This window comes from Polynucleobacter sp. UK-FUSCHL-C3, assembly GCF_040409815.1.
Classification (GTDB): domain Bacteria; phylum Pseudomonadota; class Gammaproteobacteria; order Burkholderiales; family Burkholderiaceae; genus Polynucleobacter.
In genome coordinates this window covers 1203534-1318876 of sequence record NZ_CP099959.1, presented here as the reverse complement: position 1 = coordinate 1318876, position 115343 = coordinate 1203534, and the positions used below count along the sequence as shown (strand labels likewise).

Below are 115343 nucleotides of genomic sequence, written 5' to 3'. Positions count from 1 at the left end.
CTCCGAGGCGCGAGAATAGGGTACGGGTAAGTTGATCTGCCCAGGCATTAAAGATCAGCGCACCTATGGAATCTTTTGTCATATTGCCATCAAAAGACTGTATGAATGATTGTGCGGCTGCTTGAAGAGAGTGATTGGTCTTGGCCTGTTTAAAAAGATCCATTAATGGAACGGATGCAAGAGAAAGGGTGTCGCCTTGCATGGTTTGCATAGAAGCTCGATCATGTTGATCTTTCGCTTCAAGCATGGATTTAATTCGGTCATACCGAAATGGTAGATCCCAGTCGCCTGTTAATGGATTTGGGTTGGTATTAGAAATAATCTGTTGATTAGCGCTTGCCAGCCATCCAGAATCTGGATTGATGGCGCTAGGAAGTTGTTCGAATGGCAGGTAGCTAACCCAATCAAACGAACGTTCCCAGCCTAGTGCTGGGGCTACCCCATACAAACCTTGCCCAGGCTGTCGACGAGGAGTCGTTCCGGCCACTTGAAGTGCAATGTTCCCCTGCGTGTCGGCAATAGCGACCGTTTGCATGGGTGCGTAGTGATATCGTAGGGCTGATTTAAAAGACTCCATCGAGTCTGCACGATTCATCATGATCCCGCCGAGCAAGGTCTGGTTCTCAGTATCAAGAGCGGTCCAGCGTAGGGCCAGAGCGAAACGTTTGCTATCAATGATCTTCTGAGAGCGTGCGTGACTATCCGAAATAATGGGACCATGCTGACTTTGTTTGACCACGAAACGTAATGGCGGCTTATCCTTAATTTGGATGATCTCCTCGCGAACCAAGAAAGAGAGAGGACCATCAGGGCCGATGTACTGATTAGGATTATTGGGATCAATCTTTTCTAGATAAAGGTCTTGAACATCGGGACCAGTATTCGTGAAGCCCCAAGCAATTTTGGTGGTTCTGCCTAATACAACCGCCGGAATACCAGGCAGTGTGGCGCCGATTACATTCAGACCTGGCGCTTCGAGGTGAGCAAAATACCACGTGGATGGTGCGCTTAAGCCCAAATGAGGATCATTTGCTAATAGTGGTTTACCAGAAACCGTTTTCTTGCCGGCTAAGACCCAATTATTTGATCCCAAACCTTCTTGGTTATCGCTTATCCAGGGCTGCAAATCGGTACTTTGCAGAAGGTATGGATCATGTTGTTTGTTCTGAGATTGCTTTTCTGATGACTTGGAAGACTGTTTATATACCCCAAGCTCTTTATAGAGTTTTGCAAAGTCAAGATTGCTCACTGGAGCATTACCTGGATAGGGCGGCATCACATCCCAAACTTGTACAGTGGTGAGGTATTGCGATAGCTCAAGCCGAAATAACTCTTTTTGCCAGTTATCCCCTAAATCAAGAGCCATCATCAAAGACCAGGCAACGCTATCCGTGGGCGACCAATGGCCCGGTTGGGAGCCGGTTAAAAAGTACTCAATGGGAAGGGCCCAACCTAAGGATTGATTGCCGGCATTTACTCCATCGGCATACGCTTTAATGAGTTGCTTAATCTCTGTGGGATAGCGTTCATATTGTTTCTCAGCGGCATATTTAATACCCAGCGTTCTTAGGAAACGATCTAAAGATACTGTTCGCTCTCCGAGGATTTCAGAGAGACGACCTGAGGCTAGGCGTCGACTAAGCTCGAGTTGCCAGGATCGTTCGGTAGCGTGCAAGAATCCCAAGGCATAAAACGCATCACTTTGAGACTTGGCTTTAATGTGAGGGATATCATTTTCATCAAACTGAATTTGTACTGGCTGATTCAGCGTTGCACTTGTCACGACTCCTGAAAAGCTAGATTTTGCAGAAACTAAATAAGTCGCTATCAAGCCTGCAATCAGTAATAAAAGAACACCCAGTAAATAGAGAAAATAACGCACAAAGCGTTTTAAAGGAGAGTTCGCTGCGAAGGAGTTCATGGGCTGTCTAATTCTAATAAAAAACCCCGCCGAAGCGGGGTATTTAGGGATTCGGGCGGCCTATCGATATAAAACTCCTGGTAGCCATAATCCAATTGCTGGAAACAGATACAGTAAAACGATCGCAATCACTTGGATACCCATAAATGGCAGCATACCCATAAATATTTGATTTAAAGTGACGTGCGGCGGCGCTACTCCTTTTAGGTAGAACGCAGACATTGCCACTGGGGGCGACAAGAAAGCAGTTTGTAGATTTAAGGCAACCAAGAGACCAAAGAACAATGGATTAATACCAAAGTCATCGAGTAAAGGCACGAAGATTGGCATGAAGATCACGATGATCTCGGTCCACTCTAGGGGCCAGCCCAATAAGAAAATGATCACTTGAGACAGTACTAGGAACTGGACTGGGCTAAGTCCCAGTGAAAGCACCCATTGCTCCACAAGGGTTTGACCTCCCAACAATGCAAAAGCGGCCGAGAAGATCGATGAACCCACAAACAACCAGCACACCATAGCTCCAGTCTTTGCGGTTAAGAACACGGATTCTTGAATGACCGTCTTATTGAGCTGTTTATACGCAGCAGCTAGGATTACACCGCCTATTGCCCCCATTGCCGCAGCCTCAGTTGGTGTTGCTAAACCAAAGACGATGGAACCCAATACAAACATAATTAAGACCGCAAGCGGGAAGAAGGATCCCAGTAACATCTTGAAGATCTCAAGACGAACCCACGTGAGCATGAGGTAATAAATTGCGACGATCGCACCAAAAATACCAGTCATGACCCAGAACCAAAGTGGCGCATCGACTGGCTTAGGAGGCTCTGCCGCCGCTGCTGGCTCAGCAGGCCCCGATACTTTAGCAACAGGCTTTTCATCCTCAGCGCCAGGAGGCAAAGACAGGGAAGTGCTACTGGATTCTTTCTCTGCGCCAGGAGGCTCATTTAATCCGGTACTTGAGCTACTCGAGTACTCACTCCCGCTACCAGCATTACCCATGGGCACCAAATCCATACTGATCACTTCTGCTGGCTTGGTAGCAATTTTATAGATAGAGCCTGTGAAAGCAACAAACACAATCAAAGGAATTAATGCAATGATGAGTGATTTGAGAAGTTCCTTGCCACTAACGTTGAGATTGCTTTTACCTTTGATGGCTATAAGTAATGCAGGGACTACTTTTTGACTAATCTTCTCACCAAGTTCGGTGTAGCTTAAGGGTACTGGAACCTTGCGATCCTCTTCAGCCAATGGCGGCATCAAGTTGGGCTTCAGCTTGGCCAAAATGATGACGTAAGCAATATAGAGTCCAGCTAACATAATGCCTGGAAAGAATGCGCCTGCATATAACTGCACAACTGATACGCCTGCCGTTGCGCCATAAACAATTAGGAGCACGGAGGGCGGAATCAGAATGCCTAAGCAACCACCAGCCGTAATACAGCCAGCAGAGACGCGGGTGTCATAGCCTGCTTTTAACATCGCCGGAAAAGCAAGTAAGCCCATGAGTGTTACTACCGCGCCAACAATACCGGTAGCTGTTGCAAATACGGCGCAGGTAAAGATGGTCGCGACTGCCAGTGAGCCTGGAACACGAACCAATGCTAGGTGCAAAGATTTAAAAAGCTTTTCAATTAGGTTGGCACGCTCAACCAAATAGCCCATGAACACAAACAGGGGAATGGAGATCAAGACATCGTTAGTCATAACCGCATAGGCACGTTGCACCATTAGCGCCAAGGTGTTGTCTAGGGCCAGTGCAGGGTTCTGAAAACTATAGGCGATAAAGGTAAAGATCATGCCCATACCCATTAAGGTAAAGGCAGTGGGGAAACCCAACATAATTGCCACGACTACCAGTGACAACATTAGCAGTCCCATATGACCGCTCTCAATATTTCCCCAGGGCATGAAGATGATGGTAGCTAAGACCACCAAAGCCATGATGGAGAAACCAAATAGAAGTTCCTTACGCATTTTATTTATTCCTTATCTTTGCCAACCATGGCTTTAAGTGCATCGACGTCAACTTCCTCAACGTCTTGTTCGCGTGAAGGCCACTCGCCTTGTTTGATGCAAACAATGCACCGAAAAATTTCAACTAAACCCTGAAGGAGCAAAAATACTCCAGCAATTGGAAGGATGGTTTTAAACGGATACAGAGGAGGGCCATCAGCAGTAATGGAGGAGTGCTCCAAAATTCTCCAAGAATCGGCGGCAAAACTATACCCAGCATATGCCAAAGCAACCACACCTGGGATGAAGAAAACAATATACAAAACAAGATCAAATATGGCCTGGGTACGGGGCTTCAAAAAGCCGTACAAAATATCGCCACGCACATGACCGTTCTTGGCAAGGGTGTACGCACCAGCCATCATAAACATGGTGCCGTACAACATAATTTGGGCATCAAAGGCCCAGGCGTGGGGATTATTTAAAACGTAGCGGGAGAATACTTCGTAACCAATCAAACCAGTTAGACCGACTACTAGCCACGCGAATAGATGACCGACAAATGTGGATATTCTATCGATGGTTAAAAAGAGGTTTTGCATAACGATACCTTTGACTCTTATATGAGAAATGGGATGGTTACTCAGTAACCATCCCATTGTTTTACAACTTTTTTAGCAAAAAATACCGATTAGCCTAAAAATGGCTTAGCCCTTCTTTGGTGCAGCAGGAGCTGGAGCAAAGTAGTGGTCATAGGCCATCCGACGATTAACGTTGGTGTCTAGATCCCACTTCACTGCACGTTTAGCAAAGGCTCTTTGTGAGTCCACAATCTTCTTAAAGAGTGGGTTCTCAGCCGATTTCTTCGCAACAACCTCATCAAATACTTTTAACTGATTACGCAGTACCGAGTCAGGGGTCTTGTAGAACTTAACGCCTTGCTTGGCTTGCATTTCTTCGTACGAGGAAGAATAGCGATCCACTGCTTTCCAAGACATATCGGCTGAAGAGGCTTCAACAGCGTAATCGAGGATGTTACGTAATTTAGCTGGCATTGCGTTGTACTTAGTGCCGTTAAATAGAATCTCGAACTGCTCGGCATTCTGGTGGAAGCTTTGTAACATGCAAACCTTCGAAACGTCTGGGAAGCCCAAGAGACGATCTGACGATGCGTTGTTAAATTCAGCTGCATCCAAGAGACCACGATCCATCGCAGGAATAATCTCGCCACCTGGCAATGCGTTTACAGAAACGCCCATGGCGGTGAACATGTCGATGGAGATACCAACGGTACGATACTTGAGACCTTTTAAGTCCTCAGTTTTGGTAATTGGCTTTTTAAACCAACCCAACGGCTGAGTTGGCATTGGGCCATAAACATAAGACTTCACGTTGGCGCCAACGACTTTGTAGAGTTCATCAAGCATTTCTTTGCCGCCGCCGTATTTGTGCCAAGAGAGCAACATATTGGCATCCATACCGAAGGAGGGACCAGATCCCCACAATGCGAGGGCCGCATTCTTACCGTAGTGATAAACCACCACACCGTGACCACCGTCCAAAGTACCCTTAGACACTGCGTCGAGTAATTGGAAGGCTGGGACTACGGCACCTGCTGGCAATACTTCAATTCTGAGTTCGCCACCGGTCATGTCATTTACTTTTTTAGCAAAATCGAGAGCGTACTCATGGAAAATATCTTTTGCGGGCCAAGTCGATTGGAAGCGCAATGTTTGTGGCGCTGCTTGACCTTGGGAAATCATTGGGAAGCTAAGAGCAGCTGCTCCAGCGCTACCGACTGCTGCACCTTTTAAAAACTTACGACGAGGTGCTTGTTTTTTAATTTCGGACATTCATATCTCCTGGTTAATAACGAATAAGTGCTGCATGTAAAGCAGAGGGAAATTGTAGGATTTTTAAAGTAATAGAGATATCGGGTAAACCCTTTGTTTCTATGGCTATATGGTTATTTATTACGCCCCATTTGGGGGATCATCAAAATCCTCGTGATACGATTCATGAGATCTTGGATTGTTGCAATGCATCACCATCGCATTATTCTTTATTACAATGATGGATTGCGTTTGCCCGAGTGGTGAAATCGGTAGACACAACAGATTTAAAATCTGTCGCTTTCCGCAAGGGGCGTGCCGGTTCGATTCCGGCCTCGGGCACCAGTTATTGATCGCGAACGCAACGTAAACCAATGTAGACAACCACCGTATCTTCCGGTTTGGTGGCGACATTGCTCTCTAGTTGCTGGTCTGGCCCATACCACCAGGAAGCCCCCCTTGTGATACGTTGACCACCATTCTTAGTAGAGGTCCATTCCCAGACATTGCCCCCCATATCTAATAGGCCGTTTACTCCAGCTTGGGTGGTGCCAGCCGCCACATGACCTTCGCCTCGGGTTAGGCTCCCAGCCGGAGCCAGTCCCTTGAAGTTGCCACAAGCGCTACTGAGGCAGTGTGACCCTTTGGTATTAAGGCCGTTGGGATAGGGGTAGCGTTGACCCTTCATAAAGCCCGTAGGTGGTGAAGGACGTTGCTCTAAATAAGCCGCTTCAACCCACTCTTTATCACTTGGTAGGCGTTTGCCAAAATACTGGCAAATGGCTTGGGCTTCAAAGGCATTGAGGTGAACGGCTGGTTCATTGTCTCCCGCAGGGACGCCATAGGGTGTGCGCCAAGTCCACCCCGGTTTTTTTACAAATCCCAACTCATAGGATGTGCCGCCTCCTGCTTTCTCAGCAGTGCTCTGAAAACCAGTAGCGCTGGCAAATCGTTTGACCTCCCCAATGGTCATTTCATGTTGATCCCAGAGAACTCCTTTGATCTCAACAGTGGGGATGGCCGATTTGGCAGATTGCCCATATGCATGGAATGCCAATAGCGATAGAGTAAATATGCAAAGTTTATTAATTGTGCGAATATTCATAGAATTGTAAAAAATTGACAAATAAGTAACCTAGCCATTTTTACCTAATTCAGTGCGTCTTGCACTATTGCTATTAGAGCGAATTAAGCATCATGAAAAAATCCATTCTTCTTCTGCTAAGTACCTGTTTTATAGTTCAAGTGGCAGTTGCCAATTCAGAAACAACAAAGGCTGCTAAAGAAGCGCCAAAGACAGATGCCACCATCAAAGCTGAAGTGCTCTCAGTCTTTTTTAGCCCACCTGCTGGGGCAGCCAAGGGCTTGATTCGTTATCTCGATGGCGCCAAGAAGAGTATCCAAGTAATGGCTTACAGTTTTACCTATGTAGAGATTGCAGAGGCACTTGCCCGAGCCGCCAAACGTGGGGTTGAGGTACAGGTTATTCAGGATGGACCAACGGCAGCCAATAATTTTGATGTGATCCCAATATTACTAAAGGGCGGTGTTGCACTTCGCGGTAATAAAGCCCACCGCATCTTTCACAATAAGGTGATGATTATTGATGGCGATATTGTGGTGACCGGGAGCTACAACTTTACGAATAGTGCAGAAAAGAGTAATGCGGAGAATATGATTGTGTTGCGCTCCGCTCCTTTGGCGCAACAGTACTATAAAAACTTCATCTCCCATTGGGAGCGCAGCTATCCCATTACTTCTGCGCCAGAGCGTAAAACAGCTAAACCCAATTAATCTGGTTCAGTCACAAATCCTAATTTTGTGAGGCCAGCACGCCGAGAGGCTGCTAGCACTTGAGCAACAGAATCGTAGCGCACAGATTTATCAGCCCGTAAATTAATTTCGGGTTGGGGATCTTTCTTAGCCGCTTTATCGGCATAAGTACTGAAGGTGGCTATGTCAATGGGGGTGCTGTTCCAAAAGATTTGCCCTTTGGCATCAATACTTAATTGCACAGATTCTGGCTTTACTTCATTGCGCACACTGTTTGCTTTGGGCAGTTCTACTTTGACTGCCTGCTGAATCACTGGCAAAGTAATGATGAAAATAATCAGCAGTACCAACATGACATCCACCATTGGAGTCATGTTGATCTCGGCCATTAAACCATCTTCGTTTTGATCATTCGAGAGATTGCTAAAAGACATGATTACTCCTGATCGGGAACGCGAGCACCCGTGACAAAGTAGGCGAGTAGATCGTTGGCAAATTGATTGAGATCTGCCATAACTAATTTATTGCTGCGATTGATTGCGTTGTAGCCCAAGACCGCAGGGATCGCAACCGCAAGACCAAAGGCGGTCATGATAAGGGCCTCACCAATAGGGCCGGCGACTTGATCAATCTGCGCGCTGCCCGAACTGCTAATGGCAATCAGAGCGTGATAGATGCCCCAGACTGTGCCAAATAATCCAATGAAGGGCGCGGTCGCACCGGTTGACGCCAAAAAGGTTAACCCCTTCTGGAGTTGACCTGCTGATGCATCAATTCCGTTCTTGAGACTACGTGCCATCCATTCTGAATAGTTCAGGGTTTGTAAGAGTTCGCGATGGTTTGAGCGTTGATTGAGATGATGGGCAGAGGCCTCATTAGCAGTTTTAGCTACTTTGTAAAAAGGGTTGAGTGCATGGTTGCTAAGTGAGGCAAGACCCTCATCAAACGAGCGTGCTCTCCAAAATCCATCTAGTTCATTTTTGAGACGTTTGATATTGCGCAATCCCCAAATACGGCTGATTAAGATTACCCACGTGACCACTGATAAAAACAGAAGAACGAGTGCAACAAAGTGAGTTACGAAGTCTCCCTGGGTCCAGAGGTGGTGAAGGCCAAATGCATTGTTCATATTAGGGACTCTTTAGGTTAAATTTAATCAGTAGATTAGTGGAGATTTTAGTAGGACTGCCATTAATCAGGTAGGGCTTAAAGCGATAGCGTTTACCAATTTCCATTGCGGCCCTGTCTAGCCTTGGGTAAGAGCTTGATTGCAATAGGCGGGCATCTTCAACAACCCCTGTCTCGTCAATGATAAGACGCACAACAACCTCGCCTTGCTCGCCAGCACGTTTAGAGAATGAGGGGTAGTAGGGATCTGCATCAGGTTGGTAAACCACAATCAATTTACCAATATCCGTTTGAATCGGAGTCCCACTAACTCCGCCACCCCCTGTTGAGGGCGCAACGGTCGCTGATTGAGTACTTTCACTCGATTTTGCAGAAGGGGTTGGAGGTGCTGGTGTTGGGCTACTTTGTGTGGGACTGGGCGCAGGTGTTGGTGTAGGCGTTGGAGTTTTCTCTGCCTTCTTTACCTCAGGTTTGGGAGTTGGTTTCGGAGTTGGTTTAGGAGCCTCTACCGGTATTTTGGGGGCGGGGGGCGCACTTTGCTTAGGGGGCGAAGGACTATCCGGTGGAAGCAAGTTCGCCAGGACCCGTTCATCATTCAAATAATTAGGAGGCTTTGGGGTAAGTCCAAAATTAAATGGCACGATAAAAGCCAAATGAGCCAGAACCACGAAGGCGATGATGATGCGCTCTTCCTTGGAAAAAGGAAGGTGTATACGCGATTGAGTCATGCTATTCATCAATTAGAGCTCTAATGTCTCGGTATAAATGGTGTACTGCGATAAATCACGAAGCAGTAAGCGTTGTGCCATCGTCTGTAATGTATCCGCATTGGCCGTGCTGAGCAAGCTTAACGACGGGGCATCTATGTTTGGATTAGCGCTGATCCCTTGTTGATCCATTTGCCGCACAAGTTGACGCACAACAGCATCGCTTGTATCGATTAGTTCCATCGAGTCGCCTACGATGTCTCGAATGATGTTCTTGAGAAAGGGGTAGTGAGTGCATCCAAGAACCAAGGTGTCAGCGCCGCGCTCTTGAATGGGGCCTAAATGGGAGCGTAAGAGGGCGTGCATCTCTGGGGTCTCAATCTGACCTGCTTCGATCAAAGGTACCAAACCCGCACCAGCCTGTTTAATGAATTGGCAATCTTGCGGAAGGGTTGCTAGTAAAGCATTGAACTTATCACTATTTAATGTTGCTTCAGTAGCTAGCACACCCACGACTCCATTTTGGGATTGCATCGCCGCCGGCTTAATGCCGGGCTCAACACCAATGATTGGGATATCTAGTGTGCTACGGATTGCAGCAATTGCTTCCGCTGTAGCAGTGTTACATGCCACCACGATGGCACTGCAATTTTGTTCTAATAAATAGCGACAGATTTGTAAGCTGCGTTCCGCAATCCACTCTGGCGACCTATTGCCGTAAGGAGCATTCGCGGAATCCGCAAAATAGATGTAGTTGTGGTGGGGTAACTGCTGGAGTGCCTCATCCAAAATGGATAAGCCGCCCACACCAGAGTCAAAGACACCGATTGTTACCACGGTCAACCGTTCAAGGAATTGCAGTGCATCTAAGCCACGCTGACTGGTATCTTGCCAATCTTGAGTTGCCATTCACGCGGTCCTGTTTGATGCATGGAGGTACCACTCGAATCGACTGCCACGGTGACTGGCATATCTTCGACGTCAAACTCATAGATGGCTTCCATACCAAGGTCTTGGAAGGCAAGGACTTTGGCATGCTTAATCGCTTTGGATACTAAGTAGGCGGCACCACCCACAGCCATCAGATAAGCCGAGCGATGTTTCTTGATCGACTCAATCGCAACCGGACCGCGCTCTGCTTTGCCAATCATGGCGAGTAGGCCCGTTTGCCCCAGCATGGTTTCAGTGAACTTATCCATACGCGTGGAGGTTGTTGGGCCTGCAGGACCCACAACTTCATTGCGGACTGGATCAACAGGACCCACATAATAGATCACACGATTTTTGAAGCTAACTGGTAGAGGCTCACCTTTGGACAGCATATCGGCAATTCGTTTATGAGCGGCATCACGACCCGTCAGAATCTTGCCATTGAGTAATAAGGTTTGACCGGGTTTCCAGCTCGCCACTTCTTCCGCACTTAAGTTGTTTACATCCACGCGTTTGGATTTCTTGGTATCGGCTTGCCATGAGACTGCTGGCCAATCACTAAGAGAAGGTGCTTTGAAGTGAGCAGGGCCGCTGCCATCTAAATGAAAATGAATATGGCGGGTTGCTGCACAGTTCGGAATCATCGCCACTGGTAATGACGCAGCATGTGTTGGGTAATCCATGATCTTGACATCGAGAACGGTTGCAAGGCCGCCTAAGCCTTGCGCACCAATCCCGAGTTGATTGACCTTCTCATAAATTTCTAGGCGTAACTCCTCGATACGATTCTTGGGTCCGCGTGCAATGAGTTCCTGAATATCAATCGGTGCCATCAAGGACTCTTTCGCAAGGAGTGCAGCCTTCTCAGGCGTGCCACCAATCCCAATACCAAGAATGCCGGGAGGGCACCAACCGGCCCCCATGGTTGGCACTGTCTTTAGGACCCAATCCACAATCGAATCCGATGGATTGAGCATGATCATTTTGGCTTTGTTCTCAGAACCACCCCCTTTGGCTGCGCAAATGACCTCTAGATCATCGCCAGGAACAATTTCATAATGAATGACTGCTGGAGTGTTATCGCCTGAGTTCTTGCGCTTGCCCGCAGGGTCTAATAAAACAGAACCACGTAATGTGTTCTCAGGATTCAGATAAGCACGCCGCACACCTTCATTGACCATATCGGCAACGCTCATCGTGGCGCCACTCCAATTGATATTCATGCCAACCTTTAGAAAGACCACAGCAATGCCCGTGTCCTGACAAATTGGCCGTTTACCCTCGGCGCACATTCTGCTATTGGTCAGAATTTGGGCAATCGAGTCTTTCGCAGCTTCGCCTTGCTCGAGTTCATAAGCACGGCCCATCGCCTGAATGAAATCCCGAGGATGGTAGTAGGAAATAAACTGAAAGGCATCTGCAATGCTTTGTATGAGGTCGTCTTGGCGAATGGTTGGCATAGGGTTATTTCAATAAGTGGAATGAATATGGCATTTTAAGGGTTTGCCATAGGGCAAATCAGGACTTAATTCACTTATCGTCATATGAAATAATCAAACAATTATTCTTTTGTTGTAACTATAAGTACTTAGAGAGGGTGTTATTCAAATGGAACCACTGATGAACGAGAGCCGGGTTTTCAATCCGCCCACCGATTTTGTAAAAAATGCTGCCATTTCTGGCATGGATGCCTACAACAAATTATGCGCAGAAGCCGAAAAAGATTACGAAGGATTTTGGGCGCGCTTAGCCAAAGAGCATGTTTATTGGAAGCAGCCTTTTACAAAAACACTGGATGAGTCGAAGGCACCGTTTTATAAATGGTTTGAAGATGGCACCACCAATGCTTCTTATAACTGTCTAGATCGTAATCTACAAATTGGTAATGCCAACAAGACCGCCATCATTTTTGAGTCGGATGATGGTAAAGAGACCAAGGTCACATACCAAGAACTGCATGATCGTGTTTGTCAATTAGCGAATGCCTTGCGTAAGCGCGGTATTAAAAAGGGTGACCGCGTCATCATTTATATGCCGATGTCGGTCGAGGGTGTGATGGCGATGCAAGCCTGTGCTCGGATTGGCGCAACACACTCGGTCGTGTTTGGTGGATTCTCTGCGAAGTCTTTGCAAGAGCGCATCATTGATGCGGGCGCAGTTGCCGTTATTACTGCCGATGAGCAAATGCGCGGTGGTAAGGCCTTGCCCTTGAAGACCATTGTTGATGAGGCTTTGGCATTGGGTGGTTGCGAGATCATTAAGAACGTCATTGTCTACAAGCGAACCGGTGGCAATATTCCATTTAAGGCCGGCTTGGATTCTTGGATGCATGAGATTACTGCGAACGAGGCGAAGACCTGTGATCCCGAGTGGGTGAGTGCTGAGCACCCGCTATTTATTTTGTATACCTCAGGTTCAACTGGTAAGCCAAAGGGCGTACAACATTCCACGGGTGGATATATCTTGTGGGCCATTCTTACTATGAAGTGGACCTTTGATATCAAGCCAAGCGATATCTTCTGGTGTACTGCAGATATTGGTTGGGTAACAGGGCACTCGTATATTGCCTATGGTCCTCTGGCAGTGGGCGGAACACAAATTGTCTTTGAGGGTGTACCTACATTCCCCAATGCCGGACGCTTTTGGGAGATGATCCAAAAACACAAGGCTAGCATTTTCTATACAGCACCCACAGCGATTCGTTCTTTGATAAAGGCGTCCAATACCGATCCCAATGTGCATCCCAAAAATTATGATCTGAGCTCACTGCGTTTATTAGGTTCTGTGGGTGAGCCGATTAATCCAGAGGCGTGGATGTGGTACTACGAGAACATCGGAGGCTCACGTTGCCCGATTGCCGATACATTCTGGCAGACTGAAACAGGTGGTCACATGATTAGCCCCTTGCCAGGCGCCACCCCCATGGTCCCCGGCTCTTGTACTTTGCCTCTCCCTGGCATCATGACCGCGATTGTGGATGAGACCGGCAATGACATGCCTAATGGTCAAGGGGGCATCTTAGTAGTCAAGCGTCCATGGCCATCGATGATCCGTACCATTTGGGGTGATCCCGATCGTTTTGTGAAAGCCTATTTCCCGGACGAGTTTGGGCGCAAGCTTTACTTGGCGGGTGATGGTGCAATTCGGAATAAAGATACGGGTTACTTCACGATCACGGGTCGCATCGACGACGTCTTAAATGTCTCGGGCCACCGTATGGGTACGATGGAAATTGAATCGACCTTGGTTGCTAACCCTCTGGTTGCAGAAGCTGCGGTAGTAGGGCGCCCGGATGAGATGACCGGCGAAGCGATTTGTGCCTTCGTCGTTCTTAAAGGAAAGCGGCCTGAGGGCGATGATGCCAAGAAGATTGCGGTTGAATTACGTAACTGGGTTGCAAAAGAGATCGGCCCAATTGCAAAACCAAAAGATATTCGTTTTGGAGATAACTTGCCTAAGACCCGCTCTGGCAAGATCATGCGGCGTTTATTACGTGTGATTGCAAAAGGGGAAGAGATCACACAAGATACCTCTACCCTAGAGAACCCGGCGATCTTAGACCAGCTAAAACAGCCTCTTTAACCATGCGATTAGGCTCGAAGGGCTTATCAAGCTCTTCGAACCGTATAATGATTGGTCTGGAGAGGTGGATGAGCGGTTTAAGTCACACGCCTGGAAAGCGTGCGTAGGGTTAAACCTACCGCGGGTTCGAATCCCGCCCTCTCCGCCATTAGGGTATTTTTGTAATTACTTTTTAACAAGGGACCCTTTTAGAGGCTTCATCAATGAAAAGTTCAATTTATACCCAAGGTCTTGATAAGAACTCAGCAAATTATGTAGCGCAGTCTCCCCTCACTTTTATTGAGCGTGCGGCTACGGTGTATCCCAATCGACCCGCAGTGATCCATGGCGATATTCAAAGAAATTGGGCGCAGACCTACGAGCGCTGCCGACAATTTGCATCCGCACTTACGCAACATGGCATCAAACGATTTGATACCGTCGCAGTAATGCTCCCAAATATTCCCGCAATGGTCGAGGCGCACTTTGCAGTTCCTATGACGGGTGCAGTTCTCTGCGCATTAAATACGCGCTTGGATGCCGCAGCTATTGCCTTTATGTTGGAGCATGGTGAGGCGAAAGTTGTGCTCATAGATCCGGAGTTTTCTGGGGTAATGAGCGCTGCTTTGGCAATCTTGCGCGATAAGAAATTAACTCTTCCATACGTTGTGGATGTGAGTGATGTTTTATATCAAGGCTCAGCAAAACCGATTGGTGCAATCGAGTATGAGCAATTCATCGCCTCGGGTGATTCAAAATTTCCATATCAATTACCCGAAGATGAGTGGGATTCAATTTGCTTAAATTACACCTCGGGTACTACTGGTAATCCTAAGGGAGTGGTGTATTCCCATCGTGGTGCATATACCAATGCAATCTCCAATATCTTGGAATGGGATATGCCTCGCCACCCCACTTATTTATGGGTCTTGCCACTGTTTCATTGCAATGGATGGTGTTTTCCATGGACTGTTGCTGCGCGCGCAGGTGTAAATGTTTGTTTGCGCAAAGTTGACGCCCAAAATATCTTTGAAGCAATTCGGAAACATCATGTGACCCATTACTGTGGAGCGCCGATTGTGCATAACATGTTGATTAATGCGCCCGATGAGATGAAGCAGGGTATCAACCATACCGTGAGCGCAATGGTGGCAGGCGCTGCTCCCCCGGCAGCAATGATTGAGGGAATGGAGAAGATGGGTTTTGATATTACCCATGTATATGGTTTGACCGAAACCTATGGCCCTGCAGCCGTCTGCGTAAAGCATGAGGATTGGTCTGATGTCGATGTAGGCGAGCGCGCCCGTTTGAATGCAAGACAGGGCGTGCGCTATCACCTTCAAAATGCCGCAGCAGTGATTGACCCCGAAACCATGCAGCCCGTACCTGCTGATGGCGAGACCATGGGTGAAATTATGTTCCAGGGGAATATCGCTATGAAGGGTTACTTAAAGAATGAGAAAGCAACGCAAGAAGCATTTGCGAACGGCTGGTTTCATTCAGGCGATCTTGCGGTTATGTTTCCTGATGGCTATATCAAGATTAAAGATCGCAGCAAAGACATCATCATCTCAGGAGGAGAAAATATCTCGAGTATTGAGGTGGAGGATGTGCTCTATCGTCACCCAGCAGTATTGGCTGCGGCAGTGGTGGCTAAACCTGATCCGAAGTGGGGCGAGACCCCCTGTGCTTTTATTGAACTCAAAGCGGGTGCAAATCCAACGCCACAAGAGATTGTGGAGCATTGCAAAAAGCATTTAGCTGGATTCAAGATTCCACGTGCCGTGGTCTTTGGTGAAATTCCTAAAACGGCCACAGGGAAGATTCAGAAATTTGAGCTTCGTAAACGCGCTGGCTCCGCTTCTGCTATTGACGTATAAATATGCCAGCCGATTACCGTGCCCCCCTCGCAGACATGCAATTTATTTTGCATGAACTGATTCCTTTCTCCACTATTAATAGTCTGCCGGCATATCAAGAAGTAAGCGATGATTTGGTCAATACGATTTTGGAAGAAGCCTCTAAATTTGCAGGAGAGGTCTTGGGTCCCTTGAACTGGACGGGGGACCAAGAAGGCTGTTCATACTTGGAAGGGGCGGTGAAGACCCCACAGGGTTTTAAAGCTGCTTATCAACAATATATTGAGGCCGGTTGGATTTCATTGGCTGCTAATGCTGATTTTGGCGGACAAGGGCTCCCCATTACTCTAGCCACACCCGTCAATGAGATGTGGCACTCAGCCAATATGGCATTCATGTTGTGCCCCATGTTAACTGCCGGTGCGATTGAAGCAATAGAGCATCACGCTTCTTCTGATCAGCAAGCGCTCTATTTACCACCCCTTGTTTCTGGCCAGTGGGCTGGAACCATGAACTTGACCGAGCCCTCTGCGGGATCTGATCTCTCCGCCGTGAGTTCAAAAGCGATTCCAAACGGTGACTACTATTTAATTAGCGGTACCAAGATCTTTATTACTTACGGCGAGCATGACTTTACTGAAAACATTATTCATTTAGTACTTGCACGACTGCCCGACGCGCCCCCAGGGGTCAAGGGTATATCGCTGTTCATTGTTCCTAAGTTTTTAGTGAATACCGATGGCAGTTTGGGCAAACGCAATGATGTGCAATGCGTCTCGATTGAACATAAATTAGGGATTCATGCGAGCCCGACGGCGGTAATGTCTTTCGGTGAGACTGGTGGTGCAATTGGCTATCTGGTTGGTGAAGCCAATCGTGGACTGGAGTATATGTTTACCATGATGAACAATGCGCGCTTAGCGGTTGGTTTAGAAGGCGTTGCTATTGCCGAACGCGCTTATCAGCAAGCAGCGCAGTATGCACGAGAGCGCGTGCAAGGGAAGGTCCCACAAAAAACAGATAAGCTTCCAATCTTGCACCACGCTGATGTACAGCGCATGTTGATGCTCATGAAGACGCAGACCGAAGCTATGCGGGCGCTCGCCTATATTGCCGCAGCACAATCCGATCTCTCACAAAAGCATCCAGATGCGTCTGTTCGTGATGCCAGTCAAAAGCGCGTGGATTTGCTGACCCCAATTGTGAAGGCATGGTCTACCGAGCAGGCGATTGAGATTGCCTCACTCGGAGTACAGGTGCATGGAGGTATGGGCTACATTGAAGAGACCGGTGCCGCTCAACATCTACGAGATGCACGCATCACCACGATTTATGAGGGTACCACCGGAATACAGGCAGGGGATCTATTAGGACGGAAGATTGTTCGAGATGAGGGGCAAGAGGCAAAAAGTCTTTTTAAAGAAATGCAAGCCAGCGCTATCGATCTCAAACAATCTTCCTCGGAAGAGTTGCAAACTATTGGTCATGAACTGGAGAAAGCCATTTCCGCTTTAGATCAGGCAGTGGATTGGTTATTGAAGATGCATACTAAAAATCCCCAAGCTACATTAGCAGGTGCTTACCCACTCCTTAAATGCTTTGGTATTGTGTGCGGTGGATGGCTTTTGGCCAAATCTGCATTGATTGCTTCCCATAGACTTCAAAAAAATTCAGGTGATCGCTTTGCCCAACAAAAGATTGGAAGCGCTATCTTTTATACCCATGAAGTTCTAGCGCAGGCACCTGGGCTTGTTAGCACCATTTGCTCTGGAGAGTCTGTTGCTAGGGCGATGAATGATAGCTTGGCTGATTTGTTGAACTAAGAAATACCAACACAACGCATACCAATTTCTGCTAACAGGCCTGCTTTCTGGCCATTTTCTCTTGCATCGATTGCACTGGCGTTACCATCTACCGCCCGCTGCGCAACCCCATGTAAGATGGCTGCAATACGAAAGAAGTTATACGCCATATAAAAGTTCCAATCAGAGTTTACCGTTCTGCCGGAGTTTGTTTCATACCACTCTATGTATTGTTTTTCAGTAGGAATTCCGAGCTTCACCAAATCAAGTCCACCAATACCGCGCCATAGTGATGGGGGGATTCGCCAAGCCATGCATTGATAAGAAAAATCTGCCATGGGGTGGCCTAGGGTTGAGAGTTCCCAATCAAGCACCCCGATCACTTTATTTTCTTTGTGGTCAAAGACCATGTTATCTAAACGAAAGTCACCATGCACAAGGGTCGTTTCATCATCAGCGGGAATGTGATGAGGTAACCATTCGATTAGTTTTAAAAGTGCTTCTGGAATGGGAATAGTGCTTTCGTTCACTTGGCGTGACCAACGACCTACTTGGCGACTAAAGTAATTTCCGGGTTTACCAAAACTCTCTAAACCGATTGCTTGGTAATCCACTTTATGAATCGCAGCAATCACTCGATTCATCTCATGGTAGATTGCACGTCGATCAAATTGGCTGAGATGGGGCAAGGATTGGTCATTGAATACGCGTCCGTCTAAGAAGGACATGAGAAAGAAGGGTGTGCCGATTACCGACTCGTCCTCACAGTAAGACAGCATCTTGGGTACTGGGACCTCTGTCATTGAGAGTGCTTGCATCACGCGGTATTCTCGGTCAATCGCATGGGCCGAGGGTAATAACTTGCCAGTTGGCTTCTTACGCAGCACCGCATGTTGATTGCCGGAACTGATTTTGTATGTTGGGTTGGATTGACCGCCTACCAATGGACTCACTTCTAGACCTTCAGTATCCCAGCCTAAATCTTTAAGATATAGCTCGAGCGCTTTTGTATTAAACGAGATGCTCACGCAATGCTCTATAAAGAACTAACGAGATGTGCGCCATCGACCGGGATGGTGCTGCCAGAGATTGCTTTGCCAGCATCGGATGCCAAGAGCAGAATGGGTCCATCCAAATCACTCAGTTCACTAAAGCGCCGACTCGGAATCCGTAGACGCAATTTTTCTCCAAGCTCGCTTTGTAAAAACTCTCGATTCAAATCGGTCACCACATATCCCGGCAGGATAGCGTTCACTCGGATTTGATAACGAGCCAGCTCTAAAGCCATCGTCTTAGTCAGTTGAATGACGCCTGCTTTGGAAATGGCATACGGGGCAACTCCATTGATTTGGCGCTCGCCTAATATCGATGCCATATTGATAATCGATCCGCTGGTCTTGCTTGCCACCATGTGGCGTGCTGCTTCGGTCGCTACTAACCATACCCCCTTGAGATTGGTGTCAATCACTTGATCCCAATCTGTCTCGGTTTGCTCTAGAATGCTTTTGGTCACCGAGATACCAGCGTTATTAATCACAATACTGGGTGTGCCCCATTCAGAAATGGCATCAAAGCAGGCTTTGACGCTTTCAATATTGGTCACATCGAGGGGGAAGGCTTTCGCTAAACCACCTTTTTGTTCGATTGCTTTGACAATAGACTCGAGTTGATCGATGCGTCTAGAAGCAAGTGCCACTTTTGCACCCATGCTGGCCAATAGTTCACTACAGTGACGTCCAATCCCGCTGGAGGCGCCAGTGACCAAAGCAAGTTGACCATCTAGACGAAAGCGCTCAGCAGGGCTCATGCCTTTTGATCCAAAAGTTTTCTGGCCATACTCCAACGATGTACCTCACTGGGACCATCGTAGATACGAAAAGCACGCATATCGGTAAAGATACGCATCACCGCAGTTTCGCCTGTCACACCTTGTCCACCCATAATTTGAACACAGCGATCCACGACTCGCCATTCAGCTTCTGAGCAAATTACTTTGGCACGGCTGGATTCATAATTACATTTCTCACCTTGATCAAGCAACCATGCGGTATGCAAAATATGCAAGCGTGCGGTTTGAAGATCCATGTCATTGTCAGCCAACATAAATCCAACACCTTCATGATCGCCGAGCCGTTGACCAAAAGCCTGTCGCTTTTGTGCATATGCTAGTGCAATATCTTGCGCACGCCGGGCTTGACCTAGCCAACGCATGCAATGGGTCAATCGTGCGGGGGCAAGACGCACTTGTGCATACCGAAAGCCTTTACCGACTTCACCCAAAATTTGATCTTCGGGAACACGTAAATTATTAAAACCCAACACACTATGCCCGCCCGCAAAACACTGATCCATCGAATCCATATTGCGTTCAATCTCAATTCCAGGAGCATCCATGTCGGATAAAAACATGGTCGCTTGGCCATCTTCGGTACGTGCCATGATGATCACATAGTCAGAGCCATCGGCACCAGTGATAAACCATTTACGCCCATTGATCACATAGTCTTTACCATCTTTGATTGCTGTCGTTGTTAGCATTGATGGATCAGATCCGGCACCAGGCGCAGGTTCAGTCATTGCAAAGCAGGAACGTAACTTACCTTCAATTTGAGGAATCAACCAGCGTTTTTGTTGGGCGGGACTGGCAACTTGTTCCATCAAATGAATATTGCCCTCATCTGGCGCATGAATATTCATGGCAATTGGGCCTAATCGCGAATAGCCAGCCTCTTCAAAGACGATAGCCTTTGCAACATGGCTTAGGCCTAAACCACCATGTTTTTTAGAAGCATGCGGAGTAAGAAGACCTTCTTTTTTGGCAAGCTCAACTAGTGTTTGACGTAATTCAGGGGAGGGTCCGTGTGGTGTTTCCCGGGGATCGCCCTCCAAGGGTATGATTTTTTGAGTAATAAATTGCCTAGTTTGATCCCTTAGGGCAATTAGCTCAGGCGATATTGAAAAGTCCATATCTCATTGTAATAGCAGGTATTTAAGGAAATTTATAAATTTTCAAGTTCTAGAGCCCTGTAATGATTAGGGTTTTCGCTATACAGGGGGATCATTTAGATCCACTATTCTTAGGGTTTTCAGGTTTAAAGGGCTTCGCATTGTGGTTTCTGATGATCTCATCCTACAGACAAAAAACTTGAGCAAATCGTTTTATGGATTTACAGCAGTTAGTAATGTCAATCTCAATGTAAAACGAGGAAGTATTCACGCTTTAATTGGACCCAATGGAGCGGGTAAGACCACCTGCTTTAATTTGCTGACCAAATTCTTAGAGCCTAGCTCAGGTCAGATTGATTTCAATGGCCACGATATTACGAAAGAAAAGCCAGCGCAAATCGCCAAGCGCGGCATTATTCGTTCTTTTCAGATCTCCGCCGTATTCCCGCATATGACAGCTCTAGAAAACGTTCGTATTGGTCTTCAACAAGAGCTTGGTACTTCTTTCTTCTTTTGGAAAAGCGAGAGATCTCTCGACATCTTGAATGCTCGGGCTATGGATGCACTCCGCCAGGTTGGTCTTGATAGCTTTGCTGATGAATTAGCAGTTAATCTGCCTTATGGGAGAAAGCGTGCTCTTGAGATTGCCGCAACGGTTGCCATGAACCCAGAGCTAATGCTACTAGATGAACCCACGCAGGGAATGGGACATGAAGACGTGAGTCTTGTCACCGAGTTAATTAAACGAGTATCGCAGGGTAGAACGGTATTGATGGTTGAGCATAATATGAAGGTTGTTGCAAACATCGCCAATACGATTTCTGTATTACAGCGCGGCGAGGTGATTGCTGAAGGACCGTACGAGCAGGTCTCAAAAAATCCACAGGTAATGGAAGCCTATATGGGTACGGCTGATTCTGAGCTACAAGGACATTAATTCCCGATGAGCTCACTGGCTTTAGAGATCAAAAACCTGAACGCTTGGTATGGCGAGTCCCATGTGTTACATGGCATCAACTTATCCGTGCATAAAGGCGAGGTGGTCTGTTTACTCGGTCGAAATGGCGCAGGCCGCACCACGACTCTTCGATCCATCCTGGGCCTCGTTGGTAATCGCACTGGGTCGATCAAAGTAAATGGACATGAAGTCATTGGTATGCCAACCTATCAGGTGGCTCAATTAGGCATTGGCTATTGTCCTGAGGAACGCGGTATTTTTACAAGCCTCACCTGTGAGCAGAATTTAATGTTGCCACCCAAAGTGGGTGAGGGGATGGCAATGTCCGTGGATGAGATTTATCAAATGTTTCCCAATCTTTATGAGCGGCGCTCTAGTCCGGGTGGCAAGCTATCGGGAGGCGAGCAGCAAATGCTAGCGATTGCACGAATCTTGCGCACTGGCGCTAGCCTACTTTTATTAGATGAAATTACTGAAGGATTGGCACCAGTCATTATTCAGAAGTTAACGGAAGTGGTTCGTGCATTAAAAGAACGTGGATTCACCATTATTTTGGTGGAACAAAATTTTCGATTTGCTTCAAAGCTCGCAGATAGAAACTATGTAATCGAGCATGGGCAAGTTGTAAAAACGGTCGAGAGGGGTGAACTCGAGGCTAGTCAGGAAGAGCTCAAGATTTTATTGGGTGTGTAGTTTTAATAAGTTGAAAAAAGTTTATAAGGAGAAGTTCAAATGAAAAAAACAGCAATTGCAACATTAGTCGCTTCCTGCTTTATGGCAGCAGCGATTCCTGCTCAGGCTCAAACGGTTTCAGATAATGAGGTACGGATTGGTGTGTTAACAGACCTCTCCGGAATTTATTCTGCGATTGAAGGTCCTGGCGCACTCTTGGCGGCTCAGATGGCTGCCAAAGATTTTGGTGGCCAAGTATTAGGCAAGAAGATTGTGATTACATCGGCAGATACCCAATCTAAAGCAGACCTTGCGAGCTCGAAAGCACGCGAGATGTTTGAAAAAGATAAAGTGGACATGATTGTCGGTAACGTTTCTACTGCCTCAGCACTAGCTGCTATGGAAGTGGCTGAGCAATTCAAGCGAGTTTCGATTGTTAATGGTGCAGCATCTTTGCAAATTACTAATGAGAAGTGCACCCCATACAGCATTCACTATGTCTACGATACCTATGCTCTCTCACGTGGAACCGGTAAAGCAGTGGTCGATTCTGGTAAGAAGACTTGGTTCTTTGTCACGGCAGATTATGCATTCGGCCATACCCTAGAGCGTGATACTACTGAAGTGGTTTTGGCTAGTGGTGGAAAAGTATTAGGCGGTGTAAAGCATCCAATTAACACCACCGATTTCTCCTCGTTTATGGCTCAGGCTCAATCGTCTAAGGCAGAGGTTATTGGCTTAGCTAATGCGGGCGGCGACACCATTGGATCGGTCAAGCAAGCTGCTGAGCTTGGCATTATGGGATCGAAACAAACGGTTGTACCATTGCTAATGTTTACAAGCGATATTCAAGCCCTTGGCTTAAGACAAACAGCTGGTATGACATTTACTGAAGGTTGGTATTGGGACTTTAATGACGCCAATCGTAAGTTTGCTGAGCGCTTCATGAAGGAGTTCAAGGGTAAGGCTCCAACATCTGTTCAAGCTGGTGTTTATTCTGCAACGATGCAGTATTTGAAAGCCGTAGAAGCAACAAAAACGGATAACTCAGATGCGGTCATGAAACAGATGAAATCCATTGAAATTAATGATGGCCTCTTCAAAGGCAGAATTCGTGCTGATGGTAAGTTTGAGCATGATATGTATTTGCTCGAAGTCAAAAAGCCTAATGAGTCTAAAGGGCCCAATGACGTAGCGAAGGTTGTTAAGGTTATTGCTGCTAAAGATGCGACTTTGCCCTTAGCGCAATCGAAGTGCAAATACGTCACTAAGTAATTGAGGACTGCTCCAAGTCATGTTTGAGTTACTCGGAATCACCCCGCAAGCCTTAGTCTCACAGCTCTTAATTGGACTGATTAACGGTTCTTTCTATGCGCTGTTGAGCTTGGGCTTGGCGGTGATTTTTGGTTTATTGAATGTGATTAACTTCACTCACGGCGCTCAGTATATGTTGGGCGCCATGGTGGCGTGGATTGGATTAACTCAAGTGGGCAATTGGATTGGGATGCCAGAGTTTCAGATCAACTATTTTGTTGCTCTGTTTCTGGCGCCTCTGATCGTAGGACTTTTTAGCATCGTGATTGAAAAAACGATGCTAAAGCGTCTTTATCACCTTGATCACCTGTATGGCCTGCTCTTAACCTTTGGGCTTGCCTTAGTGATAGAAGGGATGTTTCGTCATTGGTTTGGCGCATTAGGTAATAGCTATCCTGTGCCAGAGTTATTACAGGGCGGCATTCGGGTTGCCGAACTCTTTTTGCCGTATTACCGATTGTGGGTTGTTTTCTTAGCATTGATCGTTTGCTTTGCCACCTGGTATTTTATTGAGCGCACTAGCTTGGGCAGTTTATTGCGAGCTGGTACTGAGAACCCGCGTTTATTGCAGGCTCTGGGCGTGAACGTTCCATTGATTGTGACCCTCACGTATGGGGCTGGTTGTGCGCTTGCTGCTTTTGCTGGGGTCATGGCCGCTCCTGTCTATCAAGTAACCGCAGTGATGGGTTCTAACTTAATCATTGTGGTATTTGCCGTGGTTGTCATCGGTGGCATGGGATCCATTGCGGGTGCGATTGTCACAGGATTGGGATTAGGAGTCATAGAGGGACTCACTAAAGTGTTTTACCCTCAAGCCTCTTCGGTCTCAATCTTTGTAATCATGATTATTGTTCTTTTAATTAAGCCCGCTGGACTGTTTGGGAAATCTAACTAATGATGAAATCCAAACTCACGACGCTCGATAAAATTTCTTTAGTGATCATTGCACTTTTGGCATTGATTCCATGGCAGGGTTTTGTATATGACCTGTTTATGATGAAGGTATTCTGTTTTGCAATCTTTGCGGCATCTCTAAATCTTCTTCTCGGGTTTGCCGGCCTCCTATCTTTTGGTCATGCTGCCTTTTTTGGAACTGGTGCGTATATCACTGCCTATGTCATGAAAGAGTGGGGGATGACCCCTGAGCTTGGTTTGATTTGTGGAGTGCTGTGCTCTACCGCATTAGGCTATGTTTTTGGTGCTCTAGCAATTCGGCGTCAAGGTATTTACTTTGCGATGATTACCTTAGCTCTTGCGCAAGTTATTTATTTCTTGGCAACTCAAGTGCCATTCACCAATGGTGAAGATGGTATTCAGGGTGTCCCGCGCGGTAAGTTCTTAGGCTTGATTGAGCTGTCCAGTTCAACCCATATGTATTACTTCGCATTGATCGTCTTTATCTTGGCATTTTTCATGATCAAGCGGATTGTGAGTTCACCTTTTGGCCAAGTAATGAAATCCATTCGAGAGAACGAGCCGCGCGCTATTTCCTTAGGCTATGACGTTAACCGTTACAAATTGATTGCATTCACTCTGTCGGCCGGTCTCGCTGGTTTGGGCGGGGGACTCAAAAGCTTAGTTTTACAGCTTGCATCGCTATCGGATGTTTTCTGGCACACCTCTGGTGAGGCGGTACTGATGACCATTCTCGGTGGCATTGGCACCTTATGGGGCCCTGTCGCTGGAGCCGCTGTGATCATAAATCTACAAAATTATTTAGCTAACTTAGGCGGTTGGAGCACGATTGCAACCGGAGCCATCTTTGTGATTTGCGTTCTAGCATTTAGGCGAGGCATCGTTGGTGAGATTGCCTATCGTTTAAAAATTAAGCTCTAGTATTCATTCATCTGAATTATCCTCATAGGGCTTTATCATTTAGATAAAGTTAATGAAGCCTGCTATGCAAAACCACTCAATCACTCATAAACTGGGAGAGGATATTCAGAAAATCCTGATCCTCTTTGCCTACTTCTCTATTTGGTTTAGCGCACTTGTATTCTTGAACTATTCCATTCTTCGAAACGAGGGGGTTCCATATGCCCCAATTAGCTTGGCATTGATTAAGGCATTACTGTGCGCCAAATTTATGTTGCTTGGACAAGCGATCTATCCCATCCAAAGCAATGTAAAGCGGGGATTAATTTGGCAAATCCTGCCACGTTCTCTGGTTTATTTATTGGTAGTGGTTTTGTTAAGTGCAATCGAGTCGGGGATGGAGGGTTGGATTCATCATAAGGGCTTTATTAGCTCCTTGGCTAATTTTGGAAATGGCGATCCTATTCATATACTAGCTCTATGCTTAATCTATTGGTTGATTCTATTGCCGTACCTTACATTTATGTCACTTAAATTAGTGATTGGTGATCAAGAAACGAAGCGTATTTTTTTAGGATAGGGGTTTATGCAATTGCATAAAGCAAGGCTAATTCGCCTGACGAGCAAAATCACACTGGGCTTTTTGGCAGTTGCCACACTCTTTTGGGTCGTGGGTGTTGCTTGGGCCCCGTCATGGATTAAAGGGTCTTTGGAGCAATATAGCCAGAAGGTGGGCTACCAAGTTGAGCTTCAAGATATTGCTGTAAAGCCTTTTGCCTTAAAAGTGGAGTTGTACGGCTTAAAGCTAAAGCAAATTGAGGGTAAAGAACTATTTTCTCTAGAGCGCGGCATGCTGAGTTTGCAGTGGGGTAAGTTGGTTCTTGGGGAGATTGGCATTCAGGATATTCAGCTAGATGGCCCATCTATTCTTTTTGAGAGAGATGCTAAAGCAAACGCAAAGTGGAACTGGCTTGAGTTTATTGAATCGATTTCGGAGAAGCAAGTCGGTGCTGTGGAGAACAAGTCAAAGGCTCCCAAGGTATTCGTTGAGAACTTCACAATTCGTGAGGCACGATTAAAGCTCAATGATGAGCAAACGAAATTTGCAGATGACCTTGGTCCCTTTTCATTGGACCTCAAAAAGTTAAGTAATTACTCGAGTAAAACTGATCAATCAGGGATTGAAGCCTTGTATTCTTTGGATTTGGGCAAGGTTGATATCCTCATTCCATCGCTTAATAAGATGATTGTTGTGCAAAAGGTCCGTGCATCGGGAGGGATATCTAGCCCCAATCCAGACACCCTGGATGCTAAGTTAAACCTCAAATTAGATGATGGCGAATTAGATTTCGTTTTAACACTCAAAACCAAACAAGATCAGATACTAATTGATACTGGAATTACCAATCTTTCGATTGCTCCAATCGTTTCTTTATTGCCTGCCAATAGCCCTCTAAGTACTAATAAGGGAGTGATGAGTGGCCAGATGCGGTATCAGTTGAAGAATCATTTGTGGTCGGCGAGTGGTGATTTGCGCTTACTTGATGTGGAGATAACGGAGGGTAAGCCACGTCAACCCTTTGTTCAGTGGAAGCAAGTCGATATCAAACAAATCGATCTTAGAAAGTTGGCTAGCGGTAACACCGCCTTAACGATTGATGAGCTAATATTTAATCAACCTAATTTCTTATTTGATCTTGATGAGAAGGGCTTATCAAATATCCGCCGAATGTTTGCAAAGCCCACAAGTCCTGAGGTTGACTCGGCTGGGTCTGTAAATCAAGCACAATCCTCTCGATTTCAACTGGATATTAAGGCCGTAAAATTGCGCGATGGACTTGTGCAGTTCTCCGATCTTGCTGTGGTTCCACAGCTTAAGACGGAGATACGTAAATTAAATGGTTCTTTATTGGGCGTTAGCAATACGCCTGGCCGATATGCTGAAATCGCACTCAACGGGTTCATTGCGGATAAAGGAAGTTTCAGAGCAAAAGGCCAAGCCTCGTTTGATGACCCCAGACGAAATCATGATCTCTCTGTTGAGTTTAAGAATGTGCCCCTGAATACTGCCAATGCTTATTTTATAAAGCATGCTGGATATTCTATTAACGACGGACGCCTCGATCTTTTATTGAACTACAAAGCAAAAGATGCTGAGTTACTTGGTCAAAATCGTTTTGTGATTAAAGATATTCAATTGGGCGAGGAGATTCCTGATTTTCAGGGAAAGCGACTACCGTTAAGGTTGGCTGTGGCCTTATTGGAAGACTCGGATAATGTGATTGATATCTCTTTAAGTATCAAAGGAAATATTGATTCGCCGGAGTTTTCTGCTTCGGGTTTGGTCTGGCAGGCTATCAGCACAGTGCTTAGTAATATTGTCACCGCTCCATTTAGGGCATTGGCATCTTTATTGGGTTTGCAAAGTGATGCGCCCATTTATTCCGTGGTGGGGGAGAGCACCTATTTACCCGCCGACCAAGAAAAGCTCGATAAATTAGCTGGTGTATTAGTAAAACGCCCTAATGCAACGATTGAGTTATTCGGCGCATATGATCCCGGTTCTGACAAACTGGAGTTGGCGCGCGCCCGAGCAGATCACGCTATTTTGAATGCAGCGGGGTTTAAATTGAGCCCGAGCGAACCATTACCGACCACAAGCCTTTCAGACCCGCGCATTCAGTCTGGGATTAAATCAGCGTATGGTCAGCAGGTGGGAAAGATTAAGTTGGCTCAACGCTTAATCACACTACCGGATAATGAGGCTCGTTATCAGCAGTTACGGAGTGAGATTATTCTAAGCTTTGTAATTGGTGATACAGAGTTAAAACAATTAGCCGCTACGCGAGCAAGTCGCGCACGAGATTTAATGCTACAAAATAATCCTAGCCTAGTAGAGCGTATTAAGTTGGGCTCATCCAATGAGGCGGTTGCTGATAAAGACGGGATCCCGCTTGGTGTTAATCTAGGCAGTAAATAAATTGACCTTATAAAGCATTCCCATTTTTGAGCTAATTGCACCCCTCTCCTTAATTGCTGCATGCGCAATTGTGTTTGTGGCTTATTTTATTTTTGGGATATCTGGATTTGGCTCCTCCATCATTGCGGTGCCCATTCTGGTTTTATTTTTCCCATTGCAAATTGTTGTGCCCTTGATGGTGATTCTGGATCTCTGCGCAGCTTTTTACTTGGGAGGCAAATCCTATCGAGAGGCAGATAAAAAAGAATTGACATGGTTGTTTCCATTTACCTTTGTAGGCATGGTGATTGGGATTACCTTACTCTTAAATGCACCACAGAAGCCTTTATTAATTGTTTTGGGAGTATTTGCCGCAGCAAACGGAATACGCGTTCTGACCCGTTCCCAATCCAAGCCGATTCATATTATTAGTCGTTATTGGGCGATTCCCTTTGGTGCAATTGGTGGGGTCTTTACAGCTCTATATGCTACAGGTGGGGTAATTTATGCATCCTATTTATCGATGCGTCTGGATCAACCCATGCGCTTGCGGGCTACGATGGCTCTAGCAATTTTGGTACTGGTCTTTATGCGTCTGTTGTTCATGCTTTTTACGGGCTTGATCTTGCATATGCCCATACTAACGTTGGGCCTCATCTTAATTCCGTGCATGATCGCTGGCTTATGGTTGGGGTCCAAGGCGCATCGCAATTTAAGTAAGCATCGCATGCAGCAGACCTATGGACTTATTTTGCTGTTTGCTGGCTCTGTTCTTTTGTTAAAACAAGCCCTTTAGGTGCTAGACTCGTTACCATCATGAGACCAATTCGTTTGATTCCTGTAGCCTACTCTTTTTGTCACCATGTCTCTTAGTGGATGTGGAACAGTTCAGTCTGCAGCCCAACAAGATTGCACCTCTGTGGGATTGCGGATTGGTTCGCCCGACCATGAGTCATGCTTTAAAGCCCGTGTTCGACAGAGGGAGATGGATTACAGCAATACATTCTTGCCGAGCTCAAATTAGTGTTTTAGGCTTCTTTAATTACATCGGTCTTATAGAATTAGGGTTAACCCTTATTACCTTGAACTTGAGCCATATCAATTACATAAACACCTGAATAAATTAAATTAGTTACAGTTTGCTCGGGCCTATACAAAGGCATCTTGCACCTATGAAATCGTATTTCGATTGAGAGACAGATATCGCATGAATCATCCTAAGCCTTCCGGTGAAATCAAGGCAGTTGCCATCGCAACTGCAGATGATCTTCGTGCGCGTATTAAACAAAAAAGTAAGCTAAAGGGGCGGCAAGCGGATGATGTTGCGCTGGCAGAAATTCAAGCCTTAATTGGCGATGGTCCTTATCGACGCGATTTATTAATTGAAAATCTTCATTTATTAAATGACGAGTACCGTGCTTTACACGATCATCATTTGGTGGTGCTAGCCAAGCTAATGAATTTACCAATGGCAGAGGTTTATGAGGTCGCAACTTTTTATCATCACTTTGAGGTGGTCCGCGGCAATGACCCTGTGGCCGATATTACGGTACGCGTTTGCGATGGGCTCTCGTGCGAGCTCGCAGGAGCTAAAAGTTTACTTGAGCGCTTACCAACCATTTTAGGTAACTCGAAGGTGAAAGTGATTGCGGCACCTTGTGTGGGTCGTTGTGAACAAGCACCCGTTGCCGTAGTACATCAATATCCGGTTTTATTTGCAGATGTCGAGAAAATATCAAATGCTATTAAGAATCGACAAACTACGCATCCAAAAGCGAAGGACGATGCTCAGTTTGAACCGGCTGATTTTGTACAAAAAGGTGTTAGTCCAGAGCAAAAGGCAAATGTGGTCTCGCCTGCCTATGTCGGATATGAGGCTTATCGTGCCAAGGGTGGTTATGCATTAGCAAGCAATTTGGCAAACCAACAGCAAGACCCAGAGACTGTCATCAAGGCAATGGAAGATTCTGGTTTGCGGGGTCTTGGGGGCGCAGGATTTCCGGCGGGTCGTAAATGGCGGATTGTCAGAGATCAAACTGCACCCAAGTTAATGGCAGTCAATATCGATGAGGGCGAGCCCGGCACATTTAAAGATCGTACGTATTTAGAGCGAGATCCCCATCGCTTCTTGGAAGGCATGTTAATAGCAGCCCAAGTGGTTGGTATTGATGCTTGCTATATCTATTTGCGGGATGAGTACCATGGCTGCCGTGAACTACTGGCCAATGAGATTCAAAAACTACAGGCTAACCCGCCGTATAAATTGCCCCTGATTGAACTTCGTCGTGGAGCAGGGGCTTATATTTGTGGCGAGGAGTCAGCCATGATTGAGAGTATTGAGGGTAAGCGGGGCGAGCCCAGAATGCGCCCTCCTTATATTGCTCAAGTCGGTCTCTTTGGTCGTCCAACCCTAGAACATAATTTTGAGACCCTCTATTGGGTGCGCGATATTGTGCAGCGTGGGCCTCAATGGTTTAGTTCCTTTGGTCGCCACGATCGCAAAGGCCTGCGCAGTTTTAGTGTGAGCGGTCGCGTTAAGTTGCCTGGTGTGAAGTTGGCTCCTGCTGGGATCACGATTCAGGAGTTGATTGACGAATATTGCGGCGGTATGCAGGACGGCCATACTTTCTATGGGTATTTACCAGGCGGTGCATCGGGCGGTATTTTGCCTGCCACTATGAACACCATTCCTTTGGATTTTGATACCTTACAACCCTATGGTTGTTTTATTGGATCAGCCGCTGTGATGGTATTTAGCCATCACGATAAGGCTCGTGACGCAGCGCTTAATGTGATGCGCTTCTTCGAGCACGAGAGTTGTGGGCAGTGCACCCCGTGTCGTGTCGGTACCAGCAAAGCAGCGCAGTTGATGCTTGCCCCTAAATGGGATCAAGCAACCTTAGAAGATTTATCTACGGTAATGATCGATGCGTCTATTTGTGGCTTGGGTCAAGCAGCACCAAACCCAATTCGTTGTATTGCTAAATACTTCCCAGAAGAGATCGCTTAAATGAACGCCCCAGTCAATCCAAATGAACTAGAACTGCAAACCGTAGAGTTCAAGCTTGATGGCAAAACAATCGTTGCATATGGCGGGGAGACCATTCTAAAAGCTGCTAAACGTCACGGGGTCGATATCCCTCACCTTTGTTTCAAAGATGGTTATCGTCCGGATGGTAATTGTCGCGCCTGTGTGGTGGAGATTAATGGAGAGCGCACCTTAGCCCCCAGTTGCTGCCGTTCAGCCACTGCCGGTATGGAAGTCAAGGCTAATAGCGAGCGTGCCTTAAAGAGCCAAAAATTAGTACTCGAAATGTTGCTATCGGATATGCCTGATGAAGGATATAAGTGGGTGGGTGATAGCGACGCAGAGCGTCAACGGCAACAACACGGTGAGCTAAGTGAGTGGGCTAGTCGCCTTGATGTGCAGGTTCGTCCAGAGTTGAAAGCCTTACGCCGCCATCAACCTCAAGCAGATTTATCGCATCCAGCAATGGCAGTGAACTTGGATGCCTGTATTCAATGCAATCGTTGTGTACGCGCTTGCCGCGAAGAGCAGGTCAATGATGTGATTGGCTATGCAATGCGCGGTGCTCATAGCGAGATCGTATTTGATCTCAGTGACCCTATGGGTTTGAGTACTTGTGTTGCCTGTGGTGAGTGTGTACAGGCTTGCCCGACCGGTGCGCTGATGCCAAAAACCCATATTGGTTCCCAGGCTGTTGACCGAAAAGTAGATTCCGTTTGTCCATTCTGCGGCGTTGGTTGCCAAATCACCTATAACGTTAAGGATGAACAGATTGTGAGCGTGGATGGTCGTGATGGCCCAGCTAATCACAGTCGTTTGTGCGTGAAGGGCCGCTTTGGTTTTGACTACGTCCATAATCCCCAGCGCCTAACGAAACCATTGATCCGAAAGCCTGGGATCAAGAAAGATGAAAGCTCGATTGAGTCAGCTGGTAAAAATCCCGGCGATTGGAAAGAAGTCTTTCGAGAGGCCAGCTGGGACGAGGCGCTTGATTTAGCAGCTGGCAAGTTAAAAGGTTTGCGTGATCAATACGGTAAGAAGTCTCTTGCCGGTTTTGGCTCTGCCAAAGGAAGCAATGAAGAAGCTTATCTATTCCAAAAATTAGTACGCACTGGATTTGGAAGTAACAACGTTGATCATTGCACACGTTTATGCCATGCATCGAGCGTGGCTGCATTGCTCGAGGGTGTTGGCTCTGGCGCCGTTAGTAATCAAGTGAATGATATTGAGCACTCTGGTCTGATTATGGTGATTGGATCTAATCCGACTGCTAATCATCCAGTCGCAGCCACTTGGATGAAAAACGCTGCGAAGAACGGTACCAAAATTGTTTTGGCAGATCCACGCATTACGGATATTGGGAAGCACGCCTGGCGGACCCTACAGTTCAAGCCCGATACGGATGTGGCCATGCTCAACGCCATGATTTATACCGTGATCGAAGAAGGTTTGTGTGATCAAGAGTTCGTCAAGAACCGCGCTTCTAATTTTGAGGCTCTCAAAGAAAATATTAAAGGCTATAGCCCTGAAGCAATGGATCCTATTTGTGGGATTCCTGCAGAACGCTTACGCGAAGTAGCCAGAGAGTTTGCTAAATCTAAAGCCTCGATGATCCTGTGGGGTATGGGCGTGAGTCAACACGTGCATGGAACGGATAATGCGCGCTGCTTAATTGCCTTAGTTAGTATTACAGGTCAAATTGGTAAGCCAGGCTCTGGACTACACCCGCTGCGGGGCCAAAACAATGTACAGGGTGCCAGCGATGCTGGCTTGATCCCCATGATGTTCCCAAACTATCAGCGAGTTGATAATCCTGATGCGCATGATTGGTTTGAGAAGTTCTGGAATACGCCATTAGATAAAAAGCCTGGCTATACGGTTGTGGAGATCATGCATAAGATCACAGCACCAGATTCTGATCCAGATAAGGTGCGAGGCATGTACATCATGGGTGAGAACCCAGCGATGAGTGACCCAGACTTAAATCATGCGCGCCATGCGCTTGCGTCCTTAGATCATTTGGTCGTGCAAGATATTTTTATGACCGAGACCGCTTGGTTGGCTGATGTCATATTGCCTGCGAGCGCCTGGCCTGAGAAGACCGGAACAGTTACCAATACCGATCGAATGGTGCAGTTGGGTAAGCGCGCTCTCAATCCCCCCGGTGATGCCAAACCAGATTTATGGATTCTTCAAGAGTTGGCTAGGCGGATTGGTTTACAGTGGGCTTATCAGGGTGAGGAGTGCGGGGTTGCTGAGATCTATGATGAAATGCGCCTTGCAATGCATGCCGCAATTCAGGGGATTACTTGGGAGCGTTTGCAGCGAGAGTCTAGCGTTACCTATCCATGCTTGAGTGAGGATGACCCGGGTCAGCCAATTGTGTTTGATCACTCATTCCCTACCAAAGATGGTCGTGTAAAACTAGTTCCTGCTGACATTATTCCTGCGAATGAGCGGCCTGACACTAATTTCCCTTTCGTATTAATTACAGGTCGACAGCTAGAGCATTGGCACACCGGCAGCATGACTCGTCGTGCTGGCGTCCTTGATGCAATTGAACCAATGGCAACTGCTTCGATGTGTGGCGAGGACATGGCCAAACTGGGGATTGATGGTGGCGATGTCATTACTATTCGATCACGGCGTGGCGAGGTAGGGATCCATGTCCGACGCGATGATGGTACTCCCTCCGGAGCCATCTTTATGCCGTTTGCCTACTACGAGGCAGCAGCTAACTTAATGACTAATCCTGCACTAGATCCATTTGGCAAGATTCCAGAATTTAAGTATTGTGCTGTCGCAGTAAGCAAAGGCGGTAAACCAGCTCAATACATTGGTTACGAGCTCATGGTAAACGATGCTATGCTCATTCAATGAGCGTAGAGCATGAGCAAAATCATCCTGTTTTAATCATCGGAGCTGGCTTAGCTGGGCTTACAGTTGCCTTACATCTAGCGGACCATCAGACGGTGATTTTGATGGCTAAGCGTCGATTAAATGAGGCAGCTACTGCTTGGGCACAAGGTGGCATTGTCGGCGTGCTTGACCAAGACGATAGCATTGATTCTCACGTCTCTGATACGGTTACAGCAGGTGCGGGATTGGTGGTGGAGTCTGTTTCTCGCTATGTTGCTGAGAACAGTGCGGACGCAATCCATTGGCTGGTGGATCAGGGTGTGCCGTTTACACCCGATGTTTCTGGTCCCAAAGGATTGCACTTAACGCGCGAAGGGGGCCATACCCATCGACGAATTGCACATGCTGCTGATGCGACAGGTAAAGCCATTCATGATGTCTTATTAGAGAAAGCAAAAGCGCATCCTAATATCAAGATCTTGGAGAACTGGATTGCCCTTGATCTAATTACCAATAAACATTTGCAAACTACTGGTCAATACAAATCTAATCGCTGCTATGGTGCATATGCTTTGGACATCGTAAATAATCAGGTCGAGACCATCTTGGCCAAAGCAGTGGTTTTAGCTACTGGTGGTTTAGGCAAAGTTTATCGCTACACCAGCAATCCTGATACTGCAACTGGGGACGGCATCGCCATGGCCTGGCGCGCTGGTTGTCGGATTGGTAATATGGAGTTCATTCAGTTTCATCCCACCTGCCTGTATCACCCCAGTGACCGAACTTTTTTAATTACCGAGGCAATCCGTGGAGAGGGTGGTTTATTAAAGCTCCCTAATGGAAAACGCTTTATGCCAGAGCATGACGAGCGTAATGAGCTCGCCCCGCGCGATATTGTGGCCCGCGCCATAGACTTTGAAATGAAAAAACATGGCTTGGATTATGTGCATTTAGATGCAAGGCATCTGGGCGAAGCCTTCATTAAAGAACACTTCCCCATGATTTATTCTCGATGTCTCTCTTTAGGGATTGATATTACGCAAGAGCCAATTCCGGTTGTCCCGGCAGCACATTACACCTGTGGCGGTGTTGTTACAGATCTTAAGGGCAGAACAGACCTAACGGGACTGTATGCAGTGGGTGAGGCAACCTATACGGGCCTTCATGGAGCAAATCGTCTAGCCTCAAACTCTCTCTTGGAGTGCGTTGTAATTGGTAAGGCAGCTGCGCATGATATTGCAGATCAAGTTGATATTGAGATGCCCACGATTAGACTCTGGGACGAAAGCAAGGTTGAGGATGCCGATGAGCAGGTGGTCATTGCACATAACTGGGATGAGTTACGCTCACTGATGTGGAACTATGTTGGCATTGTGCGTACTACCCGTCGCCTCGAGAGGGCGCTTCATCGCATTGAGCTCCTTCGCACAGAGGTCCAGGAGTACTATGCAAACTTTAGGGTGACACGAGATCTGATCGAGTTACGCAATCTTCTGGAATGCGCAGAATTGATTGTGCGTTCTGCACTAATGCGCAAAGAGAGCCGTGGTCTGCATTACAGCCGTGATTACCCAAAAACCTGGCCAGTTTCGTACCCCACAATTCTGACTCCGATTCAAGCCCAAAAAACTTAAGTTAGTGGGTCGATGCGCATAGAGTAATCGATCGCTTCAATATCTTTTGTTAGCTTACCAATAGAAATGCGGTCAACTCCAGTAGCCACAATTGCTTGTAATTGGGCCAGTGTGATCCCTCCAGAAGCCTCAATAAAAGCCCGACTGGCGTTGATTTTGACCGCCTCGCGCATTTGATCCAAGGTAAAGTTATCAATCAAAATACTTTTTGCTCCAGCAGAGAGAGCTTCCTGTAACTCTGCAATATTTTCTACTTCGATCTGAACATCAACCCCGGACTGGAGAGCATCGGCAGCTTTTAAAGCAGCCGTGATACTGCCTGTAGCAGCAATGTGATTCTCTTTAATCAGAATTCCATCCCAAAGCGCCATTCGTTGATTTTTACCGTTTCCAACTCGGACTGCATACTTTTGCGCCTGGCGAAGACCAGGGAGCGTTTTTCGGGTATCCAATAGTGCACAGCCATTTGGATTCGGGCTTACTCCAGCGATCGCATCAACATGTTGTCGCGTAATGGTGGCTGTATAGGATAAGGTTTGCAGGAAGTTCATCGCGGGGCGCTCAGCACTGAGCAATGCGCGGGCATTTGCATCGATCTCGCAAACGGTAGAGTTTGCTTGCATCCACTCGCCTTCCTGGAACTTCCATTGAATCCGAGCTTGCGGATCTAGTTGATGAACTATCGCCTCAAACCAAGCAATACCGCATAAGACAGCTTTTTGTCGAACAATTAATTTAGCATGGGCTTGCCGATTTTCTGGAACCAACTGAGCGGTCCAATCGCCAGTACCAAGATCCTCTGCTAAGGCATCTCTCACATTGCGAGCGATGGCTTGAGGAAGAGATTCGTTTTGCTCAAACATGAAAAAATACTAGGCAGCGCCAATATTTTTAATAAAGCCGTGTTGTGCTTTTGCCAAAAGCTCGGGGTGAGTACTGGTAAAGGTCAGCATTCTCTCAATGCATCCTAAAGCTTGGGAGCGAATGAGCTCATCGACAAAAATCTCACCGGTTTGCGTTTCTAAGCAATCCAAAATTCCTTGTAAGCCGTTCATGGCCATCCAAGGACAGTTGGCACAGCTCTTGCAAGTTGCGCTTTCACCCGCAGTCGGTGCAGCGATTAATTTTTTACCGGGAGCTAGTTGGCGCATACGGTGCAAGATACCTTGATCGGTAGCAACGATGTATTCGCTTGCTTTGCCTTCAACTACAGCTTTGATCATGGCGGAGGTGGAGCCAACGATATCAGCCTGATCAACTACATGCTGCGGGGATTCCGGATGCACAAGGATTAGGGCATTGGGATGCTTCTTGCGCATGGCAGCCAGCTCGATTGCTTTGAACTCATCATGCACGATACAGGCCCCATTCCAGAGCAACATATCCGCTCCAGTTTGCTCCTGAATGTAACGACCTAAGTGACGATCTGGGGCCCATAAAATCTTTTTGCCTTGCTGATCTAAATGATGAACAATGGCGAGTGCGCACGAGCTGGTGACCATCCAGTCAGCTTGCGCTTTAACGGCTGCGCTGGTATTGGCGTAGACAACCGTTGTGCGATCAGGGTGTGCTTCTCTAAATCGACGAAAGTCTTCAGCAGGGCAACCTAGATCAAGAGAACAGGTCGCTTCTAAGTCTGGCATAAATACCCGCTTCTCCGGACTAAGAATTTTTGCAGTTTCTCCCATAAAGCGCACACCGGCAACAATAAGATTTTTAGCGGGATGGTTCTTGCCAAAACGTGCCATCTCCAATGAGTCAGCAACAAAGCCACCGGTGGCATGCGCAAGATCTTGAATATCACCATCGACATAGTAATGCGCAACGATTACAGCATCCTTACTTATTAGTAATTGCTTGATACGCTCAATGATCTCTTGTTTTTCATTAGCCAAAAGAGGGGTTGGTGTTTTTGCCCAAGCTTGCGCAATGCAGGTTGCCCCAGAGGCATCTTGTTGAGGGTAGTCGTAGAAAACTACCGGGTTTTGGTGGTCAATCGCTTCGGTCATCCCGAAATCTTAACCTGCAATTGCTTTCGGGATAGAATTCAGGGCTTAGAGAGGATTTCTATGAAACGCATCATGTTGTTAGCTAAATTGCATCGGGTTGTAGTTACTGAGGCAGATTTGCACTACGAAGGATCTTGTGGGATCGATGAGGACCTTATTGATGCAGCTGATATGCGTGAATATGAAAAGATTGAACTCTACAATATCAATAATGGTGAGCGCTTTTCTACCTACATCATCAAAGCAAAGCGAGGCTCTGGAGCAATCTCTTTAAACGGAGCCGCAGCGCGTAAGGCTCACGTGGGCGATCATTTGATTATTTGCACTTATGGACCGATTGATGATGCAGAGGTGGCCAGCCATATCCCCAAAGTTGTTTTGGTGGATGATCAGAATCGCATCAAAGAAGTTAAAAAGATTACCTGTTAAAAGGTAAGCTGACCGTGATTAGAAGCCGTGAAAAAGTCTATCAATTGCGGTCATCACAATATGTTGATGATTCTTTAAAGACCCAACCTCTATTTTGAGGATTTTTCTCGGTACAGCTGCCATTTTGGGAGTTTCAAGGGCAAAGTCGCTTCCTTTAATTGAAAAGATCGGAACAAGATCTTGTGGAAGCCGCACTTTTTTATAGAGACTAGCCTTTCTTAACGGGATGACAACTCTGGTTTCTAGGCCGCTTAATAGATCGGTTTGCACATCCAGAAGAAAAGGGGTGGTTTTGGCATGCTCACCAGTATTTTCGTAAATACTAAATCTTGCCATTAGAAGCTCCTCCAGCCATCCAATGGCAAACCTTCCTTTTCAACAGTTTGGTTGTAGCTTGAAAAAAATTCTGTATTTTCAAGCTTCCAGCGACGCTCTTTTTCTTGCTTGACTAGGGAGGCCAAGAACTCATCGCATGCTTTAGATATATTGATGCCCAATTCTTTTGCCTCGGCCAGCACTTCATGGTTGAGGGTGAGGTTGGTTGCCTTTTTTAAGGCTTTCTTTTGAATAAAACTGGAATCATGGATCATCATGAACCGATTATAGGGGTAAATTATGTGCATGTAATATGCGCATAATTTATGTGGGTATTCAGAACGGTAATTTAGCCTCGGGCTTAATAGCTAAAAGCGCAGCCTTAAACTCCCCCTGAATACGCTTGATTGCTTCATCAGAGTCTGCCTCAAAACGGAGAACCACTATGGGCGTTGTGTTTGATGGGCGAGCCAAGCCAAATCCGTCAGCATATTCTACGCGGACCCCATCAATGGTGTTGATCGATTGCGAGCTTGGGAACTGAGGATTAGCCTTGATTTTCTCAAGCAGAAGAAAGGATTCTCCTTCTGCACAGGGTAATTGAAGTTCTGGAGTGCAAATTGCATTAGGTAAGGCATTTAGTACTTCGCTGGGGTTGGCTACTTTACTAAGGATCTCAAGTAGACGAGCGCCGGTATAAAGCCCATCATCAAAGCCAAACCACCGATCCTTAAAGAATATATGCCCGCTCATTTCACCTGCTAGAGGGGCGCCAGTCTCTTTCAGTTTGGCCTTTACCAAGGAGTGACCCGTTTTCCACATCAGAGCTTGGCCACCGTGCTGTTCGATCCAAGGAGCAAGATTGCGTGTGCACTTGACGTCATAGATAATCTGCCCCTTAGGGTGGCGGCTAAGCACATCTTTAGCAAAGAGCATCATTTGGCGATCGGGGAAGATGACTTGACCGTCTTTGGTGACAACCCCTAGACGATCTGCATCTCCATCAAAAGCCAAACCTAGCTCATTATCCGTATTAGCAAGATTGTGAATTAGGTCTTGGAGGTTCTCAAGATGGGCAGGGTCGGGATGGTGATTTGGAAAATTTCCATCGACCTCACAAAAGAGTTCCTGAACATCACAGCCTAGCGCTCTGAACAGCTCTCCTGCAAAAGCACCACCCACACCATTGCCGCAATCAACTGCAATCTTCATGGGTCTGGCAAGGCGAACATCACCCACAATGTATTTGAGGTACTGGGGGAAAATATTGAAGGTGGAGCGCTGACCAGTCCCCTGATGAAAATGCTCACCCTCAATTTGTTTGCGCAAACTCTGAATCTGCTCGCCATAAATAGCCGCACCACCCAGAACCATTTTGAACCCGTTGTAATTTGGAGGATTATGACTACCCGTAATCATGATTCCGGATTTGGGCTGGATGCTACCCAAAGTTTGATTAGCAGCAAAGTAAACCATGGGGGTAGCCACCATGCCCAGATCAATCACATTGATGCCGGTTGACAGTAAACCCTTGGTTAGCGCCTCAATCAGTTCTGGGCCCGATAGACGACCATCGCGACCAATGACCACATCTGTTTCACCAAGATCGCGCATTTGACTGCCAAATGCCTGACCAATCGCATGAGCGATTTGTGGATTGAGGGTCTCATTAATAATGCCCCGAATATCGTAGGCCTTAAAGATGGATGCGGGTACTTGCATAATAATTATTGTTTTAAATAGTTAATGCGGGCAGAGGTTATAGAGTCAAAACCTTCATCATTTGGTTGAGACCCCTTGAGCGCTTCTTCAATCGGCCGAGCTAAGACTTTGCCTAGCTCAACTCCTGGCTGGTCGAATGGATTGAGATTCCACAGAGCTCCTAAAGAAAATGCACGGTGTTCGTATAAGGCTAATAGAGCGCCGAGGTGGTATGCATCTAACTTTGGTAACGCAATTAAATTACTTGGTCGCTTGCCGGCATAGCTCAAATTTGGATCGGAGGACTCTTTACCATGAGCAAGAGCTTGGGCCTGGGCTAAGCAATTGGCTAAGAGAGCATTGTGATGCTCCTTGGCCTCTGGTAATGAGCTCATCGCCTCCTTCACCATAATGAAATCTACCGGGATGATCTCGGGCCCTTGGTGAAGGAGTTGAAAGTAGGAATGTTGTGCATTGGTACCGGCACTTCCAAAAACGATGGGAGAACTTGTTTTTACATACTTGCCTTGTCTATCGGTACTCTTGCCATTACTTTCCATATCGAGTTGTTGTAGCCAAAATGGAAGGAGTTCTAAAGCATGTGCATAGGGCAACACCGCATACGCCTTAGAGTGATGTTTAGTTTGTTGATGGTAAAGCGCAAGAGCAAGTAAAACGGGTAGATTGTGAGAGATTGGCGTGCTTGCAAAATGCTGATCCATCGCATTGGCACCGGATAAAAATTGTTTGAAGGTCTCAAAACCATACTGCAAAGCAATTGGAAGACCAACCGCAGACCAGACCGAGAAGCGTCCGCCTACCCAATCCCAAAACGGGAAAATATTGTCTGCTTGAATACCAAAGGATTCGGCTGCTTTGACATTGCAGGTAACGGCAAATAAAGAGTTTTGGATCTGCGAGCTTGTGAGATTCTTAGCCTTAAACCAATTGATGATGGTCTTTGCGTTCATCATGGTTTCAGAAGTACTAAAGGATTTAGAAACAATCAATACCTTAGTGCTATTAGCTTGTGCGCGCTCCAGAATATGGCTTAACTCAGCGCTATCGACGTTGGCAGCAAAATGAACTCGCATGCCACGATTTGGTTTGTTCGCAGAGTGAGCTAAGGCCTGCACTGCTAGGCGCGGTCCAAAATCAGAACCACCAATTCCGATATGGATTAAATCAGTTACCCCTACCCATTTATTACATAAACCCTCCATGCGTTGCCAAACCTCAGCAATTGCTGGCATTACATCATTGCCCTTATAAAGCATTGGATTTTTATTTAGATCACGCAGGGTGGTATGCAGGGCAGGTCGGTGTTCTGAGGTGTTTACCAGACCACCGGTCAATAACTCAGTAATCTGCCCTTTGAGACCTATTTGATCCGCCTTGGTAAATAGGCTGGCCCACTCTGGTTGACTAATTCCTTGATAAGCAAGATCAAGGGTAAGGCCGGCAGCTTGTAATGAACCAAAGACCGCTTTCGAGGGATTGGCACTATCGCTTTGAGCAGACTTGGTAGACATAGGTGGATTTTATCAATAAGCCCCTCAAAAGCCTATTTAAGGCTGAAGTGTTACGATTTTGTCTTCATGCAAAGCAGAACAATATGGAACGATTAGATTGTGTCGTAGTTGGGGCTGGCGTTGTCGGCTTAGCCATCGCCCGCGAGATGGCTTTGCAGGGTCATGAGACCATTTTGTTAGAGCGCGAGTCCTCATTTGGAACAATTAGCAGCGCCAGAAACAGTGAGGTCATCCACGCAGGTATTTATTACCCAAAAGATTCTTTAAAGGCTAAATTTTGCGTTGAAGGTAATCGTCTTTTATATGAATATTGCCGGGGTCACCAGGTAGGCACCCAGCGTTACGGTAAATTAATTGTTGCTAGTGATAAAAATCAGATTGATGCCTTAGAGGGACTTTTCTATAAGGCTCAACTCAATCAGGCCCCAGAAATTAGCATGATTACTGCTAAGGAGGCCAAGACCTTGGAGCCAGACCTGAGAGTAGAAGCAGCAATTCTTTCTAAGTCTTCTGGCATTGTTGATAGCCATGCTTACATGCTCTCCCTTTTGGGTGGGTTTGAGGATGCAGGCGGGATGGTTGCCTATTTATCTCCCCTCATCCGGGCGACAGTCATATCCGGTGGCTTTGAGTTGGAGGTTGGTGGGACAGACTCGATGCGCCTGCAAACTAAATATCTGATTAATTGTGCAGGCATGAGCGCACCCGCCATTGCTAGAAAGATCGAGGGTCTAGCTCCTGAAACAATCCCTCAGGCCTATTTTGCAAAGGGTAATTACTTTTCCCTCTCTGGCAGGTCACCATTCAAACATTTGATATATCCAGTCCCGGAGCCAGGTGGACTCGGAGTTCATTTGACATTGGATATGGCAGGGCAAGCAAAGTTTGGCCCCGATGTGGAGTGGCTCGACATTGAGTCTGAGGAGCAAATTAATTACGCCGTGGATCCCAAGCGGGGCGAGCGTTTTTATGAGGCAATCCGCCAATACTGGCCGAACCTTAAAGACGGAGCACTGCAAGCGGATTACTCAGGGGTTAGGGCTAAGATTGTGTCTAAGGACCAAGCCGCTGGGGATTTTAGGATTGATGGCCCAGAGGAGCATGAAATCGAAGGCCTCTATAACCTCTATGGCTTTGAATCACCTGCATTAACCTCAAGCCTCGCGATTGCGCAGCATTTAAGAAAGATAATGGTTTAGTTGGAAATTTCAAAGCAGAAAGCCTAATTCCGTAACTTCCTTATAATCTCACCTTTAATGGAAGCGTGGCAGAGTGGTTGAATGCACCAGTCTTGAAAACTGGCGAGGATGAAAGTCCTCCGTGAGTTCGAATCTCACCGCTTCCGCCAATGCTATTTATTTCAAGAATAGTTCTTGTAGGTCATTGAGATAGCGCATACCAAGGGCTGTTGCTTTCAGTCGCATCGGATCCTCGTCTAATAAGCCCTTGCGAATCGCCTCATCGATTGCTTTAGAGATTCGATGCAAAGGCAGACCAGTGCGTTCTGTAAATTGGTGGGTTGGTACACCATTGATTAATCTAAGACCATTCAACATGAACTCAAACGCCAGATCGTCGATCTCGATGCTACGGCTCTCAAGACAGGCAGAGTTCTCTTTGAAGATTTTGTCCATATACGTTTCGGGATGACGTTCACGGATTTGCCGAGTAATACGATTTGGCATCGAGATCTTGCCATGCGCACCTGCACCGATGCCAATATAGTCTCCAAATTCCCAGTAATTCAGATTGTGTCTGCAGACCTGGTCATCTTGACAGTAGGCGGATACCTCATAGCGCTGATACCCCCTCTCTTGAAGGGTGGAGAGTGCAAACTCAAACATGACATCACTTTCATCCTCGTTCGGTAGGGGTGGTGGATGGCTTGCAAAGTAGGTATTGGGCTCCATGGTGAGGTGATAGAGCGATAGATGCTTCGTTTGGAAAGACAAGGCGCGCAGTAGATCGGCTTTTGCTTCATCGGCAGTTTGTTCTGGCAAGGCATACATCACATCAAGATTGACACTTGCAAAGTAGTCCTGAGCAATTTCAATGGCAGCCTGCGCTTCAGAAGCGTTATGGATACGGCCTAAGAATTTGAGGTGGCGATCATTAAAACTCTGTATCCCTAGCGATACTCGATTGACTCCCAGCTGGGCAAATTCTCTAAACTTTGCAGCTTCTACTGATCCTGGATTAGCCTCCAGAGTGATCTCGGCATGAGGTTCGAGCGGTATTAGGGCTCGAACATGGGAGAGCAGTTCATCAAGACCAGCGGGGGAGAGTAGGCTGGGTGTGCCACCGCCAATAAAAATGGTGTGTACCCGCCGCCCCCAAATGTTCGGAAGCTCTGTTTGTAAATCTGCAATCAGCGCCTGAATGTAGCGCTTCTCATCAAAGCCCCCATCTTTCACCTGATGCGAGTTAAAGTCGCAATAGGGACATTTGCGCTCACACCAAGGAAAGTGGATATAGAGCGAAAGCGGGGGTAATGCTTTGAGCTGTATTGCAGTGTCAAGCATTAGCGGTAAAGAAAGAAGAGTTTTGTAATTGGCTCATGAGGTTCCTTAAGGCTTGACCTCGATGACTAATTTGGTTTTTATGCTCCGCTAGCAACTCAGCAGCAGTTTTGCCCTGCTCGGGCAGGTAAAAGTAGGGGTCATAGCCAAAGCCATTGGCACCCCGTGGCGTATCGATGATTTCCCCATCCCAGCGTGTTTCTACAATGAGAGGTTGTGAATCTGTGGCGCTGCGAACCAATGCCAAGACACAAACGTAATGGGCGCGACGATTTGGTTGATTTTCTAATGCCGATATCAGTTTCCGGTTGTTATCGCGATCAGAACAATGCTCCCCTGCAAAACGAGCAGAGCGTACTCCAGGCGCACCACCTAAGGCGTCGACACAGATCCCCGAGTCGTCCGCTAAAGCTGGCAGAGCACTGAGTAAGCTAGCATGTCTTGCCTTGGCTAGCGCATTATCCACAAAGGTTTCAAAGGGTTCCTCTGCAGCCGGGATACTCAGTTGCCCTTGGGCTATCACATCGATTGCAAATGGTTTTAGAAGTTCAGCAAACTCACGCAACTTCCCAGCATTATTGGATGCTAATACTAGGCTTTGATTCATCTTAGGTGAGCGCTTTTCTCTGTAGAGTACTGAGTTCTTCAATGCCGGCTTGGGCTAAGTCAAGAAGAGCCTCTAGTTCGGTGCGTGAGAAGGGCGCGCCCTCAGCCGTACCTTGAACTTCAATTATGCCGCCCTTACCGGTCATGACAACGTTCATATCGGTATTGCAGGCAGAGTCCTCGGCGTAATCTAAATCCAAAACGGGTACGCCTTGAAAGATGCCGACCGAGATTGCTGCAACACTATCAAGAATTGGATCACTGGTAATTACTTTATTTTTGAGTAGGAGATTAACTGCATCGCGGGCTGCAACATAAGCCCCAGTGATCGCAGCGGTTCTTGTACCGCCATCCGCTTGTAATACATCACAATCCAAATGAATTGTTCGTTCCCCTAGAGCCTTGAGATCAAAAACACTGCGCATTGCTCGACCGATTAGACGTTGGATCTCTTGTGTGCGACCACTTTGCTTGCCTCTAGCCGCCTCGCGATCAGAGCGAGTATGGGTGGAGCGGGGCAGCATGCCGTATTCGGCGGTCACCCAACCCTCTCCTGATCCCTTCTGATGGGGTGGTACCTTTTCTAGGACGCTGGCGGTGCATAAGACCTTCGTATCCCCAAACCCAATGAGGACAGAGCCTTCAGCATGTTTTGTGAAGGAGCGTGTGACTGTCACGGGTCGTAGGTCGCGGGCTTGGCGTTGGCTAGGACGCTGAAAGGGCTGATTCATGGGAGATTACCTTTGCAATTTACAATGCCTACATGATATCGAGCATGACAGGTTATGGAAGCGCCTCCCGCCAAATTCAGTTGGGTTCGGGGGGCTTTGCTAATTTACAGGTAGAGATTAGGGCGGTGAACAGCCGTTTTCTGGATATAAGTTTCCGGATGCCCGATGAGTGCCGGAGTGCTGAATCAGGTATCCGAGAGCTTTTAAATAAAACTCTCAAGCGTGGCAAGATCGAGGTTCGGGCAGCTTGGCGTTTAACGCAATCGGAGTCAGGCCATGCAAAAACCGCTATTAGCGTTAACCAAGCTAAGTTGGCAGCTCTTCAAGAACTGCAGCAGGGTATTAAAAAACAGTTTCCGGATGCCGGTGAACTGCGAATGGCAGACATTTTACGCTGGCCAGGCGTCGTAACAGAATCAGAAACTGCAGAAGATCAATGGCAGGTCGCAAGTATTGAAGCCGGTCAGGAAGCTCTAAAACAATTACTGAGTGCGCGTCAAGAAGAGGGTAAGGCTCTAGCGTTGGTGCTAGGCACTATTTTGACCTCGATGGAGGCTATCGTGACTCGGATAGAGCCCCGAATGCCAGAGATCGTTTCTCAATATCAAAGTAAATTGGTCGCTCGTTTAGAAGAAGCGCTTGGTACTCATTCCAAGACAGTGCAAATACCAATCAATAGCGAGTTGATGGAAAGGATTCGGCAAGAGGTTGTTCTCTATGCAGTCCGGATTGATGTGGCTGAGGAGTTGGCGCGCCTAAAGACTCATTTACAGACTGCTCATACAACCCTGCAGGAGGGCGGGCCTGTTGGTAAGCGTTTAGATTTCTTGATCCAAGAGCTTAATCGGGAAGCCAATACCCTAGGATCTAAATCAGTCAATCCGGACTTTACCAACGCCGCGCTCGAACTCAAATTATTGATTGAGCAAATGCGCGAGCAGGTGCAGAATCTAGAGTAAATCCTATTATTAATATGAACACGACCCCGCAATCGTATGAAGGAAGTATGTTGATGATTGTGGCTCCTTCGGGTGCCGGCAAATCGTCATTAGTCAACGCTTTGCTTGAGGCAGATCACAGCCTGCAACTCTCTTTATCTTGTACTACACGAGCACCACGGGCTGGGGAGTTAGATGGGCGCGATTACTCATTCATTTCTAAAGAGCAATTCTTAGCCAAGAAATCCTCAGGTGATTTTCTAGAGTGGGCGGAAGTGCACGGCAATCTTTATGGCACTTCTCGCTCATGGATTGAGGGACAAATGCAAAAGGGAAGCGATGTCATTCTAGAAATTGATTGGCAAGGCGCACAACAGATTCGTCAATTAATACCGCAAGCTATTTGGATTTTTATCTTTCCACCGTCGATACAGGCTTTGGAAGAACGCCTTTATAAACGCGGTCAGGATGATAAAGAGACCATTGCCAAGCGGGTTGCAGCGGCTCATATTGAGCTCCAGCATGCCCATGAAGCTGACTTTATCGTGGTTAATGAGATCTTTGCCGACGCTTTGCGGGATCTGCAAGCCATTGTGGCTTCAAGCCGCTTGCGTGCAAGCCCCATGATGGCTCGTTACCCCGCACTCGTTAAGCGTCTTGGGGCGTGATCCCAGCCAATCAGTTATCCTATAGGGGTTGGAGATCCTCCTAATCTAAATAAGTGAGTTCCGTATGGCCCGTATTACTGTAGAAGATTGTTTAAAAACCGTACCCAATCGTTTTGAGTTGGTCTTGGCCGCAACCTATCGTGCGCGTCAGCTCGTTCAGGGTCACGCAGCCCGCGTGGATGCAAAAGACAAGGCAACCGTTGTCGCCTTGCGTGAGATTGCTGCTGGCGTAACCGATCGGGATATGTTGACCAAAGTTCCTCTTTAAATTGGAGGCCCCGCTGTGGCGTCAATAGTCACCACAACGGGTTTGCTAGGCGAAAGTTCGTCTAGCCAATTGAGTGCAAACTCAGCTAAGGCGGGTCTCAGTACAAATCAAAGTGTGATTGCTTCATTGCTTGAGCAATCGAGTCGGCACCTGTTTGGGCCAACATCACAGCCTACCGTTCCACCTAAGCAACAAGTTGTCTCGATCACCGGCCTCACCGAGAAACTTCATTACCTCAAGCCAGAGGAAATTAATCAAATCAAACGGGCATTTCAGTTTGCCGATACTGCTCATCTGGGACAGTATCGTCACAGTGGCGAGCCTTATATTACCCATCCGGTCTCCGTTGCTGAGTTATGTGCTAGTTGGCGTCTTGACGCTCAGAGCATCATGGCTGCTTTATTGCATGATGTGATTGAAGATTCAGGGTATTCACAAACCGATCTGGTTAACCAGTTTGGAGCTAAAGTTGCCGAATTGGTCGAAGGTTTAACCAAGCTAGATAAATTAGAGTTCCAAAGTCATGCCGAAGCACAAGCCGAGAGTTTTCGGAAGATGTTCATGGCGATGGCGCGCGATGTACGCGTGATCTTAGTGAAGCTTGCTGATCGTACCCATAACATGCATACCTTAGATGCAGTGCCTGTCGAGAAGAGACGTCGCGTGGCCCTAGAGACCATGGAGATCTACGCGCCAATTGCGCATCGTTTGGGTTTGAACCTGATCTATCGTGATTTACAAGATGTAAGCTTTAAGCACTCGATGCCGATGCGCTTTAGGGTAATTGAAAACGCGGTCAAGAAAGCGCGAGGTAATCGTCGTGAGATGGTCGACAAGATTTTGCAGAGTGTGCGCTCGCAATTTGGTAAGGCAGCGATTGAGGTTGATTTACAGGGGAGAGAAAAAACGCTTTTTAGCATCTATAACAAGATGCGCAGCAAGCACTTGAGTTTTTCCCAGGTTTTAGATGTTTATGCCTTCCGCGTTACCGTTCACACGGTCGATGAGACCTATCGCGCTTTAGGCATATTGCATTCGCTCTATAAGCCGATGCCAGGGAAGTTTAAGGATTACATTGCGATTCCCAAGCTGAATGGCTATCAGTCGTTGCATACCACTTTGGTAGGTCCATCCGGTGTGCCGGTAGAGTTTCAGATACGAACTGCTGATATGCATGCGGTTGCTGAATCTGGGGTTGCAGCACACTGGGTCTACAAAGATGGTTCTCCAGAGTTAAGCGAGGTACAAAATCGTGCGCACCAATGGCTGCAGTCTTTGGTCGATATCCAAGATAATAGTGGCGATTCACAGGAGTTTTTGGAGCATGTGAAGATTGATCTGTTCCCAGATGCCGTTTACGTATTTACGCCCAAGGGGCAGATCCGTGCATTACCAAGGGGAGCGACAGCATTAGATTTTGCATACTCTATTCATAGTGATTTAGGAAACGCCTGCGTAGCGGTCAAGATTAATAATCTGCAATTACCCTTACGCACTGAGTTAAAGAATGGCGATATTGTGGAGGTGATTAACTCGACCTCATCACAACCCAATCCAGGCTGGTTAGAGTTTGTGCGCACTGGTAAAGCGCGTGCAGCAATTCGTCATTCATTAAAGACAAAACACTATGCAGAAGCTCTTCAACTCGGTGAGCGATTATTAGCCAGTGCTTTACGACAGCAGGGGGTTGATGCTGGCTTATTGGTTCCCGAGTTATGGGAGAAATTGTTGCATTGGACGGGTGATAAAACTCGCGAAGAGGTGTGTGTGAACATTGTGCTTGGTCGAAGAACGGCGCAAGAGCTCGCTACGCGCTTAAAGATCCTCATTGGAGAGGAAGCCGGCTCAGAACAAATGCGACTCGGTACGGGTGATTGGAGTACCTTACATAATGAACCACTGGGGCAGGCAATTGTGGTGGATGGTCGCGAGGGAATGTCGGTAAGCTTCCAAAGTTGCTGCCACCCCATTCCGGGCGATGACATTATTGGCTACCTAGGAAAGGGCGAGGGCCTACAAATTCATACACAGGATTGCAAAGTTGCATTTAGGATGCTCTCTAAAGATAGTGACAAATGGGCGGGAGTGCAGTGGAGTAAAGATACCAATCGAGAATTTGATGTCGCTATTATAGTAGATACAAAGCAAGGTAAGGGCGTATTGGCGAGAGTGGCTAGCAGTATTACGTCAGCCGATTCGAACATCTTGAACGTCTCGATGGATGATAAGTACAAAGAAGACTCCGTAACGATGCGCTTTACGATTCAGGTATCTAATCGCCTGCACTTATCCCGAGTATTAAGAGGGCTGCGCACTAACTCTGACGTATTTAGAGTGATCCGTAATCGCAGTGCCTAAGCAAAGTGACTACGACTCATCGTAGTTCACCCCAACAATATCAATCTCTTTTAACCCTGAAGGAGTTTGTATTTTGACCGTATCCCCCACCTTTGCTTTGATGAGCGCCTTTGCAATCGGCGAGACCCAACTAACATAGCCTCGTTCAAGATCAACCTCATCGACCCCCACGATCCGAATGGTGGTCTCAATCCCTTCAGAGTCGCAGTATTGAACGGTAGCGCCAAAAAATATCTGTTCAGGATCACCACCGTTGGCGATTCGGTCAGAGTTATTAACCACAACGGCGTTTTCTAGGCGTTGGTTTAAGAAGCGAATACGCCGATCGATCTCTCGTAAGCGCTTCTTGCCATAGGTATAGTCCCCATTTTCTGAGCGATCGCCGTTGGATGCAGCCCAATGGACCACCTGAACGATTTCTGGACGCTCCTGATCCAAAAGGTGCAATAACTCCGTTTTGAGGGCTTGATGACCAATGGGGGTAATGTAGTTCTTGCTATCCATGGCATAATTCTGCCTCATGCGGCTGTAGCTCAGTTGGATAGAGTACTTGGCTACGAACCAAGGGGTCGTGGGTTCGAATCCTGCCAGCCGCGCCATATTCCTATTATTTGCCCTCCACGGGCAAATTCCTCAAAGCCTAAATAGTTTGTTTTAATACTAACTATTAGGCTTACCCTTAATAGAATAATCATTTTATTAAGGCTGTTTTCAAATAAAAAGATATTTTCATAATAAACAATTGAAATTACTAAGGGAGATGAAATGGATTTAGGACTTAAAGGAAAAACAGCACTGGTTATCGCCTCAAGCCGAGGTCTTGGTCAAGCCATGGCTGTTGCCTTGGCACGCGAGGGAGTGAAGGTTGCTGTAACCGGTCGCAATGCAGATAGTTTGCAGCAGACTGTTCAGATGATTGAGGCTGTGGGTGGAAAAGCCTTAGCCCTGAATTGGGATCTGGCCAACCTAGATTCGATTGATGCTCATGTGAAAGAGGTAGAGTCAACACTAGGTCCGATTGATATATTGATTAACAATACTGGTGGTCCGCCACCCACGACCGCTACTGGGCAAGACCCACAGTTATGGCAAAAAAGTTTTAATGAAATGGTCTTATCCCTAATGGGCATTACAGACCGAGTATTACCAGGTATGCGTGAACGTAAGTGGGGTAGAGTAATTACCAGCACGACCTCGGGTGCAATTGTGCCAATCAAAAATTTAGTAATCTCTAACACTCTGCGCGCTGCATTATTGGCATGGTCAAAGACCTTGGCAGCCGAGGTTGCTGCAGAAGGTGTTACTGTCAATATTGTCATGCCAGGTCGTGTTGCAACAGATCGTTTACGCCAATTGGATGAGGCGCGTGCTAAGCGCGAGAACATTAGCTATGAACAAGTAGTGAGTGCAAGCCTTAAAACAATCCCGATGGGGCGTTATGGTGATCCTAAAGAATACGGAGATACCGTTGCGTTCTTGGCAAGTACCAATGCTTCTTACATCACTGGATCGGTCATTCGCATCGATGGCGGACAAGTACCGAGTATTTAATTGCCATGTTAACTTTCGCAAAGGAGCTTCGAGCAAAAGAGCTCCTTTGGCTTTTTATAGCCCTCGTTTTATCGGTTGCCGCATTATCTAGCGTCAGCTTTCTGGCCGATCGTTTACAACGTAGTTTTGAGATAGACGGGCGTACTTTACTAGCATCTGATTTATTGATTGCTGCAGATCAGCCTATTTCCGCTCAACTCATTGAGGAAGCAAACGCAAAGAAATTAGGGATTGCGCAAACGGTTGTATTTCCCAGTATGGTTAGCCATGGGGGTGAAAGTAAATTAAGCTCACTCAAGGCGGTTAGTAATGCATACCCATTGCGCGGTACGTTGCAAATTAGTCGTCAGGACACATTAAGCAAAGATAAAGATCTCTCTGTCATTGAGGTCACTGGCATGCCACCCAAGAATACTGTTTGGGTAGATCCGGCAGTATTAATTTCCCTGAAAGCAAAGATTGGGGATCGTCTAATAATCGGTGATCGTCAATTTCAGATTGATGCAGTGATTATTCGGGAGCTCGATCGTGGAGCCGCGTTTATGAATTTTGCGCCTCGCGTGATGATCGCTTTAGATGATTTAGCAAGTACCGGCCTAATCGGGTTTGGAAGTCGGGTTACCTATCGCCTATTACTTTCTGGAAGCGATGCCCAAATAAAGTCTTATCAAACATGGGCAACAGGCTTCATTGAGCAACAAAAACTTCGCGGTATCCGGATTGAGTCTTTAGAGAATGCACAGCCAGTGATGCGCAAGACCCTAGAACGCGCTGAGCGGTTTTTATCGATTGTTGCTTTGATGACCGCATTAATCTGTGCTCTTGCTATTGCTTTAGCTGCAAGACGTTACGTTCTAAAGCAAGCCGATATTAGCGCAGTCTGGAAATGCTTTGGTGCCAGTCAAGGCATGATTTTGCGGAGGCAGTTATACCTCTTGGCAGCCATTGGTTTAGTAGCAAGCTTTTCTGGCGCAGCGATTGGTTGGTTTGCTCAAGAAAGTTTGATGCAGTTACTGGGGGGGTTAATCCGGGGTAATTTACCAGCCCCATCAATTTGGCCTATGGTTTGGAGCATTATTTTTGCCTTATTACTTTTATTAGGATTTGCCGGACCGCCCATGCTCACCTTAAGCCAGATATCGCCACTCCGCTTAGTGCGACGAGAGTTTGGTAGGGTGCCATTTGCCGCTCAGTCGATGGCTGCATTTGGCCTGCTTAGTTGCTTGGCATTAATTTTCTGGGCAACTCGTGATTGGAAATTATTAATTTGGGTCACAGTTTGTTTTGGGTTAGGGGCAATAGCATTTGCAGCCTTAGCTTACTTGGGTCTTTGGAGTCTAGGTCGATTTGCCCAATCTAGTCATTTGGCTAATATTGGTTTTGCTCTTCGCTTTGCTATTAGTGCGCAGTCACGCCGTGCTGCCTTTGCCATGATTCAGGTGAGCTCACTTGCTTTGGCAATCATGGCTCTACTACTGATCTTTCTTCTGCGACAAGATTTGTTGCAGAGTTGGCAAGCAAATGTGCCGGTCGATGCACCCAATCGTTTCTTGATCAATATTCAAAACGATCAACGGCAAACTGTTCGGCAAATGCTAGATACCGGAGGGGTAGGCCAGGTGCAGTTATACCCCATGGTACGAGGTAGACTCACACAAATCAATGGGCGCGAGGTCATGCCCGATCAGTATCAATCCGATAATGCCAAGCGATTAGTGGATCGTGAGTTCAATCTTTCCTATACATCCATTTTTCCGACGGATAATCAATTGGTATCGGGTCGTTGGTTTGGGGAAGATAGTAGGCCACAGATTTCTCTGGAAACCGGCATTGCAAAAACCTTAGGACTAAGCTTGGGCGATCAAATGAGTTTTGATATCGCTGGGCAAACGATTACTGCTCCCATCACCTCTTTACGTAAACTTGATTGGGGATCAATGCAGGTTAATTTTTTCGTGATCTTTCCGCCCGAGGCCTTAAAGAGTTTCCCGCAATCTTGGATTACGTCTTATCACCAAGCGAAGAACTTAGAATCCTTGGATATTCAGTTGGCCCAACGATATCCAAATCTTACGATTGTGGATATTGATAACTCTTTGAGGCAAATTCAGGAAGTTTTAAATCGCTTGGCAAGCGCTCTTGGACTATTGCTTGCATTTACCCTTTGCGCTGCCATTCTGGTGTTATTTGCGGTTTTGGGCTCAACGCAGGATGATCGCTTTCGAGATGCTGCTTTGTTAAAAGCAATGGGCACTTCCAAGCAAACATTAAGTCAATTGGTTTTTATGGAACTCGCAGCGATTGGTTTGATATCAGGCTTGCTCGGCGGTCTTGCGGCTAGTGCTAGTACATGGGCCTTGGGTCGCTATCTCCTAGAAATTGAGTTTTACTCATTTGCGAGCGCAATTGCTCTAGGTATGTTGATTGGCTTGCTGATGAGTTTGATTGCGGGTGCTCAGTTACAACGCAAAATACAAAGCGCAAGCACGATGGATTGCTTGCGCGCAGCATAACTAAGCCTTTGTTGGCACTTGCTCTTTTTTCGGATATCTAGGTAATTCAATCAATTTTGTACCTGCCATTCGATCGGGTAGGCCTTGACGATGTTTGCGATCGATATAAATACTGAGTGGCCATAAGAAAAGAGCCACTACAAAGAGTAGGCTGATGATTTGCCAGCCCCGCAAAGGAAAAGCGGCATGAACTGCTAAGCAGGGCAATAACCAGAGTGAGCCGTATACATAACGCCAGAACGCTTGTTTTTTTTCAGGGCGATAGCCATCTGCAGTGATTAGTTGTATGCGCCAGGTTTGCATCGCAAGAGTTTGACCATTACGGCGCCAATACCAGGTGAAGTAGAGGGCAAGGACCCCATACAGATAGAAGAAGGTGAGCCAGCTTGGGATTGCTATTCCAAAGACAATACCAATGATTAGATTGGGGACCAGGAAGGTGAAGGCAAGAACCCCCAAAAGGATTAATTGCTCGTAGAGATTACAAAAAACCCTTCGCCAAAATCGAGGTGAGGGCAGTGCTTTGAGATCGCTGGGGTTCATCCCCTCAGTTTATTTGATTGTGGGGTTTGATGAGGGGGCACTGGTATTGTTAAGTACCGGCCGAGGTTGGATCGCTGGTGAGCTAACCGCCCCTGTTTTTTTCTGAGCACGTTCTTGTTGGGCTAACTTTTGTTTCTCTTCTTCGCTTAATTGTTGATAGGCCTCCCAAGCAGCCTTTTTTTGCTCTGGCGGAAATTGCAAGCTGGATAAGTAATTATCGCGTGCCATCCGCCGATCTTTTTGGGGAAGCTTTGACCACTCCGACATACGCCCTTGAAGGCGCTCTTGATCTGCAGATGACATCGAGGGGTAGCGATCTGCCACTTTTAACCATTTCACTTTACTATTTTGGTTGAAGGTATTCCAATCAGATTCGAGTGAGGCAAGAACAGTTTGTTGTAACGGACTTAGGTTTGGCCAATCTAACTTTGTTCCCTTTTTTCGCGAGCTACTCTCTTGAGTTTTTTGATTGACGCTTGGCTCTTGGGCTGCGGTAGCCGTGGGAAGAATCAGGCAAGACAAGGTCAGAACATATGCCGAGAGCGCAGCTCTTTTCATGACTAAATTTTCTCGTCTTCCGCTTTTTTCTCTTCCACCTCAGGCTTGGCAACCGTCTTCATTTTTAGATAGGCCATGTAGCCGTTATCTGCAAATGCGTTTGGCGGAACATCGTCGGTTAGAAGGGCGATATCTACTGTAGCGATATCTTTAATCCGCATATCTTCTTGCCATTCGGTAATCGCAATGAGCCCCAACACAACAACTACGAGGGGGATTAGCCATGTGCCAAATGACCAAAGAGGATAATTAGGCCTTGGCGCATTGAGGCGATGGCCTACAGTAGCCATTTGTCGATCTAGGACGAGAATGGACTCTGGTTTGGCACGACCTATTGCTAGAGTTCGTGATTGCAATAGCCGTTCTTGAACAGCGCTATCTAGCTGTTGACTTTGTGAATCCAAGAGCTTGGCAACGCGTTTGCCAAATTGGTCCTCAATGTCTGATTTATGCATTTGGTTGTTTGTTTCCATCTTCACAGCACAATTCCTTTGGCTTTTAAGGCAGCGGCCAAAGTATTGGTGGCCCGGGAACAATGGGTTTTAACGCTTCCCTCGCTGCACCCCATGGCGAGAGCTGTTTCGGCCGTACTTAGCTCATCCCAATAACGCATGAGGAAGGCCTCTCGTTGACGAATTGGCAATTTTGTTATTTCAGCCTCTAGGATAGCCAATAACTGACTTTGTGCGAGCTTTTCCTCCCCGTCTTGGGATATTTGGGCATCATCCCTGATTTCAAGCAGTTCTAGAGGGTCAAAGCTTTCCTCGCCATCTTGACCAGAGCCCAGGGAGGAGAAAGAGGTTTCATAGGTATTGCGGACCTTTTGGCGTCTAAACCAGTCATGAATCCGATTTTGGAGAATTCGGGTGAAGATCAAAGGGAGTTCGCTAGCAGGGCGATCGGCATACTTTTCAGCCAGACTAATCATGGCATCCTGAACAATGTCTAGGGCGCTGGCATCATCCCGAACGGCATAAACAGCCTGTTTAAAGGCCTTTTTCTCAATACTGGCTAGGAAAAGGTTCAGTTCTTGGGCGGATGCCATTCTAAATCTGGGGCTTGCGGGATAGGTTAAAGGAGGACAATTTAGCTTATAAATCGATCTGAATTAAGGGCTTAGCTCGCTCATTCTAGGCTATTGCTTTACAATATAAGGCTTACCGCAAAGAAACCATCCAAGAAGTGGCTTTAATTTTCTGCGCGGCGGTGCCGTTCGAACCCGGACCATAAGTATGGGACAGAACAGCCTAAACAATTTTTTGCCGAAAATTGCAAAGGAAAAGGAAAAATGAATACAACAAGCGCTGAATTTTTAGCTAGCAAAGCTAGTCAAGCCCCAGGTGGGGTAATTTCAGAAAATAATACGCCACCCTCTGGTCCAGAAATGATTGGTGCAGAGATGCTGGTTCATGCTCTCCATGCTGAAGGCGTGGAATACGTCTGGGGCTATCCTGGCGGAGCAGTTCTCTTTATTTATGACGAGATATTCAAGCAAGATAAGTTTGAACATATACTTGTACGCCATGAGCAAGCTGCTGTGCATGCTGCTGATGGTTATGCCCGTGCAACCGGTAAGGTTGGTGTTGCACTTGTAACCTCAGGTCCTGGAGTGACCAATGCGGTTACTGGTATTGCTACTGCATATACCGATTCGATTCCCATGGTGATCATTACCGGCAACGTGCCAACCTATGCTATTGGTGAGGATGCTTTCCAAGAAGCGGATACCGTTGGTATTACGCGTCCGATCGTAAAACATAACTTTCTAGTAAAAGACGTTAAAGATCTTGCTTTGACCTTAAAGAAGGCATTTCATATTGCGCGCACTGGCCGACCTGGCCCGGTCTTAGTGGATATTCCAAAGGATGTATCGGCAACTAAGGGCGCGTTTGTTTACCCAGACACTCTCAATATGCGTTCCTACAATCCAGTGGTTAAGGGTCATAGCGGACAAATTCGGAAAGCTGTTTCTCTGCTGCAAGAGGCGGAACGCCCGTACATTTATACCGGTGGCGGCATCATCATGGCAGAAGCTGCTCCCCAATTAAAAGAGTTTGCTGAGCTGTTAGGTTACCCAGTCACCAATACATTGATGGGCTTGGGAGGATTTCCAGGTACTCACCAGCAGTTTGTTGGTATGCTCGGAATGCATGGTACCTACGAGGCCAATATGGCTATGCAGCACTGCGATGTATTGATTGCAATTGGCGCGCGTTTTGATGATCGTGTAATTGGTAACCCAGCGCACTTTGCAAGCCATCCACGCAAAATTATTCATATTGATATTGATCCGTCTGTGATCTCTAAGCGCGTCAAGGTCGATGTGCCAATCGTCGGCGACCTCAAAGAGATCTTGGCAGATATGTCAGCACAGATTCGGAGTGCGCCTGCCCGAAAGAATCAAGCGAAGGTTAAAGCCTGGTGGGATCAGATTGCACAGTGGCAAACAAAAGATTGTCTTAAGTACGATCGTGAGTCACAAATTGTGAAGCCGCAGTATGTGGTTCAAAAACTTTGGGAGTTAACAAAAGGTGATGCGTATGTTTGCTCCGATGTAGGTCAACACCAAATGTGGGCGGCCCAGTTCTATAAGTTTGATGAACCTCGTCGCTGGATTAACTCAGGTGGTCTTGGCACGATGGGTGTTGGCTTGCCCTATGCCATGGGGATTAAGAAAGCCTTCCCTGATAAAGAGGTGGTCACCATCACGGGTGAGGGTTCCATACAAATGTGTATTCAAGAACTCTCTACGCTCACGCAATACAACACGCCAATTAAGATTGTGTCCTTGAATAATCGTTACTTAGGTATGGTTCGTCAATGGCAGGAACTTACCTATAGCAAACGTTATTCCAGCTCATATATGGATTCTTTACCGGACTTTGTGAAGCTTGCGGAGGCTTATGGGCATGTCGGTATGCGGATTGAGACCAAGGCTGATGTTGAGCCAGCACTTAAAGAGGCCCTAAAACTTAAGGATAGAACTGTATTTATGGATTTCCAGATCGATCCAGAGGAAAATGTTTGGCCAATGGTGCAAGCTGGCAAGGGCATTAGCGAGATGTTGCTTGGAAGTGAGGATTTGTAATGCGCCACATTATTTCTGTATTGCTGGAGAATGAACCTGGCGCTTTATCACGGGTGGTTGGTCTTTTCTCAGCGCGCGGTTACAACATTGAGACCTTAAGCGTTGCACCTACTGAAGATCCATCACTATCGCGTATGACGATTGTGACCATTGGCTCTGATGATGTGATTGAACAAATCACAAAACATCTAAATCGCTTGGTTGAGGTTGTTAAGGTTTTTGATTTGACAGAGGGGGCGCATTTAGAGCGCGAGCTCATGATGATTAAAGTCCGTGCAGTTGGTAAAGAGCGAGAAGAGCTCAAGCGCACCGCCGATATTTTTAGAGGACGCATTATTGATGTGACCGATAAAAGTTACACCATTGAGCTGACTGGTGTGAGTAGTAAGCTCGATGCATTTATCAGCGCAATTGATCGTGCATCCATTCTTGAGACAGTGCGTTCAGGTGGATCAGGTATTGGTCGCGGTGAACGGATTCTCAAGGTTTAATTTCAATTATTCTTCGTTTAATTTAAGGAAAAAGTATGAAAGTTTTTTATGACAAGGACGCCGATCTGTCCCTGATCAAAGGTAAAAAAGTAACGATCATTGGTTACGGTTCACAGGGTCATGCGCATGCACAGAACTTGAACGACTCAGGCGTGAAGGTGACGGTTGGTTTGCGTAAAGACGGCGCCTCATGGAAAAAAGCAGCTAATGCTGGCTTGCAGGTGAAAGAGGTTGCTGAGGCTGTGAAGGATGCCGATGTGGTCATGATGCTTCTACCAGATGAGCAAATCGGTGAAGTCTATAAGAGTGAAGTGCATGGCAATATGAAGCAGGGTGCAGCCCTAGCATTTGCTCATGGCTTTAATGTGCATTATGGACAAGTGGTGCCACGGGCTGATTTGGATGTCATCATGATTGCTCCAAAGGCTCCAGGCCATACTGTACGCAGCACCTACACCCAAGGCGGCGGTGTTCCGCATCTCATCGCTGTATATCAAGATAAATCGGGTGCAGCACGTGATTTAGCACTTTCCTATGCAACTGCTAATGGTGGTGGTCGTGCTGGCGTGATTGAAACTAATTTCCGCGAAGAAACCGAAACGGATTTGTTCGGTGAGCAGGCAGTGCTTTGTGGCGGTACCGTTGAGTTAATCAAAGCAGGATACGAGACCTTAGTAGAAGCAGGCTACGCACCAGAAATGGCGTACTTTGAGTGTTTGCATGAGCTCAAGTTAATTGTTGACCTGATTTACGAAGGCGGCATCGCTAATATGAACTACTCGATCTCGAATAATGCCGAGTACGGTGAGTACGTAACGGGTCCCAAGATAGTAACGGAAGAGACAAAAAATGCGATGCGTAAAGCATTACATGATATTCAGACGGGTGAGTATGCTAAGAGCTTTATCCTTGAAAATCGGGCTGGCGCTCCAACTCTCATGTCACGTCGTCGCTTAACGGCTGACCATGAGATCGAGGTGGTAGGTGCAAAACTCCGTGCCATGATGCCTTGGATTGCAAAGAACAAATTAGTAGATCAATCCAAGAACTAATTTAGAGAAAGTAGATCAACTTATGATGTATCCACACCCCATCATCGCTAAAGAGGGATGGTTGTATTTGGTAGTGATCGGGGTGCTTGCATTTATCGTGCATCGCATTGGTGGACTCTTTTGGTCTTGGCCCCTCTGGCTATTTTTTGTCTTCACCCTCCAGTTTTTTCGTGATCCGCAACGCATTGTTCCCTTGGGTAAAGACCTGGTTATCTCTCCAGCCGATGGAAGGATCGTAGTGGTTGAGAAAGCACACGATCCTTATGCTAATCGTGAGGCATTGAAGATTAGTGTTTTTATGAATGTATTCAATGTGCATTCCAATCGCTGTGCTGTGAGCGGCTTGATTAAACAGGTGACTTACTTTCCTGGTAAGTTCTTTAATGCCAGTATTGATAAAGCTTCGACTGAGAACGAGCGCAATGCGGTGGTGATTGATGCGAACGGCAAAATAGTAACCCTGGTTCAAATTGCTGGTTTAGTAGCGCGTCGTATTCTTTGCTACATCCACGTCAATGATCGAGTTAAGCGGGGAGAGCGTTACGGCTTTATTCGGTTTGGTTCACGGGTAGATGTTTATTTACCCTTAGAGGCAGAGCCATTGGTCAGTGTTGGTGAAAAAATATTTGCAACGAATACTGCTTTAGCCCGCCTACCAGGCTTGGATTAATCGATGTTGCCACGCCGTAAATTTCGTCAAGATCGTCTCCGTTTTTTAAGGAGTAGAAACGTACGACGCGATGATTGGGACGGCAATGACGAGTCGCTTGATGAGGATCCCATCTCCTTGCCCGCAAGACCGCGCAGTAAAAGTATTTATTTATTGCCTAATGCATTTACGACGGCAGCGTTATTCTGTGGATTCTTTGCAATCGTAAACGCCATGAACCATCGTTTTGAGGTCGCAGCCATTGCTATTTTTGCTTCCTTGGTCTTAGACGGTATGGATGGACGCATTGCCCGCATGACCAATACGCAAAGTGCTTTTGGTGAGCAATACGACTCATTAGCTGATATGGTCTCTTTTGGAGTAGCCCCCGCCTTGGTGGCGTATGAGTGGGTCTTAAAAGATCTTGGTAAGTGGGGCTGGTTGGCTGCCTTTACGTATTGTGCTGGAGCTGCTTTACGCTTAGCCCGCTTTAATGCCAACATTGGTGTGGTCGATAAGAAATTTTTTCAGGGCCTTCCCAGCCCGGCTGCCGCTGCTTTAATTGCCGGTTTTATTTGGCTAGCGGATGACAATAAGATTCCGGTTAAGGATTCAGCAATTCCGATCGTGACCTTTTTCATCACCATCTATGCGGGACTCACGATGGTATCGAATGCACGTTTCTATAGCGGTAAGGCTTTGGATGTTCGCTACCGCGTCCCTTTTTGGGTTATGGTGTTAGTGATTCTAGGCTTTGTCCTGATATCTACAAATCCACCCCTCACCTTATTTGGTGTATTCGTGGTGTACGCCTTATCGGGTTACGTGCTGTGGCTTTGGGAGAGGGCAACAGGACGTCGAATTGGTGGGGAAACCACAGCCATCCACAAATCAGATTAAATGCGGTATAGTTAAGTCATGTTATTGAAACCAAGCGCGCTTTTACTACTTCTACTGGCACTGGGCCTTAGGCTCGGGGCGGGTCGCGCTTAGCAAAATGAATTCGTAGTTACTAGCTAACCAACCAGCCCCAGCCAAACAGCTGGGGTTTTTGTTTATGGAACTGTGCAGTTAAAGAGGAAATACTATGGGCGACAAATTAATTATTTTTGATACCACCTTGCGAGATGGTGAGCAATCACCCGGTGCATCCATGACTCGTGACGAAAAAGTGCGGATTGCACGTCAGCTTGAGCGCTTGCGCGTGGATGTGATTGAAGCTGGTTTTGCAGCGAGTTCCGAAGGCGACTTTGCTGCTATTAGCGCAGTTGCCGCCGCTGTGAAAGACTCTATTGTTTGCTCCTTAGCTCGAGCTAATGAGGCTGATATCACGCGCGCAGCCGATGCCCTAAAGCCTGCTCAAGCTAAACGGATTCATGTGTTTCTGGCAACCAGTGCCTTACATATGGAAAAGAAATTACGAATGACCCCTGATCAGGTATTCGAGCAGGCGAAGAAATCAATTCGTTTTGCTAGAAATTTGGCAGGCGATATCGAGTTTTCTCCCGAAGACGGCTATCGCTCAGATATGGATTTCTTATGCCGAGTTTTGGAGTCAGTAATCGCTGAGGGTGCAACGACCATCAATGTTCCTGATACCGTGGGCTATGCAGTTCCTGAGTTGTATGGCGAGTTCATCAAAACTTTGCGTACGCGGATACCAAACTCAGATAAGGCGATTTGGTCTGTGCATTGCCATAATGATTTAGGTATGGGGGTAGCGAATTCCTTGGCAGGAGTTCATATTGGGGGTGCCCGTCAAGTGGAGTGCACTATCAATGGTCTTGGCGAGCGTGCTGGTAATACCTCTTTAGAGGAAATTGTGATGGCAGTTCGTACCCGTAAGGATTTCTTTAAATTAGAGTTAGGCATTGATACGAAACAAATTGTGCCGGCATCTAAATTGGTTTCACAAATTACTGGTTTTGTAGTGCAGCCTAATAAAGCAGTTGTCGGTGCGAACGCATTTGCTCATGCCTCTGGGATTCATCAAGATGGTGTTTTGAAAGCACGGGATACCTACGAGATTATGCGTGCCGAGGATGTGGGTTGGGCAACCAATCGGATCGTGCTTGGTAAGTTATCTGGGCGGAATGCCTTTAAGCAACGTATTCAGGAGTTAGGCATTGTCTTGGACTCCGAGAGTGAGCTTAACGATGCCTTCGCACGTTTTAAGGCATTGGCTGATCAAAAAGCAGAGATCTTTGATGAGGACATTACCTCTTTGATGTCAGATTCATCCATAACCGACCAGGGTGAGTACTTTAGTTTTGTATCCTTAAACCAACATTCTGAGACCGGTGAGAAGCCAACAGCGAAAGTCGTGTTCAAGATGGGCGGTAAGGATGTGCATTCGGAGTCTGAGGGCAATGGTCCTGTCGATGCTACTTTGCATGCGATCGAGACCGAGGCGAAGAGTGGCGCCGAGTTATTGTTGTATTCCGTTAATGCGATTACATCGGGTACGGAATCACAAGGGGAGGTCACTGTGCGTCTCTCAAAGGGCGGGCGGATTGTGAATGGCGTCGGCATGGATCCAGACATCATTGCAGCGTCGGCCAAAGCCTATTTGGCGGCTTTGAACAAATTGCATGATCCCAACGCGATTAAGCTCAACGCGCAAATGGCCCCATAAATTTATAAGTTATTGATTTATATAGATTTATACAATGCCTAGCCCATGCCCTCATAAAAAGAGGGTTGGGTCTGTTAGAATGCTGAGGCTTTGATTTATAAAGCATTTTTATTAACACGGCATATCGGGTGCAAGCTCGAGTGTTCGCACGTATGGAGTATGAATATGGCAGTTGCAGACATTAATAAGGCGGAAATCGTCCAGCAAAACGCGCGTGACGCAAACGATACGGGTAGCCCAGAAGTTCAAGTGGCTTTGTTAACCGCTCGTATCAACGAACTTACCCCCCATTTCAAGGCAAACGCAAAAGATCATCACAGCCGTCGTGGCTTGTTGAAGATGGTCTCGCGCCGCCGCCGTCTCTTGGATTACCTCAAGGGCAAAGATCTGGACCGTTATCGCGCGCTGATCGACAAACTCGGCTTACGTAAGTAACTTCCGACTGTTTTTGTCAGCATTGCAATGAAGTAGGGCTCTTGCCAAATGGGCGGGGCTTTACTTTGAGTGGTTCTAGATGACCGGCTTCTAGGGATCGTGTCATTCCAATGAACTTCTTGAGGAAGAGGTTCATTGGAATGGCATCCCAATTGGGTTTTTCTATCAATCACTCCAGTGATATCGCGGCGCTGCTTATCCGCGAAGTATTTATTTGGAGAAAACGATGTCAATATTTAATAAAGTAGTAAAAACTTTCCAATGGGGTCAGCATACTGTCACCATGGAAACTGGCGAAATTGCTCGCCAATCGAGCGGCGCTGTCATGCTCAATATGGATGACACGGTTGTCTTAGCAACCGTAGTGGGTGCAAAGACCGCTAAGGCTGGTCAAGACTTTTTCCCTTTGACCGTTGATTACATTGAGAAGACCTATTCCGCAGGAAAAATCCCAGGTGGATTCTTTCGACGTGAAGGACGTCCATCTGAAGGCGAGACCTTAACCTCTCGCTTAATCGATCGTCCCATTCGTCCATTATTTCTAGAAGGCTTCTACAATGAAGTTCAAGTGGTTGTTCATGTAATGTCGATCAATCCAGATGTGCCCGCCGATATTCCTGCTTTGATCGCGTCCTCTGCTGCACTCGCTATCTCAGGTATCCCATTTAATGGCCCAATGGGCGCTGCTCGTGTTGGTTACCGAGATGGTCAATACTTATTGAATCCAAATCGCTCAGAGCAAACCACTAGCGAGCTAGATTTAATAGTAGCAGGCACTCAAGCAGCCGTATTGATGGTTGAGTCTGAGGCTCAGCAGTTATCTGAGTCTGTGATGTTGGGCGCCGTCGTGTATGGCCATGAGCAAGCGCAAATTGCTATTAATGCTATTCAAGAACTAGTCCGTGAGGCCGGTAAGCCAGAGTGGGATTGGAAGCCTGCTGCTAAAAATGAGGGACTGATTGCTAAATTACAAAGCTTGGCTGAAGGCCCACTGCGTGAGGCGTATCAAATTCGTCAGAAGCAAGCCCGCTCTACTAAGATCAAAGAAGTAGTTGCTAATGTGATGACCCAATTGTCTGCGGATGGTGAGGTCGACGAAGTCGAGGTAGGTAATCTTTTATTTGAGATCGAAGCGAAGATCGTTCGTAGTCAGATTTTGAATGGTGAGCCACGGATTGATGGCCGCGATACACGCACTGTTCGTCCCATTGAGATTCGGAATGGCGTATTGCCCCGCACACATGGCTCTGCACTCTTTACTCGTGGTGAGACTCAAGCGCTGGTTGTTGCTACTTTGGGTACCGCACGCGATGAGCAAATTATTGATGCACTAGAGGGTGAGTATCGTGATCGCTTTATGTTCCACTACAACATGCCTCCATTCGCAACTGGCGAGACTGGTCGCGTAGGTACGCCAAAGCGTCGTGAGATTGGTCATGGTCGTTTAGCAAAACGTGCCTTGATTCCAGTGTTGCCGAGCTTAGAAGATTTTGCTTACAGTATTCGTTTGGTCTCAGAGATTACTGAATCCAATGGTTCGTCTTCCATGGCATCGGTATGTGGTGGTTGCTTAGCATTGATGGACGCAGGCGTGCCTGTTAAAGCACACGTTGCTGGTGTCGCAATGGGTCTGATTTTGGATGGCAATCGCTTTGCAGTATTAACCGACATCTTGGGTGATGAGGATCACTTGGGCGATATGGACTTTAAGGTTGCTGGTACCGCAAATGGTATTACTGCCCTACAGATGGATATTAAGGTGCAGGGTATTACCAAAGAAATTATGCAAGTTGCATTAGCGCAAGCTCAAGAAGGACGTTTACACATCCTTAGCAAGATGCAAGAGGCAATGGGTTCTGTGCGCACTGAGCTATCAGAGCACGCACCCCGTATGGTGAGCTTTAAGATTCATCCAGACAAGATCCGTGAGGTGATTGGTAAAGGTGGTGCAACGATTCAGGCTTTGACTAAAGAGACCGGTTGCAGCATTGACATTAAAGATGATGGCACCGTAACAATTGCCTCTACGAGCGCTGAAGGAATGGCGGAAGCAAAGTCACGCATTGAGGGCATTACCGCTGAAGCAGAAGTTGGCAAAATATACGAAGGCCCAGTTGTTAAGCTTCTCGAGTTTGGCGCATTAGTCAATATCCTCCCTGGTAAGGACGGTCTCCTGCATATCTCCGAGATCTCCGATGAGCGTGTCAAAGACGTCAAGGACCATTTGCAAGAAGGTCAAATTGTGCGAGTTAAGTTATTGGCTGCTGATGAACGTGGCCGTCTACGACTTTCCATGAAGGCGCTCTTAGCTCAAGATGGTGGTGCAAGTAATTCAGAAATGAGTGCAAGCTCCAACGAGACCACCTAAACGCAGGAGATTTGCAATGCGCGTGATGGAGATTCGGGAATTTGGTGCACCGGAGATGTTGGTCAAAGCAGAACGACCGGATCCGGTAGTGCCTGCTTCAGGCTCGGGAGAGATATTAATTCGGGTGAAGGCATCAGGCATTAATCGTCCTGATGTTTTGCAACGAAAAGGGCACTATCCCGTTCCTGCTGGCGCATCCGATATTCCTGGCTTGGAAGTTGCCGGAGAAGTTATTGGTGGTGATTTGGCACACAGCGATAACAGTCTGGGTTTAAAGATAGGCGACCGGGTTTGTGCATTGGTTCAGGGTGGTGGCTATGCCGATCTTTGCATTGCACCAATCGCACAATGCTTACCTTACCCAAACGGCTTTAGTGATGTTGAGGCAGCATCACTTCCAGAAACTTTCTTTACCGTGTGGAGCAATGTCTTTCAGCGTGGCCAGCTTAGCGCTGGAGAAACTTTATTAGTTCAGGGTGGCTCAAGCGGGATTGGTGTGACCGCCATCATGCTGGCTAAGGCCATGGGTCACCGTGTTTTTGTAACGGCTGGTAACGATGAAAAATGTGCTGCTTGTATCAAACTCGGCGCAGATGTGGCGATCAACTATAAAACTCAAGACTTTGTGGAAGAGGTTAAGAAGGTCACCAATGGCAAAGGTGTTGATGTGATTTTAGATATGGTCACAGGCACCTACTTGCAACGAGAAATTGACTGTCTTGCAGATGATGGACGTATCGTGGTGATTGCGATTATGGGTGGCTCCAAATCAGAGGTCAATACAGGTCAGATATTGCGCCGTCGTTTGACTGTGACAGGTTCAACACTAAGGCCACGCCCAGTGTCATTCAAGCGTCAGATTGCCAAAGAGCTTTATGAGCATGTATGGCCCTTGCTCAATTCGGGCGCATTAAAGCCAGTAATTTATAAAACATTTTCCCTGGAACAGGCTGCTGATGCCCATCGTTTGATGGAGTCTAGTGAGCATGTCGGGAAAATTATTCTGACTGCGTAATTCGGATCAACCATGCGCGCACTCACTGTCATCGGTAATTGGAAGATGAATGGCAGTCTTTCTATCAATCAAGCATGGATGCAATCGGTTGGCGAAGGTATGCAATGCGGTATGCCTGCGGGTCGTCGTTTTGGTGTGTGTGTTCCATTCCCTTATTTACATCAGTGCTCACAATTATTAGCAAGTAGTCAGCTTCTGCTTGGGGCTCAGGATGTTTCTGCGCATGAGTCAGGTGCATATACGGGTGAGGTCAGTGCGGTAATGCTTCAAGAGATGGGTGTCCGTTTTGCAATCGTTGGTCATTCCGAACGGCGCATGCAGTACGGCGAAGCAAATGAAACGATTGCACTGAAGGCAGGAGCCGCTTTGGATCATGAGATTACACCTATTATTTGTGTAGGCGAGACTGCTGATGAACGAAATTCTGGGCGTGCGATTGAGGCCGTGAGGCGTCAAGTTGCTAGCCAAGTCAGTACCTTACAAGATCGCTTGGTTGATTGTTTAATTGCCTATGAACCTATTTGGGCTATCGGCACAGGTAAAGTTGCGAGCGCTCAAATGGCTCAAGATATGCATCGGGCTATTCGTCTACAGTTAGCAGAGTTTGATCATGACGTGTCAGCGCATATTGGGATTATTTATGGGGGTAGCGTGCGCGCAGATAATGCAACTGAGTTATTTGCAATGCCCGATATAGATGGCGGTTTAGTAGGCGGATCATCCTTGGATGCCCAAGAATTTTTAGCAATTTGCCGAGCATAGTTTGCTTGACGAACTAACTGATTTATTTATGGAGAAATTATATGGAGTGGCTTAAAACTTTATTTGTTGTGTTGCAGGTGGTCTCAGCCTTGGCCATTATTGGTTTGGTACTAATCCAACAGGGTAAGGGCGCTGATATGGGTGCTGCTTTTGGATCTGGGTCCTCGGGAAGTGTTTTTGGTGCTTCAGGTTCTGCCAATTTTCTATCGCGCACTACCGCTGTGTTTGCTGTTATCTTTTTTGTGAGCACGCTTGGTATCACCTGGTTGGGTAGTAAAAAGCCTGTTGAGTCAGGGGTTTTATCAAACTCAACCCTGCCAGCAGTAGCGCCTGCTCAGCAGGGTAGTCAATCTGTTCCAGCACCTGCAGCGGCAGGGGGTACAGAGCCAGCAAAGCCGGTCGTACCAAAGTAATTGTGACCCATTAAAAAGGGTGCAATGCAGTAGAATCGTGGGTTGTTGTAGGGCTTTTCCAAGATGCCGACGTGGTGAAATTGGTAGACACGCTATCTTGAGGGGGTAGTGGCTTAGGCTGTGCGAGTTCGAGTCTCGCCGTCGGCACCAATATGGATTAGTTTTGTTCGGGAATTCTTGGAGTCTTTGTCGTAAATCAAGAGTTCATTTATTGAAATCGTACATAATTTTTTTGTGTTTTTGGAATAAAACTGACGCAGGATAGAAGTTGAACCTTTCAAATTACTTCCCAGTGCTGTTGTTCATACTTGTCGGTATCGGTGTGGGATTGGCTCCTATTATTCTCGGTAAAGTTTTAGCTCCCTCCAAACCTGATTCAGAAAAAGTTTCTCCATACGAGTGCGGCTTTGAGGCCTTCGAAGATGCTCGTATGAAATTCGATGTGCGTTATTACCTCATCGCCATCCTCTTCATTTTGTTTGATCTCGAAACTGCATTTTTATTTCCCTGGGGTGTTGCCTTGAGGGATATTGGCTGGGAAGGCTACTTTGCGATGGTTGTTTTCTTGCTTGAATTCATTATTGGTTTTGTCTATATCTGGAAAAAGGGCGCCCTTGATTGGGAGTAAGCGTAGATGGCACTTGAAGGTGTTCTAAAACAAGGTTTCGTTACTACCTCGGCAGATCAGTTAATCAACTGGACCAGGACTGGCTCTTTATGGCCTATGACCTTTGGTTTGGCATGCTGTGCTGTTGAGATGATGCACGCTGGTGCATCACGCTATGACCTAGATCGTTTTGGTGTTGTGTTTCGTCCTTCTCCACGCCAATCGGATTTAATGATTGTGGCGGGCACTCTCTGCAATAAGATGGCACCCGCTTTGCGTAAGGTTTATGATCAAATGCCTGAGCCTCGTTGGGTTCTATCCATGGGTTCTTGTGCCAATGGCGGTGGTTACTATCACTATTCGTATTCTGTGGTGCGCGGTTGCGATCGTATCGTGCCTGTCGATGTTTATGTCCCTGGTTGCCCGCCCACAGCAGAGGCACTGATTTACGGAATTATTCAGTTACAAGCCAAGATTGGTCGCACCAGCACGATTGCGCGTAAGGGTTGAGATGTCAGAGCGCTTAGAGCAACTTCGTCAACAGTTAGACCGTGCGCTTGGTGATCGTATGAAGAGTTCTGTGATCGCGCACAATGAGCTAACGATTGTGCTTGATGCGGCACACTATGCCGAAGCAGCCAAGTTGTTACGTGATGACCCCAGCCTCTCGTTTGAGCAGTTAATAGATCTATGTGGTGTTGACTACAAAGATTATGCAGATGGAGCGTGGAGTGGTCGACGATTTGCGGTCGTGAGTCACTTACTGTCTGTAAAACACAATCAACGCTTAAGGGTTAGAGTATTTGCGCCCGACGATGACTATCCATTGCTTGCATCAATGGTGCCGATCTGGAACTCTGCTAATTGGTTCGAGCGTGAGGCATTTGATTTGTTTGGCATCTTGTTTGATGGACACGATGATTTGCGTCGCATCCTTACTGATTATGGCTTTATTGGTCACCCTTTCAGAAAAGACTTCCCAGTATCGGGCACTGTAGAGATGCGCTATGACCCTGAGTTAAAGCGCGTAGTCTATCAGCCAGTTACGATCGAGCCTCGCGAGGTAACACCCCGAGTGATTCGTGAAGATCAATATGGTGGATTAAACTAATGGCTGAGATTAAGAACTACACCCTTAATTTTGGACCACAGCATCCTGCTGCTCATGGTGTATTGCGCTTGGTGCTAGAGCTTGATGGCGAAGTGATTCAGAGAGCAGATCCGCATATTGGCTTATTGCATCGCGCTACCGAGAAATTAGCCGAGACTAGAACCTGGATCCAAAACGTTCCCTATATGGATCGCTTGGATTACGTCTCAATGATGGTGAATGAGCATGCCTATGTAATGGCTATCGAGAAGTTATTGGATGTAGAAGTGCCGATTCGGGCGCAATACATTCGGGTTATGTTTGATGAGCTTACCCGACTACTTAACCATTTACTCTGGGTTGGATGTCACGGTCTTGACGTTGGTGCGATGGCAATATTCTTATATGCCTTCCGAGACCGTGAAGATATTTTTGATATGTATGAAGCAGTATCTGGTGCACGGATGCACGCTGCTTACTATCGCCCCGGGGGTGTATATCGCGATCTTCCTGAGCAGATGCCTCAGTATACGAAGTCAGCCATCCGAAGTGAGGGGGCTGTTAAGCGTTTAAATGAGAACCGTAGTGGGTCTTTGTTAGATTTCATTGAAGATTTTAGTAATCGTTTTCCTGCCAATGTCGATGAGTACAACAACCTCTTAACTGATAACCGAATTTGGAAGCAGCGCCTGGTAGGTATTGGCGTTGTGACACCAGAGCGAGCATTGCAAATGGGCTTTACTGGCCCAATGCTGCGCGGTTCTGGCATCGAATGGGACTTGCGCAAGAAGCAACCCTATGAGGTCTATGACAAGTTGAACTTTGATATCCCCGTGGGTGTGAATGGCGATAGTTATGACCGCTATTTAGTTCGCATGGAGGAGATGCGTCAATCCAATCACATTATTGCCCAGTGTGTGAAATGGTTACGCGCTAATCCTGGGCCAGTCATGAGCGATAACCATAAAGTAGCCCCTCCTAATCGAGTGGACATGAAGACCAATATGGAAGAACTGATTCATCACTTCAAACTATTCACCGAAGGTATTCATGTGCCAGCAGGTGAAGCGTATGCTGCTGTTGAGCATCCAAAGGGTGAGTTCGGTATTTATCTCATGTCGGATGGTGCCAATAAGCCATATCGCTTGAAGATTAGGGCTCCCGGCTTTGCGCATTTAGCTGCCATGGATGAGATGTCGCGCGGTCACATGATTGCTGATGCGGTCACCATTATTGGTACTCAAGACATTGTGTTTGGTGAGATTGATCGATAAATGAATGCCATGAACTCTATCTTCTCCTCCAAAACTCTCGCTGAGATGGATCGCAATATTGCTAAGTATCCGCCTGAGCAAAAACAATCAGCCGTTATGGCATGTCTGATTGCTGCTCAAGAAGAGCATGGTTGGGTATCCCCGGCCATCATCGCAGAAGTTGCCGGCATTCTGGATATGCCGACCATTGCGGTAGAAGAGGTCGCTACTTTTTATAATATGTATGAGACCAAGCCCATCGGTCAGTTCAAGTTAGTAATTTGTACTAATTTGCCATGCCAACTCTCGCATGGCGAAGAAGCAGCCGATTACCTCAAGAAAAAATTAGGCATTAACTTTAATGAGACCACTTCCTGCGGTACTTTTACCCTCAAAGAGGGGGAGTGCATGGGCGTATGCGGGGACTCCCCCGTGTTACTCGTTAATAATCATCGGATGTGCAGTTTTATGAGTCACGACAAGATCGATGCTCTCCTAGACGAGCTGAAGTCTCAAGCTAAAAAGGGAGTCTCGGCATGAGTAGTTTGCACAGTCGGCATATTAAGCCCTTAATTCTGGCTGGTTTGGACGGTCAAAACTGGCGTCTCAAAGATTATGAGGCGCGTGGTGGTTATCAGCAATTAAAGCGCATCTTGAGCGAGAAAATTACCCCCGAAGCAGTCATTGCTGAAGTAAAAGCCTCAGCATTACGTGGCCGTGGCGGCGCTGGATTTCCAACCGGCTTAAAGTGGAGCTTCATGCCTAAGAACTACCAAGGCGTGAAATACTTAGTTTGCAATAGCGATGAAGGTGAGCCCGGCACATTTAAAGACCGAGACATCATGCGTTATAACCCGCATGCCCTGATCGAAGGCATGATCATTGGGGCCTATGCGATGGGTATCTCTACAGGATATAACTATATTCATGGTGAGATCTGGGAGGTGTATGAGCGGTTTGAAGAAGCTCTAGAAGAAGCACGCGCTGCTGGCTATCTTGGCCAGTCAATTATGGGGAGCGAACTTCACTTTCAATTGCATGCCGTACCCGGATTTGGTGCCTATATCTGCGGTGAGGAAACAGCTCTTCTAGAGTCTCTAGAAGGTAAAAAGGGTCAGCCACGCTTTAAGCCACCATTCCCTGCCAACTTTGGTTTGTATGGCAAACCGACCACTATTAATAACACCGAAACCTTTGCAGCAGTACCTTTTCTGTTAGCAATAGGTTCTGAGGCTTATCTCAAATTAGGTAAACCCAATAATGGCGGCACCAAGATATTCTCGGTTTCAGGGGATGTTACCTACCCTGGTAATTATGAGATTCCATTGGGCACCCCATTTGCAGAGTTACTAAAGCTCGCAGGCGGCGTTCGCAATGGTAAGCAGTTGAAGGCGGTTATTCCAGGCGGTTCATCCGCACCGGTCCTGCCCAGCAACATCATGATGGATATCACCATGGACTACGATGCAATCTCCAAGGCTGGATCGATGTTGGGTTCGGGCGCAGTCATTGTGATGGATGAGACTCGCTGTATGGTGCGCTCACTCCTGCGCCTTTCTTACTTCTATCACGAAGAGTCGTGCGGTCAGTGCACACCTTGTCGTGAGGGTACTGGCTGGCTCTGGCGTATCGTCAACCGTATTGAGCATGGCCAAGGACGCCCGGAAGATTTAGATCTTCTTAGGGACGTTGCTGGAAATATTCAGGGTCGTACCATTTGTGCCTTGGGTGATGCGGCTGCGATGCCAGTGCAAGGAATGCTCAAGCATTACATGGATGAGTTTGCGTATCACGTCGAGCATAAACGTTGCTTAGTCTCTTCTTATGCAAAGGCAGCCTAAGTAATGAGTGCGATCAATATGATTGAGATCCACGTTGATGGAAAGCCCGTTGAGGTTCCTCAGGGTTCGATGGTGATGCATGCCACCAATAAATTAGGTACCTATGTCCCTCATTTTTGCTATCACAAGAAATTATCGATCGCTGCCAATTGCAGGATGTGCTTGGTCGAAGTAGAAAAAGCACCTAAAGCACTCCCAGCCTGTGCCACTCCTGTGATGGTTGGTATGAAGGTCTACACACATTCCGCAAAAGCAGTCGAAGCACAAAAATCAGTTATGGAGTTCTTACTCATTAACCATCCTCTGGATTGCCCGATTTGTGATCAGGGTGGTGAGTGTCAGTTACAAGATCTTGCAGTGGGTTATGGCAAGTCAAGCTCTCGCTATAAAGAAGAGAAGCGGGTCGTTTTCCACAAGAACGTGGGCCCATTGATTTCCATGGAAGAGATGTCGCGCTGTATTCATTGCACGCGGTGCGTTCGCTTTGGTCAGGAAGTGGCTGGAGTGATGGAACTAGGCATGATTAATCGTGGCGAGCATTCTGAGATCACCACCTTTGTTGGTCAGACCGTTGACTCTGAGCTATCCGGCAACATGATTGACATTTGCCCAGTAGGCGCATTAACAAGCAAACCATTCCGCTATGCCGCTCGTACCTGGGAGTTGGTGCGTAAACGCTCGCTGAGTCCACACGATTCATTGGGCGCTAACACTACCGTGCAAACCAAGGCTAATCGAGTTATGCGCGTAGTCGCTCTCGAGAACGAAGATATTAATGAATGCTGGATTAGCGATCGTGATCGGTTTGCCTACGAAGGTCTAAATAGTAATGATCGCCTAACCACGCCGATGGTCAAGCAGAATGGTCAATGGCTAGAAACCGATTGGCAATCTGCACTGGATTATGTAGTGCATTCCTTGGGAGATATTCAGGAGCAGCATGGCGCTAAGGCCCTGGCAGCATTGGCCCATCCAATCTCAAGCGTAGAAGAACTATATCTCTTGCAAAAGGTGATGCGCGGCCTTGGGGCTGATCAAGTGGAGACCCGCTTGCGTCAGATTGATACGCGCGGCGCCGCTCACGGAGCTTGGCTGGGGTTGCCAATTGCCGAGATTAATCAGCTTAAGCGTGTTTTGGTGATTGGTAGTCATTTGCGTAAAGATCAGCCATTGCTGGCTGCACGCATACGAACCGCAACCAAGCGCGGTTTACAGGTGTATCGATTAGACGCAGGGGGTAATGATTGGTTAATACCGATTACCACTCATCTTCATAGCACTCCCAGTCAGTGGATCAATCAGTTGACCGAAATTGCGAGTGCGGTTGCTAAAGCTAAATCATTAGCATTGCCAACTGGAGCACCAACTAGCGCAATATCAGCCGAGGCTCAAGTGATTGCCGATCAGCTGCTTGCTGGTTCTAAAGGGGAGAGCCCTGAAGCACAAGCCATTTTCTTGGGGTCTATGGCAATCGCTCATCCTAATGCCTCTGATCTACATGTCTTGGCAGAGTTTATTGCCACGCATACAGGTGCCCGATTAGGATTCTTAAGCGAGGGTGGTAATGCTGTTGGTGCTCAGGTAGTCGGCGCCACTCAAGGCAGTCACGGTAGCGTAGAAAGTATCTTGCACAGCAATGCGCGTGCCTACGTTTTGATGAATATTGAACCCTTGATGGATTTACCTAATCCTCAGCAAACCCGTGCGGCACTCTCTAAGGCCGATACAGTGATTGCGATGAGTGCGTATACAAGCCCTGATCTGCTTGAGTTAGCTGATGTCATTTTACCGATTACGCCCTATACCGAGACCGTGGGCAGTTTTGTAAATCTTGCAGGGCAGGCACAAACCATTCAGCCTGCAGTTCGCCCTCTAGCCGATGCTAGACCTGCTTGGAAAGTATTGCGAGCAATTGGTAGTCTTCTTAAACTAGAAGGCTTCTTGTATTACCTACCCGAAGAGGTTTATGCGGATGCTCTTACAAAACCGCTTGCAGAGGTCCTTGATAATGGCTTTACAGCAAACGCGCAGGTTATTAACAAGACCCCTCTATCAGGATCGATCCAGAGGATTGCGGATCAAGCAATTTATGCCTCTGATGCCATCGTGCGTCGTGCACCATCTTTACAGCTCACACGTGATGCTAAGTCAGCCAGACAAGTTGGCCTGGGTGAGGCTTTGTTGAGTCAATTGGGCTTAAAAGAGGGAGATTTAGTTACTGTAAGCCAAGCAGGTCAAACGATCGAGGCTTCTGTGGCCTTAATGCCTGGTTTGGCAAATGGCGCGGTGCGTATCTCCGTTGCAACGGAGCTCAGCTGTCAATTAGGTCCCATGTTTGGGGAGGTATCCGTTACCAAAGTGGCGGTTACTGCTTAAAGATAATCATGACAGATCTTTTAAATACCATCACGACCCAAGGCGCAGAGCTCTTTGGTCCCACATGGCCATTGGTGTGGACCTTGGTTAAGATCGTGGTGATTGTTCTGCCGATGTTTGCTGCAGTTGCATACCTCACCTTGTGGGAGCGCAAGCTAATTGGCTGGATGCATATTCGTTTAGGCCCTAATCGCGTTGGCCCCTTGGGTTTATTACAACCAATTGCAGATGCCCTAAAGCTATTGATGAAGGAGATTATTTCTCCGGCCCGTGCAAGTCATGCTTTATACATCATTGCACCCTTGATGGTGCTCACCCCTGCTTTTGCTGCTTGGGCAGTAATGCCATTTCAGGCAGAACTTGTTCTAGCAGATGTGAATGCTGGTTTGCTCTACATCATGGCAATTACCTCGGTGGGTGTTTATGGCGTGATCTTAGCGGGCTGGGCATCAAACTCAAAGTATCCTTTCTTGGGTGCAATGCGCGCATCGGCACAAATGATCTCGTATGAGATTGCTATGGGCTTTGCACTGGTATCTGTATTAATGGTTGCAGGCTCTCTTAATTTGAGCAATATCGTTCATTCGCAAGAGGTCGGTTACTTCGCCAGCATAGGACTCAATTTCCTTTCTTGGAACTGGTTACCGCTTTTGCCAATGTTCGTGATTTACTTCATATCAGGCGTTGCTGAAACCAATCGACATCCATTTGATGTTGTGGAAGGGGAGTCGGAGATTGTTGCGGGCCATATGGTCGAGTACTCGGGTATGGCATTTGCATTGTTCTTCCTCGCTGAATACGCCAATATGATCTTGATTGCGGCTTTAGCATCAACCATGTTCTTAGGCGGTTGGTTACCGATTCTTGATATACCGGTCTTACGCGATATCCCAGGCTTCTTCTGGTTATTTGCCAAGACCTTCTTCTTGCTTTCTTGCTTTATTTGGTTACGGGCGACTTTGCCACGTTACCGCTATGACCAAATTATGCGTCTGGGTTGGAAGGTCTTTATCCCCTTAACGGTATTTTGGGTCCTTGTGGTTGGAGCTTGGATTTTGTCCCCATGGAATATCTGGAGCTAAGCGATTATGTTTAAACGAATCTCCCAGTTCTTAGATAGCTTGATGCTAAAAGACGTGCTCACTGGTATGTCTATCACAGGCCGTTATTTGTTTAAGCCAAAGATTACTGTTCAGTACCCTGAAGAGAAGACACCCTTGTCGCCACGTTTTAGGGGTTTACATGCCTTACGTCGCTATCCAAATGGGGAAGAGCGTTGCATTGCTTGCAAACTATGCGAAGCGGTGTGTCCTGCTTTAGCTATTTCAATCGAGTCGGATCAACGAGAGGATGGTACTCGTAGAACCACGCGCTATGACATCGATTTAACCAAGTGCATCTTCTGTGGATTTTGCGAAGAGGCTTGCCCAGTTGATGCGATTGTCGAAACGAATATCTTTGAATACTTTGGTGATAAGCGGGGCGATTTGTATTTCACGAAAGAGATGTTGCTGGCGGTTGGCGACGAGTATGAAAAGCAAATTGCAGCAAACCGTGAGGCCGACGCACCATATCGATAATTGATTTATGAACTTTGATCCATCGACTCTCTTCGCAGTGTTCTTCTACGCCTTTGCTGGCCTGTTAGTTATTTCTGCATTGCGCGTAGTGACCGTCTCAAACCCAGTACATGCTGCCTTATTCCTGGTCTTGGCCTTCTTTAGTGCATCAGGTATTTGGATGCTTCTTAAGGCTGAGTTTCTTAGCTTAATTCTGATCTTGGTTTATGTGGGTGCCGTGATGGTGCTATTTTTGTTTGTGGTGATGATGCTCGATCTTGATTTAGCCCATCTACGCCGTGATTTCAAGAAATACCTCCCCTTAGCAATGCTCATTGGGGTGGTCATCATCTTGGAGTTATCGATTGTTCTAATCCGCGGATTTATTGGTACCAGTTCGCCAGTCAATATCCTGCCAGAAGTGGTCTCTGCTAACAATACCCAGGCCTTGGGATATCTAATGTTTACAGACTATCTGTACGCCTTTGAAATCGCCGGAATCATTCTCTTGGTGGCGATTATTGCTGCGGTGGCATTGACCTTGCGTAAGCGCAAGGACGTTAAGGGACAAAACATTGCGGAGCAGGTGGCCGTTAAGGCAAAAGATCGGATGCGGATTGTATCCATGGATTCGAGTAATGAGGCTAAGCAGGATCGAAAGTCTAAATCGTCTGAGACTGAGAGTAAATCATGACCATCACGCTTGCCCACTATCTTGTCCTTGGTGCCATTCTCTTTGCAATTAGCGTAGTTGGTATCTTTTTAAATCGTCGTAATGTGATTATTTTGTTGATGGCTATTGAGCTAATGCTATTGGCCGTCAATATGAACTTTGTAGCTTTCTCCCATTATTTGGGCGATATGGCAGGACAAGTATTTGTATTCTTCATTTTGACCGTCGCTGCTGCAGAAGCCGCTATTGGTTTAGCAATCCTGGTGGTTCTGTTTCGTAAAGTGGACACCATTAATGCCGAAGACTTGGATCATCTCAAAGGCTAATCCGTATGGCATCCTCCTTAACTACAGCCCATCTCTGCGCAATACCGCTAGCCCCACTGGTCGGTTCTGCCATGGCTGGTTTATTAGGAACTCGATTCTTAGGTAATCGAATTGGACAGATTGCAACCCAGTCCTTAACCATATTAGGCGTTGCAATTTCCTTAATCCTTTCGTGCTGGGTCTTGGTTGAAGTAAATAATGGCTACTATTTTGATGGCAGCGTTTACACCTGGATGAAATTAGACGAGCTCAGTTTTGATATTGGGTTCTTAATCGATCCTCTAACGGCTGTGATGATGGTTGTCGTGACCTTTGTATCTCTTATGGTGCATATCTACACCATCGGCTATATGAAAGGCGAGGAGGGCTATAACCGCTTCTTTGCTTATATTTCCCTGTTCACCTTTGCCATGCTGATGCTGGTGATGAGTAACAATATGTTGCAGCTGTTCTTCGGCTGGGAAGCGGTAGGCGTAGTCTCTTACCTCTTGATTGGTTTTTATTACGACCGACCCACTGCGATCTTTGCCAATATGAAAGCTTTCTTGGTGAACCGGGTTGGTGACTTTGGCTTCATATTAGGGATTGGTTTGTTATTGGCCGCTACTGGCTCTATGAACTATGCCGATATCTTTGCCCAAAATACTGTGATGGCTGCTCAAACAGTGCCAGGTACGAGCTGGAACTTGATAACAGTTGCCTGTATCTGTTTATTTATTGGTGCAATGGGCAAGTCAGCCCAGTTCCCGCTCCATGTATGGCTCCCAGATTCCATGGAAGGCCCAACCCCGATCTCTGCATTGATTCACGCTGCGACCATGGTGACCGCTGGCATTTTTATGGTTAGCAGAATGTCACCTCTCTTTGAGCTATCGGATGTTGCCTTGAGTTTCATTTTGGTCATCGGCTCGATTACTGCACTCTTTATGGGCTTTTTAGGAATCGTGCAGACCGATATTAAGAGGGTGGTGGCATATTCCACACTCTCACAATTAGGTTATATGACCGTTGCTCTCGGAGTATCTGCTTATCCAATCGCCATATTCCATTTAATGACCCATGCATTCTTTAAAGCCTTATTGTTCTTAGGTGCGGGTAGCGTCATTATTGGCATGCATCATGAGCAAGATATGCGTAAGATGGGCGGTTTATGGAAGCACATGCCGATTAGCTGCTTGATGATGCTATTAGGATCGTTAGCACTGATTGGTACACCATTCTTCTCCGGTTTTTACTCTAAAGACTCGATTATTGAAGCGGTAGCCGCTAGTACTATTCCTGGCTCAGGCTTTGCTTACTTTGCGGTCATGCTGAGTGTCTTTGTGACCGCTTTGTACTCCTTCCGCTTGTACTTCTATGTGTTTCATGGCAAAGAGCGATTTGGTCACGATGACCATAACCATGGCCATGATGAACACCATGGGCTTGCACCGGGACAGAAACCTCATGAGTCTCCTTGGGTAGTTACTCTACCTCTCATCGCATTAGCGATCCCATCGGTCATTATTGGTTACTACACTATTGATCCTATGCTCTTTGGCAAGTTCTTTGGGGATGCAATTTTTGTGGATGCGGTAAAGCATCCGGCGATGGCGACCCTGGCATCCCATTTTCATGGACCAGTGGCGATGGCCTTGCATGGATTTACGACCCCCGTATTTTTACTCTTGGCGCTCGGAGTGCTTGTGGCTGCTATCTGTTATTTATGGGTTCCTTCACTCCCCGAGAAGATTGCCAAAGTCTTTGCTCCTCTTAAGAAAATTTTGGATAACAAGTACTACTTAGATGATCTTAATCAATGGATATTTGCCAAGGGCGCACTCTTGATCGGTGGTGGTTTATGGAAGCAGGGTGATCAACGGGTCATTGATGGTTGGGTGGTTAACGGTAGTGCACATTTAGTTGGTAAGTTCTCGGGCGTGATTCGGCAATTGCAATCGGGTTATTTGTATCACTACGCCTTTGCCATGATATTGGGTTTAGTTAGCTTGTTAGCCTGGATTTTGTATACCCACATTTATATCGCTTATTAAGTAAAGCCTTCACCATGATTCTTTCTTACGCCATTTGGATCCCGATTGTTTTTGGTCTGATCATCTTGATCTATGGCTCAGAGCGTCCATCGGCTGGCGTCCGTTATCTTGCTTTGTTTGGCGCTATTCTTGGATTCATCGCTACATTGCCACTGATTACTAATTTTGATCTAGCAAATCCAGGCATGCAATTTGTGGAGAAGTTCAGTTGGATTCCCCGCTATGACATTAATTACTCTTTGGGAGTTGACGGTATCTCGGTTTGGTTTGTAGTTCTGACCGCCTTCATTAATATTTTTGTGGTGATTGCGGCTTGGGAGGTGATTACTGAGAAGGTATCGCAGTATTACGCCGCCTTCATGATCCTTTCGGGTTTGATGATCGGTGTGTTCTCTGCGCTTGATGGTTTACTCTTCTACATATTCTTCGAGGCTACTCTAATCCCGATGTACATCATCATCGGTGTGTGGGGTGGTAAAAATCGTATCTATGCGGCATTCAAGTTTTTCTTGTATACCTTGCTGGGATCATTACTCGCCTTAATAGCATTGCTTTATTTGTACAACCTTAGCAATACCTTTGACATATTAGCTTGGCATCACACGAAACTCGATATTGTTGAGCAGGTCTTGCTCTTCATTGCCTTCTTCATGGCCTTCGCGGTTAAGGTTCCCATGTGGCCGCTACATACTTGGTTGCCTGATGTGCACGTGGAGGCGCCTACTGGTGGCTCCGTGGTCTTGGCAGCTATTATGTTGAAGCTAGGTGCTTATGGATTTTTGCGTTTCTCCTTGCCGATAGCGCCAGATGCAAGTCAGTATCTTGCCCCTTTCATAATTTTCTTATCCTTGGTGGCGGTCATTTATGTTGGCTTAGTTGCCTTAGTCCAGCAGGACATGAAAAAACTCGTGGCCTATTCATCGATCGCACATATGGGTTTTGTGACCTTGGGCTTTTTCATCTTTAGTCCTTTGGGTATCGAGGGCGGCATTATTCAGATGATCTCTCACGGTTTTGTGTCGGGTGCGATGTTCTTGGCTATTGGCGTTCTCTACGATCGTATGCATACACGCCAGATTGCGGATTATGGTGGCGTGGTTCACCGGATGCCTAAGTTCTCCGCTTTCATGGTATTGATGGCGATGGCCAACTGTGGCTTACCAGCAACCTCTGGATTTGTGGGGGAGTTTATGGTGATCCTGGCCGCTGTCGATTATGACTTCATGATTGGACTCTTATCGGCCACTGCCTTGATCCTGGGTGCGGCATATTCCCTATGGATGGTTAAGCGCGTTATCTTTGGCGCCATTACCAATCCTCAGGTTGATGGCTTGGTGGACCTAAATAATCGTGAGTTTATGATGTTCATTGTTTTGTCGATCTGCGTGATCGGTATGGGCGTCTATCCAAAACCATTCACCGACATTATTCATCCAGCAGTGATGCAACTGCTTGAGCATGTCGCTATTAGCAAACTCTGAGTAAAGTACATTTATGGACTCCTTTGACCTTATCGCGATTGCTCCAGAGCTCGTCTTAATTACGATTAGCTGCTTATTGTTGGTCAGTAGTGCGTTTGTTAAAGAAGCGAAGGGCGATCCTGAGCAGGATGTATTCCATGCTCCTAGAGCCGCATCCTATGTGTACTCGGTGGCTTGCCTTCTCTTAATTGGCTTGGGTGCCGCATTCATTACACGGATCGCTGATCTTCCTTACCTTGCAATGGCTGGATTGTTCCAGTCCGATGCGATTGCTAATTTGTTAAAGGCTGGATCTTGCTTTGCCTTACTCCTCAGCCTTATTTACTCCAAGCAATATTTGATTGATCGGGGCCTGTTTAGACCGGACTTCATTGTGCTAACCCTATTTGCTTTGTTAGGACAGCTGGTCTTAATCTCTGCAGCAAATCTTCTTACCTTATACCTTGGCTTAGAGTTAATGGCGCTGTCCACCTATGGATTAGTGGCGATGCGTCACTCCAGCGGCCTCTCTTCTGAAGCTGCTATTAAGTATTTTGTCTTGGGAGCGTTAGCATCTGGATTCTTGCTCTACGGTATGTCAATGATCTATGGTGTAACCGGGTCACTGGATTTACTAGAGATCCTACGACTTCTGCTCGACCCCAGAATTAACCACTTAGTGATGGCATTTGGCCTGGTCTTCATTGTGGCTGGCTTAGCCTTTAAGTTTGGGGTAGTGCCATTCCATATGTGGGTGCCTGATGTTTACCAGGGAGCGCCTACAGCAGTGACCTTACTGATTGCCGGAGCCCCAAAGCTGGCCGCGTTTGCCTTACTATTCCGCTTGCTCATTAATACCTTATTGCCCTTGATTTCAGATTGGCAGCCGATGCTAATGATTTTGGCAGTACTATCTCTAGTACTCGGCAATGTCACAGCCATTGCGCAAACCAACCTTAAACGGATGTTGGCATACTCAGCAATTGCCCAAATGGGTTTTGTATTACTGGGTATGTTGTCAGTCTTTGATGATCATGCATACAGTGCCTCGATGTTCTATGCCATTACCTATGTGATTACTACCTTGGGTACCTTCGGCTTCCTAATGGTTCTCTCGCGCAAGGGCTATGACTGTGAGACCTTGGAGGGGTTGAAGGGTCTCAACCGTAAGCATCCTTGGTATGCATTTATTGGGCTCGTCATGATGTTCTCATTAGCCGGGATTCCGCCGACAGTTGGATTTGCAGCCAAACTCTCTGTATTGGAAGCTTTGGTGGATGCAGATTTCATCGTGTTGGCTGTGATCGCAGTGATTGCTTCCTTAATCGGCGCCTTCTACTATTTGCGCGTGGTTAAGGTCATGTATTTTGATGAGCCGGTGCATGAGCAGTCTGTGAATGGCACCAGTTTTGCTAAGGGTATTCTTGGCATTAACGGTTTAATGATCCTTGTTCTCGGAATATTCCCTGCTGGACTCATGAGCTTGTGCTTGAATGCGATGCGCAGCACTCTCATTGGTTCTTAAATAGAGAGTAGAGCGTGAGCGAGAAATCCTTCCAAGACCTCGCCCACGACGACGATCGTCTCGTCGAAAAAAGGATATCCGGGGAGGGAGTCTACGATGGCATCTTCCTCAAAATGAAGCGCGATACCGTCTCTTTACCAGATGGGCAGCATGCCCTACGCGAGTACCTAGAGCACCCTGGAGCGGTTGCTATTCTGGCTGTATTAGATGATGGCCGTATTTTATTGGAGCGCCAATACCGCTATCCAATCTCTCAGGCTGTGATCGAGATCCCTGCCGGTAAGTTAAATGTCGGCGAAGATCCGCTCTTGTGTGCTCAGCGGGAGCTTCAAGAGGAGACCGGCTATACCGCCAAGCGCTGGAGCAAGATTAGGCGTATTCATCCAGTGATTTCGTATTCAACTGAGTTCATTGATATTTATTTGGCTGAGGGCTTAATCCCAGGTCCGGCACGACTTGATGAGGAAGAGTTTTTGGACGTCTTTGCAGCGCCCTTAGAAGAGCTCTTGGAGTGGGTAGAATCTGGCAAGATTACGGATGTAAAAACTATCATCTCGACTTACTGGTTAGAGCGTCGCCGATGCGCCTCATCAAACTCCTAAGCCATAAAGCATTAAACTGGCAATATCTACAAAAATACTCTTTCTCTCTTGAATTTAGGCCAGAGGCCCCCATCTATTACCCATGAAAGTTTATAACTTAGCTTGCGCTCATGAGCATCACTTTGAGGGCTGGTTTGTGTCTGAAGACGATTTCCTGAGCCAGCAGTCGGGTGGAGGCTTAGGCTGCCCCATTTGCGATAACGCTGAGGTGCGACGCTTACCATCGGCACCGCATATTGGTGGCAGAGCCAGTCAGGAGCAATTGCAGCCCGCCTCGGTGACAACAGAGCCTGCGCAAACGATTGCTTTATCCAATGCTGATCATGGCCAATTGGAGAAGCAGATCCAAGCAACCTTTATGAAGGCCATGCGTGATCTAGTCAATAAATCAGAGGATGTGGGTTCATCATTCGCAGAAGAAGCCAGAAAGATACATTACAAGGAAACTCCTGAGCGGAGTATTCGGGGGCAGACCTGTGCGGATGAGGTAAGTGCCTTACGTGAGGAGGGGATTGATGTACTAGCCCTCCCAGAAATGCCGCTCCTCAAAAATACTTTGCAATAATTACTTCCTCTCTATTTATTGACTAGGAAGGCTCGATGGAAGAGCTTAGTTTTTGGGTTGGTATCGTTGCCTCTGCAGCCTTTGCAATTACAGGTGTTCTTGCTATTTCGGAGCGGGGTGTTGATCTCTTTGGGGTTCTGGTCTTAGGAATCATCACAGCCATTGGTGGCGGAACCATTCGGGATGTGATTATGGGGGTGCCGGTCTTTTGGGCCGATGCACCTATTTATATCTTGGTTGCTGCAATTGCCAGCATCATTACCTTTTATTCCGAGTCAATACTTTCTCAGCCTCAGTTGTATAAAGCCATTCTTTATATCGATGGTCTGGGGGCCGCTTTGTTTGGGATACAGGGGGCGGATAAGGCTTGGCATGAAGATTTCGGTGGTTCCGAAGCAGCCATTATCTTGGGGGTTGTAACAGCAATTGGTGGGGGATTGATTCGGGATGTATTGGCAGGTCGCAAAACCTTATTAATGTCCTATGAGCTATATGCAATTCCCGTATCACTCGGTTGCATGCTTTATGTCTTACTCCTAAATTATTTCCCAGAGTATGCAATGCCAGGATCGATTGCTTGTATCTTACTAATCTTTTGCTTTCGATCCGCAGCCATCTACTGGAACCTGACGGTTCCAGCGATGTTCATCTCAAGAAAAAAGTAGTTGTTACTTCGAGGTTGGCATGACAAACTCAGCACCTTTTGAGATGCTCTCAGGCCAACGCTGCATGACACTTTTTTGCTTGGTATAAAAACGCACCCCTTCTTTGCCATAGGCATGGGTATCACCAAATAAGGAGCGCTTCCAACCACCAAATCCGTGCCAAGCCATCGGTACCGGAATCGGTACATTAATACCAACCATACCAACTTGAACGCGACGGGCAAACTCACGAGCAATATTGCCATCGCTGGTGAAGCAAGCTACGCCATTGCCAAACTCATGAGCATTCACTAGATCGAGTGCTTCACTAAAATTAGCAACCCGTACACACGAGAGCACAGGACCGAAAATCTCTTCTTTATAAATGGTCATATCAGGTGTAACTGCATCAAAGAGGGTGCCGCCTAACCAGAACCCCTGATCAAAGCCAGGCACTTTAAGTCCACGACCATCTACTAAAAGCTTAGCCCCACCCGCAACACCTTTTTCGATATAGCCTGTAATGCGATCGAGAGCCGCACGCGTTACGATGGGACCCATCTCAGCATCAAGCTCAAGACCATTCTTTACTTTCAAGGTTTTGGTACGCTCAATTAATTTAGGCATTACTTTGTCAGCTGCTTCGCCCACTAATACGGCAACTGAGATTGCCATGCAGCGCTCACCAGCAGATCCGTAGGCTGCGCCAACTAAGGCATCCACCGCTTTATCAATATCGGCATCGGGCATGACCACCATATGATTCTTGGCGCCACCTAAAGCCTGAACGCGCTTACCAAAATGAGCGCCGCGCTCATAAATGTAATTAGCGATTGGGGTCGAACCCACAAAGCTAATTGCTCTGACATCTGGATGCTCAATCAATGCATCTACAGCCTCTTTATCACCCTGCACAACATTAAAGACGCCATCTGGCAATCCAGCCTCTTTCAAAAGGCGCGCAAGCAATAAGGAGGCAGAGGGATCGGTCGGGCTCGGTTTGAGGATGAAGGTATTGCCGCATGCAATCGCAACGGGGAACATCCACATCGGCACCATGACTGGAAAATTGAAGGGGGTAATGCCTGCTGCAACACCCAAAGGTTGACGCATAACCCAGTTATCGATATCGGTTGAGACCTGCTCGGTGTAATCTCCCTTTAAGAGTTCTGGGATAGCGGTCGCAAATTCTAAGATCTCAATACCCCGGGTGACTTCACCTTGAGCATCAGTAAAGACTTTGCCATGCTCAGCGGTGATGATGGCGGCGAGTTCATCGCGATGACGGTTCAGAAGGTCAAGGTATTTAAAAAGAATACGGGCGCGACGAAGCGGCGAGGTGTTGCCCCAAGCAGGAAAGGCTGCTTGTGCTGCAGCAACAGCCTTGCCCACATCGGCTTTGCTAGCGAGAGCAACGCGACGGGCTACCGAGCCCTTGGCAGGGTTGTGTACATCGGCAAAACGTGTGCCCTGTGGCATAACAACTTGACCACCGATATAGTGAGCAATATCTTCTTTAATTTCAAAGGCTTGAGGAGCGTTCATGGTAATTATGTCTCGTATTGATGATTGGGCCTAGATTGTCTTGGCAACCAGAAAGGGTCTTAAAAATCACTTGGTATCATTTTAATCCTTTCAATCACTTTTGGTCATTTATCCCATGAGCCTCTTATTTTCAGACTATTCACTACCTGCCCCAGAGGGCTCTATGCAATTACCGAATCGAGTCGTGGTGGCGCCTATGTGTCAATACTCGGCAGTAGAGGGTGAGGCAAGTGATTGGCATTTAATGCACTGGGGTAATTTGTTGAACAGCGGGGCGGGGCTCTTTATTATTGAAGCCACAGCAGTAAGTCCCGAAGGCCGCATCACTCCCTATTGTTTAGGTCTCTGGGATCAAAAAACTCAGACTGCATTAGAAGATAAATTATTGCGGGCACGCAAACTTGCCCCGAAGACACGGGTGTTTATTCAGCTGGCTCACGCTGGTCGCAAAGCCTCAAGTGCAGCACCATGGCAAGGCGGTCAGATCCTTCCATCAGAGAGTGGTGGCTGGGAGACCCAGGCGCCCTCCGCAATTCCTCAGCTAGATGGTGAGCGTAATCCCCATGAGTTAAGCACGGCAGAGATGCAAGTCATTATTAAGAACTTTGTCGAGTCAGCCAGACGAGCGAAAACAATTGGGATCGATGGAATTGAATTACATGCTGCTCACGGCTATTTATTGCATCAGTTCTTATCGCCGATTGCCAATCAACGTCAGGATCAATACGGCGGCTCCCTTGAGAATCGGATGCGCTTTGTGCTGGAGCTATTTTCTGCGGTACGCAAAGAGTGGGGCGGGGTCTTAGGAGTTAGGCTCTCGGCATCTGATTGGATTGAGAATGGTTGGAGTCTTGAAGAGTCGGTTGAGCTCACACAACGGCTAAAGTCTTTGGGGTGTGATTACATCCATGTTTCTTCTGGCGGTATCTCCCCTAAACAGAAAATTCAGTTGGGGCCTAATTATCAAGTGCCCTTTGCAAAAGAGATTAAGCAAAAAACCGGTATGGCAACCATGGCGGTTGGCTTAATCACTGAGCCAATTCAAGCAGAAGAGATCTTGCAAAATCACGAAGCGGATTTAATTGCCTTAGCCCGAGCCTTCTTGTATAAACCCCGGTGGGGATGGGAGGCAGCCGCTGCATTACAGGGGCATGTATCAGCTAGCCCACAATACTGGCGTTGCCTACCGCGTGAGGCTCAGGCAGTATTTGCCGATGTCAAAATGGGACAGCGTTAAGATATTACGATAATGATGAACATAATTTTTGGAGACGACACATGCGCACAGTAAGACTCTTGCAACTTAAACAAATCATGGGATTTTTAGCTACTGTATTCATGCTGGCTGGCATAACCCATGCACAAACATTTCCAGATCGCCCCATCACGATCGTCGTACCCGTGCCTCCAGGAGGATTGGTCGACGCATCGGCTCGTTTACTAACGGAGCCTCTTAACCGAGTGACTGGGCAATCGATCATCATTGATAACCGCCAAGGTGCAAGCGGTAATATCGCCTACCAATATGTGGCTAAGAGTAAGCCAGATGGCTATACCTTATTGGCTTCTTACTCGGGTTACCATGCCGCCAATCCATTGCTTATGGATAAATTAAGTTGGGATCCGTTTAAGGACTTCACACCCATTGCATTGCTGACAGTTGCTATGAATGTCATTGCGGTTCATCCATCAGTTCCAGCGAATAATCTTAAAGAGTTTATTGCTTATGCAAAAGCTAATCCAGGTAAGTTGAACTATGCCTCACAAGGTAACGGCTCGGTATCGCATATTGGTACAGAGATCTTTGAGCAAGCCACTGGCATTAAGTTGACCCATGTTCCATACAAGGGATCAGGCCAAGCCATCCAGGACGTACTGGCAGGGCAGGTTCAGGTTTTTATTACAACGCCACCTTCTGTCATGGGACATGTCCAAACTGGCAAATTAAGGGCTTTAGCTGTTACAGGTAAGGCGCGTCATCCGATGATGCCCAATGTGCCAACAGTTGCTGAGGCAGGCTTACCTGGTTTTGAACTCGAGTCTTGGGTTGCTTTGTATGCCCCCGCTGGAACACCTGCAGCGATTGTGAATAAATTAACGCAGGATGTTAAAAAGGCTTTAGAGCTTCCTGAAGCCAAGCAACGAGGGGATGCAGCAGGGATTGAGGTACGCTATCTTAATCCGCAGGGAACCGATGCCTTACTCAAGAAAGAAATTGCATTGATGCAAAAGGCGATTAAATCAGCCAACATCAAGCTTGATTGAGTGCTAGCGGGTCTGATAGGTTTTGCGCTAAGGCGTGTGCCACACTGAGTAGTAGGCGATCGCGTCTTGGGCCTGCAACTAAGGTTACGCCAACCGGCAAACCCTTAGGGCCGCTGGTGACTGTCAAGTTGATGCAGGGTAAACCCATTAAGGTCCAGCCACGACTAAATACAGGATCGCCAGTTTGTTCTATGGTGTGCGGAGCTTCGCCTGTAGCGCTTGGTGCAATCAGAATATCGAATTGATCTTCAAATGCTTGGCAGAGCTCTGCGCCAGCTCGCCACGCCTGGGTCAAGGCCTCACTGTATTGAGAGTATTTAATCGCATCACCGCGTTGAATAATGGTTTGAAGGGTTGTGCTAATTTGATCCAGATGATTAAGTTTCTCGAAGGTAAAGCTTTTAGCCATTTCAAACAACATAATCGTTGTCTGGATCTCAGTTAGCGTTGCGCAAGAGGGCGGAAGGGTAATCTCAGAAACGCCCTCTTTTGCAAAGGACTTCGCTGCAAAGCCTGCTAAGGAGAGAGCGGCTGCAGTTTCTGCTTGAGCCATTGCGAAATCAGATGTTCTACAAATACCAATGCGAACCTTATGCTCGAGCGGATCGATCTTAGCAAGATCATGATCGGCTGACATGGCAGCAATGCCAAGAGCCACATCGGATACAGTTCTTCCAAAAACACCAAGCGTGTCCAGTGATACCGATAAACTTTTTACACCCCCGATACTGATTTTTCCATAGCTTGGTTTGTATCCTACAACTCCACAATAACTAGCAGGTCGAATGATGGATGCTGCAGTTTGACTACCCGTGGCGAGCGGTACCATGCAGTCGGCTACAGCGGCGGCCGATCCGCTGGAAGAGCCCCCTGGTGTGTGATCTAAGTTGCGTGGATTGCAGGTAGGACCAGGCTTAAAGCTAGCAAACTCCGTAGTCACGGTTTTGCCTAAAACAATTGCTCCTGCTTCTCGCATCAAGGAGACAGATACCGCATCACATACCGGATGATTATTGCCATAAATCGGTGAGCCATAGTTAGTGGGAAGATCATGCGTATCAAAGAGGTCTTTAACTCCAATCGGTAAGCCATGCAGTATTCCTTGTACAGCACCTCGGTCTAGTTCTTGGGCAGTGCGGATGGCATGTTCCTTACCCAAACTGACCCAGGCATGCACCTGGTTCTCACGTAAACCAATTTGATTTAGACAATCGAGTAATAAATCTTCGGCTTTGATTTCTCGTTGGGCAAGCGCTCTGGCTGCTTGGCTGGCACTGAGATTAGCTAGATTCTTCAAGGAATGGATCCCTCTTTAAGAAATACGTTTATGCTCACAGATCTACAAATTGTTCCCTTTTAGAATACCCCAATTCATATACCCCTTCCAGAATCAGATCATGAGTCAGTTAGCCGTTCCACACACAACCCGCGAAGCTTGGCTTCAAGACGGTGTTCGTCATTTAGAGCCCATTTTCTCAAAGGCAGGCTATGCCATTCCACCAGTTCGAGTATCTTGCGGTTTTCCAGCCTCCAGTAGCCCACGGACCACCCTAGGTCAGTGTTGGCCTCGTGAGCGATCGGGTGGTGGCGTTAATGAGATCTTTATTTCACCGAAATTAGATGACCCAGTTGCATTGTTAGATACCTTGGTGCACGAGTTATGTCATGCAGTGGATGACTGTCACAGCGGTCATGGTGAGGACTTTAAAGGGATTTGCCAATCGGTTGGTTTAGAGGGGCCAGCTCGCATGGCGCATGCCTCTGAAGAGTTGCAAGTGCGTCTAATGACCATTAGCCAAAAATTAGGACCTTATCCCCATCAAGCTATTGTTTTTCCACCCCCAAGATCAAGTAATCTAAGTCGTAATAAAGCGACCTGCCCGCAGTGCGGTTTTGAGGTAACCCTCTTAAAGCGTTGGTCTAGTTACGGAGCTCCTATTTGCCCAAAAGATAATCTACGAATGGTAGAGGCGGCTCTTTCAATTCCAGCCGCAGAAACCGATGAAGAGGCAAGAGAGAAAGAACGCAAGGCCGATCGTGAGATCCGGCGAGCAATCAGCTAGTAAAATCAGATCCTTTAGCCATTAATCGAGACCGTACGCAATGAACATCCAGAAAAAAATAGTAAATCCAAAAATTGCCGTTATTCCGGGAGATGGAATCGGTAAAGAGGTGATGCCAGAGGGCGTTCGTGCCCTAGAGTCAGCCGCACGAAAGTTCGGGATTCAATTTCAGTTTGATCACTTTGATTTTGCAAGTTGCGATTACTATCAAAAGCACGGCAAGATGATGCCAGACAATTGGTTTGATACTCTGATGAAGTATGACGCTATCTTCTTTGGCGCTGTTGGTATGCCCAATATCTTGCCAGACCATTTATCACTCTGGGGCAGCTTGATTCAGTTCCGCCGTCGCTTTGATCAATACGTTAATTTGCGGCCAGTCCGTTTACTACCAGGAGTACCATGCCCACTCGCTAATCGCAAACCGGGCGATATTGATTTCTTTGTAGTGCGCGAGAACACTGAGGGAGAGTACTCAGCAGTTGGTGGAAAGATGTTTGCTGATACAGAGCGTGAGATTGTGGTGCAAGAATCTGTCTTCTCTCGGCACGGTGTCGATCGTATTCTCAAGTTTGCTTATGAGTTAGCTCAGAGCCGACCCAAAAAGCACCTGACATCAGCCACTAAGTCGAATGGCATTGCGATTACCATGCCATACTGGGATGAGCGGGTTGAGGTCATGGCAAAAAATTATGCTGATGTGCGGACTGATAAGTATCACATTGATATCTTGACCGCACAGTTTGTGATGAACCCAGATCGTTTTGATGTGGTGGTTGCCTCCAATTTGTTTGGCGACATTCTCTCGGACTTGGGACCCGCATGTACCGGAACGATTGCAGTAGCGCCATCGGCCAGTATTAATCCAGAGGGTAAGTTTCCATCCCTGTTTGAGCCAGTACATGGCTCTGCCCCAGACATTTATGGCAAGAAGATTGCAAATCCAATTGGACAAATATGGAGCGCTGCATTAATGCTAGACCATCTCGGCTATCCAGAGGCTGGTCAAGCGGTATTTAATGCAATCGAGAAAGTCTTATCGGCAGGACCGGGGCATGCACCATTAACTCCTGATATTGGTGGCAAAGCGAGTACTGAGGATTTAGGTAAGGCAATCGCTGCAGCGATTTAACACACGAGTAGTTGGACGTTCTAAAGACCCCAGACCGGGGTCTTTTTGCTAGCCTTGCCGATATCCTCAAGGGCTTTGCTATGTGCCTCACAGTCGAGATCGCTAGCCTTGAAATAAACTAGATTGCTTGGTAGAGGAGCTCGTTCTAAACCATTTAAGCCGTTAGTACTGTAATCAATTAAATCAATGGTGAGATCCTCCTGACCCCGGGTCATGGCGAGATATACCTCGGCCAATAACTGAGCATCCAGTAAGGCGCCGTGTAAGGTGCGATGTTCATTGCTAATCGCAAAGCGTTCACACAAAGCATCTAAGGAGTTACGCTTTCCTGGGAACATACGTCTTGCATCGATTAAGGTATCCACTACCTTCTCAACATGCTCTGTAAAGATCGGTCGCTTTAACAAGGCATATTCAGTATTGAGGAATGACAGGTCAAATGGCGCATTATGGATAATAACCTCGGCATCTTTTACGAACTCTGTCAGCTCTTCCACAATATGTGCAAACAAGGGTTTGTCGGATAAGAACTCTCTGGAGAGTCCATGAACCGCAAACGCACCCTCGGCGATATCACGCTCTGGATTAATGTAGTGATGAAGTGTTTTACCGGTTTGGCGACGGTTAATAAGTTCAATACAACCAATCTCGATAATCCGATCACCCGTGGCGGGATTAAGTCCGGTTGTCTCTGTATCTAGAATAATTTGACGCATGCCTTATTGTAAGGTCTTTAGGTGTCTTTCAGCATCTCGGGTGGTATTTCAAGGGGACCGTTACCAGACCAACGATCCAGATAGAGATAGATGACCGGTGTAATAAACAAAGTAACGAATTGAGAGAGGATTAATCCACCAACGACGCTCACCCCGAGAGGTTGCCGTAACTCAGCGCCAGCACCTAAGCCAAGGGCGATGGGTAGGGCGCCTACGATAGCTGTCAAGGTAGTCATCATGATCGGTCTGAAACGCAGAATACATGCCGAACGAATTGCCTCGGTAGGACTCATGTTTTGATTGCGTTGTGCATCCAAGGCAAAGTCAATCATTAGAATGGCATTCTTTTTCACAATCCCGATCAGCATCAAAATACCAATCGTGGCGATGATCGTGAGCTCCATTCCAAACATCCAAAGTGAAAGTAGCGCACCAATTGCAGCAGACGGTAAACCAGCCAAAATCGTAATGGGATGGATATAGCTCTCATAGAGAACGCCCAACAGAATATAAATAACCAGCAGGGAGGCAATGATCAAGATAAATTGACCACCCTGATTACCTTTAAATACCTTAGCATCACCGCCATAGCTTGTAATGATGGAGGGCGGTAATTGAATGTCTTTAACGTATTTCTCAATCTTGTCGGTTGCATCACCAAGGGGAACATCTGGAGCCAAGTTAAAGGAGAGAGTCACCGCTGGAATCTGGCCCTGATGGTTGACCGCAGTAGGACCAATAGTGCGCTTGAATGAAGCAAGACTGGATAGCGGTATGAGTTGATTGGTGGAGCGTCCTCGCACAAATACTTTTGCAAGATCCGTTTCAAACTGGCGCTGATCCTCGGCGGTCTCTAAGATCACGTAATACGTATTGACGCTGGTGTAGATGGTCGAGACCTGGCGTTGCCCAAATGCATTGTATAAAGCCTGTCTTATATCGGCTATGGTTATGCCTGATTGAGCAGCTTTCTCACGATTAATATCAATTTGAACATTTAGACCCTTTAATTGGGAGTCGCTGGTGACATCGCGGAAGATGGAGTCGCTGCGTATTTTCTCGAGCAACTTCTCGGACCATTCATTGACCCCCTCAAAACCCACGCTTTGCAAGGTAAATTGATAACGGCTTTTGCTTGCACGACCGCCAAGCTGTAAATTCTGCACAGGACGCATAAAAACTTGCAGGCCAGGAAGATCTCTAAACTTTATCCGCAACCCCTCTAGGACCTTCTTCATGGATTCGCGATCACCGCGGGGCTTGAGCACAATGAAGAACCGGCCTGTATTACTTCCAGAGCTGAGATTGCCACCCAGAATCGAGACAAAGTTCGCCACATTGGGGTCGTTGGCTACTATCTCTGCTGCTTTGTCTTGTAAGTCCAACATGGCTTTAAACGAGATGTCTTGATCGGCTTCGGTGGTCACTGTAATTTGACCAATATCCTCCTCCGGAAAAAAGCCTTTAGGGGTGAAAATAAACATAGCGATCGTGATCACAAAAGTAGCAATCGCGATCCAGAGAACGCGTTGACGCTTTTCTAAGGCTAGGTCTAAATAGTGGACGTAGGTTTTCTGAGTCCAATTAAACCAGCGGTCAAACTGTGTGGTAATTGCAAACTCTGGTGGGTGTTGGCCTGGTTTTGGTAGAAAGCGACTGCAAAGCATCGGCACCAATGTGAGTGATACCACTGCTGAAACTAGAATAGCTAGAGTAACCACGACGGCGAATTCTCTAAATAGCAGACCAATCGGTCCCTCCATAAAGAAGAGTGGAATAAAGACCGCCACCAAAGATAAAGAAATCGAAATGATCGTAAAGCCAACCTCCCGACTACCTTTGAGTGCTGCCTTGAGTGGATCCATACCCTCATCGACGTAACGCACGATGTTCTCCAGCACTACGATCGAGTCATCGACAACCAAACCAACTGCAAGGGTAATGCCGAGCAATGAGATGTTATCGAGGCTATAGCCCATAAAGTAGAGCAAGAAGAAGGCCCCAATTAAGGAGATTGGGAGACTCAGAGAGGGAATAACTGTCGCAGAAATATGCTTGAGGAATAAAAAGATCACCAGCACTACCAGCGCTACGGTTAAGCCCAAGGTGAAATTAACATCATGGATCGCCTCACGAATTGAGTTGGAGCGATCGTTAATCAAGGTTAACTTGATGGATCCCGGTAGTTGTTTCTCAAACTGCGGGATCATTGCTTTTACAGCATCGACTACCTTGACCGTGTTGGCGTTCGGCTGCCGTTGAATGGCAATAGCAATCGAGCGTTCACCATTGGTGGTGGCTAAGGTACGAACGTTCTCGTAGCTTTCAATGACCTCCGCAACATCTCGGAGATAAATGGGCAAGCCATTTTTTTGAGCAACGATGACATTAGCAAAGTCTTGCGCAGTCACTAATTGCTTATTGGCATAAATTGTTAAGAGCTGACGGGGTCCCTCAAGAACACCCAAAGGTGTATTGGAGTTTGCTTTGTTGATCGCTATGGATAAATCTTCCATCGTGAGGTTATTGACTGCCAGAGCATCGGGGCGAGCTTGAACACGAATTGCATAGCGTTTAATACCAAAGACATTAACCTGCGCAACGCCATCAATGGTGGATAGCGTCGGCGAGATCAAGTTCTCAGCATAGTCATTAAGCTCCGATAGATCCATGGAGGGTGAGGTCATCGCCACAATTAAGACCGGAGCATCGGCTGGGTTAACCTTGCGATAGGATGGCGGTACGGTCATCTCGATCGGAAGACGTCGCTGAGCGCGTAAGAGTGCTGCTTGCACATCAACCGCTGCTTTATCAATATCGCGATCGTTATTAAACTCAAGGGTGATATTGGTTGAACCTAAAGAGTTCACTGAGCTAATCACCGAAATGCCGTCAATGGTAGAAAACTCTTTTTCTAGAGGGAGCGCTACCGAGGAGGCCATATTCTCAGGCGATGCTCCAGGCAGGGACGCAGATACCGAGATGACCGGTGTATTAAAGCTAGGGAGCGCTGCTACTGGAATTCGTGTGTAGGCGATTGCTCCAGCAACCACCGTGACCACCGATAGCAGTACGGTCATGACCGGCCGGCGGATACATAGCTCAGAGAGCGTCATTTTTTCTCAGCGGGTTTTGACTCTGAGGGTTTTGCTTCAGAGGGCTTTACATCAGTAGGCTTTGATTCGGTTGCGGCAGGTTTGTTAGGTGGAGTTACTTTGGCCTCCCTAATTTTGACTCCGGGCCTTAAGTTCTGTTTGCCTTCGATGACGATACGCTCACCAACCTCGACCCCAGTAATCGCTGCATTGCCTTGGTAGTCATAAGTGACCTTAATGGGCTTTAGACTGACTTTATCGTCTTGACCAACAAGGTATACAAAACGACCCCTGGCATTGAGTACCACTGCTTGCGACGGAATCACAATGGCGTCTTTTAGGGTATTTGCTTCTAGCTTAATCCGTGCAAATTGGCCTGGTAGAAGAGTGCGTTTCTGATTAGGAATCTGCGCCTTGACACGGACAGCACCAATAGCTGGATCAACTTGGTTGTCGACCACAATTACCTTACCTTCATAGATCTGTGTGAGATTGTTGCCAACAGTCACCGAGACCTTCAGGTTCGCAATATCGTTTTGCATCAGTAAGGGTATGTTGTTTTCTGAAACGATAAATTGCACATTAATCGGGTCGATTTGCGTAATCGTCACCATTGCACCTGTCGTTGAGGTAGCGGTTGAGGTGGTGCTGGAGACCACCACATTACTCGCCTGCACGAGTGAGCCTGGGAACACATTGATAATGCCGGAACGCCCATCGATTGGAGAGCGAATGCTATCAAAGGAGAGCTGAGCCTCCGCTGCGCGCGCGGTGGCCATTGCTGATTTAGCATTAGCCTCTGCAGTGTCTAGACCCGCTTTCGAGATAAAGTTTTTAGCCACCAACTCTTTGGCGCGTTGTAATTGACGCTGTGCATCATCGGCTAGTGCTTTTGCCTTGTCATAGTTGGCGCGATCATTGCGATCATCCAAGGTGAAGAGAAGTTGTCCTTTCTTAACATCTTGACCTTCTTTGATATGGATCTCTTTGACCGTGTTTGTAATCATCGGTCGAATGTCGACGATATTAGCTGCGGCTACGGTACCAGTGGACTCAATGACGAGAGGGACATCTTTTTTCTCCAGAACCATTGTGGTGACTGTTTGCACCCCACCACGTTTAACCTCAGTCGGAAAAAAATGATCGTAGGCTTTATTGCCTGCATAGATCAAAATGAGAACGATTAGGATGCGCCACTTGTGTTTGATCACAAAGGCTGCGACATTTTTTAGATCAATACTCTGAATACGAGCGAGTAGAGCGGAGCCCCAAGACATCAATTTCTTTTTGAGCTGCTCGATTTTGGATAGTTTTTCAGTCACAGCGTTGGTCTAAATAGCTTTTATATTTATAGAGTTAAACCATTCTCTCACAAGCGATATGTCTGTGTCGGTTTAGCCCGCCATGGGTTTATTTGGCGCTTAAGAACTCCTCGACCCCGCGATTGGCAAGTTGATCGGCTAATTCATTGCCAGGGTGTCCGTTATGGCCCCGTACCCAATGCCATGCGATCTCATGATCAGGTAGGAGGGCGTCAAGCTCTTGCCAGAGATCGACATTTTTGACTGGAGATTTATCTGCTGTTTTCCAACCCCGCGCCTTCCAGCCAGTAAGCCACTCGGTTACGCCTTTTTGTACATACTGTGAGTCCGTATAGAGTTCGACCACGCTGGCTTGCTTTAAGGCTTTGAGTGCATGGATTACTGCACTAATTTCCATCCGATTATTGGTGGTGGAGTGCGCACCGCCATGCAGATGCTTCTCATGATGGCCGGCACGCAATACAGCACCCCAGCCTCCAGGGCCTGGATTACCTTTGCATGCGCCATCGGTATAGATTGTGATGTGAGGTTTGCTCATGACGTCTTTATACCTGTTCTGAGCTTTGTTGACTGGCATTTTGGGCAGCAGGATTAAATTGCGGTAGGGCTTGTAGCGCAGACTTAGGAACGCGACCTACTAGTCGGGTGCCTGCATGGCGTTTAATGGCGGAGATTAAAAAGACCGAGCCAAAGATGGGCCACCAACGATTACCCATGCTCTCCAGAAAGGCCATGCGGGCCAACCCCTTTTCTTTGCGAACCGGAAGACGGTAGCAGGCAAAGTGACCCCGATCGACCGAGTAGTCTAATAACTTGAGCCAGTCTTTTACCCGCAGCAAACTCATAAACTGCCCTTCTTTAGGGAGGTAGGCTTGACCAATCAGGCGCCCGGTATATTGCCGCAGACCCCACAGGCTTGCTGGATTAAATCCAGAGATTACTACTCGACCCTCGGGGATTAAAACGCGATCCACCTCTCGTAAGATTTGATGCGGATCGTTCGCAAACTCCAACACATGGGGCAGGATCACCAAATCAATCGATTGATTTGCAAAAGGCAACTCTTCTGGTATTCCCTCGATTTGTTGGTAAGGTAATTCACCTCCTGATTTAGAAACCCCATGGGGCAATAGCATCAATTTCAGTGAAATACGACTTTCTGAAAGCGTGTTCATTTGAGGCAGGCCGATTTGCAGAGCGTGATAACCAAATACATCGCTGACCGCTTGATTAAAGAGCAACTGTTCTGATTGCAAGATGTATTGCCCAGGCGGAGATTGCAGCCAGGTTTCCCAAGAGTTCTCGGGGGGGTGGTCAGTCAGCAGATCGGGGGGAGTGCTTGTTATCATAGAAGGATTGACTTGTGTCCCAAGGGTTTGCTAATGGCTTCAAATTCGACCTTACACGTTTGGCCCATTCCTGCCTTTACTGATAATTACATCTGGTGCATTCGGGACAGCCAATCTGCCATCCTGGTAGACCCAGGAGATGCTAAACCAGCGATTGACTACCTTCAGCAAGAAGGCCTTCACCTTAGTGGCATTCTAATCACTCATTACCACGCTGACCACATCGGCGGCTTAAAGGATTTACTGACGTGGGGGCATTCTCGGGGAGTCTCGTTTCCGATCTATGGCCCTGCTGCAGAGGACATCCCAGAGCGGACCCATGCCTTATTCGAGGGGGATCGGGTCGAGTTTGCTAAGCCCGCAATCTCTCTTGGGGTACTTGAGGTTCCAGGGCATACCTTAGGTCACATTGCCTATGTGGCTGATACTGCCCATAACCCCGGCGAGACCCCTAAGCTCTTTTGTGGGGACACCTTATTTGCCTCAGGCTGTGGCCGTTTGTTTGAGGGCACTCCCACCCAAATGTCATCCTCCTTGGCAAAGTTCTTATCCTTGCCAGAGGATAGTTTGGTGTATTGCACCCACGAGTACACCTTATCGAATATCCGTTTTGCGCTCGCAGTAGAGCCCCAGAATGTCAACTTACAAGCGTGGGCTAAGGAGGCGCAGCAGTTGCGAGACCGTAATCAGCCCACGGTACCAACAAACATTGCTCACGAAAAACGCGTTAATCCATTCATGCGCTGTGACCAAGAGCCTGTCCTCGCTGCTGCAGAAAATGTGATTGGCAAGAAGCTGAATACTCCAGCAGAGGTTTTAGCGGTGGTGCGCGCCTGGAAGGATCGCTTCTAAGATGAACTTGAGTCGCTACCTAACTATTGTGAGTAGTGCACTGGTTTTATTGCTCAGTGCTTGTGCTAGCACTGGGAATGAATGGTCTCCCACTGCCGATACCAAGCGCGACCCCCGAGCTGCTAAGGCGCCCCGCGTTGATTTGAGTAAACAGTCGGTTAGCAATGTAATGGCTCCCTCTAATAATTTATGGATCCATATTCGTCAGGGATTTCAGTTACCCGAGTTAGATAGTCCTCTTGTCCTTCAGCAAACCCGCTGGCTTACAGCGCGCCCTGATTACCTCGATCGCTCAATGGCGCGTTCCTCGCGTTACCTCTTCTATATTGTGGAAGAAGTAAATCGTCGCAACATGCCAAGCGAGTTAGCGTTATTACCCTTTGTCGAGAGCGCCTTTAATCCCGAGGCAAAGTCAACCGCTAAGGCAATGGGTATTTGGCAGTTTATGCCTAGAACGGGGAAGGATTTCAAGCTAACTCAAAACGTCTTTCGTGATGAGCGCCGCGATGTTTTGCAATCGACCAATGCAGCGCTTGATTATTTGCAACGACTTTACAATCAATTTGGTGATTGGCAGTTAGCCTTGGCAGCCTATAACTGGGGTGAGGGCAATGTTGCTAAAGCCATCAAGCGCAATCAGGCGCAACGTAAGCCAACAGACTATCTCAGCTTAACGATGCCACGAGAGACGCGTGAGTATGTGCCTAAATTAATGGCGTACAAAAATATTGTGAACGATCCTGCTGCATACGGCATTGTGTTGCCAGAGGTAGAGAACCACCCCTATTTTGTTGCGATTGATGTTACCCGCGATATTGATGTGGAAGTGGCTGCACAACTAGCAGAGATGTCCTTGGCAGATTTCAGAAATCTCAATCCTGCGTTTAATAAGCCGGTTATCTTGGGGGCTGCAGATCAACAAATGCTTCTACCGTTTGCGCAGGCTGAACTGTTTCAGATGAATTTGGCTAGTTATACCAAGCCACTGTCCTCCTGGACTGCTTTAACCATCACCAAGAGTGAGACCGCCGAGCAATTGTCTACCCGTCTAAACCTGAACCCGCAGTTGATTCGGGATGTAAATGACATTCCACGGGGGATACGGATTCGGGCCGGTTCCACGGTTTTGATACCTAAGCCCCCCGGAAAAGACTCGGATATTCCTGTGCATTTGGCCGAGCATGGCCAATTAAAGTTGGATAAGGGTGCATCCTCTAAACCCAAGACCAGTCAGGGAAATAATGCAAAGGCAAGTACTGCTAAACCAAAAATAGCGAGTACTCAGCAGAAATCCCCATCGACAAGTTCTTCAAAATCAGCGAAAACAGGAAGCAATACAGGCTCTGGGATGAGTGCTGGCGTTAAGACCTCTCCTTAGACCAAAGCCCATGACCACCACTTTTTTTGAGAGGAATGCGGTATGAGCACCGGTTACAAATCATTTCACGAGAGTTCGATAAAGGACCCTAAAGGATTTTGGGCAGAGCAAGCCAAATTGGTCGATTGGCATAAGCCCTTTGATCAGGTCTTTGATTATTCGAATCCACCGTTTGCAAAATGGTTCATTGGTGGACAAACCAATCTCTGCCATAACGCAGTTGACCGTCATTTAAAAGATCGTGCGCAGCAGATCGCATTGGTTGCAGTATCCACGGAGACCGAACAAGAGCGCACCTATACTTTTGAGGAGTTACACGCTGAAGTCAATCGCATGGCTGCGATCTTGCAAGCGCATGGGGTCGTGAAAGGTGATCGTGTACTGATTTATATGCCAATGATTGCACAGGCTTGCTTTGCTATGTTGGCTTGCGCGCGCATTGGTGCAATTCATTCGGTGGTATTCGGTGGCTTTGCATCACACAGCTTGGCTTCGCGCATTGATGATGCCAAGCCCAAGATGATTATTACGGCCGAGGCGGGCATGCGCGGCGGCAAGGCGGTTCCCTATAAGCCATTGTTAGATGAAGCCATCACGCTAGCGAGCTATAAGCCTGAAAAGGTCTTGATTGTGAACCGCGGCCTAAGTGATTACAGTACCGTAGCCAATCGTGATATTGATTATGCGAGCGAGCGTGAGAAACATTTAAATAGCAAGGTGCCAGTGGAGTGGGTCGACGCCACGCATCCTTCTTATATTTTGTATACCTCAGGTACAACAGGTAAACCGAAGGGCGTGCAACGCGATACTGGCGGTTACGCCGTAGCATTGGCAAGCTCGATGCGCTTAATTTTTGGTGGTAATCCCGGCGAGACCATGTTCACCACCTCCGATATTGGTTGGGTGGTAGGTCACAGCTACATTATTTATGGTCCATTAATTAATGGTATGGCCACGATCATGTATGAGGGCACCCCACTGCGACCCGATGCGGGCATTTGGTGGAGTTTGGTAGAAAAGTATAAGGTCTCGGTAATGTTCTCTGCACCGACGGCAGTCCGAGTGCTCAAGAAACAGGATCCAGCATTCTTGAGTAAGCACAACTTATCTACCTTGCGTACTTTGTTCTTAGCAGGCGAGCCCTTAGATGAGCCCACGGCATCATGGATTCATGATGCACTCAAGAAACCTGTTGTGGATAACTATTGGCAAACAGAAACCGGCTGGCCGATTTTGGCAATTCAGCGCGGCGTTGAGGTGATGCCACACAAGTTTGGTTCCCCAGGTGTCCCGGTATACGGCTACAACATGAAGTTATTGGATGAGGCGACCGGGGCAGAGCTTGGTCCCGATAAGAAGGGTGTAGTTGCGATTGAAGGACCATTACCACCGGGATGTATGCAAACGGTCTGGGGGGATGATCAGCGTTTTACAAAAACCTATTGGGAAACAGTTCCAGGCAAGCAGGTGTATTCCACATTCGACTGGGCGATTAAAGACAAAGATGGATATTTCTTTATCTTGGGACGCACCGATGATGTGATCAATGTCGCGGGTCATCGTCTTGGAACGCGTGAGATCGAGGAAAGCATCTCAAGTCACGCCAATGTGGCAGAGGTTGCAGTGGTTGGCGTCGAAGATCAATTGAAGGGACAGGTAGCGATTGCATTTGTAATCGCCAAAGATCCTACAAAACTAGCCAATATGGAAGCTGAAGTGATGAAGACCGTTGACTCACAACTCGGGGCAGTCGCAAGACCTGCCCGCGTTTATTTGGTGAGCGCCTTACCAAAAACTCGCTCTGGCAAGATCGTTCGCCGTGCATTACAAGCAGTTGCGGAAGGGCGTGATCCTGGAGACATCAGCACTATGGAAGATCAATCGGTCTTGGCTCAAATTAAGCAAGTGATTGGGAAGTAGTTAGTTACAGGCTCTCAGAGCTTTTTGTGAGTAAGCATTAGTCACTTTGCCGAGTGAGCGGCAAGGAACTGGTATCATTACGCCTATTAGTAACTATTACATTTGCCCTAGCGCTTAAAGACACTTACCTCCCCGCAATTTAGCCTCGGGTATGTCTTTTGGGGCAAAAAGTGTTGGACGGCAACAGGGTATTGGAGATTGTTTGTCGCCCTTGCTTCCTTCTTTTCCCCCCGCTGTATTAGCACTCGCAGATGGTTTCATCTTTTCTGGTCAAAGTATTGGTGCCCCTGGTGAAACCAGTGGCGAGGTAGTCTTCAATACCGCACTGACCGGTTATCAAGAGATCATCACCGACCCCAGTTATGCCAGACAGTTGGTCACATTGACCTATCCGCACATCGGTAACGTTGGTGTGAATGCGCAAGATGCGGAGTCAAGTCAGGTGTATGCCGCCGGCTTGATCATCAAAGATCTCTCTGCACGTGTTTCTAATTTCCGCTCGCAAGATCGCTTGGATCATTATTTGCGCGAAGCGAAGGTGCCTGGTATTGCTGGTATCGATACCCGTAAACTCACTCGGATTTTGCGTGATCGGGGCGCGCAATCGGGTGCGATCGTAGCTGGACAGGTGGGTGATAATTTAGAACAACTCACAAAACGCGCCTTAGCGCTTGCTAAATCATTTGCTGGAATGGCGGGTCTTGATTTGGCACAAGTGGTTACAACCCAAAAATCGTATGAGTGGCAAGAAGGTGAGTGGCAATTATTCGGTGAGCATGGCAAGCCCGCCTATCAAATGATGAAGAACCCTAGCAAGCGAGTCGTGGCATACGACTTCGGTGTGAAGCGCAATATCTTATGTATGCTCGCACAGCGTGGTTGTGCTCTAACCGTGGTGCCTGCCAAGACCCCAATATCAGAAGTGCTTGCCTTAAAACCCGATGGTGTATTTTTATCGAACGGCCCTGGGGATCCAGAGCCTTGCGACTATGCCATTAGTGCTGCACAGAGCATCATCGCCAAGAACATTCCCACCTTTGGTATCTGCTTAGGTCATCAGATCATGGGCCTAGCGGCCGGTGCGAAGACCTTGAAGATGAAGTTTGGGCATCATGGTGCAAACCATCCGGTGAAAGACTTGGATACTGGTCGCGTTGCCATCACATCGCAAAACCATGGATTTGCAGTGGATGCAAAGACCTTGCCGAATGATCTGCGAGTGACCCATGTTTCTTTATTTGATGGCTCATTACAAGGATTGGCTTGGAAAGATAAACCAGCGTTTTGTTTTCAGGGGCATCCGGAGGCATCGCCTGGCCCCCATGACATCGCTTACTTATTTGATCGTTTTATCTATCTTATGAACACCGCCGGCAAAGGGGCTCAATAATGCCAAAGCGGACTGATATTCATAGCATCTTAATTATTGGAGCAGGGCCGATTGTGATTGGCCAAGCCTGTGAGTTTGATTACTCAGGCGCTCAAGCATGTAAAGCATTACGTGAAGAGGGCTATCGCGTCATCTTGGTGAATAGTAATCCTGCCACCATCATGACCGACCCAGAGATGGCAGATGTCACTTATATCGAGCCAATTACTTGGGAAGTGGTCGAACGCATCATTGCGACCGAGAAACCCGATGCCATATTGCCGACCATGGGCGGTCAGACGGCACTTAACTGCGCCCTTGATTTGCATCGCCATGGTGTACTCAAAAAATACGGTTGCGAGTTAATCGGTGCATCGCCTGAGGCAATTGATAAAGCAGAAGATCGCCAGAAGTTTAAAGATGCCATGACCAAGATTGGTTTGGGCTCTGCAAAGTCTGGTATTGCGCATTCGATGGAAGAGGCGCTGACCGTTCAACAACGCATTCAAATAGAGACCGGTAGCTCAGGCTTTCCGGTTGTAATTCGACCGTCGTTCACGATGGGCGGGTCGGGCGGTGGTATTGCCTATAACCGCGAAGAGTTTGAAGAGATCTGCAAACGCGGTCTTGATCTTTCCCCCACCCATGAGCTATTGATTGAAGAGTCACTCCTGGGTTGGAAAGAGTTTGAGATGGAAGTGGTGCGTGATCGTGCTGATAACTGCATCATCGTTTGCTCGATTGAGAACTTAGATCCCATGGGCGTGCATACGGGCGACTCGATTACGGTTGCGCCTGCACAAACACTCACCGATAAAGAGTATCAAATCATGCGGAACGCATCGATTGCAGTATTGCGCGAGATTGGGGTGGACACGGGTGGTTCAAACGTGCAGTTCTCGATTAATCCAGTGGATGGTCGCATGATCGTGATTGAGATGAACCCACGGGTCTCGCGTTCATCAGCATTGGCATCCAAGGCAACAGGCTTCCCAATTGCGAAGGTGGCTGCGAAGCTGGCAGTGGGTTACACCTTAGATGAATTGCAAAATGATATTACGGGTGGTGCCACACCAGCATCGTTTGAGCCCAGCATTGATTATGTGGTCACGAAGATTCCACGCTTTGCATTTGAGAAGTTCCGTGAAGCTGATCCGCGCTTAACAACCCAAATGAAGTCTGTCGGTGAGGTCATGGCAATCGGTCGTACCTTCCAAGAATCTTTCCAAAAAGCACTGCGTGGTTTAGAGGTTGGTGTAGACGGCCTTGATGAGAAATCCACCGATCTGGAAGACATCATTCAGGAGATTGGTGATCCAGGCCCGGACCGGATCTGGTATGTCGGCGATGCCTTCCGCATGGGCATGAGCATTGATGAGGTCTTTGCAGAAAGTAAGATCGATCCATGGTTCTTAGAGCAGATTAAAGAGTTAATTGAGTTAGAGAATGCAGTCAAGGAACGGACTCTAAAGAGCATCAATGCTTCCGAGTTGCGCTTCTTAAAACAAAAAGGATTCTCAGATCGTCGTTTGGCTAAATTACTGAAGACCGATGCTAAAGCGGTGCGAGAGGCGCGCCATCACCATCAAGTATTTCCAGTCTATAAACGGGTTGATACTTGTGCCGCCGAATTTGCAACCAATACCGCGTATATGTACTCCACCTATGAGGCAGAGCATGGTGAGTGCGAGTCACAGCCTACTCAACGCGAGAAGATCATGGTCTTGGGTGGTGGCCCTAATCGTATCGGACAAGGCATTGAGTTTGATTACTGCTGCGTTCATGCTGCCTTAGCAATGCGCGACGATGGCTATGAGACCATCATGGTTAACTGCAACCCAGAAACTGTTTCTACCGATTACGACACCTCGGATCGTCTTTACTTTGAACCGCTCACCCTAGAAGATGTCTTGGAGATTGTGGCTAAGGAAAAGCCCAAAGGTGTGATCGTTCAGTATGGTGGCCAAACTCCACTTAAATTAGCTCTGGATCTCGAGGCCAATGGAGTGCCGATTATTGGCACATCCCCAGACATGATCGATGCGGCAGAAGATCGCGAACGCTTCCAAAAATTATTGCATGAGCTTAAATTACGTCAGCCGCCCAATCGAACCGCCAGAGCAGAAGATGAGGCTCTCAAATTAGCAGAAGAGATTGGTTATCCTTTAGTTGTGCGTCCCTCCTATGTATTAGGTGGTCGGGCGATGGAGATCGTGCACGATGGCCGTGATCTCGAGCGCTATATGCGTGAGGCAGTCAAGGTATCCAATGACTCACCAGTGCTACTGGATCGATTCTTAAACGATGCTATTGAGTGTGACGTAGATTGCATCTCGGATGGTAAGGATGTCTTTATCGGTGGCGTGATGGAACACATTGAGCAAGCCGGTGTGCACTCGGGCGACTCAGCCTGCTCATTACCCCCTTACTCTTTATCGGCCGAGACCGTGGCTGAGATCAAGCGTCAAACAGCAGCAATGGCCAAGGGTCTTAATGTGGTTGGCTTAATGAACGTGCAATTTGCGATTCAAAATGTCGACGGTAAGGATGTTATTTATGTTCTCGAGGTTAATCCTCGCGCCTCACGAACTGTGCCGTATGTCTCAAAAGCTACTGGCTTGCAATTGGCCAAAATTGCAGCGCGCTGCATGGTTGGACAATCCCTTGAGCAACAGGGTATTACGAAAGAAGTAATACCGCCGTATTACTCAGTGAAGGAAGCGGTATTCCCATTCAATAAGTTCCCTGGCATTGATCCCATCTTAGGGCCAGAGATGCGCTCAACTGGTGAGGTAATGGGAGTCGGCAAGACCTTTGGAGAGGCTTTGTTTAAATCTCAGTTAGCTGCAGGTATTAAATTACCGAAGAGCGGTAATGTCGTTCTTACCGTTAAGGATAGCGATAAGCCCCTAGCGGTTGAGGTGGCAAAGCTCTTGCATGAGATGGGATTTCCGATGGTTGCAACCAAGGGAACGGCTGCAGCCATTGCGGCAGCTAATATTCCGGTAGCGGTTGTCAATAAAGTTAAGGAAGGTCGTCCGCACATTGTCGATATGATCAAAAATGGCGAGATCACCTTGGTCTTTACAACGGTTGATGAGACTCGTAATGCGATTGCAGACTCCCGTTCTATTCGGACCACCGCTCAAGCCAATGGCGTGACCTACTACACCACCATTAGTGCAGCCCGTGCGGTGATGGAGGGAATGCGCGCCAAGGACTCTTTAGAGGTTTATTCCTTACAAAATTTACATATTGCGCTTAGCTAGCTTAAAATCCAGAATTAACGATTTAAGGGTTGAGCGGCATGAGTGCAAACACAATTCCGATTACAAAGCGTGGTGCTGAGCTCCTGAAAGAGGAGCTCCACCGTCTCAAGCACATTGATCGCCCAGCAGTGATTAATGCAATCTCCGAAGCACGTGCGCAAGGGGATCTTTCTGAGAATGCTGAGTACGATGCCGCCAAGGAAAAGCAAGGGTTTATCGAAGGCCGCATCAAAGAGCTGGAGACCAAACTATCGGGTGCGCAGATCATAGATCCCTCACTCCTTGAGGCAGAGGGTCGCGTGGTCTTTGGTGCCACCGTTGATTTAGAAGATCTTGATGATGGTAAAAAAATGAGCTACCAGATTGTGGGCGACGATGAAGCCGATATTGCTGCCAATAAGATCTCGATTAGCTCTCCCATTGCACGGGCATTGATCGGTAAGGAAGAGGGCGACGTGGTCAGCGTGCAAGCCCCAGCGGGTGCGCGCGAGGTTGAGATCCTAAGCGTTCGTTATATCTAAGAACCTAATCCTTATAAGTTATATTTTTATATAATTGCACTGTAGTGCAAAGTATGTTATATTTTTATATAACCTATTAGGAGCTAGTCATGCAAACACATTTAAGAAAAGTAGGCGGTTCTGTGATGATGGCTGTATCACCGGGATTTTTGGAGGAACTTAAGATCTCCTCTGGATCTATCGTTGACGTTGCCTTATTAAATGGTCGATTGGTGGTGAAGCCAATCTCAAAGCCCAGCTATCAGTTAGCTGATTTATTGGCAAAGTGCGACCCTAATGCAAAAATGCCGAAAGAGGATAAGCAGTGGCTTGAGCTAACCCCGATTGGTAATGAGATTTTGTAATGAATCGGGGTGATATTTATTTAGTCTCCTTAGATCCAAGTTCTGGCCATGAGCAAAAAGGGTTTCGTCCCGTGCTGGTTGTTTCTCCAGGACCATTTAACAAGTTAACTAAGACCCCAATAGTAGTACCTATTACAACAGGTGGAAATTTTGCAAGAGTGGCTGGTTTTACTGTTGACCTGGTGGGTACAAAAACAGCTGGTGTGGCTCGTTGTGATCAGCCAAGGGTGTTGGACTTGGCGGCACGAAAAGCAAAAAAATTAGAAAGTGTTTCAAATCAAACTATGGATGAGGTGTTGGCTAAATTGGCCACATTAATTTCATAGTAACTATATATGATACATAGCAGTTCCAGCCAACATCAAATTGCCCAACGATTATTTCTATTCATTTGCAGTCTTTGGGTTGGTAGCTTAATTACTGTTGGTTATCTCGTAGCTCCCACCTTATTTGCTACCTTAAGTGATCGACAGGTGGCCGGTATGGTTGCCGGTGCGATCTTTAAGGTCGAGGCCTATATCAGCTTAGTCGTGTGTGTTGGTCTACTGGTCCTCGCAAACTTACTCGTGAGTCGCGGGCTGCAATGCTATCGAGCAATTCGGTGGATCTTGCTAGTCATGTTGATTTGTGCGGCAGTCGGTAGCTTTGTACTCATGCCGTGGATGGAGAGTTTGCGCGAGGAAGCCTTATTGCAAGGAATGCCCGTGCGGTATTCACCGTTAGCCGGTTTGTTCTCTACCTTGCATGGAGTATCGAGCGCAATATTTTTGGCACAAAGCCTCTTGGGGGTCTACTTAGTTTGGTACCTAAGTCGTTCACTTGGCAGTGCAAATCAAGCTAGCTGAGAGCGGCTTTCTTGGGACTGGCTTGACGTACCTTGCGACGTTTTGGTTTGTCTGCAGGCGCGTGTTTCGTTCCCTTCATCCCAATGCGTGAGCCGGCAGCCTTCTTGGCAACTCGAGCTACTTTATAAGCACGCGCCACCTTCTTGCTGGGAGCTAATTTCTCCTCTTTGGATTTTTGGGGACGCCACACTACGAGCAGTTTGCCAATATGCTGAATCGGTGCCGCATTGAGCTGGTCACAGATCTCGAGGAGCATTTGCTCTCGGGCATCGCGATCATCACCGAGAACTCGGATCTTAATCAGCCCATGGCTCTTCAGAGCAAGCTCTGTTTCTTTGGCAACGGCGGGTGTGAACCCATCATTGCCGATCATGATCACGGGTTTAAGAGGATGTGCTTTCGCACGGTGTGCTTTGCGTTGGGCGGGGCTTAAGGTCAGTGCAGTCATCTTGAGATCATAGAGGATTATCGAAGCCTGCTTAGAAAACAGCGACAATAATGATCGTGGCAAAGAACAAGTTCAATAAAAATTGGTTACACGACCATCTAAATGACCCTTATGTGAAGTTGGCACAGAAGGAGGGCTATCGAGCTCGTGCCGCTTACAAACTAAGCGAGATTGATGCACAAGATCACCTCATCAAAGCAGGAATGACCATTATTGATCTAGGCAGTACGCCAGGGAGTTGGAGCCAGTATGCGCGTAATCGTCTCGTGGAACTGCGCCGTAATCCAAGCCCTGAGAACGCTGGCAAGCCAGATGGTTGCATCATTGCAATCGATCTTTTGCCAATGGACCCGATTGCAGACGTACACTTTATTGAAGGCGACTTTAGAGAGGACGAGGGACTTAGAGCGCTTGAAGCAGCCTTGCCCCCAGAAGCTCATGGCAAAGTTGATCTCGTGCTCTCAGATATGGCACCCAATCTATCTGGGGTTGGGGTTGCTGATTCTGCTCGAATGGCACTCTTGGCAGAACTTGCCTTGGAGTTCGCCAAAAGCCATTTAAAGCCCGATGGGGCCCTTTTAATTAAGTGCTTTCATGGAAGCGGTTACAGCCAAATAGTTGAGACTTTTAAAGGGGTATTTAGGGTGGTAGCCCCCAGAAAACCCAAGGCCTCCCGCGACAAGTCCTCTGAAACCTTTCTGCTAGGGCGTTACCTGAAGTAGGGTAAAACAGACAGAAGACCCCAAAATAAGTCTTTTTGCATAGTAAACCCAGCCTTTTTAGGATAAATTTGTCCTTCAACCCTTGATTTTTGTAGGTAGTAGAATCAAATACATAGGGTAGGCATTTAAGACTTGGCCCTGATAACTCCCGGATCAATCCGGCAAAGGTGTAATTTGAATAACAATTTGTTCCAAAAAGTGGGTGTTTGGCTCATCGTTGGCTTGGTTTTGTTTACTGTCTTTAAGCAGTTTGATAAACCACGCACACAAGATCAGGTCACGTATTCCCAATTTATGGATGACGCCAAAAGTGGCAAGATCAAGCGCGTAGATGTGCAAGGCCGTACTTTGCAAATTACCCCAGCAGACGGTAATAAATATTCTCTCATCTCTCCAGGCGATATCTGGATGGTCGGTGATCTCATGAAATACGGTGTGCAGGTTACTGGTAAGACCGAAGACGAACCAAATCTTTTGGTCTCAGCTCTTTATTACCTCGGACCCACATTGCTCATCATTGGTTTTTGGTTCTTCATGATGCGCCAGATGCAAGGTGGCGGTAAGGGCGGGGCATTCTCCTTTGGTAAATCCAAAGCTCGCTTAATTGATGAGAACAGTAACTCGGTGACCTTTGCTGATGTCGCAGGATGCGATGAAGCGAAAGAGGAGGTCTTCGAGATTGTGGATTTCTTAAAAGATCCGCAGAAGTTTCAGAAACTCGGTGGTCGTATCCCTCACGGTGTTCTCTTAGTGGGCCCCCCAGGAACTGGTAAGACTTTATTAGCTCGGGCGATTGCCGGTGAGGCCAAGGTGCCGTTCTTCTCAATCTCTGGTTCAGACTTCGTAGAGATGTTTGTGGGTGTAGGTGCAGCACGTGTGCGTGATATGTTTGATAACGCCAAGAAGCATGCACCATGCATCATCTTCATTGATGAGATTGATGCGGTTGGTCGTCACCGCGGTGCTGGCATGGGCGGCGGTAATGATGAGCGTGAGCAAACCCTCAATCAAATGCTAGTCGAGATGGATGGTTTTGAGACCAACAGCGGTGTCATCGTTATCGCTGCAACGAACCGTTCTGATGTCTTGGATCGCGCCTTATTGCGCCCCGGTCGTTTTGATCGTCAGGTTCATGTTGGCTTGCCAGATATTCGGGGTCGCGAACAAATCCTGCGTGTGCATATGCGTAAGGTGCCGATTAGCACGGACGTTGATCCTGCGGTATTGGCCAGGGGTACCCCAGGGTTCTCGGGTGCTGACCTTGCGAACCTCGTAAACGAGTCTGCCTTATTTGCTGCGCGCCGTAGTAAGCGTGCGGTCGATATGCAAGACTTTGAGGATGCTAAAGATAAGATCTACATGGGCCCAGAACGCAAGTCAGCAGTGATGCGCGAAGAGGAGCGACGCAATACGGCATATCACGAGTCAGGTCATGCGGTGGTAGCTAAGATATTGCCGAAGGCAGATCCGGTTCACAAAGTTACGATCATGCCCCGTGGTATGGCCTTGGGCGTCACCTGGCAGTTACCCGAGTTTGATCGTGTTAATTTGTACAAAGATCGCATGTTGGAGGAGTTGGCTATTTTGTTTGGTGGCCGCGCTGCCGAAGAGGTGTTCTTGAGCTCGATGAGTACGGGCGCTTCTAATGACTTTGAGCGCGCTACCAAAATGGCTCGTGACATGGTGACCCGTTATGGTATGAGCGATAGCTTAGGCACTATGGTGTATGTCGATACCGAACAAGATAGTATGTTTGGCAAGATGAACAACAAAACGGTTTCTGAGTTGACTCAACAAAAGGTGGATTATGAGATCCGTACCTTAATTGATAGTCAGTATGCTTTAGCAAAGAAGATCCTCGAAGAGAACCGCGATAAGGTGGAAGCTATGGTAGCTGCTCTCTTAGAGTGGGAGACCATTGATGCCGAGCAAATCAATGACATCATGGCCGGCCGTCCTCCTAAGGAACCCAAGCCAGTGACTGCAACTGCCTTTGGTAACTCCGCTGGTGGCGGCACACCTGGACCGGCTGCAGGCGGGGCTCCCGCAACAGCCTAAGGATGCAGGTTAATCCATCGCCCGCGGCATGGCGCTGCGGGCATTTTCTTTTTGAGCTCTCCAAGACCACTCGTCCTTTGGTGATGGGTATTTTGAATGCCACCCCAGATTCATTCTCCGATGGTGGGCAGTTTTATCAACGCGATGCAGGGCTTAAGCAAGCCGAGAAAATGATTGCTGCAGGCGTAGACATTATTGATATTGGTGGCGAGTCCACACGACCTGGGGCAGAACCGGTCGCCTTACAAGAAGAACTCGATCGCGTTTTGCCTGTGATTGAGGCTCTTAAAGAGTGCGGTGCAGCCCTCTCGATTGATACCTATAAACCAGAGACCATGCGAGCAGCCCTTGATTTAGGTGTCGACTGTGTCAACGATATCTGGGCGCTTCGTCAAGAGGGAGCAGTGGATGTTGTCAAGCAATCAAACTGTGGCGTGGTTCTCATGCATATGCAACGCGATCCACAAACCATGCAATTTGATCCTCATTACGATAATGTCTTGCAAGATGTACAAACCTTTTTATTGGAGCGCTGTGCATTGCTTGAAGAGGCTGGCATTGCATCGAACCGCATCACCATTGACCCGGGATTTGGTTTTGGTAAGAGCCTTGAGCATAACTATCAACTCTTAGCCCAATTTGCATTGTTTACAGAGCATGGCTATCCGGTCTTAGCAGGTATCTCACGCAAATCCATGCTGGGTAAAGTAACCCATAAAGAAGTTGGAGACCGCCTGATTCCGAGCATCGCTGCTGCAATCATGGCGGTTGAGCGTGGTGCCAAAATTGTGCGAACGCACGATGTGAGTGAGACCATGGATGCCATAAAGATTTGGCAAGCCATGCGAGAGCAAGAGCTTACAAGTTTTATAATGAAGAATGACTAAAAAATACTTCGGTACCGATGGCATTCGTGGAGAGGTTGGTGTTCCACCCATTGTTCCAGACTTCATGTTGCGCTTGGGTTATGCCGCTGGCAAGGTATTAATCCGCCACGCCAAATCAAATGAGCGTCAACGGGTATTGATTGGTAAAGACACGCGCGTCTCTGGATATTTATTAGAGGCTGCATTGGAGTCTGGATTCTCAGCAGCGGGTGTGGATGTCACCTTATGCGGCCCTATGCCAACACCGGGGGTTGCCCACCTCACCAAAGCATTACGCCTATCAGCTGGAGTAGTGATCTCCGCGTCCCATAATCTCTATCAAGACAATGGTATTAAGTTTTTCACTGCCAAGGGCGATAAGTTCTCAGACGCCTTTGAGCTCGAGATTGAGCAAGAGCTTGAGAACGCGATGGGCTGTGTCAGCTCCGATAAACTGGGCAAAGCCTTTCGTCTTGATGATGCAGCAGGACGTTACATTGAGTTTTGTAAATCCACATTCCCAGCCGATCTCAATCTCAAAGGCCTAAAGATTGTGCTTGACTGTGCCAATGGTGCTGCTTATCACACGGCCCCTCCGGTTTTTCATGAACTAGGAGCGGAGGTGATTACCATCGGCGTATCGCCAAATGGTCGCAACATTAATGATCACTGTGGTGCAACTGCACCCCAAGCACTGATCGCAAAGGTACAAGAAGTCAGTGCTGATATTGGCATTGCCCTTGATGGTGATGCCGATCGATTGCAGATGGTGGATAGTAGCGGCCGACTCTTTAACGGGGATGAGTTGCTGTATGTCTTAGCTAAAGATCGTATTGATCGGGGGCAGAAGATTGGTGGGGTAGTTGGCACACTCATGACCAATTTAGCAATCGAGAACGCCATTAAGAGCCTCGGTCTGGGCTTTGAACGGGCTAAGGTAGGCGATCGCTATGTTCGAGAGTTATTACAGAACAAGCAATGGATCATTGGTGGAGAGGGATCTGGTCATCTGTTGTGCTTAGATCAGCACAGTACGGGAGATGGCACCATCGCTGCTTTACAAGTGCTCGCAGCGATGCAAGAAAAACAGAAGTCCTTAAATGATTTATTGAACGGTGTTCAGATCTTTCCGCAAGTGCTGATCAACGTCAAAACCAAGCCTGATTACAACTGGCAGAATGACCTTAATCTCAACACTGCAATCACTAAGGCAGAACAAAGCCTGGTTGGTAAGGGTAGGGTATTAATAAGGGCATCGGGGACGGAGCCTGTGCTACGTGTGATGGTAGAGGCCAACGAGGCAAACCTAGCGCAGCAAACTGCTGAGGCGATTGCAGAGCAAGTCAATACACATTAATTGCCCCAGTCCGTATCTATCTCATTTTGCTTTGGGTCATTATCGCGCCTATTTTTACGATTAACTAAGTATTGCCAGATTAGTCGGTCTTTCTCATGATTATCAATATCATAGTGTTGGAACCGCTCCTCTAATTCCTTTATTTGATCATTGGGGTTGATTGCCATATCAATATCTCCAAAAATTACTTGACCAATGGGTAGCGGCTCTTTGCAGGACCTTCGATAGTTAATACAAAGTTTGTACAGCATGTATTGTGGCCAACGGTCATGACATCACTATGTCAGTTTTATGTCAGGTAATTAAAGTGTCACATTTAAGTCATGGGCTTCTTGTAACTTAACAAGTTCAAAGGAGTTATCAATGAATCAGAATCAAGATGATTTATCACAATGGTACAAAAGAGCCCAAGATGAGATTTTGGATGACCTCGATGAGGAATTAGAGCTTGAGCTTGATGATCAGCGCTTGGGAGATGACTCAAGTTCTTTAACGGCAATTAATCGTCGGTTTTATTTCAAAGAACTTTTTCGTCTTCAAAAAGAGTTGATTAAGTTACAAGATTGGGTAGTTCATCATAAGTTAAAAGTTGTTGTTTTATTTGAGGGTCGCGACTCTGCTGGAAAGGGCGGCGCTATTAAACGCATTACACAACGATTAAACCCCCGCGTATGCCGAGTAGTTGCCCTATCAGCTCCATCAGAGCGAGAGAAGACCCAGTGGTATTTTCAACGCTATATTGCGCATTTACCCGCTGCTGGCGAAATCGTATTATTCGATCGCAGTTGGTATAACCGAGCAGGTGTGGAGCGAGTGATGGGCTTTTGTACCGATGATGAGTATCAGGAATTCTTACAAACTGTCCCAGAGTTTGAAAAAATGATTATTCGCTCAGGGGTGATTCTAATTAAGTATTGGTTCTCGATTTCGGATGAGGAGCAGTACAACCGCTTTACACAACGCATCAATGATCCTCTTAAGCAATGGAAATTAAGTCCGATGGATTTAGAGTCTCGCCGACGTTGGGAGCAGTACACCAAAGCAAAAGAAATGATGCTTGAAAAAACACATATTTCTGGAGCTCCTTGGTGGGTGGTTGCAGCCAATGATAAAAAGCGTGCTCGCTTAAACTGTATTCATCATTTACTTGCTCAGATTCCGTATGGGGAGATTGAGCATCCCCACATTACGCTACCTGAACGGGTTCATAACCCAGACTATATTCGCGGTCCTGTCCCCCGCGAAATGTATGTTCCTGAAATTTATTAATCACTAACCAATTGGTACACCATGAACGAATTTGATAATCCCATCGTTAATACTCTTTTTGATCCCCAAAATACCCTCGAAACCAAAACTGACCGACGCTTTTTTCTAAAGTCGAGCGCAGCACTCTTGGCTGTAATGAGCCCTGGTCTTGGCATGGCTCAAAGTACTAAATCGATTTGGGGTGGAGCGAAGCCATTTAATTTTGAGTCCGTCTCACTGGCGCAGGCAAGCGATGGCATTGCGATTCCAAAAGGTTATCGATGGGCAATAGTTGCTG

General features: G+C 47.2%; 106 protein-coding genes and 5 tRNA genes (2 of these 111 cut by a window edge). 75 read left to right on the top strand and 36 right to left on the bottom strand.

Translation table 11 applies throughout. The features are described 5' to 3' along the window. From NKE59_RS06675 to NKE59_RS06660, 4 genes are all read right to left on the bottom strand, one after another. A protein-coding gene (locus tag NKE59_RS06675; RefSeq protein WP_353438200.1) for a penicillin acylase family protein crosses the window boundary here: on the bottom strand, positions 1 to 1921 show its 5' portion. It extends 557 nt beyond the left edge of the window; only the first 1921 of its 2478 coding nucleotides appear in the window; the start codon lies at positions 1919 to 1921; the stop codon falls past the left edge of the window. 60 nt (positions 1922 to 1981) lie between these two features. Further along, entirely contained in the window at positions 1982 to 3904 is a 1923-nt protein-coding gene (locus tag NKE59_RS06670) for a TRAP transporter large permease subunit (protein ID WP_353438199.1), read from the bottom strand. 5 nt (positions 3905 to 3909) lie between these two features. After that, a complete protein-coding gene (locus NKE59_RS06665; RefSeq protein ID WP_353438198.1) occupies positions 3910 to 4485 on the bottom strand; it encodes a TRAP transporter small permease subunit in 576 nt (191 codons plus the stop codon). A 105-nt stretch (positions 4486 to 4590) separates the two neighbouring features. Further along, a complete protein-coding gene (locus tag NKE59_RS06660; protein WP_353438197.1) occupies positions 4591 to 5736 on the bottom strand; it encodes a TRAP transporter substrate-binding protein in 1146 nt (381 codons plus the stop codon). A gap of 233 nt (positions 5737 to 5969) precedes the next feature. Here NKE59_RS06660 and NKE59_RS06655 point away from each other — a divergent pair. Continuing rightward, a tRNA-Leu gene (locus NKE59_RS06655) sits at positions 5970 to 6060 on the top strand. A gap of 1 nt (position 6061) precedes the next feature. Here the strand turns inward: NKE59_RS06655 and NKE59_RS06650 are convergent. After that, complete coding sequence (locus tag NKE59_RS06650) at positions 6062 to 6820, bottom strand: formylglycine-generating enzyme family protein (protein WP_353438196.1); 759 nt, start codon at positions 6818 to 6820, stop codon at positions 6062 to 6064. 92 nt (positions 6821 to 6912) lie between these two features. On the opposite strand from NKE59_RS06650, the gene NKE59_RS06645 reads away from it, so the two are divergent. Continuing rightward, on the top strand, positions 6913 to 7509 hold the full coding sequence (locus NKE59_RS06645) for a phospholipase D family protein (RefSeq protein WP_353438195.1): 597 nt from the start codon (positions 6913 to 6915) through the stop codon (positions 7507 to 7509). Here NKE59_RS06645 and NKE59_RS06640 read toward each other — a convergent pair. From NKE59_RS06640 to NKE59_RS06620, 5 genes are read right to left on the bottom strand one after another with little or no spacing between them, the layout of a single operon-like run. After that, positions 7506 to 7922, bottom strand: a complete 417-nt coding sequence (locus NKE59_RS06640) for a biopolymer transporter ExbD (protein ID WP_353438194.1) — start codon at positions 7920 to 7922, stop codon at positions 7506 to 7508. The two genes, NKE59_RS06645 and NKE59_RS06640, sit on opposite strands and share 4 nt — an antisense overlap. A gap of 2 nt (positions 7923 to 7924) precedes the next feature. Further along, a complete protein-coding gene (locus tag NKE59_RS06635; protein ID WP_353438193.1) occupies positions 7925 to 8617 on the bottom strand; it encodes a MotA/TolQ/ExbB proton channel family protein in 693 nt (230 codons plus the stop codon). A gap of 1 nt (position 8618) precedes the next feature. After that, positions 8619 to 9353, bottom strand: coding sequence for an energy transducer TonB (locus NKE59_RS06630; protein ID WP_353438192.1), 735 nt, complete (start codon positions 9351 to 9353; stop codon positions 8619 to 8621). A 3-nt stretch (positions 9354 to 9356) separates the two neighbouring features. Further along, on the bottom strand, positions 9357 to 10232 hold the full coding sequence (gene murI / locus NKE59_RS06625) for a glutamate racemase (protein WP_353438191.1): 876 nt from the start codon (positions 10230 to 10232) through the stop codon (positions 9357 to 9359). Beyond that, positions 10190 to 11713, bottom strand: a complete 1524-nt coding sequence (locus NKE59_RS06620) for a fumarate hydratase (protein WP_353438190.1) — start codon at positions 11711 to 11713, stop codon at positions 10190 to 10192. The genes murI and NKE59_RS06620 overlap by 43 nt, the downstream gene beginning before the upstream one ends. Positions 11714 to 11873: 160 nt before the next feature. Between NKE59_RS06620 and acs the strand changes: the two genes are divergently transcribed. From acs to NKE59_RS06600, 4 genes are all read left to right on the top strand, one after another. Then, positions 11874 to 13835 (top strand): acetate--CoA ligase, encoded by a 1962-nt coding sequence (acs, locus tag NKE59_RS06615; RefSeq protein ID WP_353438189.1) that lies wholly within the window; start codon positions 11874 to 11876, stop codon positions 13833 to 13835. Between the two features lie 58 nt (positions 13836 to 13893). Beyond that, positions 13894 to 13983 (top strand) — tRNA-Ser (locus tag NKE59_RS06610). Between the two features lie 55 nt (positions 13984 to 14038). Continuing rightward, entirely contained in the window at positions 14039 to 15694 is a 1656-nt protein-coding gene (locus NKE59_RS06605) for an acyl-CoA synthetase (protein ID WP_353438188.1), read from the top strand. Between the two features lie 2 nt (positions 15695 to 15696). Further along, on the top strand, positions 15697 to 17496 hold the full coding sequence (locus NKE59_RS06600; RefSeq protein ID WP_353438187.1) for an acyl-CoA dehydrogenase: 1800 nt from the start codon (positions 15697 to 15699) through the stop codon (positions 17494 to 17496). Here the strand turns inward: NKE59_RS06600 and NKE59_RS06595 are convergent. Genes NKE59_RS06595 through NKE59_RS06585 form a run of 3 tightly spaced genes read right to left on the bottom strand, consistent with a single transcriptional unit; the run spans position 17493 to position 20442 of the window. Beyond that, positions 17493 to 18503: a phosphotransferase family protein gene (locus NKE59_RS06595; RefSeq protein ID WP_353438186.1), complete on the bottom strand. Its 1011-nt coding sequence runs from the start codon at positions 18501 to 18503 to the stop codon at positions 17493 to 17495. The two genes, NKE59_RS06600 and NKE59_RS06595, sit on opposite strands and share 4 nt — an antisense overlap. Before the next feature lie 8 nt (positions 18504 to 18511). Next, positions 18512 to 19282 (bottom strand): SDR family oxidoreductase, encoded by a 771-nt coding sequence (locus NKE59_RS06590; RefSeq protein WP_353438185.1) that lies wholly within the window; start codon positions 19280 to 19282, stop codon positions 18512 to 18514. Continuing rightward, positions 19279 to 20442 (bottom strand): acyl-CoA dehydrogenase family protein, encoded by a 1164-nt coding sequence (locus NKE59_RS06585; RefSeq protein ID WP_353438184.1) that lies wholly within the window; start codon positions 20440 to 20442, stop codon positions 19279 to 19281. Before NKE59_RS06585 ends, NKE59_RS06590 begins: the two co-directional genes overlap by 4 nt. Positions 20443 to 20584: 142 nt before the next feature. Here NKE59_RS06585 and NKE59_RS06580 point away from each other — a divergent pair, with 142 nt between their 5' ends. From NKE59_RS06580 to nadB, 11 genes are all read left to right on the top strand, one after another. Then, on the top strand, positions 20585 to 21358 hold the full coding sequence (locus tag NKE59_RS06580; RefSeq protein ID WP_353438183.1) for an ABC transporter ATP-binding protein: 774 nt from the start codon (positions 20585 to 20587) through the stop codon (positions 21356 to 21358). Positions 21359 to 21364: 6 nt separating this feature from the next. Further along, positions 21365 to 22072, top strand: a complete 708-nt coding sequence (locus tag NKE59_RS06575) for an ABC transporter ATP-binding protein (RefSeq protein ID WP_353438182.1) — start codon at positions 21365 to 21367, stop codon at positions 22070 to 22072. Positions 22073 to 22111: 39 nt separating this feature from the next. Further along, positions 22112 to 23326 carry an ABC transporter substrate-binding protein gene (locus NKE59_RS06570; RefSeq protein ID WP_353438181.1) on the top strand — a complete coding sequence of 405 codons (1215 nt, stop codon included), beginning with the start codon at positions 22112 to 22114 and terminating at the stop codon, positions 23324 to 23326. Positions 23327 to 23345: 19 nt separating this feature from the next. Then, a complete protein-coding gene (locus tag NKE59_RS06565) occupies positions 23346 to 24260 on the top strand; it encodes a branched-chain amino acid ABC transporter permease (protein WP_353438180.1) in 915 nt (304 codons plus the stop codon). Beyond that, complete coding sequence (locus NKE59_RS06560; RefSeq protein WP_353438179.1) at positions 24260 to 25201, top strand: branched-chain amino acid ABC transporter permease; 942 nt, start codon at positions 24260 to 24262, stop codon at positions 25199 to 25201. Before NKE59_RS06565 ends, NKE59_RS06560 begins: the two co-directional genes overlap by 1 nt. A gap of 64 nt (positions 25202 to 25265) precedes the next feature. Further along, a complete protein-coding gene (locus NKE59_RS06555; protein WP_353438178.1) occupies positions 25266 to 25760 on the top strand; it encodes a hypothetical protein in 495 nt (164 codons plus the stop codon). A 6-nt stretch (positions 25761 to 25766) separates the two neighbouring features. Next, positions 25767 to 28160, top strand: a complete 2394-nt coding sequence (locus tag NKE59_RS06550) for a DUF748 domain-containing protein (protein ID WP_353438177.1) — start codon at positions 25767 to 25769, stop codon at positions 28158 to 28160. A gap of 70 nt (positions 28161 to 28230) precedes the next feature. Next, complete coding sequence (locus NKE59_RS06545) at positions 28231 to 28935, top strand: sulfite exporter TauE/SafE family protein (RefSeq protein ID WP_353438176.1); 705 nt, start codon at positions 28231 to 28233, stop codon at positions 28933 to 28935. Between the two features lie 411 nt (positions 28936 to 29346). Then, positions 29347 to 31149, top strand: a complete 1803-nt coding sequence (locus NKE59_RS06540; protein WP_353438175.1) for an NAD(P)H-dependent oxidoreductase subunit E — start codon at positions 29347 to 29349, stop codon at positions 31147 to 31149. Next, the gene (fdhF, locus tag NKE59_RS06535; RefSeq protein ID WP_353438174.1) at positions 31150 to 34047 is read left to right on the top strand and encodes a formate dehydrogenase subunit alpha; all 2898 of its coding nucleotides are present in this window, start codon (positions 31150 to 31152) and stop codon (positions 34045 to 34047) included. After that, positions 34044 to 35660, top strand: a complete 1617-nt coding sequence (gene nadB, locus NKE59_RS06530; RefSeq protein WP_353438173.1) for an L-aspartate oxidase — start codon at positions 34044 to 34046, stop codon at positions 35658 to 35660. The genes fdhF and nadB overlap by 4 nt, the downstream gene beginning before the upstream one ends. Here nadB and nadC read toward each other — a convergent pair. Both nadC and nadA read right to left on the bottom strand, forming a co-directional pair. Further along, entirely contained in the window at positions 35657 to 36523 is an 867-nt protein-coding gene (nadC, locus tag NKE59_RS06525; RefSeq protein WP_353438172.1) for a carboxylating nicotinate-nucleotide diphosphorylase, read from the bottom strand. The genes nadB and nadC overlap by 4 nt on opposite strands. 9 nt (positions 36524 to 36532) lie before the next feature. After that, the gene (nadA, locus tag NKE59_RS06520; protein WP_353438171.1) at positions 36533 to 37669 is read right to left on the bottom strand and encodes a quinolinate synthase NadA; all 1137 of its coding nucleotides are present in this window, start codon (positions 37667 to 37669) and stop codon (positions 36533 to 36535) included. A 60-nt stretch (positions 37670 to 37729) separates the two neighbouring features. Between nadA and panD the strand changes: the two genes are divergently transcribed. Further along, complete coding sequence (gene panD, locus NKE59_RS06515) at positions 37730 to 38098, top strand: aspartate 1-decarboxylase (RefSeq protein ID WP_353438170.1); 369 nt, start codon at positions 37730 to 37732, stop codon at positions 38096 to 38098. Positions 38099 to 38116: 18 nt separating this feature from the next. Here panD and NKE59_RS06510 read toward each other — a convergent pair whose 3' ends face one another. Genes NKE59_RS06510 through pgi form a run of 4 tightly spaced genes read right to left on the bottom strand, consistent with a single transcriptional unit; the run spans position 38117 to position 41646 of the window. Next, on the bottom strand, positions 38117 to 38434 hold the full coding sequence (locus NKE59_RS06510; protein ID WP_353438169.1) for a CcdB family protein: 318 nt from the start codon (positions 38432 to 38434) through the stop codon (positions 38117 to 38119). Further along, a complete protein-coding gene (locus tag NKE59_RS06505) occupies positions 38434 to 38691 on the bottom strand; it encodes a type II toxin-antitoxin system CcdA family antitoxin (protein WP_353438168.1) in 258 nt (85 codons plus the stop codon). The genes NKE59_RS06510 and NKE59_RS06505 overlap by 1 nt, the downstream gene beginning before the upstream one ends. Positions 38692 to 38749: 58 nt before the next feature. Further along, complete coding sequence (locus NKE59_RS06500; protein WP_353438167.1) at positions 38750 to 40135, bottom strand: phosphomannomutase/phosphoglucomutase; 1386 nt, start codon at positions 40133 to 40135, stop codon at positions 38750 to 38752. Positions 40136 to 40140: 5 nt separating this feature from the next. Beyond that, positions 40141 to 41646 carry a glucose-6-phosphate isomerase gene (pgi, locus tag NKE59_RS06495; RefSeq protein ID WP_353438166.1) on the bottom strand — a complete coding sequence of 502 codons (1506 nt, stop codon included), beginning with the start codon at positions 41644 to 41646 and terminating at the stop codon, positions 40141 to 40143. An 83-nt stretch (positions 41647 to 41729) separates the two neighbouring features. On the opposite strand from pgi, the gene NKE59_RS06490 reads away from it, so the two are divergent. Together NKE59_RS06490 and NKE59_RS06485 are read left to right on the top strand one after the other, a co-directional pair. After that, positions 41730 to 42845: an NAD(P)/FAD-dependent oxidoreductase gene (locus NKE59_RS06490; protein ID WP_353438165.1), complete on the top strand. Its 1116-nt coding sequence runs from the start codon at positions 41730 to 41732 to the stop codon at positions 42843 to 42845. 59 nt (positions 42846 to 42904) lie between these two features. Next, positions 42905 to 42994: transfer RNA gene (locus NKE59_RS06485), tRNA-Ser, on the top strand. Between the two features lie 7 nt (positions 42995 to 43001). Here the strand turns inward: NKE59_RS06485 and hemW are convergent. From hemW to rph, 3 genes are read right to left on the bottom strand one after another with little or no spacing between them, the layout of a single operon-like run. Then, positions 43002 to 44168, bottom strand: a complete 1167-nt coding sequence (gene hemW, locus NKE59_RS06480; RefSeq protein WP_353438164.1) for a radical SAM family heme chaperone HemW — start codon at positions 44166 to 44168, stop codon at positions 43002 to 43004. After that, positions 44161 to 44772 (bottom strand): RdgB/HAM1 family non-canonical purine NTP pyrophosphatase, encoded by a 612-nt coding sequence (gene rdgB, locus NKE59_RS06475; RefSeq protein ID WP_353438163.1) that lies wholly within the window; start codon positions 44770 to 44772, stop codon positions 44161 to 44163. Before rdgB ends, hemW begins: the two co-directional genes overlap by 8 nt. A gap of 1 nt (position 44773) precedes the next feature. Then, entirely contained in the window at positions 44774 to 45502 is a 729-nt protein-coding gene (gene rph, locus NKE59_RS06470) for a ribonuclease PH (protein ID WP_353438162.1), read from the bottom strand. Between the two features lie 32 nt (positions 45503 to 45534). Between rph and NKE59_RS06465 the strand changes: the two genes are divergently transcribed. From NKE59_RS06465 to NKE59_RS06450, 4 genes are all read left to right on the top strand, one after another. Next, the gene (locus tag NKE59_RS06465; RefSeq protein ID WP_353438161.1) at positions 45535 to 46461 is read left to right on the top strand and encodes a YicC/YloC family endoribonuclease; all 927 of its coding nucleotides are present in this window, start codon (positions 45535 to 45537) and stop codon (positions 46459 to 46461) included. A 14-nt stretch (positions 46462 to 46475) separates the two neighbouring features. Beyond that, positions 46476 to 47108 carry a guanylate kinase gene (gmk, locus tag NKE59_RS06460; protein WP_353438160.1) on the top strand — a complete coding sequence of 211 codons (633 nt, stop codon included), beginning with the start codon at positions 46476 to 46478 and terminating at the stop codon, positions 47106 to 47108. 64 nt (positions 47109 to 47172) lie between these two features. Then, positions 47173 to 47376 carry a DNA-directed RNA polymerase subunit omega gene (gene rpoZ / locus NKE59_RS06455; protein WP_353438159.1) on the top strand — a complete coding sequence of 68 codons (204 nt, stop codon included), beginning with the start codon at positions 47173 to 47175 and terminating at the stop codon, positions 47374 to 47376. A gap of 69 nt (positions 47377 to 47445) precedes the next feature. After that, the gene (locus NKE59_RS06450; protein ID WP_353439928.1) at positions 47446 to 49734 is read left to right on the top strand and encodes a bifunctional (p)ppGpp synthetase/guanosine-3',5'-bis(diphosphate) 3'-pyrophosphohydrolase; all 2289 of its coding nucleotides are present in this window, start codon (positions 47446 to 47448) and stop codon (positions 49732 to 49734) included. Positions 49735 to 49743: 9 nt separating this feature from the next. Here the strand turns inward: NKE59_RS06450 and greB are convergent, their stop codons facing one another. Continuing rightward, on the bottom strand, positions 49744 to 50238 hold the full coding sequence (gene greB / locus NKE59_RS06445; RefSeq protein ID WP_353438158.1) for a transcription elongation factor GreB: 495 nt from the start codon (positions 50236 to 50238) through the stop codon (positions 49744 to 49746). 18 nt (positions 50239 to 50256) lie between these two features. Between greB and NKE59_RS06440 the strand changes: the two genes are divergently transcribed. The 3 genes from NKE59_RS06440 (at position 50257) to NKE59_RS06430 (ending at position 53798) form a co-directional block, all read left to right on the top strand. Then, positions 50257 to 50333: transfer RNA gene (locus NKE59_RS06440), tRNA-Arg, on the top strand. 166 nt (positions 50334 to 50499) lie between these two features. Beyond that, entirely contained in the window at positions 50500 to 51285 is a 786-nt protein-coding gene (locus tag NKE59_RS06435; protein ID WP_353438157.1) for an SDR family oxidoreductase, read from the top strand. A gap of 5 nt (positions 51286 to 51290) precedes the next feature. Beyond that, positions 51291 to 53798: an FtsX-like permease family protein gene (locus NKE59_RS06430; RefSeq protein ID WP_353438156.1), complete on the top strand. Its 2508-nt coding sequence runs from the start codon at positions 51291 to 51293 to the stop codon at positions 53796 to 53798. On the opposite strand, the gene NKE59_RS06425 is transcribed toward NKE59_RS06430, so the two are convergent. Genes NKE59_RS06425 through NKE59_RS06410 form a run of 4 tightly spaced genes read right to left on the bottom strand, consistent with a single transcriptional unit; the run spans position 53799 to position 55944 of the window. Further along, the gene (locus NKE59_RS06425) at positions 53799 to 54341 is read right to left on the bottom strand and encodes an RDD family protein (protein ID WP_353438155.1); all 543 of its coding nucleotides are present in this window, start codon (positions 54339 to 54341) and stop codon (positions 53799 to 53801) included. 9 nt (positions 54342 to 54350) lie between these two features. Beyond that, positions 54351 to 54899, bottom strand: coding sequence for a DUF3106 domain-containing protein (locus NKE59_RS06420; protein ID WP_353438154.1), 549 nt, complete (start codon positions 54897 to 54899; stop codon positions 54351 to 54353). A 2-nt stretch (positions 54900 to 54901) separates the two neighbouring features. Further along, positions 54902 to 55372 carry a DUF3619 family protein gene (locus NKE59_RS06415; protein WP_353438153.1) on the bottom strand — a complete coding sequence of 157 codons (471 nt, stop codon included), beginning with the start codon at positions 55370 to 55372 and terminating at the stop codon, positions 54902 to 54904. 2 nt (positions 55373 to 55374) lie between these two features. Continuing rightward, on the bottom strand, positions 55375 to 55944 hold the full coding sequence (locus NKE59_RS06410) for an RNA polymerase sigma factor (protein WP_353438152.1): 570 nt from the start codon (positions 55942 to 55944) through the stop codon (positions 55375 to 55377). A 243-nt stretch (positions 55945 to 56187) separates the two neighbouring features. Here NKE59_RS06410 and NKE59_RS06405 point away from each other — a divergent pair, with 243 nt between their 5' ends. The 29 genes from NKE59_RS06405 to NKE59_RS06265 all read left to right on the top strand — a co-directional run bounded on the left by NKE59_RS06405 (position 56188) and on the right by NKE59_RS06265 (position 84382). After that, a complete protein-coding gene (locus NKE59_RS06405) occupies positions 56188 to 57987 on the top strand; it encodes an acetolactate synthase 3 catalytic subunit (RefSeq protein WP_353438151.1) in 1800 nt (599 codons plus the stop codon). Further along, the gene (gene ilvN / locus NKE59_RS06400; protein ID WP_353438150.1) at positions 57987 to 58478 is read left to right on the top strand and encodes an acetolactate synthase small subunit; all 492 of its coding nucleotides are present in this window, start codon (positions 57987 to 57989) and stop codon (positions 58476 to 58478) included. Before NKE59_RS06405 ends, ilvN begins: the two co-directional genes overlap by 1 nt. Before the next feature lie 35 nt (positions 58479 to 58513). Beyond that, the gene (gene ilvC / locus NKE59_RS06395; protein WP_353438149.1) at positions 58514 to 59530 is read left to right on the top strand and encodes a ketol-acid reductoisomerase; all 1017 of its coding nucleotides are present in this window, start codon (positions 58514 to 58516) and stop codon (positions 59528 to 59530) included. A 22-nt stretch (positions 59531 to 59552) separates the two neighbouring features. After that, positions 59553 to 60200: a phosphatidylserine decarboxylase gene (locus NKE59_RS06390; RefSeq protein WP_353438148.1), complete on the top strand. Its 648-nt coding sequence runs from the start codon at positions 59553 to 59555 to the stop codon at positions 60198 to 60200. Between the two features lie 3 nt (positions 60201 to 60203). Next, a complete protein-coding gene (gene pssA / locus NKE59_RS06385; protein WP_353438147.1) occupies positions 60204 to 61079 on the top strand; it encodes a CDP-diacylglycerol--serine O-phosphatidyltransferase in 876 nt (291 codons plus the stop codon). Positions 61080 to 61266: 187 nt separating this feature from the next. Further along, on the top strand, positions 61267 to 62814 hold the full coding sequence (locus NKE59_RS06380; protein ID WP_353438146.1) for a 2-isopropylmalate synthase: 1548 nt from the start codon (positions 61267 to 61269) through the stop codon (positions 62812 to 62814). A 165-nt stretch (positions 62815 to 62979) separates the two neighbouring features. Beyond that, positions 62980 to 63249: a 30S ribosomal protein S15 gene (rpsO, locus tag NKE59_RS06375; RefSeq protein WP_353438145.1), complete on the top strand. Its 270-nt coding sequence runs from the start codon at positions 62980 to 62982 to the stop codon at positions 63247 to 63249. Positions 63250 to 63475: 226 nt separating this feature from the next. Next, on the top strand, positions 63476 to 65617 hold the full coding sequence (pnp, locus tag NKE59_RS06370) for a polyribonucleotide nucleotidyltransferase (RefSeq protein WP_353438144.1): 2142 nt from the start codon (positions 63476 to 63478) through the stop codon (positions 65615 to 65617). A 16-nt stretch (positions 65618 to 65633) separates the two neighbouring features. Next, positions 65634 to 66632 carry an NAD(P)H-quinone oxidoreductase gene (locus NKE59_RS06365; protein WP_353438143.1) on the top strand — a complete coding sequence of 333 codons (999 nt, stop codon included), beginning with the start codon at positions 65634 to 65636 and terminating at the stop codon, positions 66630 to 66632. A 12-nt stretch (positions 66633 to 66644) separates the two neighbouring features. Then, positions 66645 to 67394 (top strand): triose-phosphate isomerase, encoded by a 750-nt coding sequence (gene tpiA, locus NKE59_RS06360; protein WP_353438142.1) that lies wholly within the window; start codon positions 66645 to 66647, stop codon positions 67392 to 67394. Between the two features lie 41 nt (positions 67395 to 67435). Beyond that, complete coding sequence (gene secG / locus NKE59_RS06355) at positions 67436 to 67807, top strand: preprotein translocase subunit SecG (RefSeq protein ID WP_353438141.1); 372 nt, start codon at positions 67436 to 67438, stop codon at positions 67805 to 67807. 65 nt (positions 67808 to 67872) lie between these two features. Then, positions 67873 to 67957 (top strand) — tRNA-Leu (locus tag NKE59_RS06350). Positions 67958 to 68075: 118 nt separating this feature from the next. Continuing rightward, on the top strand, positions 68076 to 68435 hold the full coding sequence (locus NKE59_RS06345) for an NADH-quinone oxidoreductase subunit A (RefSeq protein ID WP_353438140.1): 360 nt from the start codon (positions 68076 to 68078) through the stop codon (positions 68433 to 68435). 6 nt (positions 68436 to 68441) lie between these two features. Further along, complete coding sequence (locus tag NKE59_RS06340) at positions 68442 to 68924, top strand: NADH-quinone oxidoreductase subunit B family protein (protein ID WP_353438139.1); 483 nt, start codon at positions 68442 to 68444, stop codon at positions 68922 to 68924. Between the two features lies 1 nt (position 68925). After that, positions 68926 to 69525, top strand: coding sequence for an NADH-quinone oxidoreductase subunit C (locus tag NKE59_RS06335; protein ID WP_353438138.1), 600 nt, complete (start codon positions 68926 to 68928; stop codon positions 69523 to 69525). Further along, positions 69525 to 70778, top strand: a complete 1254-nt coding sequence (locus NKE59_RS06330; RefSeq protein WP_353438137.1) for an NADH-quinone oxidoreductase subunit D — start codon at positions 69525 to 69527, stop codon at positions 70776 to 70778. The genes NKE59_RS06335 and NKE59_RS06330 overlap by 1 nt, the downstream gene beginning before the upstream one ends. A gap of 18 nt (positions 70779 to 70796) precedes the next feature. Continuing rightward, positions 70797 to 71297, top strand: coding sequence for an NADH-quinone oxidoreductase subunit NuoE (gene nuoE, locus NKE59_RS06325; RefSeq protein WP_353439927.1), 501 nt, complete (start codon positions 70797 to 70799; stop codon positions 71295 to 71297). Further along, positions 71294 to 72598, top strand: a complete 1305-nt coding sequence (gene nuoF, locus NKE59_RS06320) for an NADH-quinone oxidoreductase subunit NuoF (RefSeq protein ID WP_353438136.1) — start codon at positions 71294 to 71296, stop codon at positions 72596 to 72598. The genes nuoE and nuoF overlap by 4 nt, the downstream gene beginning before the upstream one ends. Before the next feature lie 18 nt (positions 72599 to 72616). After that, positions 72617 to 74974 carry an NADH-quinone oxidoreductase subunit NuoG gene (gene nuoG / locus NKE59_RS06315; protein ID WP_353439926.1) on the top strand — a complete coding sequence of 786 codons (2358 nt, stop codon included), beginning with the start codon at positions 72617 to 72619 and terminating at the stop codon, positions 74972 to 74974. A gap of 8 nt (positions 74975 to 74982) precedes the next feature. Beyond that, positions 74983 to 76056: an NADH-quinone oxidoreductase subunit NuoH gene (nuoH, locus tag NKE59_RS06310; protein WP_353438135.1), complete on the top strand. Its 1074-nt coding sequence runs from the start codon at positions 74983 to 74985 to the stop codon at positions 76054 to 76056. Positions 76057 to 76062: 6 nt separating this feature from the next. Further along, positions 76063 to 76554, top strand: a complete 492-nt coding sequence (gene nuoI, locus NKE59_RS06305; RefSeq protein ID WP_353438134.1) for an NADH-quinone oxidoreductase subunit NuoI — start codon at positions 76063 to 76065, stop codon at positions 76552 to 76554. Positions 76555 to 76561: 7 nt separating this feature from the next. Further along, positions 76562 to 77227 carry an NADH-quinone oxidoreductase subunit J gene (locus NKE59_RS06300; protein WP_353438133.1) on the top strand — a complete coding sequence of 222 codons (666 nt, stop codon included), beginning with the start codon at positions 76562 to 76564 and terminating at the stop codon, positions 77225 to 77227. Next, on the top strand, positions 77224 to 77532 hold the full coding sequence (gene nuoK / locus NKE59_RS06295; protein WP_353438132.1) for an NADH-quinone oxidoreductase subunit NuoK: 309 nt from the start codon (positions 77224 to 77226) through the stop codon (positions 77530 to 77532). Before NKE59_RS06300 ends, nuoK begins: the two co-directional genes overlap by 4 nt. Before the next feature lie 5 nt (positions 77533 to 77537). After that, the gene (nuoL, locus tag NKE59_RS06290) at positions 77538 to 79565 is read left to right on the top strand and encodes an NADH-quinone oxidoreductase subunit L (RefSeq protein ID WP_353438131.1); all 2028 of its coding nucleotides are present in this window, start codon (positions 77538 to 77540) and stop codon (positions 79563 to 79565) included. 14 nt (positions 79566 to 79579) lie between these two features. Continuing rightward, entirely contained in the window at positions 79580 to 81046 is a 1467-nt protein-coding gene (locus tag NKE59_RS06285) for an NADH-quinone oxidoreductase subunit M (protein WP_353438130.1), read from the top strand. Between the two features lie 13 nt (positions 81047 to 81059). Next, complete coding sequence (gene nuoN / locus NKE59_RS06280) at positions 81060 to 82550, top strand: NADH-quinone oxidoreductase subunit NuoN (RefSeq protein ID WP_353438129.1); 1491 nt, start codon at positions 81060 to 81062, stop codon at positions 82548 to 82550. A 14-nt stretch (positions 82551 to 82564) separates the two neighbouring features. After that, positions 82565 to 83152, top strand: coding sequence for an NUDIX hydrolase (locus NKE59_RS06275; protein WP_353438128.1), 588 nt, complete (start codon positions 82565 to 82567; stop codon positions 83150 to 83152). An 82-nt stretch (positions 83153 to 83234) separates the two neighbouring features. Continuing rightward, positions 83235 to 83717, top strand: coding sequence for a DUF1178 family protein (locus NKE59_RS06270; RefSeq protein ID WP_353438127.1), 483 nt, complete (start codon positions 83235 to 83237; stop codon positions 83715 to 83717). 35 nt (positions 83718 to 83752) lie between these two features. Further along, positions 83753 to 84382 carry a trimeric intracellular cation channel family protein gene (locus tag NKE59_RS06265; protein ID WP_353438126.1) on the top strand — a complete coding sequence of 210 codons (630 nt, stop codon included), beginning with the start codon at positions 83753 to 83755 and terminating at the stop codon, positions 84380 to 84382. A gap of 3 nt (positions 84383 to 84385) precedes the next feature. On the opposite strand, the gene NKE59_RS06260 is transcribed toward NKE59_RS06265, so the two are convergent. Continuing rightward, on the bottom strand, positions 84386 to 85906 hold the full coding sequence (locus tag NKE59_RS06260; protein WP_353438125.1) for a CoA-acylating methylmalonate-semialdehyde dehydrogenase: 1521 nt from the start codon (positions 85904 to 85906) through the stop codon (positions 84386 to 84388). A gap of 115 nt (positions 85907 to 86021) precedes the next feature. Here NKE59_RS06260 and NKE59_RS06255 point away from each other — a divergent pair, with 115 nt between their 5' ends. Further along, positions 86022 to 87143 (top strand): NADH:flavin oxidoreductase/NADH oxidase, encoded by a 1122-nt coding sequence (locus tag NKE59_RS06255; RefSeq protein WP_353438124.1) that lies wholly within the window; start codon positions 86022 to 86024, stop codon positions 87141 to 87143. A gap of 77 nt (positions 87144 to 87220) precedes the next feature. Further along, positions 87221 to 88171 (top strand): tripartite tricarboxylate transporter substrate binding protein, encoded by a 951-nt coding sequence (locus NKE59_RS06250; protein WP_353439925.1) that lies wholly within the window; start codon positions 87221 to 87223, stop codon positions 88169 to 88171. Here NKE59_RS06250 and NKE59_RS06245 read toward each other — a convergent pair. Continuing rightward, positions 88158 to 89468 carry an amidase gene (locus tag NKE59_RS06245; RefSeq protein ID WP_353438123.1) on the bottom strand — a complete coding sequence of 437 codons (1311 nt, stop codon included), beginning with the start codon at positions 89466 to 89468 and terminating at the stop codon, positions 88158 to 88160. The genes NKE59_RS06250 and NKE59_RS06245 overlap by 14 nt on opposite strands. Before the next feature lie 100 nt (positions 89469 to 89568). On the opposite strand from NKE59_RS06245, the gene NKE59_RS06240 reads away from it, so the two are divergent. Next, a complete protein-coding gene (locus tag NKE59_RS06240) occupies positions 89569 to 90234 on the top strand; it encodes a SprT family zinc-dependent metalloprotease (RefSeq protein WP_353438122.1) in 666 nt (221 codons plus the stop codon). A gap of 58 nt (positions 90235 to 90292) precedes the next feature. After that, entirely contained in the window at positions 90293 to 91366 is a 1074-nt protein-coding gene (locus NKE59_RS06235) for a tartrate dehydrogenase (RefSeq protein ID WP_353439924.1), read from the top strand. A 20-nt stretch (positions 91367 to 91386) separates the two neighbouring features. Here NKE59_RS06235 and dnaQ read toward each other — a convergent pair whose 3' ends face one another. The 5 genes from dnaQ to NKE59_RS06210 all read right to left on the bottom strand — a co-directional run bounded on the left by dnaQ (position 91387) and on the right by NKE59_RS06210 (position 97848). Then, positions 91387 to 92082, bottom strand: a complete 696-nt coding sequence (dnaQ, locus tag NKE59_RS06230; RefSeq protein ID WP_353438121.1) for a DNA polymerase III subunit epsilon — start codon at positions 92080 to 92082, stop codon at positions 91387 to 91389. A 17-nt stretch (positions 92083 to 92099) separates the two neighbouring features. Then, positions 92100 to 95198: an efflux RND transporter permease subunit gene (locus NKE59_RS06225; RefSeq protein ID WP_353438120.1), complete on the bottom strand. Its 3099-nt coding sequence runs from the start codon at positions 95196 to 95198 to the stop codon at positions 92100 to 92102. Then, entirely contained in the window at positions 95195 to 96499 is a 1305-nt protein-coding gene (locus NKE59_RS06220; RefSeq protein ID WP_353438119.1) for an efflux RND transporter periplasmic adaptor subunit, read from the bottom strand. Before NKE59_RS06220 ends, NKE59_RS06225 begins: the two co-directional genes overlap by 4 nt. A gap of 88 nt (positions 96500 to 96587) precedes the next feature. After that, positions 96588 to 97037 carry a ribonuclease HI gene (gene rnhA, locus NKE59_RS06215; protein ID WP_353438118.1) on the bottom strand — a complete coding sequence of 150 codons (450 nt, stop codon included), beginning with the start codon at positions 97035 to 97037 and terminating at the stop codon, positions 96588 to 96590. Positions 97038 to 97044: 7 nt separating this feature from the next. Next, on the bottom strand, positions 97045 to 97848 hold the full coding sequence (locus tag NKE59_RS06210; protein WP_353438117.1) for a class I SAM-dependent methyltransferase: 804 nt from the start codon (positions 97846 to 97848) through the stop codon (positions 97045 to 97047). Positions 97849 to 97881: 33 nt separating this feature from the next. Here NKE59_RS06210 and gloB point away from each other — a divergent pair, with 33 nt between their 5' ends. The 9 genes from gloB to NKE59_RS06165 all read left to right on the top strand — a co-directional run bounded on the left by gloB (position 97882) and on the right by NKE59_RS06165 (position 108346). Further along, positions 97882 to 98700: a hydroxyacylglutathione hydrolase gene (gene gloB, locus NKE59_RS06205; protein ID WP_353438116.1), complete on the top strand. Its 819-nt coding sequence runs from the start codon at positions 97882 to 97884 to the stop codon at positions 98698 to 98700. 1 nt (position 98701) lies between these two features. Continuing rightward, on the top strand, positions 98702 to 100078 hold the full coding sequence (locus NKE59_RS06200; RefSeq protein ID WP_353438115.1) for a transglycosylase SLT domain-containing protein: 1377 nt from the start codon (positions 98702 to 98704) through the stop codon (positions 100076 to 100078). Between the two features lie 42 nt (positions 100079 to 100120). Further along, positions 100121 to 101998 carry a propionate--CoA ligase gene (locus NKE59_RS06195; protein ID WP_353438114.1) on the top strand — a complete coding sequence of 626 codons (1878 nt, stop codon included), beginning with the start codon at positions 100121 to 100123 and terminating at the stop codon, positions 101996 to 101998. A 211-nt stretch (positions 101999 to 102209) separates the two neighbouring features. Beyond that, a complete protein-coding gene (gene carA / locus NKE59_RS06190) occupies positions 102210 to 103388 on the top strand; it encodes a glutamine-hydrolyzing carbamoyl-phosphate synthase small subunit (protein WP_353438113.1) in 1179 nt (392 codons plus the stop codon). Further along, on the top strand, positions 103388 to 106636 hold the full coding sequence (carB, locus tag NKE59_RS06185) for a carbamoyl-phosphate synthase large subunit (RefSeq protein WP_353438112.1): 3249 nt from the start codon (positions 103388 to 103390) through the stop codon (positions 106634 to 106636). Before carA ends, carB begins: the two co-directional genes overlap by 1 nt. A 38-nt stretch (positions 106637 to 106674) precedes the next feature. Continuing rightward, positions 106675 to 107157: a transcription elongation factor GreA gene (greA, locus tag NKE59_RS06180; RefSeq protein WP_353438111.1), complete on the top strand. Its 483-nt coding sequence runs from the start codon at positions 106675 to 106677 to the stop codon at positions 107155 to 107157. Between the two features lie 89 nt (positions 107158 to 107246). Continuing rightward, positions 107247 to 107501: an antitoxin gene (locus tag NKE59_RS06175; RefSeq protein ID WP_353438110.1), complete on the top strand. Its 255-nt coding sequence runs from the start codon at positions 107247 to 107249 to the stop codon at positions 107499 to 107501. Further along, complete coding sequence (locus NKE59_RS06170; protein ID WP_353438109.1) at positions 107501 to 107827, top strand: type II toxin-antitoxin system PemK/MazF family toxin; 327 nt, start codon at positions 107501 to 107503, stop codon at positions 107825 to 107827. Before NKE59_RS06175 ends, NKE59_RS06170 begins: the two co-directional genes overlap by 1 nt. 9 nt (positions 107828 to 107836) lie before the next feature. Next, the gene (locus tag NKE59_RS06165; protein WP_353438108.1) at positions 107837 to 108346 is read left to right on the top strand and encodes a DUF4149 domain-containing protein; all 510 of its coding nucleotides are present in this window, start codon (positions 107837 to 107839) and stop codon (positions 108344 to 108346) included. Here the strand turns inward: NKE59_RS06165 and NKE59_RS06160 are convergent. Continuing rightward, positions 108339 to 108794, bottom strand: coding sequence for a YhbY family RNA-binding protein (locus tag NKE59_RS06160; RefSeq protein WP_353438107.1), 456 nt, complete (start codon positions 108792 to 108794; stop codon positions 108339 to 108341). The two genes, NKE59_RS06165 and NKE59_RS06160, sit on opposite strands and share 8 nt — an antisense overlap. A 56-nt stretch (positions 108795 to 108850) precedes the next feature. On the opposite strand from NKE59_RS06160, the gene NKE59_RS06155 reads away from it, so the two are divergent. The 4 genes from NKE59_RS06155 to glmM all read left to right on the top strand — a co-directional run bounded on the left by NKE59_RS06155 (position 108851) and on the right by glmM (position 113797). Continuing rightward, entirely contained in the window at positions 108851 to 109516 is a 666-nt protein-coding gene (locus NKE59_RS06155) for an RlmE family RNA methyltransferase (protein ID WP_353438106.1), read from the top strand. A 174-nt stretch (positions 109517 to 109690) separates the two neighbouring features. Further along, on the top strand, positions 109691 to 111574 hold the full coding sequence (ftsH, locus tag NKE59_RS06150; RefSeq protein WP_353438105.1) for an ATP-dependent zinc metalloprotease FtsH: 1884 nt from the start codon (positions 109691 to 109693) through the stop codon (positions 111572 to 111574). 2 nt (positions 111575 to 111576) lie between these two features. Next, entirely contained in the window at positions 111577 to 112461 is an 885-nt protein-coding gene (gene folP / locus NKE59_RS06145) for a dihydropteroate synthase (protein WP_353438104.1), read from the top strand. Further along, complete coding sequence (gene glmM, locus NKE59_RS06140; RefSeq protein ID WP_353438103.1) at positions 112454 to 113797, top strand: phosphoglucosamine mutase; 1344 nt, start codon at positions 112454 to 112456, stop codon at positions 113795 to 113797. The genes folP and glmM overlap by 8 nt, the downstream gene beginning before the upstream one ends. Here glmM and NKE59_RS06135 read toward each other — a convergent pair. Beyond that, complete coding sequence (locus NKE59_RS06135; RefSeq protein ID WP_353438102.1) at positions 113794 to 114048, bottom strand: hypothetical protein; 255 nt, start codon at positions 114046 to 114048, stop codon at positions 113794 to 113796. The two genes, glmM and NKE59_RS06135, sit on opposite strands and share 4 nt — an antisense overlap. 112 nt (positions 114049 to 114160) lie before the next feature. Here NKE59_RS06135 and ppk2 point away from each other — a divergent pair, with 112 nt between their 5' ends. Beyond that, complete coding sequence (ppk2, locus tag NKE59_RS06130) at positions 114161 to 115066, top strand: polyphosphate kinase 2 (protein WP_353438101.1); 906 nt, start codon at positions 114161 to 114163, stop codon at positions 115064 to 115066. A 21-nt stretch (positions 115067 to 115087) separates the two neighbouring features. Continuing rightward, positions 115088 to 115343 carry the beginning of a PhoX family phosphatase gene (locus NKE59_RS06125; protein ID WP_353438100.1) on the top strand. 1643 nt of this gene lie beyond the right edge of the window, so 256 of the gene's 1899 nt are visible here — the first part of the coding sequence; its start codon is at positions 115088 to 115090; its stop codon lies beyond the right edge, outside the window.

Excerpts from the sequence above, each read along its gene's own strand:
- NKE59_RS06425 (WP_353438155.1), bottom strand. The coding sequence starts at position 54,341 with ATGAACCCCAGCGATCTCAAAGCACTGCCCTCACCTCGATTTTGGCGA.
- NKE59_RS06430 (WP_353438156.1), top strand. The coding sequence starts at position 51,291 with ATGTTAACTTTCGCAAAGGAGCTTCGAGCAAAAGAGCTCCTTTGGCTT.
- NKE59_RS06170 (WP_353438109.1), top strand. The coding sequence starts at position 107,501 with ATGAATCGGGGTGATATTTATTTAGTCTCCTTAGATCCAAGTTCTGGC.
- NKE59_RS06645 (WP_353438195.1), top strand. The coding sequence starts at position 6,913 with ATGAAAAAATCCATTCTTCTTCTGCTAAGTACCTGTTTTATAGTTCAA.
- acs (WP_353438189.1), top strand. The coding sequence starts at position 11,874 with ATGAACGAGAGCCGGGTTTTCAATCCGCCCACCGATTTTGTAAAAAAT.
- greB (WP_353438158.1), bottom strand. The coding sequence starts at position 50,238 with ATGGATAGCAAGAACTACATTACCCCCATTGGTCATCAAGCCCTCAAA.
- NKE59_RS06585 (WP_353438184.1), bottom strand. The coding sequence starts at position 20,442 with ATGGACTTTTCAATATCGCCTGAGCTAATTGCCCTAAGGGATCAAACT.
- NKE59_RS06570 (WP_353438181.1), top strand. The coding sequence starts at position 22,112 with ATGAAAAAAACAGCAATTGCAACATTAGTCGCTTCCTGCTTTATGGCA.
- NKE59_RS06240 (WP_353438122.1), top strand. The coding sequence starts at position 89,569 with ATGAGTCAGTTAGCCGTTCCACACACAACCCGCGAAGCTTGGCTTCAA.
- NKE59_RS06165 (WP_353438108.1), top strand. The coding sequence starts at position 107,837 with ATGATACATAGCAGTTCCAGCCAACATCAAATTGCCCAACGATTATTT.
- NKE59_RS06335 (WP_353438138.1), top strand. The coding sequence starts at position 68,926 with ATGTCAGAGCGCTTAGAGCAACTTCGTCAACAGTTAGACCGTGCGCTT.
- NKE59_RS06285 (WP_353438130.1), top strand. The coding sequence starts at position 79,580 with ATGATTCTTTCTTACGCCATTTGGATCCCGATTGTTTTTGGTCTGATC.
- NKE59_RS06160 (WP_353438107.1), bottom strand. The coding sequence starts at position 108,794 with ATGACTGCACTGACCTTAAGCCCCGCCCAACGCAAAGCACACCGTGCG.
- NKE59_RS06415 (WP_353438153.1), bottom strand. The coding sequence starts at position 55,372 with ATGGAAACAAACAACCAAATGCATAAATCAGACATTGAGGACCAATTT.
- hemW (WP_353438164.1), bottom strand. The coding sequence starts at position 44,168 with ATGCTTGACACTGCAATACAGCTCAAAGCATTACCCCCGCTTTCGCTC.
- NKE59_RS06605 (WP_353438188.1), top strand. The coding sequence starts at position 14,039 with ATGAAAAGTTCAATTTATACCCAAGGTCTTGATAAGAACTCAGCAAAT.
- pgi (WP_353438166.1), bottom strand. The coding sequence starts at position 41,646 with ATGTCTACCAAGTCTGCTCAAAGCGATAGTGCCAATCCCTCGAAAGCG.
- NKE59_RS06650 (WP_353438196.1), bottom strand. The coding sequence starts at position 6,820 with ATGAATATTCGCACAATTAATAAACTTTGCATATTTACTCTATCGCTA.
- NKE59_RS06435 (WP_353438157.1), top strand. The coding sequence starts at position 50,500 with ATGGATTTAGGACTTAAAGGAAAAACAGCACTGGTTATCGCCTCAAGC.
- rph (WP_353438162.1), bottom strand. The coding sequence starts at position 45,502 with ATGAATCAGCCCTTTCAGCGTCCTAGCCAACGCCAAGCCCGCGACCTA.
- NKE59_RS06330 (WP_353438137.1), top strand. The coding sequence starts at position 69,525 with ATGGCTGAGATTAAGAACTACACCCTTAATTTTGGACCACAGCATCCT.
- NKE59_RS06225 (WP_353438120.1), bottom strand. The coding sequence starts at position 95,198 with ATGACGCTCTCTGAGCTATGTATCCGCCGGCCGGTCATGACCGTACTG.
- NKE59_RS06365 (WP_353438143.1), top strand. The coding sequence starts at position 65,634 with ATGCGCGTGATGGAGATTCGGGAATTTGGTGCACCGGAGATGTTGGTC.
- NKE59_RS06490 (WP_353438165.1), top strand. The coding sequence starts at position 41,730 with ATGGAACGATTAGATTGTGTCGTAGTTGGGGCTGGCGTTGTCGGCTTA.
- NKE59_RS06665 (WP_353438198.1), bottom strand. The coding sequence starts at position 4,485 with ATGCAAAACCTCTTTTTAACCATCGATAGAATATCCACATTTGTCGGT.
- NKE59_RS06390 (WP_353438148.1), top strand. The coding sequence starts at position 59,553 with ATGATGTATCCACACCCCATCATCGCTAAAGAGGGATGGTTGTATTTG.
- NKE59_RS06420 (WP_353438154.1), bottom strand. The coding sequence starts at position 54,899 with ATGAAAAGAGCTGCGCTCTCGGCATATGTTCTGACCTTGTCTTGCCTG.
- rnhA (WP_353438118.1), bottom strand. The coding sequence starts at position 97,037 with ATGAGCAAACCTCACATCACAATCTATACCGATGGCGCATGCAAAGGT.
- NKE59_RS06590 (WP_353438185.1), bottom strand. The coding sequence starts at position 19,282 with ATGAGCCCTGCTGAGCGCTTTCGTCTAGATGGTCAACTTGCTTTGGTC.
- NKE59_RS06620 (WP_353438190.1), bottom strand. The coding sequence starts at position 11,713 with ATGCCAACCATTCGCCAAGACGACCTCATACAAAGCATTGCAGATGCC.
- gmk (WP_353438160.1), top strand. The coding sequence starts at position 46,476 with ATGAACACGACCCCGCAATCGTATGAAGGAAGTATGTTGATGATTGTG.
- glmM (WP_353438103.1), top strand. The coding sequence starts at position 112,454 with ATGACTAAAAAATACTTCGGTACCGATGGCATTCGTGGAGAGGTTGGT.
- NKE59_RS06175 (WP_353438110.1), top strand. The coding sequence starts at position 107,247 with ATGCAAACACATTTAAGAAAAGTAGGCGGTTCTGTGATGATGGCTGTA.
- NKE59_RS06200 (WP_353438115.1), top strand. The coding sequence starts at position 98,702 with ATGAACTTGAGTCGCTACCTAACTATTGTGAGTAGTGCACTGGTTTTA.
- ilvC (WP_353438149.1), top strand. The coding sequence starts at position 58,514 with ATGAAAGTTTTTTATGACAAGGACGCCGATCTGTCCCTGATCAAAGGT.
- nadC (WP_353438172.1), bottom strand. The coding sequence starts at position 36,523 with ATGTTTGAGCAAAACGAATCTCTTCCTCAAGCCATCGCTCGCAATGTG.
- pssA (WP_353438147.1), top strand. The coding sequence starts at position 60,204 with ATGTTGCCACGCCGTAAATTTCGTCAAGATCGTCTCCGTTTTTTAAGG.
- tpiA (WP_353438142.1), top strand. The coding sequence starts at position 66,645 with ATGCGCGCACTCACTGTCATCGGTAATTGGAAGATGAATGGCAGTCTT.
- NKE59_RS06135 (WP_353438102.1), bottom strand. The coding sequence starts at position 114,048 with ATGCTGTACAAACTTTGTATTAACTATCGAAGGTCCTGCAAAGAGCCG.
- NKE59_RS06380 (WP_353438146.1), top strand. The coding sequence starts at position 61,267 with ATGGGCGACAAATTAATTATTTTTGATACCACCTTGCGAGATGGTGAG.
- secG (WP_353438141.1), top strand. The coding sequence starts at position 67,436 with ATGGAGTGGCTTAAAACTTTATTTGTTGTGTTGCAGGTGGTCTCAGCC.
- nadB (WP_353438173.1), top strand. The coding sequence starts at position 34,044 with ATGAGCGTAGAGCATGAGCAAAATCATCCTGTTTTAATCATCGGAGCT.
- NKE59_RS06505 (WP_353438168.1), bottom strand. The coding sequence starts at position 38,691 with ATGATGATCCATGATTCCAGTTTTATTCAAAAGAAAGCCTTAAAAAAG.
- nuoN (WP_353438129.1), top strand. The coding sequence starts at position 81,060 with ATGGACTCCTTTGACCTTATCGCGATTGCTCCAGAGCTCGTCTTAATT.
- NKE59_RS06600 (WP_353438187.1), top strand. The coding sequence starts at position 15,697 with ATGCCAGCCGATTACCGTGCCCCCCTCGCAGACATGCAATTTATTTTG.
- rpoZ (WP_353438159.1), top strand. The coding sequence starts at position 47,173 with ATGGCCCGTATTACTGTAGAAGATTGTTTAAAAACCGTACCCAATCGT.
- nuoI (WP_353438134.1), top strand. The coding sequence starts at position 76,063 with ATGTTTAAACGAATCTCCCAGTTCTTAGATAGCTTGATGCTAAAAGAC.
- NKE59_RS06195 (WP_353438114.1), top strand. The coding sequence starts at position 100,121 with ATGAGCACCGGTTACAAATCATTTCACGAGAGTTCGATAAAGGACCCT.
- NKE59_RS06260 (WP_353438125.1), bottom strand. The coding sequence starts at position 85,906 with ATGAACGCTCCTCAAGCCTTTGAAATTAAAGAAGATATTGCTCACTAT.
- NKE59_RS06410 (WP_353438152.1), bottom strand. The coding sequence starts at position 55,944 with ATGGCATCCGCCCAAGAACTGAACCTTTTCCTAGCCAGTATTGAGAAA.
- rdgB (WP_353438163.1), bottom strand. The coding sequence starts at position 44,772 with ATGAATCAAAGCCTAGTATTAGCATCCAATAATGCTGGGAAGTTGCGT.
- NKE59_RS06510 (WP_353438169.1), bottom strand. The coding sequence starts at position 38,434 with ATGGCAAGATTTAGTATTTACGAAAATACTGGTGAGCATGCCAAAACC.
- gloB (WP_353438116.1), top strand. The coding sequence starts at position 97,882 with ATGGCTTCAAATTCGACCTTACACGTTTGGCCCATTCCTGCCTTTACT.
- NKE59_RS06265 (WP_353438126.1), top strand. The coding sequence starts at position 83,753 with ATGGAAGAGCTTAGTTTTTGGGTTGGTATCGTTGCCTCTGCAGCCTTT.
- NKE59_RS06630 (WP_353438192.1), bottom strand. The coding sequence starts at position 9,353 with ATGAATAGCATGACTCAATCGCGTATACACCTTCCTTTTTCCAAGGAA.
- nadA (WP_353438171.1), bottom strand. The coding sequence starts at position 37,669 with ATGACCGAAGCGATTGACCACCAAAACCCGGTAGTTTTCTACGACTAC.
- nuoF (WP_353438136.1), top strand. The coding sequence starts at position 71,294 with ATGAGTAGTTTGCACAGTCGGCATATTAAGCCCTTAATTCTGGCTGGT.
- NKE59_RS06465 (WP_353438161.1), top strand. The coding sequence starts at position 45,535 with ATGATATCGAGCATGACAGGTTATGGAAGCGCCTCCCGCCAAATTCAG.
- NKE59_RS06210 (WP_353438117.1), bottom strand. The coding sequence starts at position 97,848 with ATGATAACAAGCACTCCCCCCGATCTGCTGACTGACCACCCCCCCGAG.
- greA (WP_353438111.1), top strand. The coding sequence starts at position 106,675 with ATGAGTGCAAACACAATTCCGATTACAAAGCGTGGTGCTGAGCTCCTG.
- dnaQ (WP_353438121.1), bottom strand. The coding sequence starts at position 92,082 with ATGCGTCAAATTATTCTAGATACAGAGACAACCGGACTTAATCCCGCC.
- NKE59_RS06640 (WP_353438194.1), bottom strand. The coding sequence starts at position 7,922 with ATGTCTTTTAGCAATCTCTCGAATGATCAAAACGAAGATGGTTTAATG.
- NKE59_RS06300 (WP_353438133.1), top strand. The coding sequence starts at position 76,562 with ATGAACTTTGATCCATCGACTCTCTTCGCAGTGTTCTTCTACGCCTTT.
- NKE59_RS06340 (WP_353438139.1), top strand. The coding sequence starts at position 68,442 with ATGGCACTTGAAGGTGTTCTAAAACAAGGTTTCGTTACTACCTCGGCA.
- NKE59_RS06255 (WP_353438124.1), top strand. The coding sequence starts at position 86,022 with ATGAGCCTCTTATTTTCAGACTATTCACTACCTGCCCCAGAGGGCTCT.
- carB (WP_353438112.1), top strand. The coding sequence starts at position 103,388 with ATGCCAAAGCGGACTGATATTCATAGCATCTTAATTATTGGAGCAGGG.
- nuoL (WP_353438131.1), top strand. The coding sequence starts at position 77,538 with ATGGCATCCTCCTTAACTACAGCCCATCTCTGCGCAATACCGCTAGCC.
- nuoK (WP_353438132.1), top strand. The coding sequence starts at position 77,224 with ATGACCATCACGCTTGCCCACTATCTTGTCCTTGGTGCCATTCTCTTT.
- NKE59_RS06550 (WP_353438177.1), top strand. The coding sequence starts at position 25,767 with ATGCAATTGCATAAAGCAAGGCTAATTCGCCTGACGAGCAAAATCACA.
- NKE59_RS06670 (WP_353438199.1), bottom strand. The coding sequence starts at position 3,904 with ATGCGTAAGGAACTTCTATTTGGTTTCTCCATCATGGCTTTGGTGGTC.
- NKE59_RS06565 (WP_353438180.1), top strand. The coding sequence starts at position 23,346 with ATGTTTGAGTTACTCGGAATCACCCCGCAAGCCTTAGTCTCACAGCTC.
- ilvN (WP_353438150.1), top strand. The coding sequence starts at position 57,987 with ATGCGCCACATTATTTCTGTATTGCTGGAGAATGAACCTGGCGCTTTA.
- panD (WP_353438170.1), top strand. The coding sequence starts at position 37,730 with ATGAAACGCATCATGTTGTTAGCTAAATTGCATCGGGTTGTAGTTACT.
- NKE59_RS06660 (WP_353438197.1), bottom strand. The coding sequence starts at position 5,736 with ATGTCCGAAATTAAAAAACAAGCACCTCGTCGTAAGTTTTTAAAAGGT.
- rpsO (WP_353438145.1), top strand. The coding sequence starts at position 62,980 with ATGGCAGTTGCAGACATTAATAAGGCGGAAATCGTCCAGCAAAACGCG.
- NKE59_RS06575 (WP_353438182.1), top strand. The coding sequence starts at position 21,365 with ATGAGCTCACTGGCTTTAGAGATCAAAAACCTGAACGCTTGGTATGGC.
- fdhF (WP_353438174.1), top strand. The coding sequence starts at position 31,150 with ATGAACGCCCCAGTCAATCCAAATGAACTAGAACTGCAAACCGTAGAG.
- nuoG (WP_353439926.1), top strand. The coding sequence starts at position 72,617 with ATGATTGAGATCCACGTTGATGGAAAGCCCGTTGAGGTTCCTCAGGGT.
- nuoH (WP_353438135.1), top strand. The coding sequence starts at position 74,983 with ATGACAGATCTTTTAAATACCATCACGACCCAAGGCGCAGAGCTCTTT.
- NKE59_RS06250 (WP_353439925.1), top strand. The coding sequence starts at position 87,221 with ATGGGATTTTTAGCTACTGTATTCATGCTGGCTGGCATAACCCATGCA.
- ppk2 (WP_353438101.1), top strand. The coding sequence starts at position 114,161 with ATGAATCAGAATCAAGATGATTTATCACAATGGTACAAAAGAGCCCAA.
- NKE59_RS06540 (WP_353438175.1), top strand. The coding sequence starts at position 29,347 with ATGAATCATCCTAAGCCTTCCGGTGAAATCAAGGCAGTTGCCATCGCA.
- NKE59_RS06560 (WP_353438179.1), top strand. The coding sequence starts at position 24,260 with ATGATGAAATCCAAACTCACGACGCTCGATAAAATTTCTTTAGTGATC.
- NKE59_RS06555 (WP_353438178.1), top strand. The coding sequence starts at position 25,266 with ATGCAAAACCACTCAATCACTCATAAACTGGGAGAGGATATTCAGAAA.
- NKE59_RS06500 (WP_353438167.1), bottom strand. The coding sequence starts at position 40,135 with ATGCAAGTACCCGCATCCATCTTTAAGGCCTACGATATTCGGGGCATT.
- murI (WP_353438191.1), bottom strand. The coding sequence starts at position 10,232 with ATGGCAACTCAAGATTGGCAAGATACCAGTCAGCGTGGCTTAGATGCA.
- NKE59_RS06405 (WP_353438151.1), top strand. The coding sequence starts at position 56,188 with ATGAATACAACAAGCGCTGAATTTTTAGCTAGCAAAGCTAGTCAAGCC.
- folP (WP_353438104.1), top strand. The coding sequence starts at position 111,577 with ATGCAGGTTAATCCATCGCCCGCGGCATGGCGCTGCGGGCATTTTCTT.
- pnp (WP_353438144.1), top strand. The coding sequence starts at position 63,476 with ATGTCAATATTTAATAAAGTAGTAAAAACTTTCCAATGGGGTCAGCAT.
- NKE59_RS06635 (WP_353438193.1), bottom strand. The coding sequence starts at position 8,617 with ATGAACAATGCATTTGGCCTTCACCACCTCTGGACCCAGGGAGACTTC.
- NKE59_RS06270 (WP_353438127.1), top strand. The coding sequence starts at position 83,235 with ATGAAAGTTTATAACTTAGCTTGCGCTCATGAGCATCACTTTGAGGGC.